We start from the raw sequence: 115,343 nt of genomic DNA on the forward strand, positions 1-115,343 counted from the left end.
TGTAAAGTAACAAAAGAATAAATCCAACAAATATACAGGATAGTAATATAACTCCTTTACTAGATGCCACAGACTGCAATTGTGGATTTCCAAGGAAGCAAACTGCTGAAATTGCGCTTCCTGATTTGCCTTTCCATTTAAGAACAATGAGTCGAAAGCATCCAAAACCGTAAAATCTTTCAGATTTCCACCCACATACTCCTTAAACTCTTCCTCCAATAATCCGAAAGTTTCTATACAAACAAATAGAGTTTTATCATAAAAATCCCAAATACCATTGTCAACGGATTTTTCGTATATTTATATTTTTACCGTCTCATAACCAACTCTCTCACTTCGAACATGTAGCAAAAAATCTATCATACCAGATAAGGAATGTCAAAACTGTCCAGATTTTACGGCTGTTATCTGCCTTTTTCTCTTTGTGCTCTTTCAGAAGTAAAAGAAGCTTATCTGTATGAAAAAACTCTTCTGCTTCTTTCGAGGTAAATAACTCCTTTACCCTCTGATACCAGTCATCCTGCCGCAGCCACACACGGATTGGAATTGGAAAACCAAGTTTCCTACGTTCATCGGTTTCCTGTGGAAGAAATTCTGAAACAGCTTTACGGAAAATATATTTGGTTGTACCCGCTGCAATCTTGGCTTCTTTCGGAAGCTTTGCTGCAAAGTCAAAAACTTCTTTATCCAGAAATGGTACCCTGACTTCCAATGAATGTGCCATGCTCATTTTATCTGCTTTCTGCAAAATATCGCCAGGAAGCCAGTAGCTCAGATCTACAGACTGCATTTTTTCCATGTCTTGAAGTAATCCTCTGTTTTCTGACTCAAGTTCTTCAAAAAATGGTCTTAAATATTCCTGTGTGGAAGGTCCTGTTACTTTATTTTTCAAAATCTGCGCTTTCTCTTTTTCACGGTAAATATATGCATTTCCGATGAAACGTTCTTCCACTTTCATTCCTGCACGGATAAGGAAATCTCGTCCCTTCACATCCGGCAGCTTTGCAGCCAGTTTTCCAATTACACGTCTGACACCAAATGGTATCCAGGCAATTTTTTTCAAGGCTTCCGGTTCTCTGTAAATATTATATCCACCGAAAAGCTCGTCTGCTCCTTCTCCGGAAAGAACAACCTTGACATGACCTGCAGCCTCTTTTGAGAGAAAATAGAGTGCAACGGCGGAAGCATCCCCAAGGGGCTCATCCATATGATACATAACATCTGGAAGGGCATCCCAGAATTCCTGCTTGGATATGATTTTCACATGGTGTTTCAAACCTGCTTTTTCTGCCACTTTGGCAGCTTTGTTTACTTCACTATATCGGTCTCCCTCATCGAATCCCACTGTAAATGCCTGATCTGCACCAGAGGAAGAAGCCAGATAACCGGAATCCACTCCCCCGGATAAAAACGCGCCGACTTCCACATCACTTAACATATGGTGCTCCACTGAATCCTTTAAATTCTCTGCAAGCTCATTCCGCAGCTGCTCCATATTCGTCTTACGGTCCCATTGGCCTGGTGCAAGCTTTGTTTTGAAATAAGTCTTTATCTCATAGTTTCCGTTTTTATATAAAAGCATATGACCTGGCATAAGCTTATAAATCCCCCTGAAAAAAGTTTCTTCCAGAGGGGAATATTGAAATGACAAATACTGCTCCAGTGCCTTCTGATTTACTTTCCTTTCATAGCCTGGAAATGCAAGGATACTCTTAATTTCAGAAGCAAATACAAAGTGTCCATCTATTTCGGCATAGTACACAGGCTTAATTCCGAAGAAATCCCTTGCAAGCATCAAACTCTGCTCCTGTTCATTCCATACAGCAAACCCAAACATTCCCCTGAGCTTATTCAGTGCCTTCTCCCCATACAGCTGAATAGTATTTATCAGAACCTCCGTGTCAGAATGGGTACAGAAAGAAATGCCGAAAGCCTCAAGTTCTGCCCGCAGTTCCTTATAATCATAGATTTCTCCATTAAAAACAATATGAAGGTTTCCGTCCGCACTTTCCATAGGCTGCTGCCCATCTTCTAAATCAATAATACTAAGTCTTCGAAAGCCCAGCGTAATCTTCTCCCTGCAAAAAGAGCCCTCACTATCCGGGCCCCTATGCTCAATGGCTTTCATCATCCTTTCAATTACTGTCTTCTGATCCTGTCTGTAACCTGTAAATCCACAGATTCCGCACATTTTATCCTCCGTATCTATTTGATGTAGTTTATACGCTGCAGCAACTTTTTTATCACAAGTGAATCCCACATGGTCACATCGTAATCATAATGGTCTGTGAGTCTGCGCCTCAGCTTGTGTTCTCCCTTCTTTTTCTACTTTTGTAGAAATCATCTCTAATTCTACATCTGTAGACTTAGAAAGTCAATCCCATTTTCTACAATTGCAGAATCTATGTCATATATTTGATTACCCGTCATGACATACCCCAATGACTCAGATCTTACAGATTTACAAACGGTATGAATGCCTCACTGCTGACAAAATGAAAAGCCGGAAAAACGGCCTTTTGTTACAGAGCCATTTTTCCGACTGTACGGTTGCCTATATTTAGTCAACTACCCATCACCTAAAGGTAATGGGCTTGGCAGACTTAGCCAAAAAGAACCGATATCAGTCTTGCAAAGACCTTGTATCGGTTCTTTTTGTATTTTCTCATTCTCTAATTATGGGAGGATTTTTCTGTATCACCGAAAAAACTTTTATTCCCGCACTTCAAGCCACTGGTCAATGTTCCCAAAATGTACCGCCTGCAGGTTATCTACATCAACCAGTTGCGGGAAGCTGTTTCTGATGATCATGACACCATTTTCCTTATCCTGTTTTTCTCCACCGCCAGCGATGCCTCCCATGGTCCTATCAAGTGTTAAAAACGTTCCATCTTTATAACGCACCTGGTCAATACTAGTTCTGGCATAAAGATCCATGCCATAATCCGTACCTGCGTACTCAAATTTGTTTTTTTCATCTTCATACACCTTCATAGCTTCATCATAATCAAGATATAATGACCATAAAAGGGGCGTTACTTCCATTTTTTTCACTGTGATTTCATAACCTCCAAAATCACATTTCCGGTTCACTTCCAGAGTTGTCGGAGGCTTTACTGCACCCAGAGTCCATTTAAAATCCCATGTTCCATCTGTAATAACAGTCGTATCATAATCTCCTTCCTCCGTAAGATTCTTTAATGTGATTTCTACTGTTTTATTACTCAGATCATAATCACCGTCATAAGATATACAGGCGTTAAAATATTTAAGATGTGCAGAATTTTGATCTGTTTTCAGTAACACATCCTGTCCTACCCCAGTATTGAAACTTCCAAATCTGTTATCGTCCACTGCATATACTTCTTTTCCATCGATCTTAAAATGTGTCATCTCCTCAAAAGAAGTATGATCAGTCATAGAAATACTGTCATCTGTTTTCACTTCAAAAAAAGTATACAGGAATCCCTGATCCTGAATAGAATCTGTCAGGGTAACCGTCACACCATTTTGTGTTACAGACTGGTCTATATTCTGAATATAAGTTGATTCCTGCAGTGTCTCCTGCTGTTCCTCCGATGGATTCAGTCTTTTCACCAGGTAATCACTCCATTTAAAGAACTCTTTTGCAGCCACAGTGACAGCCATACCAGTACAGATTACTGCTGCTGCAATCAATAATCGTCCACTGATTTTTTTTCTTTTGTATTTTTTATCAACTGAATCCGCCTGTTCAATCTGTTTTAGTGTATCTTCAAATTTATTATGAAAATCCTGTGGTACTTCCGGTGCGATATTATTCCATTTCTTCTCTAACATGACATTTTCCCCTTTCCTGTTATTCTCTTTAATTGCTTGCTGTTTTTCCCAGTTGCCGGTCTTTTCTCTTCTTCGGATAACTGCACCTTCAAAAACTCTCTTGCACGTGAAAGTCTGCTTTTGATCGTTCCTTCCGGAATATCCAGAGCCTCACTGATCTCTTTCAAGGAAAATCCTTCTAAATAATACAATGTTACCAAAACCCTCAGATCCTCCGGAAGTTCCATAATCGCCATATACAAATGACTGTATCTGTCCTCCTCAGTCATTTTCATATTGTCCATATATTCTTCATATGGAATAACATTTTTTCTTTTCCGAAGAATCCCTTTGCATTCATTGATCAATATCCTTGTGATCCATGTTCGGAAATATTTTTCTTTCTTTAAAGTGGAAAGTTTTTCATATGCCTTAAGAATTGTTTCCTGCACAGCATCCCCACAATCAGAGTCATTCTTCAGAATGGACTTCGATATATGATACAGCATGGCTTCTGCATCCCGAACCTCCTTAATAAATACATCTTTTGTCATAACTTTGTCTTCTCCTTTTGTCCAGCTGGATTACCACTCATGTTTACTTTTACACTAATTAGATGCATCGGAAAGGAAATCGGTTCTCATAAAAGTATTTTTTCCGTTGCCTCTTCCATTGCCAACGAAATATCCACTTTTTTTAATCTCTGTTCTGTTTGTGTTTTTTATGTAATTCCGTAATATATTCCTCAAGCTTCTCTTTATCTTGCTCTTCACAGGCGACCAAAACCAAACACTGCTTAGATCAATCCGATATGCTTTTACTGTTTTCTCACCCAGTTTCTCTGTATATGTGCAATGAAAGATGAGATACTTTATCCCCATTCCAGACAGGTACGCATAACATGACTCTCACAAAGCAGTGTCCATTCAGATAGTTGGAACCGTTGTGTGCGGCTCAGTATAGATAATATCAGCAGAAATAAGGTATCTGCTGTCGGAACAGAAAAAGTTTCAAAATAGATCAAAAAATATTGCTGAAGTCTACCTATCAGTGTTTTTTCGCTGTATAATGTTTTTGCCGTACAGGGTCACTTTCCTTTGTAATGTTTTATGCCAAATTCATTATACATCAGGAAATCCTGTACGATATTTTTTTATAAAAAAGTTGTAAAGTGGTGTATCAATATCATAATTTTCTAAAATTGAAACTTTTTGCTCTTTGACAGGATATATAAGAATGTAAAGGTTAAAAGCTTTTAATTTTTGAAAATATTAAAAAGAAAGTAGGATTGATATGACAGATGAAGCAGAACTTTTGCAGCGTCTCAGGAACAGAGAAAAAAATTCAATAGATGAAGCAATCCGAATTTATACGCCGTATTTGAGTACTGTTTTGTATCATATGGCCGGCAATTCACTGCCGAAAGAGGATATTGAAGAAATTGTGGCAGATGTGTTTGTTGTACTTTGGACGAATACCGGGAGGATAGATTTGCAGAAAGGTACATTACGGTCATATCTTGCTGCTGTTGCCCGGAATTTTGCTCTGAAACGGCTAAACAGAAAGATGGAACATACATCTCTTGACGATATTGAACTGTCAGATGGCAAAAATTTCATGGAAGAGAATTTTCACAATAATTATGTATGGGAAACAGTTATGAGCCTTGGCGAACCTGACAGCGAGATTTTTGTAAGGCGGTATAAATTTGATGAAAAAATCAAGGATATTTCAAAAGCAATGGGACTTAATATTTCTACAGTTAAGACCAGACTTTCAAGAGGAAAAAGAAAACTCAGAAAAATGTTATCGGATGCGGAGGAAAAATTATGAGAAGAAAAAATTTGCTTAAAGAATTGGGAATACAAAAACAGGCAGATACTTCCTGTAATGCTCTTGATATTGATACAGAGAATGTCAGACAGAGAGTTTATGCAAAACTTGACTTCGCAGATACAGAAAGGAAGCAAACGACTATGAGATCAAAAAAGAAAATATTACCTTTGTTGATAGCTGCAACACTTACAATCGGAGTTACTGCTGTGGCAGCAACCGGAAAGATTTCAATGTGGACAAGTTCATCTACATCACGTACTGATTATACATCTCTTCCAACGTCAGAACAGATTACAAAGGATATTGGGTATAGACCGGTATTGATTGATACCTTTGAGAACGGGTACTGCTTCAAAGAGGGCAATATTATAAAAAACAGTTTTAAGGATGGCAATGCAAATGTAATTGAGAATTTTAAATCTGTGTCCTTTGATTATCAGAAGAATGGAGATGTTGTATCGTTTAAGCAGCAGAAATTTAACTCAAAACTTACTCCGTCAGGTGATATTATTGCCACTGTAAATGGAACAAATTTGTATTATGTACATTATATAAATAAAGTGGTATCAGATGATTACGAATTGACAGAACAAGATAAAAAAGACCAGTCCAGTGGAAAAGTTGTATTCAGTTACGATGACAGTGCTTCTCAGATTGAAGTCAGTCAGGTTCAAAGCGTTAACTGGAATAAGGATGGTATCCAGTATGATTTGCTGCAAAGAGATGGAAAATTATCTGCCGGAGAACTTGCAGATATGGCGAGAGAGGTTATTAATAACAGAAGATAATCGAGTAGGAGGGAGTGATTAGCTCCCGCCCTTTTATCGAAACCGCCGTGCGTACCGTTTGGTACACGGCGGTTTCAATGAGTTGACGTGCACAGACTGATAGGCTTCCAATACATGCTACAGTGCAGTGCCCTTCCCGGGAATAAATAAACGGCTCATATCTGCATGCTCCAGTTCAAGAAGCGCTATTTTTTTGTCAAGGCCTCCGGCATATCCTGTCAGGCTGCCATTTGCGCCTACTACACGATGACAGGGAATGATAATAGAAACTTTGTTGTGTCCAACTGCACCGCCTACAGCTTGTGCAGACATATGAGAAAGCTGCTGCATTTCAGCTACTCTTCGTGCAATCTCTCCATATGTGATCGTCTGCCCATAAGGAATCTGTAATAAAATCTGCCATACTGCCTGTCTGAATGCGGATCCGGAAGGATGAAGAGGGGGAGTAAATGTGGGGTCCTCACCGGAGAAATATATATCCAGCCATTTTTTTGCCTCTGTAAGGATTTTCGTCTCCTGCACTATTCTCGTATCAGGAAGTGTGTTGGCAAAATATTTCTGGCCTTCAAACCACAGACCGGTAAGCCCAATATCATCGGCAGCCAGTAAACTATTTCCCAGAGGTGATAAATATGTAGAGATATAGATCATTTTCAACCTGCCTTTCAAAAATCATATTCTCCCATATATGATGAACAGAATACCGGTCAATGTCAAGATGGCATACAGTAAGAATTATGTTAATGTGATCGTAGCTTCCAAGGTTCAGAAAAGAAGCTGTTCTTTCAATTTCCATTTTCTGTTCCTGGAAGTAAAGGCTGCCTCCACAGAATTCAGAAGTAGCAGCCTTTTCTGCTCCTGGGTAAGATTTAACAGAGATTCCATATATCGGAATTCCCGGGAAAGGGTTGTTCTTTCAATCGCCGGATCATCGGTATTTAAGGTTACCTTAAGTCCCATTTCGAGAAATGCTTTCAGCGGATAATCAGACATTTCTTCCACAGCTTTTGTCTGGCGATTGCTTGTAGGACACATTTCCAGAAAAATCCCCTTATCCTTTACAAGCTGTATCACTTCCTTATTTCCCGCAATCCTCACACCATGGCCGATCCTGACCGCACCCATATGGACAGCTGTTTTTACATCCTCTGCATTTCCGGCCTCACCTGCATGGATGGTAAATGGAACCTGATATTCTCTTGCTTTTGCAAAAAGTGCTTCGTAATTTTTTGTTGGAAAGAGTGCCTCGGCTCCTGCAAGATCGATAGCAACCACGCCGCCATCTTCAACAAGATATTTTTTGGCCAGCTCCAGAGTTTCCAGATTTTCTTTTTGGTTAAGATCACCGCGCATACAGCATAAGATCAGATTACCGGGGATGGGAGCTCTTTTCAGACCACATAATGCAGCATGGATCGCTGTTTCCTGAGTCATTTCCTTCTGTGTATGGAACTGTGGGGCAAAACGAAGTTCTGCGTAGATCACACCGTCTTCTTTCATTTCAGAAAGGATAAGATAAACAGCTTCTTCCAATGCCTCTTCTGTCTGAAGAAGGGAAAGAGGCAGGGCAAAGCATTTCAGAAAATCATTGAGATTTTCGCAGGTATCTGGTACAGAAAGGAGAGAAAGAAGCTCTTCATCTGTGGCAGCCGGAAGTGTGATCTGCTGCAATGCGGCAAGTCTTCTGGCTATCTCAGTGGTAATGCAGCCGTCCAGATGTGCGTGGAGATCGATGTAGTGATTGATTATATTTTCTGTTTTCATAGGCGTTAAGTACCTCCCTGTCAGGACTTATTCTTATCCCGGAAATGATTTTATATTTCTTAAGGTATCTGCCGGAATGAAATATTAAAGTGAATTCCGGGTTATATTTCCTGTGTGGCTTTTTTTAACCAGGATTTCTCTTCTTCATTCAGATATGGGGAAATTTTTTCGTACACAAGGGCATGATACTGATTGAGCAATTTGCGCTCTCCTGCTTCCATCTGTCCCGGATCTATACCTTCCAGATCAAATGGGACCAGAGTCAGTGGCTCAAATTTCATAAACTGGCCGTAGGATGTTTTTTCAGCTTTTTTGCAGACTACAAGATTTTCGTGACGGATGCCGAATTCATTTTCCGCATAATATCCCGGTTCATCGGAGGTGATCATTCCTTCTTCCAGAACAGGAGCTGGACGATCTGCGAGATTTTTCCAGCGGAAACTCTGGGGGCCTTCGTGTACATTGAGAAGATAACCTACTCCATGACCAGTTCCGTGGTTGTAATCTTCTCCCATAGCCCAGAGTGGTCCTCTTGCCAGAGCATCCAGATTCAGTCCGGTGCAGCCATAGCGGAATTTTGCGGCTGCCAGATTCAGATGCCCACGAAGTACTGCTGTGAAATATTTTTTTTCTTTTTCAGTAACCGGGCCAAGTACAACGGTACGAGTGATATCTGTAGTTCCTTCAAGATAATGTCCGCCGGTATCCATCAGAACCAGTCCTTTTGGCTCCAGTGGGATACTGGTTTCTTCTGTTGCACTGTAATGGACAATGGCTCCATGTGCACCGTAGGCAATGATGGGATCAAAGCTGTTTCCCTGAAAATTCTCCTGTACGGAACGGAATTCATAGAGCTTATCAGCAGCGGAAAGCTCGGTGATCTTCTGTTTTCCCACATTTTTCTTCAGCCAGTGGATAAACTTCACCATTGCAACGCCATCTTTGAGGTGGGCAGTCTTTTCATTCTGGACTTCGTTTTCATTTTTGATGGCTTTTGGGAGAAGGGTCAGATTTTCACCGTCCAGGATCGTTACCTGCTTCGGAATACTGCTGACCAGCCGGCTGTTTACATTGCTTCTCGAAAGATATACCTTTTTCTCTTCGGGGATCGTCTGTACATAGGTGTAAATATCATCATATGGATAAATGGCAATACCGTCTTTGGAAAGTGCTTCCTTAACAGAATCCGAAAAGGCTTTTTCATTGGCAAAAAGACGGAGCTCACTGTCATCCAGCACAAGATAGGAAAGAACTACCGGGCAGCAGTGGATATCATTTCCGCGGATATTTAAAAGCCATGCAATGTCATCAAGGGAAGTGAGGATAAAGAGGTCTGCCCCCTTCTCTTTCAGTTTGCTGCGGATTTCCCGGATCTTGTCTATTCTGGACCTTCCGGCCCATTTTTCGGATAATTCCATTACCGGTTTACAGGAAAGTGCCGGACGGTCATCCCAGATATTTCCGATGAGATCCTCATTTACAGAAAAACGTATCTGTTTTTTCTGAAAGGTTTTTTCCAGCGTCTCTGCTTCTTCTGCGCTTACGGTACGGCCATCGAAGCCGAGACACATTCCCTCTTTCAGATTTTCTTCCAGGAATTTGTGAATCGTTGGTACGTCCGGTTCTCCTATCTTAAACAGAGTAACCGGCGTTCCCTCTAACTGCTGTGCAGCCTGGATAAAATATCTTCCGTCTGTCCAGAGTCCGGCCATGTCCTGCATGATCACGGCAGTTCCGGCAGAACCGGTAAATCCGGTGATGTATTTTCTGCATTTAAAATAATCTCCAACATACTCAGAACCATGAAAATCATCGGTCGGAACCAGATAAGCATCGATTCCCTTTTCCCTCATCTGTTTTCGAAGAGCTGTGATCCGTTCTGTAACTGTCATAATTTTATGCCTCCTCTGTATAACTGTTCTTTATCGCAAAGCCATGATCCATAGGGCCGCTTCCTTTTCCCAGATCTAACATGGCAGCAAGGGCTCCGGAAATATAGTCCTTGGCACGGTTTACAGATTCCACCATGGAAAATCCCTTTGCAAGGTTGGAAGTGATGGCCGAGGAAAGAGTACATCCTGTTCCGTGGGTATTGGGATTGTCGATCCTTTTTCCCTCAAACCACTGATATGTTCTATTCACATAGAGAAGATCATTGGCATCATTGAGCTTATGTCCGCCCTTACAGAGAACTGCACAGTGATACTGCTCGGAAACCTGTTTTGCAGCTTCGATCATATCATCGGCGCTTTTGATCTTCCGTCCGGTAAGCACCTCGGTTTCCGGGATATTGGGGGTGAGAAGATCTGCAAGAGGAAACAGTTCTTCCTTCAGAACATCCACCGCCTCCTCACTGATCAGTCTTGCACCGCTTGTGGCAACCATAACCGGGTCCACCACGATATTTTTTGCCCGATACTGTCGGAGCTTTCCTGCGATCATATGGATCAGATCACTTTCGGAAACCATTCCGATCTTTACTGCATCCGGAAAGATATCCGTAAAAATACAATCCAGCTCCTGACCCAGGAACTCTGCAGTTGCATTCTGGATGGCTGTGACACCGGTGGTGTTCTGGGCAGTCAGCGCGGTGATGGCACTCATGGCGTATACTCCGTTTGCCATCATGGTTTTAATATCGGCCTGGATCCCGGCTCCTCCGCTGGAATCGCTGCCTGCGATGGTTAATGCTGTTTTCATCTTTGGTTTCCTCCGTTTTCTGTGAATATATAGTTCTGTAACTCTGTCAGATCCCGACAGTAGATATAGGCATCCTTTTTCAGCTGTTCTTGATCCGGTTCTCCCAATGCGTCATAAATACCGGCAGTCAGAAATCCTGCATTTCCGGCAGTCTGCAACGCGTAGAGTGAATCCTCCACAACCAGCGTCTGAGATGGCTCCGTTCCCAGTGCTTCTGCAGCTGTAAGATAGACCCTCGGAGAATGTTTGCTTTCTCCGATCTCACTGGTGGTATAGATTTTACCAAAAAAGGAAAGAAGTCCGTTTCTTTCCAGCGCCCGGCAGATATGTTCCCTGGGGCTTGAGGTTGCCACCGCAGCCGGAATTTTCTGTTCTGCAAGGCATTGAAGAAGTTCTCTGGCACCTGATTTTGCCGGGACCTCTTCAAAATAGTATTTACGGATCCGGGATTTCAGATCCATCACGATCTTTTCTTCGGAATACGCAAGAGTAAACCTGTTTTTCAGCCAGGCCGCTCCCTGCTCCATACTCATGGGAAAAAGGATTTCATCCATTCCCGCAACCGGCTGATATCCCAGATCTGTAATATATCGTTTTCCAAGCTCCTTCCAGACAGAAAGCGAGTCCAGAAGGACACCATCTGCATCAAATATCATGGCTTTTATAGGAAAAATCATGTTTATACTCCTGAAAAATTTTTTGTGATACTCTGTCATTGGAACATTACGAAATAATTTTCCATGATATAAAAAAATGACATAAAAAACGCGGATATATCACAAAAGATATATCCGCATTTATTATAAGCCGCAGATTCCCAAAATGCAACCGGGAGTTAATGAGGCTCATCTGAAACAGTAGCTCTCTGTTTTCAAAATATTTTTTATTCTTTACCGTTAAAACAATATGTGCATACATTACAAGGATCGATTCCAATGGATTCCAGAAGATCATCCAGTCTGTGATAACGGAGAGTGGTAAAATTCTGCATCTTGCAGATATCCTGTACCATCTGCTCATATTTCGCTGTATGTGGATCTGCGTATTCGTCCAGTACTTCCTGTGGACAGTTGGGGCCTTCCCTCTTCTCGATCACCTGACGGGCGATCAGCTCCATCTCGGATTTGGAGCGGGAGAAGTTTAAGTATTTGCAGCCGTACATGATCGGCGGGCAGGCAGGACGGACATGAACTTCTTTTGCACCGCTACGGTACAGAAATTCAGTTGTCTCGCGAAGCTGGGTACCACGTACAATGGAATCGTCGATAAGAAGAAGTTTTTTGTCCTTGATCAGTGCACGTACCGGAATCAGTTTCATTTTGGCGATGAGGTTACGCTGGTTCTGATTGGTTGGCATAAAAGATCTGGGCCAGGTTGGTGTATATTTAATGAATGGTCTTGCATAAGGAATGCCGGATTCATTGGCGTATCCGATGGCATGGGCGATACCGGAATCCGGAACACCGGCTACAATATCCGGGTGAACAGAATCTCCATCTCTCTTTGCAAGCATACTTCCGCAGCGGTAGCGCATCTCCTCTACATTTACGCCTTCATAAGATGCTGTCGGATATCCGTAGTAAACCCAGAGGAAAGAACAGATCTTCATTTTCTTTCCAGGTTCTACCAGAGTTTTCACTCCATCTGCCGTAACAAAAACAATCTCTCCCGGTCCAAGTTCCTTATAGTCTTCGTAACCCAGATTAATATAGGCATGGCTCTCAAAGGAAAGACAGTAGGAACCTTCCTTGTGACCAATCTCCACCGGAGTTCTTCCCATCTTGTCACGGGCTGCATAAATTCCGTCTTTTGTCATAAGAAGCAGTGTCATGGAGCCGTCGATCAGTCCCTGTACGTACTGGATACCTTCCACAAAATTATCCTTTTCACAGATCAGGGCTGCGATCAGTTCTGTCACATTGACAGTTCCGTTGGTCATCTCCTGAAAATGTACCTTGGTCGTATCGTACATCCGCTGCAGAAGTTCATCATAATTGTTGATCTTTCCCACAAAAGTAAGGGCAAAGCTTCCAATTCTGGAACTGAACAGAAGGGGCTGAGGTTCATAATCAGAAATACATCCGATTCCCATATTTCCCTTCATGGAACCCACATCCCCGTCAAATTTTGTACGGAAAGGTGTGTTTTCAATGTTGTGGATGGCACGGTCAAATCCATGTTCTCCGTAAACAGCCATACCGCCGCGGCGTGTTCCCAGATGAGAATGATAATCCACTCCGTAAAAAAGTTCCAGTACGCAGTCGCTTTTCGATGCTACTCCAAAAAATCCGCTCATAATGTGCTCCTCTCTGCTTCCATAGTATTAACGATTCCTGTTATCGTTCGTACATCCATAATCGTTATCAGTATAGCATAAGAGAATTAAAAATAACAATCAATTCAGCGGATATTCCTGCTTTTTCAGAATAAATTATAATGATATTAGCCGGATTTATAAAAGAAAAAACGTTTTCTGCATAAACCAGAGCTTCTGTCAGTTCCAGAGCGCGATAAACAGGTTCAGATAACCGGCAAATGTCAGCCATGCCAGATACGGGACCATCAGGTAACCGGCGTTCCGGGAAAACTCCCGGAATGTGCGGATACAATAGTATACAAGTCCCCACAGAAAAATAAGCCAGAGAAACGCAAAGCCATACCATCCTGCCCCAAAAAAGAAAAACGGCCACAGGAAATTCACGGCAAGCTGGATCCCATATAAAGCAAGGGCCCTATCCCTGTCTCTGCTTTTAGGCCTGGATGCGATCAGGAACGAAGCGATCCCCATCATGATAAAAAGGATCGTCCATACAACCGGAAACAGCCATCCCGGTGGCGATAAAGGCGGCTTATTTAACTTTGCAAATACTTTCATTCCGTTTCTGGTAAAAAATCCGGAGACAGCTCCTGTTGCCAGGGGCACTGCAATGCAGGTGATCAGTTTTCTGGTATCTTTTTTCAAAAATATCCCCCTTTCTGGTCTGGGAAGATTTTCGGACAACACAGGTTTTCTCTGTTTATTATATTTCGGGATACCGTTTTCTATACGATCATATATAAAAAAGAAACAGCTCTGTTTTTATGCAGAACTGTTTCTTTTTGTAAACCGTTTAAATTTTTAGATCATTTAACTGGTATATGTTTTTTCTGTTTATTACTCCTGAGTGATTCCCTTGAACTTGTAACCGGCTTCTTTGATCACTTCTTCCACTTTTGCCTCGTCAACCTTCTCAGGTACAGAGAATACAGTTGTTCCATTCTCGTGGGAAGATACCACATCCTCTGCTCCGAAAGCCGCCTGAATTGCTTTGTTTACGTGTGCCTCACAGTGTCCGCACATCATTCCTTCTACATTGACTGTTATTTTTACCATTGTTTTGTTCTCCTTTTCTTCTTTTTTATTTTCATCATGACTGATGTTTAATGTTACCGGATTTTTGATCGCCTTGTCTCTGGCTGTGTTGTGGATCTTAAACAGATTCAGGCGCAACGCATTTGTTACAACACAGAAGCTGGAAAGACTCATGGCCGCAGCTCCGAACATCGGATTCAAGGTCCATCCGAAAAGCGGGATCCAGACACCTGCTGCAAGGGGAATGCCGATTATATTGTAGAAAAATGCCCAGAAAAGATTCTCATGGATATTCCGAAGTGTGGCGCGGCTTAAACGTACTGCCGCTGGAACATCGCTTAACTGACTCTTCATCAGAACGATATCTGCCGCATCAATGGCAATATCTGTTCCTGCACCGATGGCAATTCCGATATCGGCTCTTGTAAGTGCCGGCGCGTCGTTGATACCGTCACCGACCATGGCAACCTTTCCCTGCTCTTTCAGAGCGCGGATCACACTTTCTTTTCCATCCGGAAGAACTCCTGCAATCACATCGTCAACTCCTGCCTGAGCTCCGATAGCTTTTGCGGTACGCTCATTGTCACCGGTAAGCATAACTACACGGATTCCCATGTTCTGAAGCTCTTTTACTGCACGGGGACTGTCTTCCTTGATCACATCCGCAACTGCGATGATTCCCAGAAGTTTACCGTTTCGTGTGAAAAGAAGGGGCGTTTTTCCCTGCTCTGCAAGTTGCTCGGCTCTCCTGTTAAGGTCTGTGGAAATCTTTGTCTGGCTGCTGATAAATTTCATGCTTCCGCCTGTCAGTTTGTCACTTCCAAGTATAGCGGAAAGTCCGTTTCCCGGAAGTGCCTGGAATCCGGTTACTTCACCTGTGGCAAGGTTCTCTTCCACGGCTTTTTTGAGAATTGCCTTTGCCAGTGGATGCTCGCTTTTTTTCTCCAGTGCACAGGCTAGAGTGAGAAGCTCTGTTTCTGTGATTCCCTCTGCCGGGAGAATATCTGTTACCTCCGGCTGACCACTGGTAATGGTTCCGGTTTTATCCAGTGCGATGATCTGGACTTTTCCTGCTTCCTCCAGGGAAACAGCTGTTTTGAAAAGGATTCCGTTTTTGGCACCCATACCGTTGCCGACCATAATGGCAACCGGTGTTGCAAGGCCAAGTGCACAGGGACAGCTGATGACCAGAACGGAAATTCCCCTTGCCAAAGCATAACCGAAGGTCTGTCCTGCAAGAAGCCAGATGATTGTTGTGATCACTGCGATAGTGATCACTGCCGGTACAAACACGCCGGAAACACGGTCTGCGATCTTTGCGATCGGTGCCTTGGTGGCTGCCGCGTCACTGACCATTTTTATGATCTGGGAAAGGGTGGTATCCTCTCCCACTCTGGTCGCTTCGCATTTGATAAATCCGGACTGATTCACAGTTGCCGCAGAAACCATATCTCCGGCTTCTTTATCGACCGGGATACTCTCTCCGGTCAGTGCGGATTCATTGACTGCGGTGGTTCCTTCCAGGATCACTCCGTCCACCGGAATATTCTCTCCCGGGCGGACGACAAAGGTTTCTCCTTTTTGAACCTGCTCAATAGGAACGGTAAGTTCCTGTCCCTTTCGTACCACGACCGCAGTTTTGGGTGCCAGCTTCATAAGGCTTTTAAGCGCATCCGTTGTCTTTCCTTTAGAACGGGCCTCCAGCATTTTTCCTACGGTGATCAGTGTCAGGATCATGGCTGCAGATTCAAAATAAAAATCCATCATGTAATTCATAACTGCAGCAGAATCTCCGTCTGCCTGTGCTCTTGTCATGGCAAACAGTGCATAGACGCTCCACAGGAAGGATGCCATGGATCCAAGAGCTACCAGAGTATCCATATTTGGGGAACGGCGCCACAGACTCTTAAATCCATTGATGAAAAATTTCTGGTTGATCACCATGATGATACCAGCCAGGAGCAGCTGTACCAGTCCCATGGCTACGTGATTGCCGTCAAACCATTTCGGCAGTGGCCATCCCCACATCATGTGCCCCATGGAGAAATACATCAGCACCAGCAAAAATCCCACGGATGTGATAAGACGTCTCTTTAGGATCGGAGTTTCATGATCTTCCAGCGCTTCTTCTGCCGCAGACATGGAAATCTTTGCTCCGGCAGCTCCGCCCTTTAAGGATGCACCATATCCGGCGGCTTCCACTGCGGCAATGATCTCGCCGGATGAAGCGGTTCCCTCAACTCCCATGGAATTGGTCAGAAGGCTGACGGAACAGCTATTCACCCCCGGAACTTTTGATACGGCTTTTTCCACACGGGCAGAGCAGGCGGCGCAGCTCATACCAGTTACATTATATTGTTCCATTTTCTTTCAGTACCTCCTAAAATCCAGTTTGTCCCTTTATTTCATCAGCTTCTGGAGGGTTGCTACCAGCTCATCAATGGTCTCATCCTTACCTTCCCGGATATCCCGGGCAACGCAGGTGCGGATGTGGCTGGCAAGCAGCTCTTTGTTGAACGCATTCACTGCAGCATTGACTGCGGCGGACTGGATCAGGATATCATTACAGTAGGCATCATTCTCCATCATTCCTATAATGCCTCTGATCTGGCCTTCAATACGTTTCAGACGGTTGATCAGCTTTTTTTTCTCCTCCTCTGAACGTGCAGTGTATTTTTCACAACAGCAGGGACAGGCTTTCTTTTCAGACATAGGCTGTCTCTCCTTTCCTATAAATACCCTCATAGGGTATCCTCTATATATGGAATAATATATACCCTCATGGGGTATTTGTCAATAGAAACAGTATTTTTATAATAAAAAAGCCCGCTCATCCGATAATGGCAATGAGCGGGCAATATAAACTTATAATTAGCCGAATCAGGTAAGTCCCCAACGGGGTTGCGAAAAGCAAAAAGCAGTGGGTGGGGACTTGGCTATAATTCTACTCTTCCACGATATGTCCGAAATAATAGAATCCCTTGCAGGTATCCAGGCTTACTTTTACATATTTGCCGATGAGATCTTTTTCTCCCGGGAAATGAACCAAGAGATTATGCTGGGTACGACCTGTAAGAGTACCCTTCTCCCGGTTTTCGTCTTCTACCAGGATTTCCTGAATGGTTCCCTGGAAACGGGAGGAATTTTCCCGGCCCTTTTCCTGTACCAGGGTAAGAAGACGGCTGAAACGGTCTTTTACCACATCCTCCGGCACCTGATTTTCCATGCCGGCTGCAGGGGTTCCGCTTCGTTTGGAATAAATAAATGTGAAGGCAGTATCGTAATTTGCTTTTCTTACAACATCCAGTGTTTCCTGGAAATCTTCTTCTGTTTCTCCCGGAAATCCGACCATGATATCTGTTGTCAGCGAAATATCCGGGATCGCCTTACGGATCTTATCTACCAGCTCCAGATATTTCTCCTTGTCGTAACGGCGGTTCATTTCCTTTAAGACTCTGCTGCTTCCGGACTGCAGCGGAAGATGCAGATGGTGACAGATCTTCTGGCTCTCTGCCATGGTCTGGATCAGCTCATCGGACAGGTCCTTCGGATGGGAAGTCATAAAACGGATACGCTTCAGCCCTTCGATCTTTTCCACTTCTTTCAGAAGTTCTGCAAAGGTTACCGGTGTTTCCAGAGTTTTTCCGTAGGAGTTTACATTCTGACCAAGAAGCATGATCTCAGTAACGCCATCTGCGACCAGTTCCTCGATCTCGCGGATGATGGCCTGTGGCTCGCGGCTCTTTTCGCGGCCGCGGACATAAGGAACGATGCAGTAGCTGCAGAAGTTATTGCAGCCAAACATTACGCTGACTCCTGTTTTGAAGGAGTATTTGCGGGAAGTTGGCATGCCCTCTACGATCTCATCGGATTCCTTCCAGATATCAATGATCTGGTCGTCGGTCTGCAGCGTCCGGTAAAAAAGCTCCGGGAATTTGTGGATATTATGGGTTCCGAATACAAGATTTACATATTTATAATCCTTGCGGATCTTTTCCACTACGTGATGCTCCTGCATCATACATCCGAACAGTACGATCTTCATATCCGGGTGCTCCCGTTTGATGCTCTTTAAATGTCCAAGATGTCCATAGATCTTCTGATTGGCATTTTCCCGGACTGTGCAGGTGTTAAATACAACTGCATCGGCATCCTCGGTATCTACCATTTCATATCCCATTTTTTCCATGATGGCCGCAATAGACTCTGTCTGGATGGAGTTCATCTGGCATCCTTCATTCTGGATGTGGAAGGTGGGACGTTTCGTACTGCTTTTGGCAAGAAGCTCTTTACATTTTTCAATGTACTGAAGCTGGATCTCTGTTTCTTTGTTCTGGCTCAAATCAATTCCTCCAATAACTAAAAATTTCATATGTATCTATAAATTATTTTTCTTTAGACAATATCAGACGGGAGCATTGAACTCCCGTCTGATATATCATACAGAATTTACAGTTGTCTGTCAAAGAGTTTTTATAATAGCGGTGCAAAAACTCTCAGTACGTTCTGAATGGCACGTACCACAATATTTCTCTTCTGGCAGAATGCCAGATCAATGGGATCACAGTACTCCAGGGTTTCTGTAAAATCATCCCGGATATCCAGGATCACATCATTCTTATACATCCAGACACCATCTTCAAAATGCAGATAAAGGCTTCGGTAATCCAGATTTATGGTTCCTACGACGCCTACTTTGTCATCACAGACAAAAGATTTTGCATGTAAAAATCCCGGCTGGTATTCGTAGATTTTTACACCTGCTTCCAGAAGCTGCTTATAATAAGACTGTGTCAGCAGGAAGACCATTTTTTTGTCCGGGATACCTGGTGTCATGATCCGGACATCCACACCGCTTTTTGCAGCGAGGCACAGGGCGGTCATCATCTCATTATCTATGATCAGATATGGTGTGCAGATATAAACATAGTTTTTGGCGCGATTGATAATATTAAGATAAACGTTCTCTCCTACGATCTCATCGTCCAGGGGGGAATCACAGAATGGCTGGACATAACCGCTTCCCGGAAATTCGTTGGGGTGCCACCTGTGCGGAACATAATTTCCGAAATCAAGAGAAGTATCTGTTCTGGTAACGATTCCCCACATATACAGGAACATAGCTGTCATATTCCAGACGCCTTCTCCTTTCAGCATAACGGCTGTATCCTTCCAGTGACCAAACCGTTTTCGCTGATTGATATATTCGTCAGCCAGGTTGATGCCGCCGGTAAAACCGGTCCAGCCATCGATCACACAGATCTTACGGTGGTCACGGTTATTCTGGATAATATTAAGGATCGGACGGAACCGGTTGAATACTTCGCATTTGATCCCCCGCTGGCGCATCTCCTGATCATACTTGTATGGCAATGTGGTAAGGCAGCCGAAGCCGTCATAGATCAGTCGGACATCCACTCCTTCTTTAGCCTTTTTCTCAAGGATATTAAGGATCGTCTGCCACATTACCCCGTCATTTATGATGAAATATTCGATAAAAATAAAATGCTTTGCCTGCTCCAGTTCATGCACCAGAACCGGAAACATATCATCTCCTACCTGGAAATACTCTGCTGTGGTATTCTCGTGAACAGGATATCTGGAATATTGCCAGATATAATCCGACTGGATCCTCATGGAACGGTCGTCTTCGTTTAAACGTTTTCTTGTGAGCTCTGAGCCTTCCAGGTATTCTGCAGTTTCATCAATAAGATTCTGATAATGCTGTTCCATCACAGTACCGATCCTTGATTTACCGAAAAGAAGGTACAGGGAAACACCAAATACCGGAAAAATAAGGATCAGCATCGTCCAGGCGAGCTTATAGGATGGATTGATCTTTTTATTTACGATCCACAGAACAACCAGAAAACCTATGGCCTGCATTCCGATCGTCACCCATCTGGAGTATTCCATAATCCGGAAAAGGGCGATCAGCAGCCATGCCAGCTGCACAACAAGAGCCAGAGCTACATAAAAAATTCGATTAAATAATAATTTAAGGAGCGATCGCAATGGTTTGATAATCAGTTTAATAAACAAATTCATATTTCTTTCCTTCGTCAAACGTTCCTGTTTCTATTTAATTAAAAATCCCTGACCATACAGCCAGGGATTTTTGCGCACAATTAATTATATTTACGTTTTCTTGCGGCTTCAGATTTTTTCTTACGACGAACGCTTGGCTTCTCGTAATGCTCTCTCTTACGGATTTCCTGCTGGATTCCCGCCTTAGCACAGCTTCTCTTGAATCTGCGAAGAGCGCTATCTAAAGTCTCGTTCTCTTTTACGATAACGTTTGACATAGACTCACACCTAACCTCCCTCCAGTTGTAGATTGTGCTAAAATACAACTGTCTGGGTATTTTTCTTGCACGAGTGTTATTATATAGCATAACATGTGCTTTCGTCAACATCTTTTTCGATTTTTATGAAAAAAATGTCAAAACTGTAAATCACGTACAACTTTGTTATTTTGTGAGCTGTTTTTCAAGGATTCCTGCTGCTGCGTCCATAGCTTCCTGGGCCTTTTCCGGATTCTTTCCGCCGGCCTGTGCCATGTTCGGACGTCCGCCGCCGCCACCGCCAACGATCGCTGCCACTGCTTTGATCAGGTTTCCTGCATGAGCGCCTGCTTTCTGAGCTGCATCCGTTGCCATTGCAAGAAGATTAACCTTGCCGTCGTTTACTGCTGCAAGAAGGACAACACCTTCGCCAAGCTGCTCTTTCAGTTTATCACCCAGGTCTCTGAGACCGTTCATGTCAACACCCTCAACTTTGGCTGCAAGGAGTTTTACGCCGTTTACTTCAACGACTTTATCCATGACATCGCCAAGTGCACTCTGGGCAGCTTTGCTCTTGAGGGATTCATTTTCGCTCTGAAGAGCCTTTACCTCAGCCTGCAGGTGGCTGATCTTTTCTACAACCTCGGCTGTATTGGCCTTTAATGCTTTTGCAGCCTCATGGAGAAGCTCTTCCTGCTTTCTGTAGTATTCGATAACTGCTTTGCCGGTAAGTGCCTCAATACGGCGTACACCAGCTGCGATACCGGATTCGGAAACGATCTTAAAGAGCATGATGGAGCTTGTATTCTTTACATGAGTACCACCACAGAGCTCTTTGGAAAAGTCTCCCATGGATACTACACGTACCTTCTGGTCATATTTCTCACCAAAGAGAGCCATTGCTCCGGATTTCTTGGCTTCTTCCACATCCATGACATCTGTATGAACATCAAGACCTGCCTGGATCTCTTTGTTTACAAGCTCTTCTGTTGCCTGGAGTTCTTCTGCTGTCATAGCCTGAAAATGAGCAAAGTCAAAACGAAGTCTGTCCGGAGTTACCAGAGAACCCTTCTGCTCTACGTGGGAACCAAGAACGGTTTTCAGTGCTTTCTGAAGAAGATGTGTTGCACTGTGGTTTTTCTCGGTATCTTTTCTTGCTTCTTCGTTTACCTTCAGGGATACTGTCTCACCTGAGGAAATCATACCGGATTCCATATGTCCTACGTGACCGAATTTACCGCCGCGGAGTTTGATGGTGTCCTCAACAACAAATTTACCGTTTGCAGTCTCGATCACACCGGTATCACCTTCCTGTCCACCCATTGTTGCATAGAAAGGAGTCTGCTCTACAAATACGGTACCCTTCTGTCCCTCTGTGAGAGAATCTACGATCTCTGTTTCTGTGGTAAGGACAGTAACCTTGGAATCAAAGGTAAGATGATCGTAGCCGACGAATTCTGTTGTTACGTTTACATCAATATCATCGTATACGGTTGCGTCTGCACCCATATAGTTGGTTACTTCACGGGCAGTACGTGCCTTGACTCTCTGTTCCTCCATTGCTTTCTGGAAGCCTTCTTCGTCAATGCCGTAGCCTTTTTCCTCAAGGATCTCTTTTGTAAGGTCAAGAGGGAATCCGTACGTATCATAAAGCTTGAATGCGTTGTCACCGGAAAGAGTCTTTTCACCTGCTTTTTTCATATCCTCTTCCATGTCGGAAAGGATGCGAAGTCCCTGATCGATAGTTTTGTTAAACTGATTCTCCTCATTTGTCAGTACACGGAAGATGAACTCTTTCTTCTCCTCAAGCTCCGGATATCCGGCTTTGGAGCTCTCGATCACCTGTGCACTCAATTTTGCAAGGAAAGTTCCCTCGATGCCAAGAAGACGTCCGTGACGTGCTGCACGGCGGATCAGACGGCGGAGAACATATCCACGTCCCTCATTGGTTGGCATGATTCCATCGGAGATCATAAATGTTGCGGAACGGATATGGTCCGTGATCAAACGGATGGAAACGTCATCTGCATAGTTTTTATCATATTCTTTATGTGCGATCTCGCATACAAGATTACGAAGTGCACAAATTGTATCTACATCAAAAATAGAATCAACATCCTGAACAACTACAGCAAGACGCTCAAGTCCCATACCGGTATCGATGTTTTTCTGTTTCAGGGTTGTGTAGTTTCCGTTTCCATCGTTCTCGAACTGTGTGAAAACGTTGTTCCATACTTCCATGTAACGGTCGCAGTCGCAGCCTACCGTACATCCGGGTTTACCACAGCCGTATTTTTCGCCACGGTCATAGTAGATCTCAGAGCATGGACCGCATGGACCTGCGCCATGCTCCCAGAAGTTATCCTCTTTTCCGAAACGGAAAATACGTTCAGACGGAATCCCTACTTCTTTGTTCCAGATATTGAAGGCTTCATCATCATCCAGGTAAATGGATGGGTAGAGACGGTCTGCATCAAGCCCTACAACCTCAGTAAGAAACTCCCATGACCAGTGGATGGCTTCTTTCTTGAAGTAATCACCAAAAGAGAAGTTACCAAGCATTTCAAAGAAAGTACCGTGACGTGCGGTTTTACCTACATTTTCGATATCTCCGGTACGGATACATTTCTGGCAGGTTGTCACTCTTGTTCTTGGCGGCTTCTCAGCACCTGTAAAATATGGTTTCAGCGGAGCCATACCTGCATTGATCAGCAGAAGACTCTTATCTCCCTGAGGAACCAGGGAAAAGCTTTTCATTACAAGATGGCCCTTGCTCTCCATAAAGTCAAGGAACATCTTACGAAGTTCGTTCACTCCGTACTTTTTCATGTTGTTATCCTCCTTGTGTCAACCCTACCTGTCAGCATTTCCGGAATGCCATAGCTTTATCCCGGAAATGTCACAGATATGGGAAATTATTTTACACAGATCTTTTTGAATTTTTTCTTGCCTCGTTTCAGAACGATCCCGTCCCCTGCAAAAGCATCCTTCTCAACCGTATGGTAAATATCGGTGAGCTTCTCACCATCGATGGATACACCACCCTGCTGGATCGCACGGCGACCCTCGGAACGGCTTGGTACCAGCTCTGCTTTTACAAGAAGTGTGATCAGGTCGATTTTTCCTTCCTCGTCAAAATCTTCCTCTGAAAGCTCTGTTGTAGGCATATGAGAAGTATCTGCACCTGAGAACAGTGCGCGGGCACCCTCCTGTGCTTTCTTGGCTTCCTCCTCACCGTGTACAAGCTCTGTCAGCTGGTATGCAAGGATCTCCTTGGCTTTGTTCAGCTCGCTGCCTTCCCATTTGGCCATCTCGTCGATCTCCTCAAGAGGAAGGAAAGTAAGAAGACGCATACATTTGATAACGTCAGCATCGTCTACATTTCTCCAGTACTGGTAGAAATCGAACGGGGATGTCTTATTCGGATCAAGCCATACAGCTCCGGACTGTGTTTTTCCCATCTTTTTGCCCTCAGAATTGAGAAGCAGTGTGATGGTCATGGCATAGGCATCTTTGCCAAGCTTACGGCGGATCAGCTCGGTACCGCCAAGCATGTTGCTCCACTGGTCATCGCCACCGAACTGCATGTTGCAGCCGTATTTCTGGTACAGCATGTAGAAGTCGTAGCTCTGCATGATCATGTAGTTAAATTCCAGGAAGCTTAAGCCTCGCTCCATACGCTGTTTGTAGCACTCTGCTGTCAGCATACGGTTTACGGAAAAGTGAGCACCTACCTCACGGAGAAGCTCTACATAGTTAAGGTTCATAAGCCAGTCAGCATTGTTTACCATAAGAGCTTTTCCATCAGAGAAATCGATGAAACGGCTCATCTGCTGCTTGAAGCAGTCAATATTGTGCTGGATGGTTTCTTTTGTCAGCATCTGACGCATATCGGTCCTTCCGGACGGGTCACCGATCATTCCTGTTCCGCCGCCGAGAAGGGCGATCGGACGGTTTCCTGCCATCTGCAGTCTCTTCATCAGGCAAAGAGCCATGAAGTGACCTACATGAAGGCTGTCTGCTGTAGGGTCAAAGCCAATATAGAATGTGGCTTTCCCGTTATTTACCATCTCTTTGATCTCGTCTTCGTCTGTAACCTGTGCGATCAGGCCACGTGCTTTCAGTTCTTCCCAAACTGTCATTGTTCTTTCCTCCTGTATAGCTTTTATGTTTACGCTTTTATTAAAATTTATAATTTATAGTATCAGCGTAAAAAATAAAAATGCCCGGTTCCTGTCCGTTTAGGACGAGAACCGGGTCCCGCGTTACCACCTAAATTTACAGAAAACTCGCATTTCCTGCCTCATAAAGTGAATTTACATCCCATTATATCCATATATATCAAGATATAAAACCACTTCAGCACAATAACGGGTGCCATTCCGTCGCAGCCTATCTATAATACGTTATTACTATAAAATTCACAATTTACAGTATCAAATCCCGATTCGGTGCGCAGCTCCGGGATGTATTCACAGAAGTTCTACCCTGCGCCTCTCACCTGCCGGCTGCTCTCTGTGGGGCTTTCCTCAAGCTACTTCTTCCCTTCCAAGCCTTTTACTATACTATATGAAGTATACAAACTGCTTTTTTGTTTGTCAAGAAATTTTAATATTGTTTTGACAACTTAAAGTGGCAGAATATTACTATTCACTCCGTTCTCAATTTCTGTTAGCCATTTATTCCCTCATCTACGTAAAGGTCATTGCCGTCTGCCGCTGATGTGGCAAGCTGATCACACCGTTCATTTAACGGATTATCTGCATGGCCCTTAACCCAGTGGAAGCTTACCTGATGCTGCTCCTTGGCCTTTAAAAGGCGTTTCCAGAGATCTACGTTCTTCACATCTTCGTTTTTTCCACGTTTCCAGTTTTTCTTCAGCCAGGCATCGATCCAGTGCTGATTAAAAGCATCTACCAGATATTTGGAATCGGAATACAGATCCACCTGGCAGGGGCGGTTCAGTGCTTCCAGTGCTACGATGGCTGCCATCAGCTCCATCCGGTTGTTTGTGGTTTTTTTGTAGCCTCTGGACAGTTCACGTTCATGTAACTGGCCTTTAGTATCGATGTACTGAAGAACTGCTCCGTAGCCTCCCGGTCCGTCCGGATTTCCCCGGGCTGCACCATCCGTATAGATTTTTACCTGCATATTTGCTTCTCCTTAAATTTTCAATTTTATGTCCATACGCCTGTTTGTTCAAAGTTTACTGCCGGAGACTATGTTGCTTATACCCAGTCTACAAAAAATGTATGGCCTTTGTAAGTTTCATATTTCACTTTATTGAAATTCAGATTCTGGTTCCAGAAATAGCTGGTCATCATGAAATACATATAATTAAAATCTTTCTGTTTAAATCCGCTGAGTGTCCTGGCTTTGCCGGAAGTGACATGTTTATTGAAAATAGTCATTGCTTCTCTTGCAGCCTGATAAGCAAGAGTACGGTTTTCAAACTGACCATTGAGACGTTTGAGAAGGGCCCCGTTCCGCACTACAGAATACTGTGGGGTTGTGCTGCTTCCGATATTCTCATAGATCACGCCTCGTATCGTAGATGGAAATTCCTTGTCCGATTTGATCGTACGGTTCAATACACAGAGTGCTACTGCTTCCATTCCGATCTTGCCCTGATCGCCTGCTTCTGATTCGCAAAGTGCGGCCAGAAGTGCTTCATCTGAGGTCTTTCCGTTTGCAATTCCGGGATGACTCTTATATTCCTTGACCATGGTGTAATATCTGCTGTTTCTGGTATCATAAATTTTAACATTTCCGTTTCCGACATTTACATTAGGTTTGGTAGTCTTCGCAGTGGCCACTCCGTTTGCTGCGATGGAGTATGTAATTCCATTCACTGTCACGGAGGTACTTACTGCCATGACACCGTTGGATTTAAAATAATAGTTCTTCTGATCGATCGTCTTCAGACCAGTATACATATAACCGGTACTGGTGGCAAAATAGTAGCTGATATTTTTGGATTTGTTTTTTACCCATTTGGTTGCCATATAACCGGAAGTTTTGTAAAAATAACGTTTCTGCCCTTTGCTGTTGGTGAGCCAGCCGGTTGCCATAATGCCTCCGCCTTTTGTGAAATAACGTTTCCTTCCCTTGCTGCAGTTTACCCAGCCTGTGGTAAGCTTACCTGTTTTGGGATTGAAATAGCGCTTATGGCCTTTGGAATCTGTCATCCAGCCGGTTGCCATAACACCCTTGCCTTTTGTAAAATAGTAGGTATATTTGCCATTGACCTTCATCCAGCCCTTTACCTGTACTCCAGTCTTTGGGTTAAAGTAGTACTTATATCCGCCCAGGGTCAGCCAGCCTTTCTGCTTGCTCCCATCACTTTTTATGTAGTATGTTTTTCCATCGATAGTTTTAAAGCCTGCAGTGGCAGCCTGTACCTCTTTTGCAGAAGCTGAAAAGACTGTGCTTCCCACGATCAACAGCATGGCAAGCATCAGACCCTTCAGCCATTTTTTTGTTCTGAAACTCTTCATAATTTTCCCCATTTCCTGTTTTAGATATAAAAGCTAGTTTGCCTTAAAAATTACAAAAATGTTACATTTCGTTTATTATATCGTAATGAATAAACACTGTCAACTTTTTTGTAACTGTGGACGGACTCCTGCCATATGATGAAGTGTAAATAAAATTTGCTGGAGGACTTATCGATGAGTGACTTAGCGGCTACCAATTGTGGATGTGATTGCGGATGTGGTTGTGATTCCGGATGCAGCACAGGATGTGGATGTAACAATAACTGTGGCTGTAATAATGGCTGCGGAACTTCCTTGTTTGGAAACGGTGGAAACAGCTGCTCCTGTATCCTTTGGATCATCTGTCTGATGTGTTGCTGTGGAAACAACAGTGGCTGTGGCTGTAATAACAACGGCTGCAACGACAGCTGTTGGATCATCATCCTTCTTCTGCTTTTGTGCGGAAATGGATGCGGCTGCAACAATTGCTGCTGATCTTTTGAAAAGGCAGAGGTTATTTCCTCTGCCTTTTCTGCTGCCGTTTTTCTGCTTCCTCCTGTTTCTGTTTTTTCTCTTCCAGACATTTCAGATCTATTTCATAAAAAGAATTTCCATCAATGACAAGTTCCTGTTTTTTTTCAGATTCCATAATCACATTCCTTTGAAAAATTTCTTCTATATATAATATGACCAGAGAAGGTTTCTGTCATATTTCTTTCTGCAAATTCATAGATTTCAGGAAAAAGGATTTTTTTATGGAACAGGAGCCTATCGCACGTACTGCTCTGGATGAAATGGTGGAAAGTGACCAGGATCAGATGCTGAAAGCCATGATCCCGTACCTTCCTTCTTCCGGGCAGCGGTTTTTATCTGTGTATACGAAAGTCCGGGAACTTCGGAATACCATGTCGCTTTTTCAAAGCAGCCGTAGAACAGCCGATCTGCAGGCTACCGGTTTTTCCGGCACCGATCCTCTGGAAATGCTGCAGGATATCCGTAAGTGCTGTGGCGGAGAAAATCGCCGTCAGATCGATCATATCACCAGTCTTATGGCTACGATCCAGATGCTTCAGATCATGAATGAAGATTCGTCAGGAGGTGAGAATCCATGAGTGATGACTGGAAAAATAATCCCCGGCTTTCCGGAATGGACCCTCAGAAGCTTTCCATGCTTCAGGGACTGGCAGATCAGGGATTGGGGAAAAATCCGTCCGAACTTCTGCCTTTTATCATGGGCGCAGCTTCTAAAGGAAAAAATGCGGGCTTAAATTTCAGCTCTGATGAGATCTCCACTATCATAGAAGTTCTGAAAATGGGGAAAAGTCCGGCAGAGTCAGCTAAGCTTGACAGAATTGTGAATCTGATGAAAATGATACGTCATTAACAGCTTTGTGATCCCGGAACAGCAGTTATTCTGTTCCGGGATTTTCTACTTTGTAATTCTTTTTATATTTGTCGGAATATAATCTGCAAAAATCTGACATATCCATAGATTCTATCGCATAATTCATAGAACATATTCCCTATTTTTGTGATATTTTTTTATCATTTTCCCTTTCTTCTTATATCAGTATATGGTATACTTGTCCGTGAAATGAATGATATGCAAAATAGGATTTTATGCGTCAAGTGTTTGGCGAATGGGGAGTTGTCGCCAGAACGAAAAGTACGTCTTACGGTATGAAATCCGCACCCGTTGCAGCAATATAAGAGAATATCTCATATTGTGTAGGGCTTTTTCGACATACGTTCTATTACAATTGGAGATATCTTTTTTTATGCGCAAAAATAAAAGAGACAGTCTCCGAAAAACGTGATTTTTTTAACAAATGGAGGTTGTTATTTATGGTAGACAAAGCAAAAGTTGAAGAGGCGATCAAGCTTCTTCTCGAGGGAATCGGCGAGGATGTAAACAGAGAGGGACTGCAGGGAACTCCGGAACGTATCGCCCGCATGTGCGAGGAAATTTATGGCGGACTTGATAATGAAGCGGATGAACATCTTCAGAAACAGTTTCATGTAGAGAACAATGAAATGGTTCTGGAAAAGGATATTACCTTTTATTCCATGTGCGAACATCATCTTATGCCTTTTTACGGTAAAGCTCATATCGCATATATCCCAAATGGCAAGGTTACCGGCTTAAGCAAGTTGGCCCGTACCGTTGATGTGTATGCAAGAAGACCGCAGATCCAGGAACGTCTGACTGTGCAGATCGCAGATGCGCTGGAACGTGTTCTCGCTCCTAAGGGAATCATGGTTATGCTGGAAGCGGAGCATACCTGCATGACCATGCGTGGAATCAAAAAGCCGGGAAGCAAAACGGTTACGACTGTTACCAGAGGTGAATTTAAAGAAAATATGGAGCTTCAGAAACAGTTCCTTGCTATGGTCAAGGACTGATGGACAGAGTGAATCAGATCTGGAATCATCCGCTCTATCAGAATGAGCTTAATAAGCTTCAGCTTCTGGAGACTGACCGTGAATTCTGCAGACATACACCGGAGCATTTTTTGGATGTGGCACGCCTTGCCTATATCCGGGCACTTGAGGAAAATGCTCCTATTTCAAAGGAACTGATCTACTGTGCTGCCCTTCTTCACGATATCGGACGGGCCAGACAGTATGAAGATGGCACTCCTCATGATGAGGCCGGTGCTGCTATCGCAGGACAGATCTTAAACGAGCTTGGATTTTCTATGGAAGAAATGGAAGCGATCATTGCGGCAATACGTGGTCACAGAGCTCAGACGGATCCGACAGTTCTTGGAAAACTGCTCTATACTGCGGACAAAAGCTCCAGAAACTGTTTTTCCTGTAAAGCAGAGCCGGAATGTTACTGGTCTCCTGCTAAAAAAAATATGACGATCCAATATTAGGAGGTTTTTCCATGAAAATCGGAAATCGTGAGTTTGATGTAAAAAACAAAACATATATTATGGGTATCCTAAATGTCACACCGGATTCTTTCTCAGATGGCGGAAAATGGAACGATATGGATCATGCCCTGAAACATACAGAAGCTATGATCGCCGAAGGTGCTGATATTCTTGATATCGGTGGGGAATCCACACGTCCGGGACATACACCGGTTGGCGCACAGGAGGAGATCGAGCGTATTCTTCCTGTTATCGAAGCAGTAAAAGGGCGTTTTGATATCCCCATCTCTGTAGATACCTATAAGGGATGTGTTGCGGAAGAAGCCCTGAAACACGGAGCAGATCTTATCAATGACATCTGGGGACTGAAATATGATCCTGAAATGGCTCCTGTCATTGCCAGATATCAGGCTCCCTGCTGTCTGATGCATAACAAAGATAATACTGAATACAATAATTTTATTGTGGATATGCTGGCAGAAACCCAGGAATGTGTCAATATTGCCAAACGTGCCGGTATTGCCGATGATAAGATCATCCTTGATCCTGGTGTCGGATTTGGTAAAACCTATGAGATGAACCTGATGACCATGGATAATCTAGAGCTTTTCCGGAAGCTGGGATATCCGGTACTTCTTGGTACCTCCAGAAAATCCATGATCGGACTTGCCCTTGATCTTCCTGTAGATCAGCGTGTAGAGGGGACTCTTGCCACATCGGTGATCGGTGTTATGAAGGGGTGTGCATTTGTCCGTGTTCATGACATCAAAGAAAATAAACGCGTCATCCAGATGACAGAAGCTATTCTGGGACGTTAGGAGGAACTGATGGATAAAATCGAAATCAGAGATCTTGAGATTTTTGCAAACCATGGTGTCTTTCCGGAAGAAACAGCTCTCGGACAGAAATTTGTTGTTTCTGCTGTTATGTATACAGAAACACGTCCGGCAGGGCTGACAGATGATCTTTCTGCTTCCATCAATTATGGAGAAGTCAGTCATATGATCACCGATTTTCTTCAGAAAAATACTTATAAACTTCTGGAGGCTGCTGTGGAGAATCTGGCAGAGATGCTGCTGCTTTCACTCCCTCTTCTTAAAAAGATCACCCTCCGTATTGAAAAGCCCTGGGCTCCGGTAGGCCTTCCTCTGAAAACCGTTGCTGTGGAAATTACCCGAGGCTGGCATACGGCTTATATTGCTTTTGGTTCCAATATGGGGGATAAGAAGAAATACCTGGACAATGCGATCCAGGGTCTTCGGGATATGAAAGAGATTGTTGTTGAAAAGGTTTCCGAGTATCTTGTAACGGAGCCTTACGGGGATGTAGAGCAGGATGAGTTTCTCAACGGAGCCTTAAGAGTCCGGACGCTGCTTTCTCCGGAGGAGCTTCTTGACAGGCTGCATGTGCTGGAACAGGCTGCGGACCGGAAAAGGATCATTCACTGGGGACCAAGGACACTGGATCTGGATATTCTGTTTTACGATAATGAGATCATTGATACAGTGGAACTACATGTGCCTCATATTGATATGGAAAACAGGGATTTTGTTTTGAAGCCTATGGTGGAGATCGCACCGTATCTTCGGCATCCGGTGTTGAATTTAACAATGGAGCAGTTGTTAAAAAAGCTTGAGGGAAAAACTTTGGCGGTGTAACTTTATTTATTAAATAATAAAAAGATAACAAGCCCGATACAGATTGTAGTAAAGATATCTGTATCGGGCTTGTTTTGTATCCGTGTGAATTATTGACTATTATCGAAAAATATTTTATTTCTGGTTTACCAGGTCGAATTCGTCGGTGATCTCTTTGGATGGTGCCTTGGTAATGAGGCTGACGATGATGTTTGCTGCAATGGCCACCAGGAATGCGGGAAGAAGTTCATAGATTCCCCAGGCGCCGCCGAGCGTGCTGATTCCGTATTTCCAGATAAATACCATGGAACCGCCGCAGATCATTCCTGCCAGAGCTCCCTGCCAGTTGGAACGTCTCCAGAATAATGCCAGAAGTACCACCGGGCCGAATACGGCTCCGAAGCCTGCCCAGGCAAAGGATACGATAGTAAACACAGAACTGTTCGGGTCGCGGGCAATAAACATAGCTACTACTGCGATGAGAAGAAGCGTGATCTTATCGGCTACCATGCTTTCTTTTTTTGTTTCTTTATCCTTCAGGATACTTCCGAGAAGGTCGGAAGAAACTGCTGAGGATGCTGCCAGGAGCTGAGAATCTGCAGTTGACATGGTGGATGCCAGGATTCCTGCAAGGATGAGTCCTGCAAGGATTGCTGCAATTACACCATGTTTACTGAGAAGATCTGCGATCTGAACGATAATTGTTTCAGATGCGGAGCCTTCCAGAAGGTCAAACTCTCCTGCTGCTGTCATTCCAAGTCCTACCACACCGATCAGTACTGCTACTGCCAGTGAGATCACTACCCATGTAGTTGCTACTCTTCTGGAAAGTGTAAGCTTCTCTTCGTCTTCGATCGCCATGAAACGAAGAAGAATATGCGGCATTCCGAAATATCCAAGTCCCCATGCAAGCATGGAAATGATATTAAGCAGTGGATATGCCTGTTCTGTTCCGGTTGTTGGATCATATGTAGTAAACATAGTCAGATATCCGGGTAGTGATCTTGCATGGTCTGCAACTGCTTCAATACCACCTGCTGTGCTGATCCCGAATACAAATACGATCACAAGAGCGATGGACATGATGATACTCTGGATAAAGTCCGTGGTAGATGCTGCCAGGAATCCTCCCAGTGTGGTGTATCCAACGATGACCAGTGCACTGATGATCATAGCTGGCAGATATTTTACACCGAAGAGACTTGCAAAAAGTTTACCACAGGCTGCAAATCCGGAAGCTGTATACGGAATAAAAAAGATCACGATAAAAATCGCTCCGATAGACTGCAGGATCTTTTTCTCATCTCTGTAACGATTACTGAAAAAGGATGGCAATGTAATGGAATTTCCTGCCACATGTGTGTAGCGGCGGATTCTTTTTGCCACGATCCTCCAGTTTACGTAAGTTCCGATCGCAAGGCCAATGGCTGTCCAGCCTGCATCTGCAATACCGGTAAGATAAGCAAGTCCCGGCAGGCCCATCAGAAGCCAGCTGCTCATGTCAGAAGCCTCTGCACTCATAGCTGTGACAAGTGGTCCAAGCTTTCGTCCTCCAAGATAGAAATCAGAACTGTCATTATTGTTCTTGGAGCAAAGATAACCTACAAAGAGCATTGCACCCAGATAGACGATAATGGCTGCCATTATACAAATATGTGCTGTTGTCATTGTTTCTCTCCCTTCCATGTTTCTGCTTTAAAATCACAAAACATGAGGGATTTTGCTTATGCATCCCCATGCTTTCTGCTTTTAAACCAGTTTTACACATATTTATAGATTTTATTATATTAACTTTAGAAAGTAAAGAGGATTTTTCGTTTTTTTACATAAAAAAGTATTTTATATGAAGAAAAAGGGCTGAACCATATAAGGCGGCCCAGCTCTTTTTCAAAATCTCTGTTTATTTTTCTTCCATACGCTTCTGCACATCTTCCACTGTATATGCTTCTGTCAGTGCTTTCATATCATCCGGTGTAGTGTCTGGATTATATGACTTGATCACTTTCATCAGATCTGCACAGCTGTATGCATTTTCATAAATGTCCTGTGTATATCCGTAAAGCTTATTGAAAGAAGCTTTATCGGATGCACTCCAGAAGCCCTGATACAGACGCACTGTATTAGAATCAGCGTCGTCGGTATTTGCCTCCGGATAACCGGCCATTGCATTGTACAGAATCGCAAAAGCAGGACCGCCCATGGATGCATATTTACCGGCAATGTAATCAATTTTAGGATTTCCAAAGGAATCCTCAGTATTGATCTCATCATGGTTTTCCTGGGAGAAGCAGTCAACTGCTCCGATCTTGATATTGGAGCCCTGCTCATCTTCTTTTGCTGTAACGATCTTCATGATCTCATCTACATTGAAGGTACAGAGAACTGCATCATAATTTCCGTCTACAAAAGCATGTTTCAGATTATTGATTCCTTTTGGGGCTGTCATATAGCCAGGACAGATGGTAATGCTGATATCATCTTTTCCTGTATCTACAACGGTTGTTTCCTCAGATGCCGCAAGCTTCTCAACATCCTCGGAATAAGTCAGCCCCTCCTTCTCAGCCAGAGCTTCCAGAACACCGATCGCTCTCTGAAGATGCATGTAGTTTCCAGCGGAGGAACCACCTGTCAGCACAATATATTTGCTGGTGTCTGCATCTGCAAAATACTCTGCCATATTATAGCCGGCTTCATAATCTGCTTTTGCATCCGGCCCTACGTTTCCAAGAAAATACTGGCTGTTTTTTATCTTGTCATAATCTTCATCACTGATGTTTCCAGAACCAAGAACATAATACATTTCCTCCTCATCGCAGGTTTCTACGATCTTCCGGATATCCTGTCCGTAAAAAGAAATGATCCCGCTCACGCCCTGCTGCTTCATTGCGCGGATGAAATCGCACTCATCCTCCGCAGAATTGATATTTCCTGAAAAATAAAACTTAACCGGAAACCCCTGCTGGATGTACTCTCTGTAATAGTTCATGAACATATTCATTTCCGGGCTGTCCTGATTATATACTACAACACCTATTGTATATTGGATATCTCCGTCTTCGACAGCAGCAGAAACTTTTTTTCCGCCAACTGTAAAAACGGCAAGCAGCAACAGCAGAATGCCCAGTACTTTAAAGTTTTTAAAAATCATACTGTTTTGTGCCTTTCTTTATTTTTCCGTTACATAATGGCAGGCTACTTCATGTCCGGGCTCTACTTCTGTAAGCACAGGACGGATCGTCCTGCATTTCTCCATACAGTGTTCACAACGATTCTGGAATGGGCAGCCATGAGGAACATCCAGAGGGCTGGGGGCCTCACTTTCGATGCTCTCGATCATTTTGTTCTGATCCATATGAATGGAAAACTGTGCTTCCAAAAGAGCCTGCGTATACGGATGAAGAGATTTTTTTGCCACGTCCTCTCCAGGAATTACCTCCACGATATTCCCGAGGTACATGACAGCAATCTGATGAGCAAAGGAACGGATCAGAGCCAGGTCATGGCAGATAAAAAGCATGCTGATGTTTTTCTCCTTCTGGAGACGTACCAGAAGCCGGATCACGGACTCCTGTACGGAAACGTCGAGTGCAGAGGTAGCCTCGTCACATACCAGGATCTCTGGTTCCAGGGAAAGTGCCCTGGCAATACTGATACGCTGACGCTGTCCGCCACTCATGTTATGGGGATAACGGTCTGCAAAATCTCCGGGAAGCTCTACCATTTCCAGAAGCTCTCTGGCTTTCGCTTCCTTTTCGCTTCTTTTCAGCTTTCCGTAATTAATCAGAGGTTCTGTAAGAATATCCACGATCTTCATTTTCGGGTCAAAGGACGCCAACGGATCCTGGAAGACCATCTGCATGTTCTGACGGTTCAGCCAGGTTTCTTTTTTGGAAAGATCAGAGAGGTTTTTTCCATGGTAAAGGATCTCTCCGCTGGTCGGTTTGTCAAGAGAAATGACCATGCGGACAAAGGTTGATTTACCGCAGCCACTCTCTCCTACGATTCCCAGAGTTTTTCCTTTATAAACGTTCAGGTTCACATCGTTGCAGGCTGTTAAAGTTCTGCCGCCGGAAGCCGGAAACTGTTTTACGATATGTTTTGCACTGAGTACGATATCGGATTCCTTAAACATAACGCTGTCCCTCCATTTCCGGCACTGCAGCCAGCAGTTTCTTTGTATAGTCACTGGTCGGATGCTCCATGACCTCATCTCGTGTTCCCTGATCCACAACTTTTCCGTTCTGCATAACAACAAGCTGATCAGCCATATAGGCTGCTACACCAATGTTATGAGTAACAATGATGATACCGGTTCCGAAATCATCACGGAGCTCCATCATCTGGCGTACGATCTGTGCCTGTGTAGTAACGTCCAGCGCACTGGTCGGCTCATCTGCAAGAAGCAGCTCTGGGTTAAAAGTCATGGCCATGGCAATACCAACTCGCTGGCGCATGCCACCGGAAAGCTGGTGTGGATAACTTTTCATGATATTTTCCGCGTCCGGAAGACGCATTTTCTGAAGCATGGAACAGCCTTTCTTCCATGCTTCTGCTTTGGATACATCCGTATGTGTACAGATATATTCCACATACTGACTTCCAATCTTACGGATAGGGTTCAGGGTTCCGCCGCAGTCCTGGAAGATCATGGAAATGCGGGTACCCCTTAAATTTCTCCATTCATCCTTTGTATTGGAAAGCAGAGAATGTCCGTGAAACTGAATATCTCCGGTGCTGACCCGGCCACCTCCGGCAAGTGCGCCGAGGACAGCACGGATCACGGTTGTTTTTCCACTTCCACTCTCGCCTACCACACTGATGATCTCACCCTTCTTCATGGAAAGGTTGAAATGTTCAATGGTAGGTACCTGTTTTCCGTACTGAACGGAAAGATCCTTGATCTCAAGCATAAATAAACGCTCCTTTACTCGGCAAGAGTGATATCCTTTGTCAGCCAGTAGTAATCCATCGGATACATTTTAACACCTGTTACCTTTTTGTTAGAGAAGAGGTAGGTTGTCTCATAACCAAAGAATACAGTTGCAGCATCATCCATGATATCCTGCTGAATATCGATGATAAGATCTTTTCTCTTGTCCTCATCAAATGTCTGCGCAAGCTCGTCAAGAAGCTTGTCAACCTCCGGGTTATTGTATCCTGCAGTATTGTTTGCAGAGGAGCTGTACCAGTTCTCTCTTAAGTAGTTCTCAGGGTCTCCAGTGTTTGCTACCAGCACGTTCCAGATCAGAAGGTCATACTGACCGGAATCTCTCATGTCAAGAAGTGTCTCATAACTTACTGTATTCAGGTTTACGTTGATACCGATCTCCTTCAGACTGGCCTGTGCTGCCTGTGCGTATACACCAAGCTCGGCACGGCTTGTGTAGATAACAAAATCAAGAACAAGAGGATCTCCGTCAGGAGTTTCTACAAATCCGTCACCGTCAACATCTTTGTATCCGGCCTCATCAAGGATCTTCTTTGCGCTGTCCGGATCATAGGAATTCTCATCCTTCAGATCATCGAATCCAAAGTCAAGTGTTGGAGGAACCGGTGCTTTACCAGCTGTTGCACCCCCCTCAAGAAGAGTGTTGCAGTATGTTTCCTTGTCAAGGCCACGAAGAAGTGCCTGGCGAAGAGCCTTATCGCTGAGTGCATGATCCTCATTCTGGTTCATGAATGCATAGGTGGAACGAAGAGACTGAAGCTCCTGGATGTCGTAATTGTCATTTCCCTCAAACTCAACCAGGTTCTCTGTTTTCAGGTTGTAAGCGATATCGATCTCACCTGTCTGAAGAGCCATGGAACGTGTTGTCTGGTCATCCACACATTTCAGTGTAACTTTATCAAGGGGAACTTCTCCATCCCAGTAGTTCTCATTTTTTACTACGATACAGGAATCCGTCGGGCTGAAGGACTCTACTGCGTAAGGTCCTGTACAGATTGGTCCTTCCATGGCAAATGTAGAATCATCTACATTTGTATCTACGATCAGAAACAGCGGGTCTGCAAGGCATCCGGCCATGTTTGCATTTGCTCTGTTCAGGTGGAAGATCAGGTTCTGTCCGTCAACCTCGATGCTGTCAAGATCAAAGAATTCCGGAACACGGTCACTTTTTTCAGCGGTACGCTCGATGGAGGCTTTTACCATCTCCGGTGTCATATCGTCACCGTTGGAGAATTTTACACCCTCACGGATCTTGAAGGTCCATGTCTTTCCGTCTTCGCTGTTCTCCCACTCTTCTGCAAGGCATGGAACGATCTCACCGTTCTCATCGAATTTTGTGAGGCACTCGCCGATCGCATAACGGGATACAACCCAGCTGAAATACTGCTCTGTCGGCTCCAGTGTATCTGCAAAGCTTGTTACTCCGATGGTGATTTCCTTATCACTTTTTTTGTCACCTTTTGCCTGAGCCACTGTTGCCATTGAAAGGGTCATCATACATGCAAGTGTAGCAGCCAGCACTTTTTTAACTACATTATTTCTCATTTCATCCTCCTAAAGATAATATACTGATTATATGGTGTTGGTTTGTTACAGAGTTGTTTTATTGATCCTGGCGCGGATCCAGTACATCACGGATGCTGTCTCCAAGCATGTTGAAAACAACAACACAGATCACGATAGCGATACCAGGGTAGATCATAAGCCATGGCGCCTTTGCCATGTAGGTTCTTCCTTCATTCAGCATTAGTCCCCACTCCGGTGTCGGCGCAGTTGCACCAAATCCCAGGAATGAAAGGGAAGCCAGCTCCAGCATCATAGTTCCGATATCTGCTGCCGCAGTTACCACCATCTGGGTTACCATGTTGGGAAGAATGTGTACAAGAAGAATTTTCCAGGTCTTTGTTCCGTTTACTATAGCTGCCTCTATGTAAAGACTCTTCTTGACTTTCAAGACCATACTTCGTGCAAGACGGGCATATTTTGTCCAACTTACAGCCGCAATGGAGATAACGGCATTGACCAGGTTTGGTCCAAGCATACCGGCAATGGCAATGGCCAGTACAAGCCCAGGGAAGGAAATCATCATATCTGCGATACGCATGATCACTGCATCCACAACGCCGCCGAAATATCCGGCAATAACTCCTAAAAATGTACCGATGACAAAGATCACCGCAACCAGACATAAGGTCATGATCAGAGAGGTTCTTGTTCCGAAGATAACACGGGAAAGAAGATCTCGTCCAAGCTTATCCGTTCCGAACGGATGAGCGGAGCTTGGCTCCTGCAGTGATTCGGTCATAACTGCATCCAGTGGATCATATGGTGAGAGCTGCGGCGCAAAGATCGCAATTCCGATCACTACGAGACCCAGAATGAAGAAAAGAGTGAACTGTTTATTTTCTTTGAATGTTCGTAATACCTTTTTCAATTATCTATCCTCCTTAAGTCTTGGATCGAGATAAGTATAGGACAGATCCACAAGCAGGTTGATGCACATGTACAGGATCGCGATCCAGAGTACATAGCCCTGTACAAGAGGATAGTCACGACAGGAAATCGCCTTTACTGCCATATTTCCCATTCCAGGCCAGTTGTAAATGATCTCTACAACTGCAGTACCTCCCAGAAGACTTCCAAGGGAAAGCCCCAGCAGCGTTACCAGCGGAAGCATAACATTAGGAAGAACGTGTTTCCAGAGAATGACGCTTTCCTTAATTCCACGCATTCTTGCACCTGTGACATAATCCTGGTGAAGTTCCTCCAGTACTGCACTTCTTACCTGTCTGGTATATTTTGCAGACATAGCAAGTGCAAGAGTCAGCGCCGGGAGGATCATGGATTTAAAATCCGTACTGCCCCCGGCAACATTGATCCAGCGAAGCTGAACACCAAAGATGCTGAGAAGGATCAGGCCCAGCCAGAAGCTTGGAACAGATACTCCCACAAAGGTAATTCCTCTCACAAAATAATCCGGGAATTTGTTCTGATATACAGCGGCCAAGATTCCAAGCGGTATGGAAATAATGACCATCATCAGAAGTGCCAGCAACGACATCCTCAGCGTCGGCCAGAAACAGGATACCAGTTTATCTGTTACCGGCATTTTGAAAGAATAGGACTGTCCCATATCTCCTGTAACAACACCCTTCAGCCAGGAACCATACTGCACGAGAAATGGCTGATCAAGGCCAAGCTCATGTCTTGTCTGTTCCAGAAGCTCTGGTGTAGGAAGATTACCACACTCTGTCAGCATGATCTCCGCAGGATCACCAGGTGACAGGTAGGTCAGTCCAAATGTGAAAAAGCTGATTCCAAATAATACAATGATGATTTGGAGAAATCTTTTTCCTACTTGTTTCTTTGTCACGTTTTACTCCTTTCCTCATTTGATGCGATTTTAACATTGCCGTTTTAATTGAGTTAGATAAAAGAAACTATTGGATTCTTAATATGCAGAACATGCATGGAATTTTAGAAATTTGCACGAAAAAAGCCCGTGACGAAATACGGGCACACAAAATAAATATGCTTCCTATCTTCCGTAAGAATCATTTTAAAACAATTGCAAGCAGGTCTCCTGACTTAGGATCCTTACCCTCAAACACCTTCCCGGTCTATTTCTCACGCACTCGACCAGTGGTACTTTGTCTGAGGATTCCCCCTTACAGTGACGGGATCGTACCGGATTTACACCGGTTTCCCTATTAATCCTCTCAGAACTTACAACGGCTGATGTGAAAATCAGCAAATGCTGTTAAATTACTGCAACATTATATGATAAAACTATAGTTTATGTCTATGGAAAAATGTTATATTTTTAGAAAACTCATAAATTTTGTTAAAGATGCTTGAATTGTATATATCCCCCATGGGGGATATGACAATTGGATTTATCTGATCTGCTAAAAAAAACACGGATTTTACCTCGCTGTTTTTACAAATAGAATAGCAAATGGTAAAACCCGGTTTTCTTACTGTTTCAATATGATTTCAGACAGAAGCGTTCTGAAAAGGTTGTTTACTATCAGGTCAGAGTCTCCGTGATCGCTGCATATGCGATCATTGGTCCGTCTTCAATAATGTTCAGACTGGCTGTTTGATAAAGTACGACTCCGTTTTCAGTTGCAATAGATGTGTAAAGTAAATTTCCATAGTAATCTCTCAGTTCACCTAATTCTTCTCCCTTAAAGAAGTACTCTCCAGGCTTCTTGGATGGATACCAGCATCCTGTATACGGCGCATATTCATAGACTACATTTTCAAGAAGCATCTGACGGTAATGCTTCAGACCATGACACGCCTTTCCCTGGAGATGAAAAACAAGGTGACGGACGTCTCTTTTATCCTGTTCTACTTCCTCCCAGGTCCAGTAGCTGTGTCCGCCTCTTTCGATAAGAATACTTGGAATTCCAAGAGAAGAAGCATAATTGTAGGCGCCACCTGTGGCAGTTGTGGAACGGACTACATATTTTACGCCGATATGCCGTGCCATATGTAATGACTTCTCTGCTGTCTTTTCATCTACAACCCCTACATAATAAACATAGGGATGAAGCTGTTCGAACCCATCTCCACTATGTAGGTCGATATAATAATCTGCTATAGAAAAAAGTTTCGTCACTATAGTATAGGCAATACGATCTGCAGCTGTTCCCTCAGGATCTCCGGGAAAAACGCGGTTCAGGTTCTTGCCATCCTCATAGACCAGACTCATGGTGCGATGCTCAAAGCCGCTGACATTGACCAGTGGAACGATGATCACATTTCCCTTCAGTTCTTCCGGTTGAAATTCTTTTGCAAGTTCCATTGCCGCCTGGATTCCTACATACTCCGCACTGTGTATTCCTGCTGTGATCAGTATCGTCGGTCCGTCTTTCACTCCGCATATCACAGTTGCCGGCATTGCTATGCCGTATCCTGTGATCTTAATTTTTCCCTGTGCTTTCTCTCCTTTTTCAATCACCCAGTCATCAATTTTGATCATTGGTTGTTTCCCTTTTCCTTTTTTATATTTCCGCACTTTTGACGATAAGTATATCATGCCTAACCGAAATTGTACATATTCTTTTAAGATTCCGGGAAAACAGAAAAAAGCTTTCGTAACCGTTCATTCTGATCCGACGTACAAAAACTTTTTTCCTGAATGATATATAATTTATCTTTTTACCAATTCTTTGGTGATTTCTTCCCAGCTGACTCCTTTTTCCACCATGAGTACCATCATATGATAAAGAAAATCTGAAATTTCGTATTTAATCTCTTCTTTATCCGGATTTTTGGCTGCAATGACGATCTCTGTGCATTCTTCACCGACTTTTTTCAAAATCTTGTCGATTCCTTTATCAAAAAGATAATTGGTATAGGAACCTTCCTTTGGATGTTCTTTTCGGTCAGTGATCACATCATACACATTCTGGAACACGTGAAGTGGGTTGGTATCATCGTACTCTTTTTTCATCAGCGGTTTGAAGAAACAGGTACGGTTTCCTGTATGGCAGGCTGCGCCAACCTGCTCCACTTTGGCAAGGATCGTATCATTATCACAGTCAATAGTAAGAGACTTTACATACTGTACGTGTCCGGATGTCAGACCTTTGGTCCAGAGCTCATTCCGGCTGCGACTCCAGTATGTCATTTTTCCAAGCTTCAATGTTGTGTTAAAAGCAAGCTCATTCATATAGGCCAGCATCAGTACTTCATCCGTCCGGTAATCCTGGACAATAACCGGAACCATTCCATCACTGTTTAATTTAAAGTCCGACCATGCAATATTACTTTTATATGTGTTTACCGGAATTCCGGCTTCTTCGCAGGTTTCCTTAAATGTATGCAGATCATTTTCAAGACTGCTTACATAAGCACCGCAAAGTCCGGACACAGCTGGTTCTCCTAAAAGCTCCAAAACGTTCTCAGATCTGTTTTCATCGGTATGAAGAACAATGGAAATCTGAGAAATCTCTGCAATTTCATTTTCGACAGTGTCCAAAGCCAGAACAGTGTCTGCATATGTTTCGATCAGATCCTGATTTTCTGTGAATTCTCTCAGATCAGAGATGCTGATCATCATACGCTCTTTTCCAAAGCGCCGGGATACTTCTTCCAGAAGCTTGATATTATTCTCTTTCGAAAAATTCAGTACAACTTTGGCACATCCCGCATAGATCAGCTTTTTTACATCTTCCATACGTTTGATATTTCCCGCTGCGATCACCGGGATCTCAGATACCTGACAGATATCACGGATTTTTCCGATCGCACGGTCATGCTCTGCATCTGCAGAAGAAAAGTCAAATACCAGAAGCTCATCTGCCCCATTGTCACCGTAAAATTTTGCAAGTGTTTCTACATTTCCGTCTCCGAAAAGATTTCTCTGTCCAAATCCTGTTACCGCCTTTTCTGAATGAAGATAAAGGCATGGGATCAACTGTTTGTTCATAAGTGGTCTCCTTCTGTATCAGAGGCTTCCCTTGGTAGAAAGCACGTCTGTGATCCGGGAATCGTACTGTGTTGCTGCATCAAGGGCTTTCGCAAAGCTTTTAAACATGGCCTCTGCCACATGATGGCTGTTTCCTCCGGAAAGAACCTTGATGTGAAGATTCATTGCTGCGGAATAGGATACTGCATAAAAGAATTCCTTTACCATCTCTGTAGCCATATCTCCTATTTTTTCCGTAGAAAACTCTGCATCCCATCCAAGATAAGGTCTTCCGGAAAGATCTACTGCGCAGAGCACAAGCACTTCATCCATAGGAAGGATACAGCTGCCGTAACGTTTGATCCCTTTTTTGTCGCCAACTGCCTCACGGATAGCATTTCCAAGGACGATCCCTGTATCTTCAATGGTGTGATGATCATCTACATTCAGATCACCGTGGACTCTCAGCGTAAGATCATACAGTCCATGGCGCGTAAAACCGTCCAGCATATGGTCAAAAAAGCCAATACCTGTATCAATATCGGAACTTCCTGTTCCATCAATATTCAGCTGCAGACGTATCTGCGTTTCTTTTGTGTTTCTTTCGATCAGTGCTTCTCTTGCCATTATTCGTTCTCCTTGTCCTCTTCCTCAAAACGGACTGCAATGGAATTTGCGTGTGCAGTCAGCTGTTCCGATGTGGCAAACTGGATGATGTCCTTGTGGATCTTTCGGAGTGCTTCCCTGGAATAATATACAATACTGGATTTTTTGATAAAATCATCTACAGAAAGTGCGGAGAAAAATTTGGCAGTTCCATTGGTAGGAAGTACATGGTTTGGTCCTGCAAAATAATCTCCAAGGGGTTCAGAGCTGTGCTCTCCGATAAAGATCGCACCTGCATTTCGTACCTTCATCATATCTTCAAAAGGATTCTTTGTGACGATCTCCATATGTTCAGAAGCAATTTCATTGGCAGCCTCAATGGCCTCGTCCATATCTTCTGCGATCAGGATATAACCAAAGTTCTCCAGGGATTTCTCAATAATGGATTTTCTGGAAAGTACCTCAACAAAACCTCTGACTTCTTTATCTACCTGATCTGCAAATTCCTCATTTGTTGTGATCAGGATCGCAGATGCCATCTCATCATGTTCTGCCTGAGAAAGAAGATCTGCTGCAATATAACGAGGATTTGCAGTCTCATCTGCAAGAACGAGGATCTCGCTTGGACCGGCAATAGAATCAATGCTTACGTATCCATAAACTGCCTTTTTTGCAAGCGCAACAAAAATATTTCCGGGTCCTACGATCTTGTCAACCTTTGGAATACTCTCGGTTCCATATGCAAGTGCTCCGATGGCCTGTGCACCACCCACTTTATAGATTTCATCTGCTCCGGCTTCGTTGGCAGCAACAAGTGTGCTTGGATTTACTTTTCCGTCTTTTCCAGGAGGTGTTGTCATTACAATACGGTCAACACCGGCAACTTTTGCAGGAACGATATTCATAAGCACGGAAGACGGATATACAGCCTTTCCACCGGGAACGTAAACACCTACACAGTTCAGAGCAGTTACCTTCTGACCAAGCATGGTTCCGTCTGTTGTGCTTGTGAACCAGCTGTTCTGAAGCTGCTTTTCGTGATAGCTGCGGATATTCACCAATGCTTTTTTGATCACATCGATCAGGGAAGGATCTACCAGCTTGTATGCTTCCTCGATCTCCTCAGGGGTTACACGGATCGTATCCTTTGTCACTTCGACTTTATCAAATTCTCTGGTAAATGCAAATAACGCGGTATCTCCCTCTGCTTTTACTTTGGCAAGGATATTTGCTACTGCATCCTCGTATTTTCCATAATTATTAGGGCTTCTTTTTAAGAGAGTTTCCAGAATATCTTTTGTAGATTCTTTGGTGAGTTTTACCTTACGCATAATAAATTCTGCCTTCTTTCTGTATTTTGGAGGTTCATCTGTTATTCAGTTTATTTGATCACACCTCGAAGTTCTGTGATCAGTTTGCGGATCCGTTCATCTTCCATTTTCATGCTGACCTGATTGACTACCATACGTGCAGAGAGCGGGCAGACTTCTTCCAGCACCTTCAGGCCATTCTCGCGAAGGGTGCTTCCGGTTTCCACGATATCCACGATAACCTCGGAAAGTCCTACGATCGGTGCAAGCTCGATGGAACCGTTCAGCTTAATGATCTCCACAGTCTGATGCTTTTTGTTATAGAAGTAATCCTTTGCAATATTTGGATATTTTGTAGCTACACGGATCAGCTGATTGTTATTCAGGACTTCTCTGGCGCTTTCAGGACCGCATACGCACATGCGGCATGCTCCAAATCCAAGATCCATAACCTCATATAGCTTTCTTCCTTCTTCCAGAATGGTATCCTTACCTACGATACCGATATCTGCTGCACCATACTCTACATAAGTCGGCACATCCGGACCTTTTGCAAGGAAAAACTTCAGCTTCAGTTCCTCATTGGTAAAGATCAGCTTTCGGGAATCTTTGTCACGCATCTCCTCACATGTAATACCGATCTTCTCAAACATATCCAGTGTTTTGTTGGCCAGACGCCCTTTTGTGAGGGCAAATGTAAGATATCTCATCAGTCCTGCTCCTCCTTTGCCGGGCACAATGCCACTTTTTTACCTTTATTCCGAAGCTCCATTGCTTCCTGGATCGCTTTTTTCAGATTTCCCGGATCATAAGTGATCACAATGGTCTTATCACCGGACGGAACAGCCAGCTTCTGTCTGGAAAGCGCGAGCATCAGGTTATCGACCACAATGGCAAATCCAATGGAAGAAGCCGGTTTTCCGAAATGCTTCATCAATTCGTTGTAGCGTCCGCCCTTGATCAGAGGTTCACCGGTTCCATATGTATAAGCCTGGAAAATGATCCCTGTATAATAACGGAACTTACTGAGCATTCCAAAATCAAAAGCAATGTATTTCTCACAGCCGTATACTTTCAGGATCTCATAAATTTCTTCCAGTCGTTTTACTGCAGAAAGTGCTTCCGGATTGGAGGTGAGTTTTTTTGCTTTTTCCAGCACTTCTGCTGAACCGAACATTTGAGGCAGTTCAGCAAAAGCCTTGGAAAGGTTATTGCCTAAATTCTGTCCCTTAAGAAGCTCTTCCACACCAAAATAATTCTTCTGAGAGATCAGCTCACGAAGATGCTCTTCTATCTCCGGCTCCAGATCTGCCTCTGCAAGCAGGGATTTATAATAATCTACCTGGCCTACGCTAACCTGGAATTCGGTAAGTCCTGCTGCCTTCAGACACTCCACGGTCATAGCAAGGATCTCAGCATCTGCTGCTGCAGAATCATCTCCCATATGCTCAACACCCATCTGAGTATTTTCCTTCATCTGACCTCTGTAACTGGAATTGTTGATAAATGTATTTCCAGTATAACAAAGTCTTACAGGTCCTTTTTCCGGATCAAAATAAGTTGCACATGCTCTGGAAACAGACGGTGTAAAGTCAGGTCTGAGGACAAGTGTGTTTCCCTCTCTGTCAAAAAATTTATATAAATCCTTGGATGGGATCGTTCCTACTTCATTGCTGAACACTTCAAAATACTCAAATCCCGGTGTTTCTATATCTTCATATCCATATCTTGAAAACACCTGGTGGAGCTCCCTCTGGAGCCGTTTTTTGCGGCTGCATTCCTCTCCATAAATGTCCCGCACACCTTCAGGTGTATGAAAAATACGCTGCATGTTCATTTCCTCCGTAACACGTTTTGAGATTTTCTGTGTTTCACTTTAATTCACTACCATGCTACCACAGAAAAACTTAAATTTGATTATATAGGAAACCTTTCCAAAAGTCAATCCCGTAATTGCAGATCTTTCTGGATCCCTTCCAGATAAGGAACCAGAAATCCATTTTTTCCGGAAAGATAAAATTCCTCATCCAGCTCTTCCCGACGAAAACTTTTTCGCCCGCCGTCTTCCATCCTTTTCCAGAATTCCTTCAGCTTACGAAGGGTAAGATAATAAAAAACATTATCTGCGCTGAAATAGATCAGAAAAAAAGCAATCCCCTTCTGCTTTTCAAACTCATCCATAAATGCTACCTGATGAGGATGAATGTTCGCAAGGGGAAAAGTTTTTACACAGCATTCTTTTGCATCGAAGCAGACAGGGATTCCCTGTACTGCTCCGATATAATCTACGGTACTTTTTTGTTCAAAATATGCCAGCGTGATATGCCGGGAGGTTTTATCCATTTTAACCGGAGTGATAGGTGTCGGAATTTTCTGGATGAGGGCCAGTCCCTTTTCCCTGTACTGCTCATTGGTACGATTGATAAGTTCCTCCAGAGTAGAACCACGAAGTCCTCTGCTGTTCCATGTTGCCATAAAGTCTGCCCTTTAATTCAGAAGTTTGATGGATGGGAAATAACGGATCTCCGCTTTTCCGACGATCTGATCAAACTGTACATATGTATTCTGCCAGTATCGGGAATCCTTGGAATTGTTACGGTTGTCTCCCATCATAAAGTAACAGTTTTCCGGTACTTCGTATGGTCCGAAGCTTCCAAGAGGAGTTTCCGGCACAAAGGAATCATCCAGAGGTGTCTCTGAATCATTGATATAAACTTTACCATCTTTGATCTCTACTTTATCTCCTGGAAGACCGATGATACGTTTGATGAACAGCTGGGACTCATCATCCGGATATTTGAAGATCACAATGTCAAAGCGTTCCGGATCTTTCCATTTTTTTGAGATCTCGTGACCAAATACATCCATATTCAGACCATAGGCCAGACGATAGCCAAAGATACGATCCCCGGTCATAATGGTATTTTCCATAGATTCTGACGGGATCTTTGCATTGATCAGTACTACATTGTTGATAACTAGGACTACAACTACCACGATGATGATCATCTTGACGTAATCCCATATTTCATTCCAGATTTTCATAATAACTCTCCTCCAACTTTTCCTCTTTTAGTGTTCTGAGAAAGATTTCCGGAAGCGGTGCCATAAAGACCTTCCCGGATAAATATGACAGGCTTCCTTTCATAGATGGAAACTCCATTCGAAAAGAATGAAGCAGCTGTCCTTTCAGTTTTTTATCGGCTTTTCCATATTTGGGATCACCAACAATCGAATGTCCCTCCGAAGCAAGGTGAGCTCGGATCTGATGTGCACGTCCTGTGATCAGTTCAACCTTAAGAAGGGTACGGGTTCCATTGGTCCCCAACGGATAATACTTTGTTTCCACTGGCAGGGCATTTTCTTTCTCTTGTTTATAGATGGTTACTTTGTTGCTTTTTTTATCTTTTGCCAGATAACCTTTGATATATCTTTCTTCTTTTAAAACTCCCTCCACAAGACAGAGGTAATATTTATGAAGTTCCCTGGACTTGAACATCCCTGAAAGTTCCTGCAGACCGGAAAGGCTTTTGCCTGCCGCTATAAGTCCGCTGGTATTGCGGTCAAGGCGGTTGCATACGGAAGGACGAAAGGTTCTCAGATCATTCTCTGTAAGAGAGCCATTTTTCAGAAGATAGCCAGTCAGATATTCTACCAGTGAAGGGGTTCCGTCATCAGCAGGCTGAGAAAGCATTCCTGCCGGTTTGTTGATCAACAGGATATTTTCATCCTCGTAAATGATATCCAGAGCATAATGTGCCCGTGGAGCAGAATCATTTCCGCTGAATTTTTCAAATGTTTCATCACTTAAAAACAGTTTTACATGATCTCCTGAAAACAGCTTTTCATTCCCGGTGGCTTTTTTTCCATTGAGCGTGATATTTTTTTTCCTCATCATTTTGTAGAAAAAGCTCTTTGGAGCTTCACGGAGAAGCTTGGCCAAATATTTGTCAAAACGCTGTCCGGCCTCGTTTTCGTTAATGATAAATTCTTTCATTATATAATGCTCCTACAGACAGATTGCCAGGATCGTATGTTTGATCAGTTCTTCCCTGGAAAGATCCGGGTATCGCTCATCCGGCGTGAATTTAATCCCGTTTCTCAAAGATTCTTTGTGCTCATTCATAGAATCCAGACGTTCCAGATAGGGTTTCAGGTCCCTCAGGATCTTTACATCTACTTTATATCCGTTTTTACGGATGATTTTCTGTGACTGCTCTGCAAGGTAGGCGATATCTGCTTTTGGATCACTGGTATAACCCACTACTGTATTTCCGCACACGGCAACAGCGTCCAGATAACCGCTTTTCTCATAAAAAGTCATGTACATTTCATAGGACATGACCAGGTCACCGGCATGCTTGCGGATCTCTTTATAGAGCTTTTCATCCATAGGATGACGTAACAGGATCATGATCAGGCTTACCATGGATTTACATCCTGGCAGACAACCTACTACGGTCAGAACCGTCCAGACTGTCATTCTTGTTCCGTTGACGGCCCACGCCACAAAGAAAATGAGCAGTGGAAGCGAAAATAATCCTGCGGTGATCAGGAGTCTTCGTTTTTTTTCGCTGTTAAAATAACCGAAATCACCTTTTTTTGTTTTTCTTTTTCTGGTATCTTTCATGTGCCGAACTCCTTGTCTGTGTTTTTTTGGCTTTTTTATGAAGCTCTCTGGGACGGATCAGACATTTCGGTCCAAAGCCGACCAGATCCATACGTCCGGTCATCTTAAGTCCTTCCAGGACCAGTTCGCGATTTTCCGGATTTTTATACTGCATCAGTGCTCGCTGTATTGCTTTTTCGTGTGGATTTTTCGGCACATATACCTTTTCACCTGTCAGCGGATGGATTCCTGTGTAATACATGCAGGTAGAAAGTGTTGATGGCGTTGGATAAAAATCCTGAACCTGCTCCGGCGTAAATCCAAGATCACGGACGTATTCCGCAAGCTTCACGGCTTCCTTCATTGTACACCCGGGATGGGACGACATGAAATACGGAACGGCATATTGCTGCTTACCAGTCCGCGCATTTGCTTTTTCATATTCCTTCAGAAAGCCCTCATAAACCTCGTGCCTGGGCTTGCCCATAAACTTCAGGACTTCATCAGAAACATGCTCCGGTGCTACTCGCAGCTGACCGCTGATGTGATATTTCACAAGCTCATTAAGAAAAGTTTTATCCGGGTCTGCCATCAGATAATCAAACCGAATGCCGGAACGGACAAAAACTTTTTTGACTTTGGGGATATTCCTGACCTTTCTGAGAAGCTGAAGATAATCCTTGTGGTCTACCGTCAGATTCTTACACGGAGAAGGAAACAGGCACTGCCGCTCCTTGCAGACTCCTTTTGTCAGCTGCTTTTTGCAGGAAGGATAACGAAAATCAGCCGTAGGGCCTCCTACATCATGGATATAGCCTTTAAAATCCGGATCCTTCGTCATCTTTTCAGCTTCTTTCAGAATGGAATCGTGACTTCTTGTCTGAAGGATACGGCCCTGATGAAAGGTCAGCGCACAGAAATTACAGCTTCCAAAGCATCCTCTGTTGCTGGTCAGACTGAATTTGATCTCTTTCAGTGCCGGAATCCCGCCTTCTTTCTGGTACATGGGATGATATCGTCCTGTATAAGGCAGATCGTAAACATCGTCCATTTCCATCTGCGTCAGAGGCTGAGATGGTGGATTCTGTATCACATATCCACGGTTCCCATAAGATTCTGCCAGAGGCTTTGCTGTAAATGGATCCGTGTTTCGGTACTGAATGGCAAAGCTGTCCGCGTAAGCTTTTTTATCGGTCTGTACCTGTTCAAATGACGGAAGGACCACCGGATCGTAAACCCTGCTGATATCGTGGCTTTTAAAAACCGTCCCTGCCACATATGTGATCTCCTGGACCGGAATCCCGCTTTGCAGGGCTTCTGCGATCTCCAGGATGGAATGTTCCCCCATTCCATAAGAGATCAGATCCGCACCGGAATCGATCAGAATACTGTGCTTGACCTTATTTTCCCAATAATCGTAATGTGCCATTCTTCGAAGGCTGGCTTCGATCCCGCCAAGAATGATAGGCGTATGTTTATAGGTCTGCCGGATCAGATTGCTGTATACAACAGAAGCCCTGTCCGGTCTTAATCCCATTTTTCCTCCCGGAGAATAGGCATCTGTGCTTCGGTGCTTTTTGGAAACCGTATAATGATTCACCATGGAATCCATGTTTCCTGCTGTAACGAGAAAACCCAGGCGCGGTTCCCCGAACACCTGGATGCTCTCCTTCTTTCGCCAGTCAGGCTGAGGGATCATGCCTACACGATATCCTCTGCTTTCCAGAAGACGTCCAATGATCGCAGATCCAAAAGACGGATGATCCACATAGGCATCTCCTGTCACGTAGACAAAATCCAACTCATCCCAGCCTCTTGACTTCATATCTTCTCTTGTAACTGGTAAAAAATCCTGCATTTATAATTCCTCGTATGTATGTGTATTAGTACTGTCTGCCCTGTGTTCATATGCTGTGATGGACTGCCTGGGCACGATAACCCTCTGCAATGATATCCAGCTGCCTGTGGAAGCGTTCCAGCTGACGCAAATCCTTGGTTTTGAATACCCGCAGGAACTCATCCTGTATTTTGCTGACTTCCCGTTCACTGGAAACACGGTAGAGATTTTCAATATTATTCAAAATATCCTTTACAAGATTGGACTGCATCTGAGATGAATTCTGGGCATCCATGATCTCATTGCGCACAGAAGACATTTCATGATCCAGCGAAATGATCGCATCGGATGCTTTACTAAGACGTTCTGCTACATGAGGAGGCATATCACCTTTGTATTTATACTGAAGGGAATGTTCGATCGTTGCCCAGAAATTCATTGCCATGGTACGGATCTGTATTTCTACCTGAAGCCGTTTCGGCCCATGAATAGTCTCCACTGTATAATAAAGGATCATGTGATAACTCCGGTAACCGCTCTGCTTGATATGCGTCAGATAGTTCTTTTCACTTTTGACTTCCATATCTGTTCTTTTTCGGATGATCGCAGCAACGGTATCGATATCTTCTTCAAACTGACATATGATCCGTACTCCTGCCAGATCTTCCATTTCTGTTTCCAGCTGTTCAATCGGGATATCTTTACGCTGCATTTTCTCCAGGATACTGGAAACGCTTTTTACTCTTCCACTGACTTGTTCAATGGGAGAATAACGATCATTTTCGTGATACTCTTCTATCATATGTTTAAACTTGACTGTCAGTTCTTTGACAGCCAGCTCGTAAGGGCACAAAATACTTCGCCATAACTGTATTTCCATGTTGCTCGCTCCTTATCATCTGCCGCCAGTCTCTTTTTGGTTTTGGTGACAGCGGCATACATTTTTTATTATAACATATGTTTTGAAAAAAAAGGGATTGTTTATCAATTTTTTATTAAAAAAATATAGAATTATTTTCCTTTTTGTGTGATGCATCCACAAATCTATATATATGTATAATTCTGTATTTTATGAATATTTTTTTATCATGGCATAAAAATACCCTGGAGAAACCTTACGTCTCTCCAGGGTAAAAGTTCGAACATACTCCGAACGGGATCAGTCTTTCAGATTTTTGAGAACCTGTACAAGATAGTTCCATACTCTTTCTGTGGAAGCAATGCTGAGAACCTCCTCGGATGTATGGATATTCTTCATATCCGGTCCAAGGGATACACAGTCCAGTCCTTCCATTTTTTTATAGAAAAGCCCGCATTCAAGGCCTGCGTGGATCGCTACGACTTCAGGCTTATGTCCGTACATTTCCTCAAAAACTGCAACCATTTTATCTCGTAATGGAGATTCCTTTCTGTACTCCCATGCCGGGTATGCACCCTGTACTTCATAGTCACCACCAAGAAATTCTGTGAGATATTCAATCTTATCAGATAATGCACTGCATGCAGCGTCTACAGAGCTTCTTACACTGGAACTTGCAAAAAGCTCGTCCCTATCCAGACGGAGGATACCGATATTGCTGGAGGTTTCCACCAGGCCTTTGATGGTTCCGCTCATTTTCTGGATTCCGAATGGTACATTCTGCAGATAAAATACGATCTTTTCCTGACTTGTAGGATGAAGAACCTCTGCTGTTGCAGTACCCTTTTCTGTTATTTCAAAAGTAATGTTTTCGTCAGAACCAGTATATTCTTCACGGAGCTGCTCCTGGAGCTCTTTTGCGTAAGCTTTTACCTCAGCAACGGAATCCGTAAGAAATTCTGCGGTGCACTCTCTTGTAATGGCATTGTCTTTCTGTCCGCCTGTAAGAGAAATAAGAGCATATTCCGCTTTTTTCTTAAGTCCGTAAAGAAACCGTCCCATAAGTTTATTGGCATTCGCTCTGTTCTTGTCAATCTCGGCACCGGAATGTCCGCCCATAAGTCCACAGACTTTGACCTGTACCTTTTCTCCTTCTCCTTCTACGCGCTGGACAGGGATATGGCTGATACCGGAAAGACCGCCGGCACAGCTGATCCAGAGACTTCCCTCCGCTTCAGAATCCAGATTGATAAATCTTCTTCCCTTCAGCACGCTGCAGTCCAGACCGACTGCACCAAGAAGACCAATCTCCTCATCAACCGTGAGCAGTACTTCAAGAGGAGGGTGTGGAATATCTGTACTGTCAAGAAGGGCAAGGCCATAAGCAACTGCAATACCATCATCACCGCCAAGAGTTGTTCCGTTGGCTGTGATATAACCATCTTTTACAGAGATGTTCAAACCATCTTTTGTAAAATCATGATCTACATCCGGTCGTTTTTCACATACCATGTCCATGTGGCCCTGGATGATCACTGTGGGAGAATTCTCATATCCTGGTGTGCCTGGCTTGTAGATCACTACATTATTCAGCTCATCCTGTACATATCTGAATCCATGATCCTTCGCGAATTCCACAAGGAAATCACTGATCTGTTTTGTATTTCTGGAACCATGAGGAATCTTGCAGATTTCTTCAAAATAATGAAAAACTCTCTTTGGTTCACAATTTTCTAATACTGGCATAAATTCTGCCTCCTTCTGCTTCATAAATTCATTTGTCTTTTATAATAATCATATACTGTAAAAAAAGCAAGGACCTGTTTTTATGAAACGAAAAATAATCATATTTTTCTATATCTGCCTGTTGTTTTTTCTGCTTTTTCACCCAAAAGAAGCTCTTACCGGAGTAAAAAATGGACTTGGATTGTGGTTGAATATCATGATTCCCACTCTGCTGCCATTTCTGATCCTGACAGGAGCATTATTAAAAACTGGAAATATCCGGAAGCTTCTGAAACCATCTGCTTTCTTCTGGAAAACGTTTTTCGGGCTTTCACCTGCTGGAGCCTATGTTCTGATCCTGGGTCTGTTATGCGGATATCCTATGGGAGCCAAACTGGCACATGATCTGTACATAGACCAGCAGATTTCCCGCAGAGAAGGAGAATATCTTCTTACGTTTAGCTGCAATGCAAGTCCCGCATTTATCATTTCCTATCTTTCCGGGATACTCTTGAAAAATAAGATATCAGCAGTACAGATGATCCTCACTTTTCTGGCGGCAGATCTCTTTTGTATGCTGTTTTTTCGTTTCGTTGTATATCGCGGGCATACCGTGGACTCTGTCTGCGTAAACAAGATAAAAAAAGAGACATACCAACAGGACTCCATAGGAGTCATCCTGGATGTCTCGATCATGGACGGATTTGAAACCATCACACGTCTCGGGGGCTATATTCTCCTCTTCTCACTGATACTCGCCAGTATCAGCTTTTACTGGCCATTTCATGCACAAAGCTGTATGCTGTTCACAGCACCACTGGAACTAACTACCGGGCTGAAACAGATTGCCAGCGCACCACTACCATGGAAAAGCAGATACCTTGCTTCTATGCTCCTGACTTCTTTTGGTGGCTTTTGCGTCATGGCTCAGACAAAAAGCGTATTGGAAAACAGTTTGTCACTGATCCCCTACGCTATTTCAAAATGTCTGAACGCCAGTGCGATATTCCTGATCCTAGTTTTCTCCGATATCGTCTAACAGATCTTCGTCTTCTTTTGTTATAGAAGAACTGTCATCATCCTGGAAGGTATTGGAGATTGCCGCTGCCTGAGCAGTCTGTGGTGCAAGCTCCTGACGATTATGATTAACAACCTCAAGGCAGCTCTGCAGAGCATCAATAAATGCTTTGTATTTACCACCGGCATCTTCAAGTGTCTGATTCAGGACAGAACCGATATTAGCCATCATATCATCTGTGTATGTGATCGCACTGAGACGAATGCTGTTTGCATCTTGTGTTGCAGAATCAAGAATCTCCTGAGCCTGCTTGTTTGCAGCATTTATGGTCTCATTTGCCTGCGCATATGCTTTCTGCATGATCTCATGCTGTGTAACAAGTTCCTGAGCTTTGGCCTGAGCATCTGCGATCAGACTGTCAGCTTTAGCCTGAGCATCCTCAAGGATCGCATCCTTATTGCTGATGATCTTCTGATAACGTTTGATCTCATCCGGAGTTTTCAGACGAAGTTCACGTAAATACTCCTCAATCTCTTCTTTGTTCACTACGATCTTGGTAGTGGAAAGAGGCTGGAATTTACAGCTGTCCACATACTCTTCAATCTCCTGAATAATCTGTTCAATTCTGCTGCTCATAATACACTCTCCTTATTTCTCTGTTTCTCTTTTTTTCAATTTCTCTTCGACTGCATCCGTAATCTCACGTGGAGCGAATTTGCTCAGATCTCCTCCGAAATTAGCAACTTCTTTCATGATCGTGGAGCTTAAGTATGCATATTCCAGACTGGTTGTAAGAAAAACGGTGTCCACATCCGGTGCCAGAACACGATTAGTCTGGGCCATCTGCAGTTCATATTCAAAATCCGTGACAGCACGAAGCCCTCGAACGATCACCTGGGCATGGTTTTCCCTGGCAAAGTTCACTGACAGGCCCTCGAATGCTTTCACCTCCACATTCGGGATATCTTTTGTCGCCTTTGTTAGTATCTTAACACGTTCTTCTACAGAAAACAACGGACTTTTTGCAGAATTATGCAAAACTCCCACTATAACCCGGTCAAATGAAATGCTTGCCCGCTTAATGATGTCAAGATGGCCATAGGTTGCCGGGTCAAAGCTTCCCGGGTATACTGCTGTTATCATATGTCTGTCTCTCTTTCATTTTTTTAGGAAAACATGCTTGTTGGTTTTATATTCCTTGGAACGTACCAGATGATATCCAAGGTCCTCTACATAAGAAAAATCCGTATGTAGATCTTCCTCCACAACGATCAGCGTGTTTTCATCTGCAAGAGTGCTGTCAGCCAGATACTCAAGGACTGGTTGTTCCAGATGCTGTTCGTATGGTGCATCCATAAAAATACAGTCAAATGGTTCTCCGCCTTCCAGTGAACGCAGTGCCTGAAGCACATCCATGTTCAGCAGTTTACCACCATCCGTGAGTTTTGTAAATGAAAGATTTTCGCGGATGCAAGTACATGCTTTGGGATTTTTTTCCACAAATACGGCATACTCGGCTCCACGGCTCAGAGCTTCAATACCGATCGCTCCGCTTCCGGAAAACAAATCCAGAAACCGACAACCCGGTATTTCAGGCTGGAGAATGTTAAAAAGAGTTTCCTTAATACGGTCTGTTGTTGGTCGTGTCTCATTTCCGGGAATGGTTTTTAAGTTTAATCTACGTGCTTTTCCTGCTATGACTCTCATTTCAGATTTAATCTCCAATCCAGATCACCGCGGGCCAGTCCAAGGATCAGAAGTTCCGCAGTGGCAATATTTGTAGCAACCGGAATGTTGTACTGGTCGCAGCGTTTGACAATGCTCATGATATCCGGCTCTACCGGGTCCATCATGACAGGGTTATAAAACAGGATCACCATATCCAGATCCTGACGCTCTACCATCTCCATAAACTGCTTGTCTCCGCCTATACTTCCGGCAAGAAACTTGTGAACGTGAAGACTGGTTGCTTCCTCAATTCTTCTTCCTGTTGTTCCGGTTGCATATACTTCATGTTTGGCAAGGATATTCTTGTATGCAATACAGAAGTCTTCAATCAGAACTTTCTTACTGTTATGCGCAATAATTCCTAAATTCATAATTCACCTCTCCATTCTGCCCTTGGGTTACATCCCTTTTCTCCCCTTTATATAGGTAAAATCATATAACTCTGTAACTGATTCTAGCATAACGCCCAAAAAAGTGCAATTTAATTCATGTAAATTCATGAAAAATTAATATTTTCCCAGGCGTTGCTCCATATACTCTATTCTTCCCAGCTGTTTCCTGTAGTATAATCAATTTCAATTCCCGGCTGTATGTTATAAACAAAAACATGGAAAGATATCTTCTGGTCTTTAACGGATTCAGCTTCCATTTCCACACCCCGAGCTACCAGTTCATCTCCCTTAAAAAACGGAGTTACACGATACATGCAGGGATTTCCTGTACTGTGCACGTAATCTGCAACCTCATTTTCAAAAGGAAGCATTCCCGTCACATTGAGATATCTGGTTCCTGTGATAAGGTTTTTCCTGTTTGCATTCTCTCCAGTCAGCTGATATCCGATAAGATGGCAGCGATTATACAGATACCTGCCATCTACATTTTCATATTTTACAGTATGCCATCCTGTAGGCTTCACCATTCCGATCGCTCCTCGCTCTTCATCAGGCATCAGCTCCGGTGTGATCTTGGATTCTGCATAACCACAGCGCCCCAGGGAATCTAGTTCACTATAAAATTCGTATGCAGGTCCTGCGCTTTTTTCATCAGAAAAAGATGGTACATTTCCATTGATCTCCACATATGGACTGCCGCTGTATTCTGGAATCTGATCCAGAGAAACAGATTCTGTCTGCCCTCCTGTCTTCGTCTGGGATTGTTTCAGCAATCCTGCCACTGCATCGGAAGCGGATTCCGAAACATCTTCCCAGAGGATCTGCGCATTTTCTTCTATATATGTAAGAAATACCTGTCCGAAGATCCGGCTTTGATCTTTTACCTCTTTCAGGCTCCGCGGCGGCATCCAGCCATTACATACTGCAAGGATGACACACAGGATAATGGCTGTGAGTATTTTGCGCCTGGGCTGTTTTTTTCGTTTATATTTTCGCTTGTATGTAGGATAACGCTTCTTTTTCACGGGCTCCCCTTACTTTTTTTTGTCTGACAGATATTATATGTGATGCAGAGATTATTATAACCGCAATTCTAGTCAAAAAGCAACCATACATTCGGTTTTTACTGCGGTATAATTTATGAACAGAAATATTTTTATATGTTAAATTTCCTTTAACTGCCAGTGTATTATTTTATGGTTTTCATATACTAGCAATGTAACAGTAAACCAAATAACAACCAAGGAGGAAATGAATTATGCCAAGTAACACTTCTTCTAACAAAGCAGTTGTTCCGGAAGCAAAGGGCGCACTTGACCGTTTCAAATATGAGGTAGCAAACGAGCTGGGTGTTCCGCTTACAGACGGATACAACGGAAACCTGACTTCCAAACAGAATGGATCCGTAGGCGGATATATGGTCAAAAAGATGATCGAGGCACAGGAGCGTCAGATGTCCGGCAACTCCCAGGGCGGCCAGCAGTACTAAATCTGTACGCGCAGGTAGTTTCATTGCTATGCTGAGTTGATCTAAGCTCATGCAAAAAAGATGCTGTCTGACAGAACTGAAAACCTGCCAGACAACATCTTTTTATTTTATATAAAAAGAAATCTTATTTCACAAACATATCCACACATTATACAAACATTGACACTCCCCACAGCTAAAGCAGGGGGATTCTTGCTTCTCCCACTACTGCATTGGCAAACACCTTACGGTACTGCAATGTCTTACACAGTGTCCACAAGCTATATTTATACTGTTCCCGTATGCCCTACGGTACAGTTTTTATCTTTATGCAGACTGCATCTGCAGTCCTTTTTTCAGAATATTAATACTTGCATTCGTATCCCGGTCATGAACCGCATGGCATTTGGGACACTCCCAGATGCGAATGCCCAGATTTTTTATCCGTGGATTTCTGTAGCCACAACAGCTGCAGGTCTGACTGCTCGGATACATCGTTGGTACTCTGTGAATTTCATTTCCATACCAGCCAGCTTTATATTCCAGCATTTCAAAAAATTTTGCCCAGGAAACACTCGCTATCGATTTTGACAGTTTATGATTCCGGATCATCCCCTTAACATTCAGATCTTCAATACAGATGGTTTGGTTTTCACGCACCAGCATCGTTGACTGTTTCTGCAGGAAATCATTCCGCTGATTGGTTACTTTCTCATACACTCTTGCCACCCTGATCCGCTGCTTCTCGCGGTTATGGGAATCTTTTTGTTTTCGGGAAAGCCTGCGCTGTTCTCTTATGAGTTTTCGCATTGAGCGTTCCAGATATCTGGGATTTGATACCGTATTTCCATTACTGTCGGAGTAGAACGCTTTGATTCCGACATCAATCCCTATCGTTCCGCCAGCATTTGAGCGTGGTTCCGGTTCAAAATCAACATTTAAAACCGCAAAATATTTTCCAGCCGGTGTGTGCTCAATGATCACGTGATTAATCTTTTCCACTTCCATCGACTGCCGTATTTTAACAAATCCAAGTTTCGGAAGTTTGATATATCTTCCCACAATACGAATATTATCTTTTTGATTTACCGTTCTGTATGACTGGAACCGGTTATGTTTACTTTTGAAGGTTGGATAGGAAGCCCGTTTCTCAAAGAAATTCACAAATCCCCGGTCGAGATCCCGCAAAGACTGCTGTAATGCAATGGAATCTGCTGCTTTCAGAAAGACAAACTCCTCTTGCTTTTTCAGTTCAGTCAGCATGCGGAAGTCTGGGAATAGCCGATCTTTTCCCCATTTTCATAGCCTTCCTTACGCATGGCAAGTCCCCGATTGTAAATGAACCGGCAACATCCCAGGGTCTGATGGATGAAGTTTTTCTGTTCTCTGTTCGGGTAGATTCTAAATTTAATTCCTTTTTGCATTATCCCATCTTATCCTTTTGTCTCTGCGATGTTTTCTGGTTTTCAATATACTGTTTTACTGTTTCCTGCGGAGCACCGCCCACCGTCGATACAAAATAGCTGTTTGTCCAGAGAGTCGGCATTTTCGTTTTAAGATAGGGAAATTCCTGTCTTAAAATTCTGGACGTATAGCCTTTAAATGACTTTACAGCTTTGTGGATGCCAAACTGAGGATCTACTTCCAAAAGCATATGAACATGGTCTGGCATGATCTCCATTTCCAGAATGTCTACAGAAAGATTTGCAGCATACTCTGTGAGCAGCTCCTTCAGCCGGACGTCCACACCATTAATTAATACTTTTCGTCTATACTTTGGACACCATACTACATGGTATTTACAGGAATAGACGACATTGTTGTTTGATTTATATGTTGTGTTCATATTTATATTATACTATGGTTTATTAGTTAATACAATTACTATTTTGTCCATCTTCAATTACTTGCATAAATTCGATGGACGCGTCTTATATCCCCATAGCTGAAGCAATGGGTTTTACGACGCATTGGATAAGATCCAAAAGTCTTAAAATCCTATATTTATTTACAGCAATTCCTGTACTTTCCGATATACAACCTCTGCAAATTCCTTATGTCCTGCTGCATTCAGATGTTCCTGATCTGCGTCACAGCAATGTACATAGGATGCTGCCGGAAGGAAACTGATATGACGTTCAGTTGCGATTTTTTCATAAACAGACTGCAGATTTCTGGAAACGATCACAGACTCTCTGGAAAACTCCTGGTCATATCCTTCCTGCCATACTTTTTCTCCCAGGTAGATCGGAGCCATGAGAAGGACTTTCGCTTTTGGCGCATATTCCTGGACCTGATCCAGCAATCTTATGATTCCCTTTCCGATTACATCTGCGGATGCTCCGAAAACAGTTTTACAGTCATTGGTTCCCAGCATCAGCGTGATCACATCCACCTGGGCATGTGTTTCCAGAAGTGTGGGAAGAAGTGCAGTTCCTTTTCTTCCATCGCGGAGCGGATCTTCGAAAACCGTTGTTCTTCCGCACAGTCCCTCCTCGATCACACGATATTCTTCTTTATTCAGTTTTTCCTGTAGCAGGCTTGTCCAGCGGACTCCCCACGGAAGTCTCTTCCTGCTCTCTCCGTCATAGCCCCATGTATTGGAATCTCCAAAGCATAATACCTGTTTCATTTCACCATATCCCTATCTAATTAGTATGTTTATTTGTTAGGTGAATCATATCATGCTATTCTCATTTGGTCAAATACACAAAAAAATAGCCTGCTATAGTTTGACTCTATAGCAGGCCATCTTACATACTCTTTTATATACTTTTTATCAGAGATTCTTTTTACAGTCCGATAAATCCTGTAACATCTCCGTTGATCACATAATGTGCACCATTATCTTCCGGTTTAATGTAGATTTTGAGGTCTTTCAGTTCAGAGGCTTTTTTGCCCATGTCTTCTGTCCAGATCTTTTTGATCCTGTCAGCAACCTCTGAAGTATGTATCTCTTTGCCCCAGTACTGAACATATACTTCTGTCACTGGTTCAGCTTTTTTAGCTGCTGTCTTTCTTGTTGTTTTAGCTGCTGTTGTCTTAGCTGTCGTCCTGGTTGTTGTTTTCTTAGCTGCAGCAGTTTTTCGTGTTGTTGTCTTCTTGGCGGCTGTTTTCTTAGCCGGCTCTTCTGATTTTACAGCTGTTGTTTTCTCTTCATCAGATTTTACTTCTGCTATTTTTTCTTCTATTGGTTTCGCAGCAGCAGGTTTTACCTCTGCTGTCTTCTCAGCTGCTTTTGTCTCTACAGAAGTTTTTGCATCGTCTGTCTTTGGTGTCTCAGCCTTAACGGCTTTCTCTTCGGATGCGGTTACTACAGATTTTGCAGGAGTCTCGCTTACTGAAGCCGTTTTTACAGTTGTCTTGGTTGCAGCTTTCTTTGTTCTAGCCATGTTTATAGCCTCCTTACAAGGGATTTGTTAATCTTTTCTCGAATTTTAGGATATCACTTTTTGTGAAAGAACGCAAGGTTAGATCCCCAGATTTTCCAGTTCTTCACTCATATACCCTTTGAGATGCTCCTTTAAAGCCTTATGCTGAGGCAGGATAAGATCAAAATCCAGTGCCAGAATCCCACCAGCTGCTTCACTTGCATTCTTCAGGATTCCCGCATCATTGTAGATATCACCGATCTTAAATTCCATCAGTCCGCTCTGGCGGATACCGAAAAGATCTCCTGGGCCCCGAAGCTTCAGATCTTCTCCGGCTATATAAAATCCATCATTGGATTCATTGAGGATCTTCAGACGTTTAGAAGTATTTTCTTCATTATTTCCCTGGATAAAAATGCAGTAAGACTGATGCTCTCCACGCCCTACACGGCCACGAAGCTGATGAAGCTGGGCAAGCCCGAAGCGTTCTGCATTTTCCACCATCATAACGGTAGCATTTGGCACATTCACTCCAACCTCCACAACTGTGGTAGATACCAGCACCTGGATCTCGCCAGAAGCAAACGCCTCCATGATCCTGTTTTTCTCTTTTGGCTTCATCTTTCCGTGAAGGATTTCTACTTTGATCTCCCCTGGAAGGATCTCCTGAAGCTTTCTGGCATAATCTGTAACATTCTCTGCCTCCAGGCCTTCGCTCTCTTCCACCATAGGACAGATCACATAAGCCTGCCTTCCCATCTGCACCTGCTTTTCAATAAAAGAATACGCCTTGGGACGGTAGGAAGTTCCTACTACGCAATTCTTGATCGGAAGTCTTTTTGCAGGAAGCTCGTCAATGATCGAAATATCCAGGTCTCCGTATAAAATGATCGCCAGTGTCCGGGGAATGGGGGTTGCGCTCATAACAAGTACATGAGGCGGATTTCCTCTGGTCGTCAGCGCTTCCCTCTGGCGAACGCCGAATCTGTGCTGCTCATCTGTGATCACAAGCCCCAGATTCTTATATTCCACCTTTTCCTGGATCAGGGCATGAGTTCCGATGATCACATTCACTTCACCGTCTGCAATCTTCTGATAGATCTCACGCTTCTGTCTGGCTGTGGTAGATCCTGTCAGAAGCACCGGATGGCAGGAAGCGATATTCTGTTCTTCCATCAGCCTCAGAAAGCCTTCGTAATGCTGATTTGCCAGAACCTCTGTCGGTACCATCAATGCACTCTGAAATCCATTCTCTGCTGAAAGTACCATAGCTAAAAATGCGATCACGGTCTTGCCGCTACCAACATCCCCCTGTACAAGCCTGGACATCAGCTTATGACCGCTCAGATCCCGTTCGATCTCATGCCAGACATTCTTCTGGGCTCCGGTCAGGTCATAGGGAAGCCCTTCTATGATCTCCTCGGTTGTCCATACTGGTTTCATTGGAAAAGTGTTTGGAGCCTCTTCTGTTTTCTCCTTCAAGAGCTGTATTGCCAGCACAAAAAGCAGAAATTCATCGAATACCAGACGTTTCCTGGCTGTGAGAAGCTCCTGCATATTTTTCGGAAAATGGATAGTCCGGATCGCATAATTGGCATCTGCAAGCTGATAGCGTTCCCGTATCTCCTCCGGCAGATATTCCCCATGGAGAGGCCTTGTATCCAAAATCTGATGGACCAACTTCGTGATCATCTTGTTGGAAAGTCCTTTCGTCAGACCATATACAGGCTGCATACTGTGAATGATCTCCTCATAAGCTGCCAGGGTAAAAATCTCCGGATGTTCCATCTGCGGACGGCCTTTTTTTCTGATGATCTTTCCTCTGAGGATAAACACACTGCCCTTTTTGAGTGTTCCCCTCAAATAAGGCGCATTGAACCAGGCAACCGGCAATCGGCCGCTTGCATCTGCCACAGTTGTTGTCAGAACCTGGAGATTGCGTATCTGGTTAATATAAATACCTGTTGCTATAGTGGCACGGATAGAGACTGTTTTGTCCTCCTCTGCTGATACAATCTCCACAGGCTCCTCATATATATCGTAAGTCCGCGGATAATAACGGAGAAGCTCTTCCGCAGTCGTGATCCCGATCTTCTGGAAAAGCTTCTCTGTTTTCTCACCCACGCCTTTTAATTCACGTAAAGGTGTCTTATCATTCATTTTTTGTGCTCTTTATTCTACAGAAATCAGATAGTAGTAAATTGGCTGTCCGCCCTGGTTCAGCTCAACCTCGCACTCCGGATATTTCTCAGTAAGAGAATCAGAAAGTGCCTCTGCATCTTCTTCAGATACATCCTCACCATAGTAAACACTGATGATCTCAGATTCCTCGTCAACCATCTCTGCTACCATCTCCTCTGCTACCTGAAGTCGATCCTTGCCTACTGCAAGGATACCTGCATCACCGATTCCCATGATATCTCCCTCATGGATTTCCTTGTCATCAATGCGTGTGTCACGAACTGCATAAGTAATCTGTCCGGTTTTTACTCTGGATATAGCATCTGTCATGGAAGCAAGATTCTCCTCGCCACCTTTTTCCGGAACAAAGCTGATCATTGCAGAAATTCCCTGTGGGATTGTCTTGGTTGGTACTACAATGATCTCCTTATCCTCAGTCAGATCCCTCGCCTGATTTGCTGCAAGGATAATATTCTTGTTATTCGGGAAAATATAAATTGTTTTTGCATTTACTTTCTCAATAGCATTGAGCATGTCTTCGGTACTCGGATTCATAGTCTGGCCGCCCTCGATCAGATAATCTACGCCAAGCTCACGGAAAATCTGAGAAAGTCCCTCACCTACGGATACGGAAATAAATCCATGATCCTTTGGAGGTTCTTTGTTTTCTGCCTGTTCTTTTGCAAGTTTTTCCGCATCTTTGATCAGTTTTTCCTGATGTTCTTCTCTCATATTGTCAATCTTCATGCGGGAAAGCTGACCATACGTGAGTGCGCGTTCAAAAGCCTGTCCCGGATGATTGGTGTGCACGTGTACCTTGACAATCTCATCATCAGCCACCAAAACAATGGAATCACCGATGGAATCCAGAAATTCACGGAAACGGTCGATCTCATCCTGTGGAAGCGGTTTTTCAAGAAGAATAATAAATTCTGTACAATATCCAAATTTGATATCTGCCTCTGCCTGAGGAGAAATCTTTGTGATCTTAGGAGCTGCTGATTCAAACTGGGAATAATCCACTTCTTTTCCATGATATCCGTCGATGGCACCACGGAAAACTTCCAGAAGTCCCTGTCCGCCAGAATCCACAACACCTGCTTCTTTCAGGACTGGAAGCATCTCCGGTGTTCTGGCAAGAGTTTCCTCTGCATGCTGAAAGATCCCGTCGAAAAAAGCATCCAGATCTTCTGCTGCATCAGCAAGCTCTGCGGCTCTGTCTGCTGCAGCTCTGGCTACAGTAAGAATGGTTCCCTCTTTTGGTTTCATAACTGCCTTGTATGCAGTTTCAACGCCTCGCTCCATAGCTGCGGCAATGGCAGGTGCATCCAGATCCGTAAGTTTACGCACACCTCTGGTAAATCCACGCAGAAGCTGTGACAGGATAACACCGGAATTACCTCTGGCTCCACGAAGGGAACCGGAAGAAATTGCCTTTGCCAGGGATTCCATATCCGGATCTGTAAGAGCACCTACTTCGGAAGCAGCAGACATGATGGTAAGCGTCATATTGGTTCCTGTATCTCCGTCAGGTACAGGAAACACATTCAGTTCATTGATCCATTCTTTCTTCGCTTCCAGATTCTTTGCTCCGGACAGAAACATTCTGGAAAGTATTTTAGCATCTATGGTTTTGTTATTCACCACAAGTTCCTCCTCTAAAACTAATCTATTGCACGTACGCCCTCAACCATAATGTTGATCTTTTCAATCTCCATTCCTGTAAAGGCTTCGACTTTATATTTTACATTGTTGACAAGATTGTCCGCAATAGTACTGATATTCACGCCATATGCTACGATGACATGAAAATTCAGCCGAATCTTGTTATCATCCGTGATCTTAACACTGATACCATGTTTCAGGCTGTCAATACGCAAAAGCTTGACCAGGCCATCCTTCATACTGATAGCTGCCATTCCGATGATACCAAAACACTCTACCGCCACACTGCCGGCATAAGTCGCAATGACATCCGTATCAATTACGATCTGACCCAATCCGGAATCTATACGTCCATTCATATGGTTACCTCCATTGTTTCATTCAGATTAAATTATATAAAACCATTATAACCTTTTTTTTATAATTACGCAATGATAGAGTTCAACTTGTTTTATCTTATAGAAAAAATCCTTTATTTTCAATGGTTTCCAGTGCTTTTGTATACGGCAACTCTTCGTCTGATTGCGTCTGTTTTCTTTTATTTGTCACAAAAATTGTCAAAATAAAAAGCCATAATACCGGGTGATTTTCTATATTTCAAATCGTTCTAACCTATGCTATACTAAAAGAGCTGTCGAACCTCCAGCAGAAAGGAGGTGGCCACGATGGAAGAAATTCTCACCTCATTCCTTGTCTCCGTTGTAGCAGGCGTAGTTAGCTACTACATATGCAAACGGCTGGACGGTAGACGATAGGCAGCAACAGCCTAAACGGAATAACTCACCGTAACGAGCAAGAAAGCCCCCAGAGCTGCAACTCTGGGGGCTTTCACTTTGCCACTTGGAATCTCACCACATTCCTTAGCTGTTATTATCATATGCTATTACCGGAAAAAAGTCAACTCAAAACGTCACGAAACCATATCTCTGAACATATCTCTGAATCAATCACATATCCAGAAATGGCTTAAAATCAACACTTTCCAGACTTCACGGTATGAATATATTGCTTTTTTTATGATTACGCAATGATAGAATCCAACTTGTTTTATCTTATAGAAAATTAAGCTCATCCACTCTATTGAAGGGAAACCCCGAATTACGATGGAGCATACTGGCCGATACTATGAAGCCGGTTTTTCCTTTTCGTTTATCTACTTATAATCCTTTTACAAACTCAACTGCATTTTTTATATCTTCTTCATCTGGATGCCCTTTTGCAATTCCACCAACCAGTTTAAATGGACCAAATGTGTCATAACCTTTGCACCCGAATTTTCCTATCACTTTAGAACGCTTCTTATCCAAAATCTGCTCTATGGATTTATAATTGGCACTTCCACCATAAGTACAGATCAGAAATACCTTTTTGTCATCCGGTAGATTCTTCTCTGCAAATCCCAATATCGACTGATAAAATTTTGAAAAATATATTCCTGATGCAAACCCAATCATATCATAACTGCTCAGATCTGCATCTGGTTGTTTTACAGCATCAATCAAATCGACCTGGCACGTTTCTGCTATGCCCTTTACTAATTTTTCTGTATTTCCATGATGTACCGATGCATATACGATTGCTTTTCTCATTTGTTTTCCTTTCTGCCTGCGCCATCAATCAGGTCATAACTCATGTCCAAAAAGTCCAGTATCTTTGCTTTACTGACCGAACCATCCAGTAAAATCGTGATCCAGTGCTGCTTGTTCATATGGTATCCAGGTAAAAATCCATGAGTCTGAATAATCAAATTCGTCATGTCCGGATCACACTTTACATCCATGATATCAACCGACTCTTTTCCTTCTAATCCCAGTTTTGATTTTTCGACAGTCATGATCACTGCATACCATTTTCCGTTTTTATGTCGGAGTACTGCACTGTCTGGCGATGTGCTCCATAAATATTCTGGGACTGTCCCGTACTGTTTCTGCACATATTTAAAGATTTCTTCCGTCTTCACAATCTATTCAACTCCTGACGTTTCTGATATCCTACCCATAATCATACCATATTTTCGGATTCCGAACTACCTGCTAAATTCTTTTGTATTTTTCCGGTTTTCCTGACTTTAATTAATGGAAGGGTAAAACAACTATGACAGGAGGTAAAGATACACTTCCGGAAAATCCCAAGCTCTAATAAAATCCAGAAGAAGCAGATTGAAAATGTTGAATCTAAACAGGCTGCTACCATCCGGGAAAAACAGGATTTGCAAAAAACAGAAGTTGCTAAATATCATTTAACAAAATTTTTTCTGTGTTACTGAATACTTCGCAAACACAACTTGCATCCCTAGGAAAAGAAGAAATTTTATAAAGGGCGAGGTGTCATCTTAACACATCTCTCGCTCTTTCATTACTCCTATATTTCACTCAATAATTCTGTTTCTTTCTGTTTCACTAGTTCAATCTCTTGCTGATATCGTTTTAGTGATGCTTTCATGAGATGATTTCTATTCTCTTGACTCCAAGTATCCATTGTTTTTTGTCCATAAAACAATGTAAAATCATGAATAGTAGCTGCTATTTGTTGAATCGATTCTGACCAGGAATTACATTTCAGCGGTGTACTTGGAAGGTCTGTAATTTTAAAATATAAAGATGTTATTTGTCTGTTAAACATTTGTACATTATCGACTAATTGGTTCTCTGAAATAGTATCATTAGAATATTCTCTATATTGGGCAATGAATTGATTGGCGCAATCTATTATTTCATTTAAATATTGTTTTGCTTGTTTAATGTATTCTTCTTGTGTTACAGTCTGCTGATTTAACATCCTCAATGCATTATAAGAAATCTGTCTTTCTACAAATATCCCATCTATTATTTCGGAATTTTTTCCGTTTCCATACCAATGCTTTTTATCCATTGTATCATCAACCCAAATAGTAATCCAAGCAAAATTACACTTTACCATATCCTGTTCATCATATCCCATATGACAACGTATCATATTAGCTGGCAAACCATTTAATCGCTGTTCTTGTGCCGCATTTTTATAAACATTCGAATATTTTATATCATCAACAATGCTTTTCACTATTCTTACAATATCAGATTCTGCAAAATGATATTTCAAAATAACCTTAGCGGTATATTGTTTTTGTAAAGATTGATGAAATGGCACAACCTCATATATAATATATTCATCAGTATCTTTATATATATTTTGCTTTTCATATGGCGTATACTTCTGAATCGGAAAATAAATAGTTCCTGTTATATTAGCTCTGAACACAGGATGCTGAATATTATCGCCTTTTTGATTCCATATATCTGTCATTCGAATAATAAGTTCGTTTATTTCTTCAAGGGATTTTTTTCCCTTTTTTATTATAAAATCCGCAGTTAATGCATTGCATAAAAAATGTGTATACAAGCTTATTTTATTTTCCGGTGGATAAAAAGCCGAGTTCTCGCTTGCTCCACAAGAAGCCATAACTGCATATCCTGCTCCTGCAAACTCTTCAACCAATTCACTAATTCCTAATGTTTCAACTTTAGGAATCATAAAATCACCTGAGCGGCAGCTATCCAAAATGATAATTTTGTTTTTTGCTTTTATCGCATTCACCAACTCAATCACTTCTTGTACACGTATATTAGTTTCACTGAGTGCAAGTGTTCCATTATTACCATGACCAGAAAAGTAAAAAATATACGTATCATCCGCTTCTACCAACATCGATGCTATTTTCAATTCATCAGCAAGCTCATTTATATTAACCGTACCAGAACTTCCCAAAGTTCTAATATCCCGTTGGGATACGCATAATCCATTTACCAATGCATCCTTCACTGCTATTATATCGTTTTTACAAGCTTCTAAATTTGGTGTTCTTGGGTTATCATAATTACTTACTCCTACCAGTGTAGCTTTTACTGTTCCCATTCTATCCTCGCCTGACTTTTTAAATAATCATACAGTTGTTCATTATTTTCTTTAATATTCTCAATGCCAGCCAGTAGCCTTGCCAATCTCATCCGCACAGATAAATCCAAGTATTGCTGCGAGATATTCCATCCTATGATTCACAATGCCGACCACACACAAAACCATAATTGCTCTATTTCCAACCCATATGCCATTCGGTCCGTAATTATGGTTTTTTCTGAATTTGAAAAGCATATATTGAATCAGCAAAGTACATAAGAAAAATCCAATTCCATAAATCGTTAATTCCAGCATATCTTTAACCTCTTCAAGATATTTCTATACAATATATTCCAAGTTCCTTGTTGGAGCATGTTCTTATTCCAACACTACTTCTTCCCTGCTCATATAATTTCTGTACAATGTGATCAGCTACTTTCTTCTCTATGGCAACTTTATTTAGTCTGCCTTCTGCACGAAATTCATATATCCGTTCATTCTTTTCAATTAACCTGTCTATATATGCCATAAGTCGGTGTCTCATCTGAAAAGAACAACCTTTCTGCACATAATAATTTGCTTTTTTGCTTCTGCATACTGGCAAGCTACTATCTGCTTTGTGATCCCGATTCATTAATTCATCTGTCAGATTAAAATAATCATATATGGACTGCTTATTCTGCCCTGTTGCACCTATATCCCAAGTAACATCTAACTGATACGGTTCTCCACCAATATCCACAATATTCCATGCATGTGGCACGCACTGTCCGCTTTTTATTGAATCACCGGTTACAACGATACACTTCACATCGACTGCATTTAAAAGAACTTTTACTGCTTTAGCAATCCGCTTTATGGTGTGCAAAAACACCGAGAATATTGTGTGAGGCAATCACTCTGGACACTTTATCCGTATCAGCTCCTTCATAATCATATTCAATGTTCTGGCAAATCCAGTCGTGCACCCGAAGTTCTTTTTCGTAATCATTACATTCCAGCAAATGCAGCTGCCCTGCCAGTTCATTCACTACTTTTTCAATTTTACGATTATATTCTTTTACCTTCTCTTTCGTAAAAAAATACTGCGGACATATCGCAAGACGTCCAAACATATCACTGGCAGTGCTACAAGCGGACTGATTCAAGAAATAAATCAATGGATTATCCCTCGTCATTGCCATGAATATACGCTCAAAACTCTCCTGGCTGAATTCTCCACGCACCGAAATTGGAATAATCTCCTGATGTGACATTACACCTTTGTAAAATGCCTTATAGATCGCCTGCTCTTGTTTATTCAGTTGATGATAATAATAGCGGTCTACAATCATTTCCTGTGACTCCCTTACTCTCCTGTAAAATACACCATCACTACCGTAATATCATCTCCACACCCAAGTTCACTGGTCTCTGTCAGCCAGTTCTTCAGATTTGCCTGTACTGTCTCATCTCCATGCTCTTGAATCATCTGCAGATAATCCTTACATGTCTTCTGGTACTCTTCATCAGAAGTATAACTGTTTGCAAATCCATCTGTAGAAAGGATATACATATATGGCTCTTCACTTTCCATTTCCCGTCTTCGCACCGATGCCACGGCTTTTCTCCATGCATCCGGTTTTGAAAGGGAATGTGTTTCTGTTCCAAGGAATTTCTCCGGTTCTACCAGTGGTTCGACTTCTTCTTTTGTCACAACACTGATATCTCCATCTCCGATCTGGAAGGAAAATACAAAGCTGTCTGTCACTAACATTCCCAGCAGCGTCGTTCCATACAATGAAAATACAGACGGCCACTTGATATTTCCATCTTCATCGGTCATTCCCTCTACTTTATTTTTATAAAAAGACTGTTTCACCCTTGCCTGCCACTCTTCACATACATCCTGAGCAAACCGCATATCACCTTCCCTGTTAAGGAACGTGATCAGATTAGAAATCCCTGTCTCATCTTCGCTATAAATTTTCAGATAGTTCTTCATCACTTCATAAAAAGAATTCACAGCAATCATAGAACCTCTGTCACTTCTGGGACATTTGGAACTTCCATGTCCGTCTGCAACTGCAATGATCGCAATCTTATCTGATATTTCTACGATTCGTTTATTATCCTGGCAAGGCATTTGGTTTCTTACGTGAGTCGCACCCTTGACGATTTCGTCACATATATATCGTTTCATCCGACTCCTCCTCTTCTTACCAGACAGCTCCTTCATCAAAATCATCTGGATTTGGAATATTACTCATATCAAGTACCAGTGGTGCCCCATTGTTTGCCGGTGCAAACGGATCATCTGCCGGTGCAGATGCTACGGAAGCTCCTGATGCAGCTGCAGGCGTGGATACGGATGCTGCAGGTGTAGATGCTGCAACCGAATTCATTGGCTTACTTGATGGTGCGGATACCATAGAAGCTGTGGTAGATGCCCATTTAATCATCTTTGCAAGTGCTGTTGCATTATTCGCCTGCAGAACAAGCTCTTTATTTCCAGTAAACTCAATCAGTACTTCATCATCTGCATCCTGTCCAATGGAGATTGCAATCTTCACTGCTTTTCGAAACCATGGCAGTTTTTTCAGTTTCTCCATGCTCTTTTTATAATCATCTGTCGGCTGTCCATCTGAAAGAAGTACAATCACCGGCGGTAATGCTCTCTCCGGCATTGGTGGAATACTTAACTGTGCAGCCAAAAGATCAAATGCTTTTCCAAGTTCTGTCAGTCCATTGGCATCCATATCTCCCCATCCATAATCCTCTACTGGCACCGGACTGGATGTAATCCAGCTTGCTCCAGATGAAAACTGTAACGCACGGATCAGAAGCTGTGCATTTGGATTATTGTCCGCTGCTGAGCGCATTTCCGGTATGCACTCCTGAATCGTGTTATTTACGATTCCAATCTTCTCTCCATACATAGATCCGGAACAATCTACTACCCAAAAGAAATGAATCGGTCTTGTTGCTAACTCTCCACCTGGTCTTTGTAATACTTCCATGGTAAATCCCTCCCACATGTGTTTTTATTATTTTCTCAATCCTTATTTGAACTCCCCTGTTGATTCAGGGAATAAAATCTTTACACCTTTTGCAATTCCAGCTGTCTTTCCTGGAGCAACTGGTATCTGTGTGCCATCTGCTTTCTGATACGTCCAGTTCACCTTGTCCTCATTCCGGATTCCCCAGAGTGCTGGGTTCTTTGGATTCTGAACGACAGAACCTACTACGGTATCCATATCAAAATCATCGTAAACATGATGATGTAACAGCTTTGTATTCTGATTTAACAGCACTCGGTTCTTTCCAATGATAATCTTATTTGGTACTTGTACTGTCTTTCCGCAGTTCCAACAGGTATGTGCCACACCCTTTGCTTCCAGATCCTCATCATAAAAAAGCTGTGCGCCGCAGGAACATTGTAACATTCCGCTCATCATGTTAGAGAATAACGTCATCCATTCCGGTTCCGTAATACGTTTGCTTGGTTCGTTCAGTCCAACTGTAAATGCTTTAGTAGACATCTGTCGCAGTTTTTCCGGATACAATGGCCAGTAAATCATTGCATTATCATGGATTCCTTTCACCGGTCTGTTCGTCTTATTATTCGGATCAAAGATAAATACCGGATCTGTGCCATACAACTTCACTCTGGCTGCCATATCCATGCAACGGATACTTGCTTCCAGCTTTCCTTCCAGTGGATGATTTACCATAAAAAGATAGAACAGTAGCACGGAAAGTGAATATCGGTCTGTATCTTTGGATGGTCGTTTTTCTCCTCTTACAATCTCCGGTGCCATAAATCCCGGTGTGCCAAGGACTCCACCTGGCTTACTGTTATCAAAGGATACGTTGTCATTATCACAAATCAGTACATCTCCATTATCCGGATTAAAGAATAAGTTTCCGAAAGAAATATCCTGGTACTTGGCTCCCATAGCGTGCAGTTTTTGATAGCCTCTGGTCAAATTAAAAGCAGTTCTGCACAGGGTATAAAAAGACGGATTCACACGTTTCTTCATCAGATCTACGATACTCTTATAATTTTTCGGTCGAAGAGGCATGATATAACCATACAGATCACTTTTCGCTGGTACAATCAGTTCCATAGGCCAGAGAAAGCTTTCATCTGGTGAACCTTTTGCAATGATTGTTTCCAGAATCTTTTTCTGACGCTCTGTGGCACTGCCCTTAAAGTACCATTTCAGTGCATAATGATTGCCGCTACATTTCACATCATAGACTTCTCCCTGCCCACCGGCTCCCAGGAGACTGACTACCTCATATTTGTTTCCACTCTCTGAAGTGAGAATTGTTCCATTTTTTAATTGTCCTTCCATTATGGTATCTGCCTCCTTTGTTTGATCAACTGCAATACCTGATTTACTACACTTCCATCCGCCACGATCATGCAATAGGATTTATTTCCAAACTGCATCTCGCAGGCATTGCTGTATGGAGTAATTGCGGTCAGATAACGATAGGTCTTGTCAAATCCCCATTCCGTTGCCTGAAACACAATCCTCTGATTCGTTATGTATAAGATTCCCCGGTGCTGTACAAGTTCTGTATGCTCTACCGTTCTTCCTCTTCCGGAACTCCATCTGGTTCCCTCAAATAATCCTGGGGTACTTCCACCCACATGACGGAACTCTTTCACTGTTTTCTGCTCCATATTGATTGCCTTATCAATAAAATGAATCTTTTCTCCACGTTTCAGGAACAGTTTGTCTGTGTTTAAAATTGGAAGTCTGCCAGCAATGATCTCCTGTCTCGCTGCATCCGGCAAAATCGTTGTCACCGTAGGAATCTGGTTCCGATTTCCAAATAGTGCATCAAAAAGTCCCATCCTCTCACCTCTTTACTCAGTCAATATACCGTAAATCTTCTCTTTCGTTGTCGCATAGCAGGCGACAATCTGAAACTTATGCTATACCAGCTGATATTTAAATTTGTTCTTTCTTGCATATTCTTCTGCATAAGACTCAAAAGAACATTGAATAATAAACTGCTTGTCTGTATTGGTAAATGCGTCCTGCCCGATCTGCTTTACACTGTCCGGAATCACAATAAAATCCAAAGAACTGCAGCCGAAAAATGCACGTTCACCGATGGCTTCCAGTTTTTCATGTAATTCCACTTTTTTAAGATTTATACAGCCTTCAAACATATGATTCGGGATTCTTCCTATATTCTCTGGAATCGTCACATGCTCCATTGACTGACAATCTGCCAGCAGTCTATCACCTAACCAGAACACACTCTTAGGAATCTCGATTGTTCGCAAGCCAGTCCCTTTCAATGCACCGGCTCCGATTGTCTTCAATGCCATCGGCAATGAGATTGATTTAAGACTACTGCAGTTTTCAAAAGCTGAATCCTCAATTTCTTCGATACTGATCGGCAATACCACCTGATGCAATTTGTTACATCCTGAGAAAGCATTTCGTCCAATATACGCTATTCCTTCTGTCAGAATGGCTTCTTCGGTCGGAGAATTGCTGAAGCTGTCATCTGCGATCTCCACTACCGGTGTGTTCCCGGATCTGTTCTGGAAAATAATCGTTTTGTTCTTATCTCCACGGAATCCAGTCACCGCAAGACCTTTTCCTCTGTGGCTTTTCTCATATGTAAAAAGATCTCCATAAGATCTGCCAGAAGATGACCGTTCTCCCTGAATCGCCGGGCCGCTTCCCTGCTTCTGAATGGAAATATCGCAGGCTTTTCCAAGAACTTTTCCTCCATAGCAAGAACACCATACCGATACAATCCAGTCTGCATTGACACGGCTCATACCAAAATCGTCCATAAGCTGCTTCACGTAACGGAAAGCAAAGGTATTATTGATATGGGATGCGTTCTGGATATCCTGAGCAATTCCCATGTTATATGCCATCAACAGTAAATTGACATTCTTCGCCTGATCTGGAAATAAGTCTTTTACCAATGCAGTAAATTTCTTTCTATCGTCCAGAGATGCCTGGTGTCTCGTAAGCATCTCTTCAAAATCCTGTTCAAAAATAACTCATCACCTTCTTGTCTGCTATTGTGCTGTGTCAAATCTTATTCCACACCAAGTGCTTTAAATACTGCTTCTTCTGCGGAAGAATAGAAGATCAGGCTAAATGCACCAACCAAATCTGATGGTACAGTTCCCAGATCTCCTGCAGAAGTAATTGGCAGTAACACCTTCTTCGCTCCACTGTCCAGACATACTTGCAGAGTACTTGCTAGCTCATCTACCTTGATCAGAGTACCTCCAATACTGATTTCACCAAGAATTGCAAGACTGTTAAGTGGTGTCTTTCCAAGTGCTGCGGAACAAATCGCAATCAATGTCGGCAATGCCAGATTTCCAGTCATTCCAATGCCCTGCATATCCTGATAGTTAATGATATAGTCCTTTGTAGTGGTACTAATCTGACCGGAAATACGGTTTCCATTTGCTTTCAGGTAATTAAACGCTGTATTTGTTGCTTCTTTCGGCTCTTTTCCTGATCCAATACCAGTACAGGTCAGCTTTCCATTACCAGGCATCATCTGTGTTTCCAGCATATAGCAACCAATCATACCCGTCTTTGATTTTGAAACAGTATAAACTGCTCCTGGTTTTCCTATGCCTTCCGGGATCAGCTTGCCGCCGCCCTGCTCTGGAACTGAAACATAATGCTCTTCAAAGCTGTCATTGTCTGTATAAGAGAAATTCACATCATAGAACTCCATGCCGCCGATCTTTTTTAACTGCTCTTTGACTCTGCGACGAAGTTCCAGTGAAATCTCCACAATCTCACGTAATTCTTCTTTTGTTACTTCTCCATCCGGATACAACAGTTTTGTAAATCCGGAAATCATCTTGCGGACTGCAATGGTATCACGCTGATTCAGGTTGTTTCCAAGACGGAAATACTTGTCCATCAGATCACTGTAGCTGTCCTTACGAAGTTCACGCATAAACTCTGACAGATAATCTGTGATAAATCCATAATCGTTGGTAAAAGAAGCCGGTCTATATTTCGGAATCTCCCAGCCAGGAATATAACAATGCATACGATCCAGGAATGCTGTATCTGTTCCCATTTCTGGTGGGAATGGATCAAATAAGCTGGAAGTCTTTAAAAGAGTATCTACGCTCTGATTGATATTTCCTACAAATACCATAGAAGCCTTTGCCTGAATCTCTGCTTTTCCTCGTGAAAATGCTCCGGATGCCATATATCCTTTCATGATCTGGATACCGTCTTTGTCTTTAAACTTGATACCAGCAACCTCATCAAAAGCCACACAGTCCCACATACCTACAAGACCTACTGTATGATTGGACATGTTATAAAAGAGGTTTGCTACGGTTGTCTGTCCTCCGGCAACTAGAATACTGTTCGGAGAAATCTGCTCATATATGTAAGATTTACCAGTAGAACGTGGTCCCAATTCACAAAGATTGAAGTTATTCTCTACAAGTGGAATCATACGTGCAATTAAAAGCCATTTTGCTCTCTCACTGAAACTTTCCGGCTCCAAACCTGTAGAGCGAAGCAGGATATCCATCCATTCCTCTTTTGTAAATGCTTTTCTTCCATTTCTCACTTCATCCATATCTACATGTGGCATCTGAATTGGTGTCAACTTACGGATACGGATTGGCTGCGTATTCTTCTTATCTTCCTCAATAAACTCATATTCCATCTGCAGGATACACCAGATACCACCACAGAGCAGACGGTCATAATCCTTTACATAATCCGGGTGAATCGGAATTCCTTTTACACCCAGATTGGAGAAAGTCGCTTCATAACGATCTTCTTTCGTATTCAACACAACCGTAATACGGTCAATCACGGTATAACTGCCTCTTTCACGCAAAAGAGAGAGAATCTTCTGTGCCTCATCCGGACGCACATAATTATCTCTCAAAATACGCTTTACATTCTCTACACCTTCTTCAATAATCTCCTCATCGTCGGAATTACAGTATTGTCCAAGGAGATATTCCAGTACATAAACCGGAACATTGGCTCCCTCACGGATGGACTTGGTTAAATCCTTCCGGACAATACGACCGTCATAGTATTGACGGAGTTTTTGCTTTATTTCTTCTCTTTTATCATCTATTTCTAAAAACGAATCTTCCATAACTTTGGTACCTCCACGTTGAAAATTACATAAGTTTTATTTTTCTTCTTCAAACAATTTCAAATACTCGCTTTTCTTCTTTTCTATAACACGAGTTTCTTGATGATTAGCAATTTTAACTAATACTCTATCTATAAATTGTTCTCTTGCCTTACATATATCATATAGAGATAGAACAGCAATTCCTATAACAATTACAAAAAATATATTCCACTTGAAATCACCCCAGGTTTTTATTGTTGCACATAGACATCCTACAAATATCAATGCAGCAATTATTTTACATCCATTTCTTAACCGTCTAAGCCATTTTTGTTTAGCATTTTTTCCTGCCTTAAGAGCGCTTAACTGGGCATTTTCATATAGTTTTTGCTTTTCTTCTGCCTTTTCAAGTTCTTTTTCTTGCTTATAATTTACTATAATGCTATCATCATATTTTTGTTTGATTTCCATTATAGTATTTTCATTGGTTAGGTTCTCATCTCCAAATGTTTCTTTCCACAATTCTCTATGTACGTAATGGCTTGTTCTAAGTGCAGTAACCTCTTCTGAAGTCACTTTCCCCTCCAACTTCATTTGTTCTAACACTTCTGATAGCTTATTAAGTAATTCCGGCATAGGTTGTAATGCCGCATATGCGTTATTTAACAACTGTTTTTCTGGCAAATCAGTACTTGTCCCATTTTTTACCCAAAGCATGGCCGATAATTCTGCTGAAGTAAGCACTAATGGAAAAGCTTTTTTATTAACATTTCTTTTATAATAATAATTAACTGAATTCGCTAAATCGAAATTATTTGTCACAAATATTGCTCTTGCATTTTCAATATTTTCACACACATAATTATTACGTAATCTATGTATTGCAAGTATTGAATCTACATCTCTTTCGATATTTTCTTGCTTGTAACTTTTAGCACGTTTACGTATACTTGCTATTAGTTCTTTTTCATCCAGTACTTCACTTTCATCCACTGTTCCATTTTCTTTAACTGTATACTCTGGGATATTTTTTTCAATAATCTGAAATGTATTTTTTAATTGACTTTTCCAATTATCTTTTAAACGTTCTACACCACTGACAGTATATTTTTTTCTGTCTAATCCCTCCAAAGTTCTTCCTGTATATTTGCCTGATCTCAGCGAGTGTTGATAAGCTGATAAAATATTTTTCATTTCAGTTTCAGCATGATAAAAAAAACAAAAATTAGCTTTTTGTTTTTTTAATTGTTCATGCAATAAATTAGCAGCCTTTTTCTCTTCTTCTGATTGATAGCCCAATAAGTTTAAAAGAATTGGGGTATCATAATAGAAATCTACATTTCGATAATTTGCAGATAGTAAATTTCCATTTTCAGGTTGCAAATATACTACTGTCTTTAAAAAATACCCTTTTACTAAATCCAGAATGTCTCTATATTCTATTGTATTATCTTTTTTATTATCAAATATGTATCTACCAATATAGTAATCTATTTCATGCTCTTTAGGTGATAATTCTATTTGCTGTTCTAATCTATCTATCCCTACAAACAATCCATATCTAGAGAAAAAATCCTGTAGACGTAGAATGCTCTCCTCTGATGTATAATTCTGTTTCCATCGTGTACAATGATTTCTTAAATAAAATGCTAATTTATCGCCAATTTTATTCACTCTATCATCGCATTCTTTACATCTTTTATCGAAATTATCAGCAAATTCACCGAGGTCTTTTATTAAAAAATATTTTTTTCGTTCTCTCTTTATACATTTTTTAGGATTTCTATTCAATATTTTTTTTATAACCGACTCTGGAATATCTTTATAACCATAAAAAGCCCCCATACTTTGCACAATATAATCGATTTTTATTTCTCCACCAATAGATGTTTTTTGTGCTATGGAATACAATATAAATGGGGTTATTAAATCAAGTAAATCATTCCTTTTTTCTTCCCACATGGTTTCCATCATAACAGCACTCGTTGTAAGAATAATGTTATTCATTTTCCATATTTCTCCTTAGTTAAAATCCAAAATCATCCACAAATGCAATATCAATCATAAACTCATACCGCTGCAGAATATTCTTCTCATCATTCGCATCTGCCAGTACCAAATAATACTTATCACCATACTTATATTCTCTGGACTTCAATGTAAACTTTTCATGGAACGTTCTCTTCTCTGGTGCATCTTCCCGGCTGTTCGCAACAATCGGCACATCAAAGGAAATCTTTTCTCCATCTTCTGTAGTAAAATAAGCCACCAAACTTCTTGCTTTCATAGTATCAGTTACTTTCTCTGTCTGGATAAAATCAAAGTAAGTAATCAGATTTGTCACTTTTCGGTTCACGGAAGTAAGAATCACATCTACATAATCGTAAGCAACCGCTCTGGTATTTGTTGTCAACTCAATTACCGGAATTATCATCTCCTGAAGAGAAGAACCACCATGCACATAGTTCTGTCCACCACCGGCCACTTTGAATATGTCTGCTCCAATCGGCGTTGTCACATATAAATTGTTCATATATGCCATCAATCTGGACTTCATTCCCGGTTCGTTTACCTTCTGTGTTGTAAGTAGGAACCGTTTATTGGAATATGTACAGATTTCCCGGTCATAGGATACCTTATCAAATTCATGCAACTTATCTCTTTTATACAGAAAACCATGATCTGCTGTGACAAAGAATTTCGGTGCTGATATATAGCTGGTCAGTTTCTTGATCAGCTTATGAATTTCTTCAATTGCTTCTGAACACGCTGTAAATACTTCACTTTCACTGGCAGGCTTATCCCCACGAGCATCCACCTGATTGTGATAAATGTATACGATATTCTTCTTCTGCAGCAATTCACGAATTTTCTCTTTATTAGCACTTGCCACTTCATCAAAAGCTAATGCTACATTATTTTCATTCTGTACCTTTAAAATCTTGTCTCTGGATGTCAGATCACCGCAACTCTGTCCGTCTACTGTGACATTCAACTTATCATCTACCTGCAATTCCTTATGCGGCAAAAGACTTGCCATGCCCACTGATGTTACAGACGGCAGTCCACTGATCATACACTCCAATTTCGGTGTACACTTTTCATCCAGTTCCAGTCGTTCCATCAATTCCTTTGCACATTCATATCGGAATGCATCAGAAATAATAACGATGACACGATTCTTTCCTTCATAAGCTTTCAGATAATTGCGATAAAAGTCTTCCTGACGTTTTAATCCAGTATCTGCCATTAAATTCTCCGTCAGCTCCTGATTCCACTTCGGTGTTACTTTCTGCAGATAGGTAAAAGAATACATATTCTCAATCCGTTCTCTTACCTGTGAAAATCTCTCTGTTTCTTCTATACAGTCATAGGCACTGTAAAACCATCTATAATAAGAATCAACCAAATATGTCTGTTTCTGATAATCAGCTACCATAGCCTTAATATCACTGGTCACTTCCAGAACGGAGATTGCTTTCATCATCTGGTAAGCGTATTTGATTGCCTGATATTCGTTTTTATATACATTTCCAAAATGGCAGGACTTTGCTGTTCGCTGCTCTGCGATCTGAGCAAGGTTCATGCCATCAATCTGAGCATCCAGAATCTCATCATTCAACTGATCCAGTGCCCAGTCAATTAAGATATTATCCAATCCTCTGAACGCATCACAATTTGCAATATCCAGAAGCTGTGCAGACTGATCTTTTGATTTGTCAGCATCTTTTTTCAGTTCATCCCGGATTCTGCTCACTACCCGTAACGTCTTGTCCACTTTTTCTGATAATGCATCATACGCATCTTGATAAAGCACATTGTCCATCAAATTCCGGACAAATACTACAACATCATTCTTCTTTTTTAACACATAAGATTTCAAAACAACTGGCCATGTATCTTTCAACGCTACTGATGCATAAGTCAATAACATACATGCTGCCAGATCATCTACGTTCGGATTTTCAGACTGATATCCGAAATACTTCTCACATAACTCCCAAAACTTATCTAAAAGTCCGTTATCCTCCAAGGCTTTCATGTATGCTTCGTTATCATTTAATAATAACTGTCTTGTAATCTCTTCAAAATTCGGGGTCTTTACATCTGTAAGCACAGCAATAAGACCAATATCAATGGTTTCCACATTGAAATGGTCTATGCCAAGTTCTTTAAACTTCTCAATACGATCTTTGTTCTTCCAGAAGTTACTATACTGCGCCAGATGTTCTTTAAATCGATTATCAATTCCTATTTCCTGTGACATCTGGGATATCCGGTCCGTGTAATAGGTCACCGAGTAATAATACATATCTGCTAATGGATTTTCTGCATCACTTGGTTTTGGAAACGGTGCATATACAAGATACTTGTTTTCTGTATCTGACTCATTCAATAACCATTTGGAATAGAACCAGCTCGTACCATCCAGAATATGTAATTTTGCATTATCCAACTGTAGCTCAGATACTTCGTCTTCATATTCTCCTTTATCATCAAACCAGAATATAATCCGGGTATCTTCTTTAGAAAATTCATTGTTTAGTTGTTCTTGTATATTTTGTAAATCCATCTTTGCCACCTTTAAGTTTGTTTGTGCCTGATTTCTGCACAGTTTATGATATCTTTAATTTGCTCTCAATCCAGAAAATGACGATCCACAATACGAAGTTGAATTTCTTTCCTGTACAAGACTTGCATACTCTATTTTCCCAATATTCTCTCCACATCCAGAGATGTTCTTGTAGCCGCAATATCTGGATCAGTTATCAAACACTTTTGTGTTCGATAATCGGTAATGTGATTCCTAAATCATATATTACATACCTCTGCAAATCAGTGAATTGTAATGTTTTCTGAAATAATAAAGCTGAACACCAACAAACTCTTCTCTTTCTTCTCTATTGTATAACTCATCCATTATCTTTTTAAGCGTTGCTGATGTACATTTTCCTTTTGTATTCAATCTTTTCATCATTCTTTTTGCTCTGCCATAGGCATCTTTTCTCCCCTTCAACAATTCTGTAGACGTATCTCTTACTGTTCCATCCTTTTTCTGAATGCCATTCAGTAGCAGAGTTTCATTTATATCTTTTTCCATCTCATCATCTCTAGGCTTCGTGTAAATTTTTCCTTCTGAATCATATGCAATCTTATCCATCTGAGACTTATTAAACGGATTAATCGTTATTTCTGTTTCTTTTTTATGTGCATCACAACAAAGAATATGTTCCTTCTTTCCTGTAACTTTCTCACCACCATCACATACTCCAAGCATATTATTATAATCAATTGCCATTTCTTTATTTTTGCTCAATGGTACAAGATGCTCCACTCTAGAATGATTGTCCATACGGATACGTTTCATACAATAAGCGCAAATTCCATGTTGTTCGTGAAGCAAAATTTCTTTCACCTCGTTCTTTGGAAAATCATTGTCGAAAACATTACGGATTGCTGCTGTATCATCCTCACTCACGTTTTTCCATTTTTCGCTTTTGCTCAATTCTATAATTTTTCGGTTTACATCATTGGGTAAGCCTTCTTTTTCTATATACAGCATATCAGCACTCCTCTATCAATTTTGCATCCGAAATCATTCCTGCCATCTTCTTGTACTCTGAATTATCATCCCCTAGCACCTCTTTCAATCTTTCCAATGAGTCTTCTGCTTTATCAAAGTTGGTATCATCGATTGCATTATCTATCTCATCAACTAACATCTTTACTTTCTTTGGTCTTGATACACTCTCCTGACGAAAACGCAACACATCCTCTACTTCATATCCATAGCAATCCGGTAAGTAGCTTACCGTCCCGTTACCATCCAAAAGAATTAGATTTGCATCTTTTGATGCAGAAATTACAATTGGTGAATGCGTTGCAATGATAAATTGAACACCTGCAAATGTTTTTTGCAATGCATCAATTACATTCCACTGCCACTTTGGATGAAGGTGCAAATCAATTTCATCTATAAGCACAATGCCCATAATCTGGTCCCTGCTTTCGAGTTCTGGATTAAGCATACATACCCGATACGCCAGATCCATAACCATCCACAATAGAGACTGATAACCAGCACTCAACTTTGAAATTGGCATCTCCGTCTTATTGTCCTTATAAACCAATTCTGTAAACTGCGGCGAGTAATAAATTGAAGGAACCTCGGTCAGTTCATTAATTTCCTTCATAAACGAAGCCACTATATTTTTAAACATTTCATATTCTCGCACTGTTCTTTTATTTGAACGCACTACTTCCTGTTTTAGACACCACTGTTGAATAGATTTTACATCCATTGAAGAATCCAAACATCCGATATACCCACATCGTCTATCATCCAATTTCTTCTTTAATTCTGTTCCAAAATCTCCTCTTCTTACTCTCCATGCCCTGGCAGCACTTTGAAAACTAATCAACGGCAATATAGTATCTGAATTATTTGTAAGTTTCTTCATCCATACACACACGTTTTTATCGTCAATCTTGGTATGGGTAGCAGATACTTCTTCCTTGATTCTGTTCCATGCAAAATCCTGTTTTTCAGTTACGTGAAGCGTACAGCCAGCTGACACTGGTTCATAATATTCAATCGTTGTTGAAGAATCTCCAATGGGTTTTATACTCATACGTACATCATCTTTTACAATATTCTTAGTACTAACACCTGCTACGTTAACAAAAAAGCCTCCAAGAGCTACCGCAATACCCTCTAGAACAGAAGTTTTTCCTGCTCCATTATCACCAATAATCAGATTCACTCCTGGTTTTAAATCAACATCCAATTTTTCAATTGCTTTATAATTCTCTATATGAATCTTTTCTAAATACATTTTTCTCACCATCCTTCATCTATATCTTTGCCAGCAAATCCACTTTTAATGCTTTCTTTCCTTCCTGCGCCACTTCTACTCCTTGGAATTTTGCATAGTTGACTTTTACCCCATCATCCAGATCAATTTCAATTCTTTTGTTGGCAATATGCGCAATGGCTTCATCATAAATCTTCATTTCTGCAAGCTGCTTTGTATATTTCGTCACTGCTTTGGTTGCCTTCGACTTTTCTGAAGCTGATGATGCATTGTCAATAGTATACTGAGCGCTCTGCATAGCTGTCTCTACATACTTCTGTGCTTGGTGTAAATAATCTGTTCTTACACGTCCCACGGTATCAGCATCATAACGGTGCATATAAATCAGTGCTTTAAATCCATTCTGCTTTCCACTGTCAAATAGCCAGTAAATCGGTCGCTTCTGATATACTTTCAGATGGTCTGCATAAAAATCTTTCAGAAAATAATTCCGGATAATTTCTCTCGAAGTATCACCTTTGTTGCCTAATGCATTTGCAACAAAATCAAGATTTTCTTCCAATGTATCTGCCCCGTAAACTATTTTAACAAATTCTACGAAACGACCGACAATATCATCGGAAAAATATTCTTCATCAGTAATTGGAATGCAATTATCATCATCTGGAAGGAATGTTTTATATTTACTACTGTTCCATTCACCACCTGCATAGATTAAACCATCTTCATCAAGAGAATAACGACCAAACATACAGCCAACAGCATAAGAAATAAATGAACGAATATCTCTATTAAGATCAGCCTTTCTAACAGTTATGTCCTTATCCTCAACCTCTGGTGTTAGTTCATCCTGTAAATCGTAGATATTGATAAAAATACGGTTTAATTCTTCCTCATTTTTCTTCAATTCTATAAAGTGAAGAAAGCATTCATTTTTCCACCTGTTGTACGCTTCTGACATTTGATTCATGTCATAGATGTTATGTTTTAAATCTTCCTGCACTTCTTTATCATCAAACATCTTATTACGAATGAGTGGATGTTCCTTAAAATCCCATGAAGTTTCAAATGAATCCCAATCGTGCTTGCTAATTCCAACACATTCATTACTTATTCTTTCAATTTTAGTTAAAATCTCTTTTTCTGGTTTTTCAAAAGATATCTTACTGAGTGCTGTTTGATTCATATGCAAAGTTGGGCTTAAAACATTCATAGCTAATTCAACTATTTTACTATTTAGTAATCCAAGCAAATAATCATCGCTAAACTCAGAGCCCTCATTAACTAACGATGGACCGGATACATCATAAACAAATCCTTTTCCATATTTTCTAAACGACGGTTTATATGTTGTCAAATCCGTGAAACCTATTATATTTTTAAAAAACGAAGTATTATTTGCGCCTACAGATTTTCCATTATTTTTTATTCTGTTTCCATTGTTTTTCCAGTCAATAACGTAGTCTGTATTTCCGAACCATTTTCTAAATGCTCCACCTTTATTTAATTTTGCCCATTTATATTCATCATTCCATTCAGAGCAATTCTGTAACATTATATCTGAGTAGTTTACCTCATACCATAATCTTAAATATAAATTATTATTTCCAGTATGTAGACCTTGCTTAGGATATGATATTTCTGCTAGTACATTATTTTTTTTAAAAATATTAACAAATCCATTGCCAAGCCAATATGCGAACACGTTACCTGGAATTATTTTGAAATACTCTTGTGTTTCATCATAATTATTTTGCTTCTGTAAAAAGAGTTTTTCTTTTCCCTGTTGTGTTGTTGGTTCTATCAGTCTACAATATGTTCCTTTATACTTTTTAATATGATTTTTTCTTATCACAAAACTTGTAGTCTGTACTACTTCCCCACCAATCTCCTCAAACGCTCTCGGTCCAAGATGTGCCATGTTCACAATATCCATCATTTGCAGTTTATTTCTCAGCTTTTCAAAACTAGAAAGAAACATCCATGTATGCTGTGTTATCATCGCCTGATATGCATTTTTCTTTATCATCTGACCACATTTTTCAATAAAAACAGCAAATAAGTCACTTTTACTATCCGGATAATTATCTTTCACATACTTTAATAGTTGGACTCCCATTCCAGAAGCTCCCATATACGGTGGATTTGTCACTACAGCATCGTATTTCTGTTCCAAATTTTTCGCTACTTTTATCAGTTTTCCTAAGTTTTCTTGTGTTTCTTCACTTCCCACACTTTCAAATGAAATCTGTCCAGTTATACCCAAATCATCCACAAATCTTTCCAATACCTCCCAATCACAAGCATCTACATTCAAGATAGACCCATATTCTCTGGCATCTTTAAATGTGTCCAGCAGTCCTTCTATCTGCATCACAGCCAGATTTCTTTCCATCGCACTCAAATGTGTTCCAAAGAACTGCAGATGATTCCGATTGATTTCATTACTCTCCACAATCGCATACACTTTTGGTTCTGGCTTTCCGTCTCTTCCACGCAGGAATCGTCTGTTATAACCACGACCTTTCATCATAACTGCAAAATATGCCAGCTGATAAGCTCTCTGGTCAATATCCAGTCCATGAATATTGTGTTCTACAATTTCAAATGCAGCTTCTCTCTTGTCATATCCTGCGCTTTCATAGATATCCATCAGCACATCAAACATAGCAATCAGGATGTGACCACTTCCCATACAAGGATCAATACAGGTAATGTCTGTTGGTTTCAGCTCTTTGTATGTAGTACGGATTTCTGCCAGTTTTACATTAACGGATTCTTCCTGTTCTGCTTCTGGGAGATAATATTTCCATCCGAATCTTTCTGCGGTTGCTTTTTCATCTGTACTTGGATCTACTGCCCGTAAATGCTCAATCCAGATTCTTCCCACAGAGTTTTCTACCATATACCGGACAATCCAGTCTGGTGTAAACAACTGAGTTGCTGCCGGTATTCGCTCTTTCGTAATCTTTACATTTTTTTTCAATTTTGCGAAGGTATCATCTTTCAATTCTGTATTGTAATACTGATACAGCCATCCGATAATCTCCACCTGTCCTGTTGGGTTCCCTTCTTCATCCAGTGTAGATACATTAAAATCCGCTTCTGGAATACCTATCTCCGGATTTACCAGCATATAGATGACATCATCTTTATTGGTGTAGGAAATACCAAACAGCAATTCCATATAATCAGAGTCTGCCTCAAACAGTCCCGGCAGGACATCATGCAACTGATGGCACTGTTTCAGGAACAATTTGCCAAACATTTTATCCGTATCTTCTGATGCACCACTCGTTTTCCAGTTGATAATCTCTTCTTTTTCCTGCACTGTCAGGTCTAAATCCACATCTGGTGCCTGTGTTACAAGATCCGGCTCCATCTTCCCTTCTTTTTCGGAAGAAAGTACACGAACTCTGTTTGGAAGATAGTCGTTCACTTCCATAAAACGGATCGCACAGATTCTGTTGAACCAGGTATAAGCTACTTCTTCTACAACTGCCTCAAATCCACGGGATTCAATCTGGGATACCAGTCGTCTTCTCTGTTCACACTGCCTTTTATTCAGTGTTACTTCTGTTCCTGCAACCGTCTGATATACTTCAAAATCTGCTCCCTTGGTAATCGGTTCACTGCAGGATTTCTCTGTGATACCGAGCATACCGGCTTTATCTGTAACAGAATCAATCAGTTTTTTTCTTGCTTCTATGGCAAATTTCTTTATCGCATTCTTGTTCATGTACTGTTTCCTCCCACTGGAATGATTAGCTTAATGTAATAATCGTATTTTCATCCAGCTCGTTTAATAATTTTTTCCTCATCTCTGCCAAGAACTCATCAATATCCTGTTCATTTTCAATCAAATAGGTTCTCGCACCTGCCACGTTACTGATAGATACATTCTTACGTTTCTTTGGCTTTAGCTGCACTGGCGGTGTTACTGGCTTCGGTGGTTCTGTATGACCGCCACCTGTAGGTGGTGTTACCGGAGGTACAGGATGTACCGGTTTTGGACGATGTGCTTCTTCATACTCTGTGATCTCATCCATGCAGCGAAGCTTCAATGTATCACTTTCTAGTCTAATATTCTTCACTGCCGCAATCTCATGAGATGTATCCAGTTTCTGTTTTAATTCTGCAAAGGCATTTACGAACTTATCTCTGAATACAGGTGCAAATTCTTTTTCATCCAGTGTATGTAACACTTTTTCCAGATCATCATCCACGATTGGGCGCATCTCTTCTGCTTCTTTTTCCAGTAAAGTTCCATACTGCTGTACGAATTTCATAGACATATCTGGCAGTTTTTGAATCTGTCCAAATGGTTTTTTTGCTGTCACAATGGCTTCCATCTGGGCAACATTATCCATGATTTCCTGTTCTCGGACATAGGTCTTACTGTTTTCAAACATCTGGATCTGTTCCAATGCTTTTTCGAAGATCTTTTTCTGACCGCCTTTAAAGAAATCGAATACCGGTGCAGTATCATCTGCATCGTCTAACAGATCATCTCGCTTTTTATCTACTGTTTTAAAGAACTCTACCGGCTCTTTGATTGCAAGAAGTTCTTCCAGATTTTTCTTCGCCTGTTCCATTAAGGATTTGCATGGCAGCTTCGGATTTACACGATATTCAATCATGATTTCACCGAATGTATCCAGTTTATCCTGTGCTTTATTCTTAAAACTTCTCATGATGGTATCGTCATCATCGCTGGATAAGGAATAGCCAAAATAATCCTTCAATATTTCTTTTACGGAACGAATCTGTCCGTCTGTCGCCCGTTCTCTAATATCAATGAGCAGTTTCTCGACAAATTCACGTTTTGTCAGGTAACGTACCAGTTCATCTTTTGTATTGGACAACATAGATAAACTCTGGCTGTTATAGGTAAGTGATACTCTTCCCATCTTAAAGAGCATAGCAACCAGCCACTGCACATCTTTCGGATCAAAGCCATACGGAGCTGCCCCGAATTTATCCTGCAGAGATTTCAGAGAAGTCTTCATATGTCTTGCGTTGTTAAGACCGATGACCTGAATCACTTCTTCCAATGCTAATTTATTCGGTGTTGTATCACTGGTTCCAAGGAAAGAAAGCTGTCCATCGTTGCCATTGAATACGGCAGCGATATCGGAAAGCTCCGGAGCTGTCTCCATATAGGTCAGCTTGTTATACTGCATAGCTACTAACTTGCCAAGTGCTTCATTGATACGGCTTGCCGGCTCTTTGGCTGAAATATTTGCTCTATCACCATTCACATAGATATCTGCATGTTTCAGGGCATCCTCAATAAAGATGCGAATACGGTCTTTCTTTTCAATACGTTCATCTTCTTTTGCACGGCGAATGCTGTCAAAGCTTCCTCTTGCGCCAGAAGCATTTTTATTCAGGAACTTATAAATTTTGATAGAGTCGGTAATCTCATCCAGGAAGGTACTATCGTTCGGTAATTTTACAATTACACTATGTTCCTGTGCGGAAAGCATACGCAGAGCAGAATCCGGATAATCTTCTCCATATGGTGTGATGATGGATACTCCAATATCATTGGACTGATTTCCCTTGAAGTACCGGTCATCTACTTTCTGATTGAATGGGAATAAATAACGGCTGCTGTAACGATATTTCTTATCTGTAAAGATTTCCTCGAAGATTACAGTAGATGCCTCTCCGATAATCTCACCCATTTCTACGGATTCGTTATTGATGGCATTATTGATTTCCTGCTCTTCATTGGTCAGGAAGATATAGATTTCTCCATTCTTCTGTACCAGTGTCTCCCGGATCAGTTTCTTTAAGGATTCTTCGATCTTTCCACGGATTTCAATACGGTCATCGTCAATATTGGAAATCATCAGCGTAGTAAGGTTATCTACATTTGCTTTGATCTCTTTGACGTATTTAATCATAAACAGCACTTTCAGCAGTTCCACATCGAACTCGTTCAGTCTGCTGTTATCCTCTGCATCCATAATGACCTGGCTGTGCTGATGGTCAATGAATTTATGCAGCGGATCATAGAAATAGCTGAACGGTACCAGTACACCTTCCTGGCTGTCCTTTAACCGGATTGCAGATTCCTGGAACAGTGCCAGCATAGAACGGGACTGGTCGGATAAATGCTTTCCGCTGGCTCCATGAGTACGTACCGCTGTCAGTACCTGTCCAAGTAAGTTGAACTGGTATGGAATAAACGGATAGCAGTCCGCAAAATCTGTTTTATCTGTATATAATTTCTTATCTGCTGTATCTGCTGTAAATGTGATCAGATTCTTGATAATGGATTCTTTCTGCTCATATAACAGCTTCAATGCAGACTCTGCAATCTCATTTTTCTCCAGGATACGTTTACGGATAACTTCATCTACATTGGATGCAGACAGGGATAATCTGGTATCAAAACGTCCTTGAATCTTGGAGAAGTCATTGCCTTTTGTCTTTGTGATAGAATCAATATCTTCCTGGCTGGTAACGATGACCCATGCTTTTCCTCTGCAGACAGTTCCCAGATCTTCTACGATGGTCTGCAGATTCAGCATTAACTGTGTATCATCCGCAATGTACTGTCCGATCTCATCTACAAGAAAAATAACGTGATGGTTCGGTCCTTTTTTCTCACAGTACTCTTTGACCAGAGATACAAACTTCTCAATACTGAGGTCATAGCTTCCCTTTGCATTCTTACACCAGTTGCGGGCAGCCTCTTCACTCATGAAATCCATAGCCACGATTGTTTTTACGATTTTATCCTGAATAACTGCAAAAGCCTGTCTCTTTTTCTCCCAAGGTGCCCCTGCAATCTCTTCAAATTTCTCTTTGAACTCTTCAAATCTGCCTTCGTTATCCAACTGACGTTCAAATTCTGCAAGATATGGAATAGATCCGCAGTATCCCTGCATTTCATTAAATACCTTCATGAAAACTTCCACGATGGCTTCTTTCCCTGATCCAACCTTTGCAGATCCTTTGGAATCAATATTAAAGAGCATGACATCAGAAGAAATCGTTCCAGAATTGGTCATCTTGGCAATCAGCATCGGATCGTCAATTTTCTTTCCGTCTGTAAAGTATTCAATAGCTCTCTTTCCTTCTACCACACTATTTTTTAACAGATAAGAAAGAATCTTTAAGAAGTGAGATTTACCACTTCCAAAGAAACCGGAGATCCAGACACCCATTTTGTCTGTATTGTTATTGATCCCCTTTTCATAGTTATCGAAAAAATCACGGAAATGTTTTAACAATTCTTTTGTTACTACATATTCGTCCAATTCCTGATATACGTTTTCTTCATCAGACTGACCAACTTTGATTACGCCCTTAATATCACGGTCAATCTGTTTCTCAAACATCTCTTTAATCTGCATTTTTCTTCTCCTTTGTTTTACACAAGCCGGAATGCCCGGTAATAATTTCTGGAATCCATCGTTCCAAATAATTTCAGATCCTGTCCGCTGTATTCTCCAGGATAAAACATCACAACCGGAACACTGTCCAGTACCTGATGTAAATTGTTCAAAATATTATGGCTTGCAATGATCGGATGGCATTTTCCAACTCCTGTCAGAAAAATCACGCTGTCTGTCAGATCTTCCTGTAAAATCTTTGAGATAATCAGGTTCAGTTCGTTCGTTTCATCCAGTCCCAATGTCTCTACCAGACTGTCTGCCATATCAAAAAAGCCATTGTCTTTTTCCAGATCAAAGAAGGCTCCCAGATATCCTTCTTCCTCCAACACCTGAATCATCGTATGAAACAGGTCGAATTCTATGATTTTAAAATCTTTATTGCCATTATTGATTCTGTCTTTTAAGTATGCGATATGATTGCGCACTTCCAGTTCAGCTCTCGGATCGTAATCAAACACATAATATCCGACTTCATTTCCAAGTCCTTTATTTTCACGGAAAGACTTTTCAGAAATCTTATCCTCAATCCGGTTCAGTCTTTCTTCCAAATTTAATCTTGCCATCCTTAGACTCCCTTCACTGCCTTCAAGTATTCGCCAAGCCCATTTGCAGTCAGTAATTCCTCTGTACGGTAATCAATATGAATTGGCTTGATTGTTCTTGGTTTTGCACTGCTTTCCAGTAATCCTGCCTCAAACATCATTCTGGTAAAGCACTGTTTTAACTTCCGTACTGCAGTATCCGTCCAGCTGGCAACCACATCGCTCTGCATTGCCTTATCTGCAAAAAAGACATTCAGATCCCGGTCTGTGATCTCTTTTTCTCCTAATCGAATCTTTTCGTCGTATACTTCATGTAAAAACTCAAAAAATAATCTGCTATCCATCAGAATTGCAATCAGATTCAGAATCTTTGCGGTTTCTACATCACAAGTGATAAATGCCTGTAATACTGCTTCTGGTAAGGCTGATACCCTTCGGTACGTTCCATTCAACACCTCATAAGCTCGATATTCTGCTTTCACCTGATAGATATTTTCCTCCCAGGCAATCTTGCGGATATCTGCCTTGCTAAGTCCTTCCAGAATATAAGCTGCTGTTTTTCTGGACTCTTGCAGCCAGAATAATTTTGATGTAAGTCCTGCACTGTATTCCATTACTGTCCACCATCCTTTGTTTCCTGGCACAGCGGACATTCGCAATCCGCTTTCGCTACTTGCTCATGAACGCAGCCACCTTGCGGCTTGCGTTCATAATGGACAATATCTCCGAAATCACAATCTAACTTCTCGCAGATCTTTTCCAGAACCTTCATGGAAACCAGCTCTCCATTGGTCATTTTTGCCACAGTACTGCTGCTGATTCCCACCTGGTTCATCATATCCACTTTTTTCATATTTTTATCAATTAATAACTTCCATAATCCATTGTATGATACTGCCATATGTATTCCCTCTTTGTTATACAAAACTTATGGTTTTCCTGTATTTTGAAAGTATATTATTTCTTTTCGTCCTTATACTCTCAATCTTTATTATTGTATCATACTGTATATTTTTCTTCAACGATAAGTGCAAATGATAGCTTCGACTTTGCGAAAGATTCATTTAAAAAATCTAATGACAGCACATAAGATTTGTTCCTATTCTTCCAAATACATTTTTAGTGCGTTATAGCAGTTCAGTGTCTCATTGTCTGCATCATTGAAATTCTGGGAATAGGTCTGCAGACTTCCTGTTGGATCCGTAACCAGATTTGTCAGTGATATATAGGCATCATATAACTTTAAAAGGGATTCATAAGCATCTTTATACTCTTCTGGTGGATTCTTTAATTTCTTCATCAGGGAGTTTACAGTATCTTTATTGCTATTGATATCCGCTATTTGTCCACTGAAACTGCTATCTGAAAAGAGATTTTGCAGGACATCATTAAAGTCAGATACAAAGTATCCATCCGGTTTTGTATATTTATTTGTCGTGCTATCACTTTCTTTATAAATTGCGTTGTACCATACCTGCTTGATCAGATTACCGCATGTTTCCGCATCACTGGCTCCTGAAAGCATGGAATATGCTGCCATATTCAAATTTGTCCCATATTTCTCGCTTTGTTTCTGGGCCTCTGTCACTGCCTTCGCTGCCACATTCTTCTTATGTGTCTGTACTCCAATGGCTGTGATGATTGCCGCAACAAGAACTGCTATCGTTGCAATCACAATTATTTTCTTTGATTTTTTGGTTATCTTCACACCGGTGACTTCTACCTGCTGTGGAGTTTTTTCTGTCTCAATAATGTTTTCTATTGGGCAACCGCATTTCGGACATATATCCATTCCTTCTTCCAGTTCCGCTCCGCAGTCCGGACAGTATTTCTTTTCTTCTGGAACCAACACGGTTCCACAATGCACACATTTCTTCGCCTTATCTGATATTTGCTCGCCGCAATTCGGGCATGTTGTCATAGCCATAATCTTTTTCCTCCAAATTTTTCATTTTCAATTCCGTCTCTACCATTTCCAGTAGTTTTTCCAGTCTATTTTTTTCCTTCTTTATATGCCTGAATCTCATCCGCCCAATGATCGTCCATAAAATCCATCATTGCATCATTATCAACAGCCTTTGAAATTGCTTTTCCTACAGCTTTAAAATTTAATTCAACGCCCTTGGAATCATTTTCATAAGTTACAGATCTGTTTCTGGCAATCCCTATCTTTTCAGCCTCTCTTCCTGCATCAATATTGGCACCCAGGAACAGAAATTCCCATCCACATTCTTTCTTAGCTTCTATCTTTCGCTTGATCTGCTCCTGTGTGAAATGCTCACTGGAATTTTCTAATCCATCTGTAGTAATAACAAATATGATTTTTCCTGCCCTGTGATCCTCTGGGAGATGTTTCTGTACATTTTCCATTTTTTCAATCGCTGTTCCAACTGCATCTAATAAAGCGGTACAGCCACGTACAAAGTACTCCTTCTCTGTGAGTGGTTCGATGATCTCCACCGGGAATCTGTCATGGATGATATCTACTTCATCATCAAATAAAATAGTAGTCACATTCACTTTCTTTCCCTGTGCCTTTTGTTTTGCGATCATGCCATTAAAGCCACTGATCGTATCACTTTCCAAGCCACCCATCGATCCACTTCTGTCCAAAATAAAAACCAACTCAGTTAATTCTGTATTCATGTGATTTCCTCCTTACTAGCTTGTTCTTCAAGCCATTGTGGTATCCCCTTTTGGGATTTCCTCCTCTGATATTTGTTGTTAATCACATTTTATCTACAGAACCAACTGGGTTGGTCGCCTGTCAGGTGACATTGCACCAAAATATTTTGTTAAAACACTGGTTGTCCATACGCATCCAGCACATCATTGATTTCAAACATATCATAAATCTTATTCTGCAAGAAATATGCCACGATAATATCTGTTTTTGAACTTCTGGATAATGCGAAACCGGCACTTGCCAGTAAATCCTTTGCTTCATCCAGGGATAATTCCAAGGCAATCGTAAAAGCCAGTACCGTTTTTTTATTTGGAACATAATTGACATCTTTCCGGATTTTTGAAAAATGTCGACGATCCACATATGCCTTTGTATATGCTTCTGAATCAGTCATACCACGCTCATCGATCATTCGGAGTAATCTCTGTGAAAATGTTTCCTCCAGCTGATTCATCAGATTATCAATGTTTCTGTTTACTGACATCGTAGAAGACATACCTTTTTGTATTTTCGTCTTCTGCATCGTTGAAACATCAAATTCTTCTGGTAATGCTTTTTCTGAAAAACTGCTTTCTTTTACCGGCTCTTCCTGTAAAGCCTTTTCTTCGGCTCTCTTTTTCCGGAATTTTGTAATTTTATCAAAAATGGATTTCATTTCTTTATCCATTTTGATATCATCTTTTACTGGCTCATAATACTTGTCTATGTATTTCCCTACCTCGTCAATCAGCTTCTGATCTGCCATAATCTGTACCGCCTTTTATAATTCTTAATCATCGTAATGATTGAATCCACCTAAAAATCCTGGATTGCTATGCCCCCGCTTATGCCCCTTATCATCATAATGGTTCAAACCGCCAAAGAATCCTGGACGACTCTCACCTATTTTGTGCCCGTTATTATCATAATGATTCATGCCACCAAAAAAGGAAGGCGAACTATGTCCGATTTTCTTTCCATTTGTATCATAATCGTTCATACCACCAAAGAATCCCGGTCGGCTCTCGCCTACTTTTTTTCCGTTTGCATCATAATGATTTATGGATCCAAATAACCCTGGTCTGCTATATCCTTTTTCACTCATAATGTCATCCTCCTGACTCTATTAGCCTCTTGTTTGATCTCAGAATAACACACTTTTTTCATTTGAAAGTCGCATAACAGGCGACATTCTTTTATTTCATTTACAAACATTATACCATTTATAATTCTTCCGACAATACGCAAAAAAGCCGGAAGTCACAATATTATCCGTGATCTCTGACTCATTGTGCTTATACTACACTGTCCTTACACCCCGATCAGCTCTTCTCTCCGGCTTATCTTTTTCTGTGCTACTGCTTTTCTTGCAAGAACACAACGCTTAATTTCACCATGATCCGCCCTGTTCCCGGAGGTATGGAATACTTTCCTTAAAACTCTTTGCAGAATTTTTGATAAATTTCCTTTTTTTGCTTGCAAAAGAGCAATTCATCTGTTAAAATGGTGACTGTTGATAAAAGGAGGTGCTATTCATGGCTAAATGTGCAATCTGCGATAAAGGAGCTCATTTCGGAAACAATGTGAGTCATTCCCATAGAAGATCCAACAAAATGTGGAAATCTAACGTTAAATCCGTCAGAGTAAAAACAACTGCCGGCGGAGCAAAGAAAATGTATGTATGTACTTCTTGTTTAAGATCCGGAAAAGTTGAAAGAGCGTAAGTAATATCGTATGCCCCCGTAGAATGCGGGGGCTGTTTTTTTATCTTTAAGACAGATAAATCACAAGCGGGAAGTATGCCAAGTGCACACTTCCCGCTTATCTGCAAAACATATGATATCCGCACAGCAGACATATGACTGCCATTGCGATCACAATAAAATTCTCTGTAATAAGAATACCAAGAACCATGCCCACACCAATAAAAAACAGCATAAAACCAGTTAGCTTTCCCACTCCTGTCTGCTCATTTCCTGTTTTTTATTACAGTATATGCATGAAATCTAAATGGAATACTACTCTTCTTTCCCGTCTGTATCCTCAGCATTGCCTGCACCTGGCGCAAAACGGTTCACAAAATCCGGCACCATATCCAGAACCTTGGTAAGGCCATCCTGATTTTTTACGTTTACAAGTTTGGTGCTTCCATTCTGGATCACAAGTACTGCACAGGGAGACATCTTTCCGGCAAGACCTCCGCCGCCGTTATTCTTCTTGTCCCCTTCAAAAGCTCCGGCTCCCACGCCGAAGGATACATCGACCAGAGGAAGGATAATGGTATCACCTACATGAATGGCATCGCCAACCACTGTTTTGGCCGATACAAAGCCATCCATTCCTTTAAATAATGAATTCACGGTATCTTTGAAATTATTCTCTTTCTCCATGTTTTACCTCCTTATGTCTCCATCGGTGGATGACGTATTTTATATTTTTATTGAAATAAAGCTCTGCTGCTGTTTTGAGAACTACAATTCCATAAATCCTTCCCTTTAACAGGATCTCTCCCTCAAGAACATTTTCATCATCAAAAAGGGGCGCTACTTCAATCTTGTTTTTATGAAAAGGAATCGTCATTCCTAATACAGCCAATACCATACCTGTAACTGCCGGATCTTCATTGCCAAATAAGATTTTTCCGGTGATTCTTGTCGGAAGCACATGATAAATCAGTTTTTTTGCATTTTTCCACAGAAAGGAAAGAGCCTCTCTGGTTCGGGGATGGTCTAAAAATTCCTTCCACCAGTTTATCTTATCACAGAAATTCCGGATTGTTAATGCAAGACTTTGAATTTTTTTCAGAATCCTTTTGGGGATTCCAAGAAAATTCTGTATGATTCGGATCAGCTTTCCAACTGCCGTTTTTATTTTTCCCACTATATTTGAAATTAAATCTGAAATCTTTGTCCGAAGCTTCTTTTCATCTTCCGATATTTCTTCGGAAATCGATATCGGCTCCATTATTACCTTTTCCGAAATTTCATTTATATCTTCAACAGTATCTTCCTGAGGCTCAGACATTTGTAACTCTGCTGCATCGTTCTGCTGTTCGCTTTTTGATATCTTTTCATGACTTCGGGAAGCCTCTGTCTGTTTTTTTGCATTTTGATTTCCGGAGTTGGAAAGAGATCTAGGTTTCTTTTTTTTACGAAACAGATTTTTAAATTTTTCCAAAGGAATCCCTAAAAAACATAATTTTGTTTTCAGAACGCCCTGCTCCCAGAATACCTGTGCAGAAATTATATGAAGCAGCCAGCTCACTTCACCGGTAGCATGTATTTCACGAAGACTATCCGTACGGTCTTTTTTTAATTTCCCTCTGTATCTGATCGGACAGAATAAAAGAAGCAGCAGGATCAGAAAGATCAGCCCGATCAGAATCCCCAGAAGGATCAATATCCATTTTATTATCAGCCATAATATATGCAGCATTGGTTCACCTGTTTTTCAGATATTCTTTTATTTTAAAATTTCCAGTTTCGGTATAAACCTGTTCGATCATATCCTGTACCATCTGTATAGCACCGGATTTTCCTCTGGCCATTCCAACGATCAAAGAACAGGTGGCTCTGGCGCTTCGCTGTACAAGCATGCCTGCAGGAAGAATTTCCAAAATATTTCCGGGATTATCAGACAAAGTAACAACGTAGATATCCGGCACGAATTTGCCAGCAGTGATCCTGGTTCTTATTCTAGTAGGATTTTTTACATCATTTCCTATGTAATAGTTTTTCATCCATTTCAGCAATCTGCCCTCACCTCCGTTATAATGCCAAACAGGGCTGCGTATGTACACAGCCCTGTCCTGTTGTTAAAAATACTTCTGCTGTTTCGCCCAGACGCCCTCACTTCGCATTTCCAGATACTCCTGATAGGCCTGTTCCACGATATGCTTCTCGTTGGAAAAACGGAGAAGATGATAGATCTCATGAAACTTATAGTATCCGGAATCTACAAAATATTCCTCTCGCTGGGGTTTGCTATGATAATTATCAGCTATCATGAGATACCAGTGTACCTCTTTCATTACCACGTCCTCCGGAACGGTGAAATTATACTGGCTCTTACCGATATATTTCACGATAGAGGCCCGAACACCTGCTTCTTCCATTACTTCACGTAAAGCAGTCTGTTCAAAAGTCTCTCCTTTTTCTACAGTTCCTTTGGGAAGCACCCATCCTTCATAACGGTTCCTGTAGGATTTATACAATGCCAGGATCTTACCCCGATGAATTACCACACCGCCACAGCTTGTTGCTTCTATCATATTGCAATCCTCCTGTAATGCGTGTGTCTTTTGCACTGGCTATAGTATACCTCTTTTTCACCTTATAGGCAAGGGGCAAGAAGCAGATACTGTTCTCAATTTAATCGAAATAATATGCATCAAAAACATCGGCCGCAATGGGAACTGCCGCTTCACTTCCGGTTCCGCCGTTTTCCACGATCACTGCAATGGCGATATCCGGATCATCTACATTAGAATAACCCACAAACCAGGAATGACTGGAGCCATTTTCATCAAACTCCGCAGAACCGGTCTTTCCGGCAACAGTATATCCTCGTCCGTTCAATGCGGAAGCCGTACCGTTTTCAACTACATTTTTCATTAGTTTTCCAAGGATATTGGCTTCATTTCTTGTCATCAGACGTTTGTATTCTGTTTTTTCTGTTTCCCTGACCGTATCACCGGAATTATTCACGATCTTATCGATCATGGTTGGCTTCATCAGTACACCATCATTGGCGATGGCACTTGTGATCAATGCCATATGCATCGGAGAAACAAGAGTATTACCCTGGCCGATCGAGGTCTGCATCACAAGTGCATTCGGAGAATCTTTATCAAGGGTAAAGCGACTGGTTTTATAGGAATTCAGCGGAAGCGCCCTATTAAAGAGCAGATCCTCTGCAGTACTTTTCAGAGTATCTCCTCCCAGACCAAGTCCCATATCTGCAAATGCACAGTTACAGGAATGTGCAAATGCGGAATAAAAATCCTCCTGTCCATGCACTGCCCCATTGTAACACTGGATCGTGTGGTCATCCACTGTGATACTTCCCTGACACAGATAGGAATATCCCTCCAGTGATCCCTTTTGTCTGAAATAATCCAGTGCCGTGACGATCTTAAATGTTGATCCCGGAGGATAAGCTCCATTGGTTGCACGGTTTAAAAGGCTACTGTTACTTTCATCATTAACAAGGGTATCCCAGTTCTGTGCGATCGTGTTCGGATCAAAATCCGGTTTGCTCACCATAGCCAGGATACGTCCGGTGGATGGCTCCAGTACAACTACCGCTCCTCTGCGGTCTCCCAGAGAATTGTATGCTGTTGTCTGAAGATCTGCATTCAAACTGGAGATCACGGTATCACCCTGATTCTTTTTTCCCAGGAATTCATTTTTCATCTGTTCCAGAAAAAATGAATGGGAGGTGAGAAGCTGGAAATTTGCTTCCGATTCCAAACCACTCTTACCATTGGTATCATATCCTACTGCATGTGCAAAAATATTGGAAAACGGATACGTTCTCTCTTCTGTTCCATCTTCATACACATTGGTCTGTGCCAGGACCTCACCATCCGAAGACTGGATACTTCCACGTACTACCCGGTCCGAAAATGTATCCTGACGGGTGTTGTACGGGCTGTTGATAAAATCTTCGCTTTTTATGGCGTCAAAATAGACCAGATATCCGATCAGACTGACAAAGATCAATATAAAGAAGGCCGATACAAAGGTTAAAGGCCGGTTCTTTTTTCTACGGAGTCTGGCGATTTCTCTTTCTCTCAGGCGTTGCTCTCTTTCCTCTTCTTTCAATCGTTTCTTTTCGCTGCGTTTCAATTTGTTCGTCCTCATCTTCCCTCAGAATATACAGTCCCTGAATGATCGCAAGCATCAGGATGGTACACATGACAGAACTGCCTCCGTAACTCACCAGTGGAAGTGTAACTCCTGTCATTGGAATAAACTTGGTTGCACCGCCAATGGTCAGAAATACCTGAAAAGCATATTCTGTTCCGAGCCCCAGTGCGATCAGTTTATAAAACGGATTCCTGATCTTTAGTGCAATAGTAACAATCATCAGAAAAAAGCTTGTGCATACAAGAATCAGGCAGATGGCAAAAATGCCACCCAGTTCCTCGCAAATAGCACTGAAGATAAAATCATTTTTTACGACCGGAATCTTCTCCGGAGAGCCCTGACAAAGTCCCATTCCAAACCAGCCTCCGGTTCCGATCGCAAACAGAGACTGCACGATCTGATAACCTTCATTTTGATAGACAGCCATCGGATCCTTCCAGGCACTGACTCGCTGACGGACATGTCCAAAAAGATGATATGCGATCACCGAACCAACGCATCCTCCGCCAAGTCCCAGAAATAAATAGCTCGGATTTCTGGTTGCCACATAGATCAGTACAAGGTAGGTGACAAAAAAGATTACTGCACTACCCAGATCCCTGGAAAGAACCAGGATCCCTACATGGATCACTGCAACGATCGTAGCCAGTACTACTTTGCGAAAATCCACCTTGGTACACAGAAGTGATGCCATAAAAAATACGAAGGTTATCTTGATCACCTCGGAAGGTTGGATTCCCATAAGAGAAAGCTTTGCACCGTAGCTTGTGCTTGCCAGAACAAGAACTGCCGCCAGAAGTACAATACCAATTCCGGCATAAGCCCATGTAAGATCCTTTAAAAATTTCATTTTTCGTATCATTACCGGTATCACCAGTGATACTGCACTACCTGCGGCCACGATCAGAAGCTGCTTAGTTGCAGACGGAAGTGAAAGCCGGCAGAGCATGATAAATCCTACGCTCAAGAGCATACACATATTATTTAAAAGAAGCAGCGATGCATTCTGATAAATAATTCGATAAAGGATCTGGATCGCTGCAAAAAAGATCATCATTTCGATATAGAACAGGATGACCCTGAAATCCATGCTTTTTAAATAGATCACAAGAAATGCTGTAAAATCAATAAAAAAGATCATGGTCAGCTGCTGATGGAGCAGTTCTCTCTTTTCTTCCTCATCCTGCCGCCACACCATATAAAAACAATGAAAGGTATAGACGATCATCAATGTGAGGATCACATACTTAGATAATTCTGTAATTACATTAATCATACACTTTTACTCGGCTCCTCTTTTAAAATGGCCTTTTGTATACCTGCGTCCGGAAGGTTTTCCGTTTTCCTGATAAACCGTCAGGAATTCTTTCAGGATCGCTTTTGCTTTCTCTGGCTCTTCGATCGTAAATGCCAGTCGCAAAGAGTGAAGGTTCAATTTTTTTACCTGATCTTTTTCACCCGGAAGTCCGTAAGGAATGCTGTTATAAATGATATTATAACAGTATTTTGCTTTTTCGGAGATGTTTTTTCCCCATGGATCACAACTGCATTTTACCGGAAATTCACTGTTATAGCGGTCTTTCAGATAAGCCGTCTCATATTTTCCTGTACATCCGAAAAGATTCTTCCTTACACACTGCGCGGAAAGCATCAGTGGGATATAACCATATAAAAGCAGCTCCGAAGAAGTATTATCTCTGTGTTTCAGTTCACCCTCATTCAACTCAAGGGGGACTGTATTTCGAAGAACTCCCTCTTCCCGCCAGAAATCAACACTCTGATCATTCCAGGTATACATGGATGCATCCAGGATACATTTTTCGCCATATCCCATTTTTTTCAGTACGGCGTAAGATTCCAGGTTTCTTACCAGAAAGCCCTTCATACCCTGCTCCAACCATTTTTGAGCTGATCGAAGCCACTTTTCGGGGATTTCTCCGCGATGGATATGTGGAGTAGAAAGATATAATTCACTACTTGCAGCAAGTTCCGGTGAAAAATATTTTTCCATAGTATCAAAAGGAAAATAAAAACCTGTAATCCCCGGTTCGTTCAAAAGTATTTCCGCAGTATCCGAACGTTCACAGGATACATATACAGGCAGGCTGTCTGTTACCCTTTTGTGACAGGCAGTCTGATTCTGAGATTTCGTCTGCTGCTTCGTAACCTGTGCTCTCTTCTGACATCCGATCAGTGCTTCCCGCAGCTGACTCAGAGCATCTCTTCGTACTTCATTGAGAACTTTAACCGGAACAAAAATCCTTCCATTTATTTCAATGTTCAGATCCTCCCACTGAAAATCTGTATTTCCCAGTTTCTCCATCTGCTGACGGATCCTCTGTTCTTCCATTGGCTGATTTTTAGCAAACTGTACCTCACCGCCCATAGCAGTTACTGTCTGGCCCTTGCAGGTTATTTCCAGTATAACAGGACTTTCAGGAGAAAGTATTAAATTCCCATGAATTTTTTCTTTTATTTTTCTGATCTCCGGCTGGATATTACCGGATTTTTTTTCATTGGCAAAAGCCATCATTTCCGGCCCGCGATACATATCATAGTATCCTTTGCAGGATCCTCCCCGACTGAAAAGCTCAAGAAGATACTTCCGGTCTTTTTCCTGAACGTGATATTCTTTTCCACTTAAATACATATCCAGATATTTTCGATATACTGCCGTGACACCCGCTGTGTACGCCGGCTGTTTCATACGCCCTTCGATCTTCAGAGACATAACACCCGCCTCCAGGATATCCGGAAGAATATCCAGAGTGCAGATATCTTTCAGGCTTAATGCACAAAAATCCTTGTCTCCTTTATATTTTCTGTGATCCATGGTTACACTGTAAGGAAGCCTGCATGGCTGTGCACAGCGGCCACGGTTTCCGCTTCTTCCACCGAAAATACTGCTCATCAGACACTGGCCGGAATAGCTGTAACAGAGAGCTCCATGGATAAAAGTCTCTATTTCCAGAGGACTTGCCTTATGCATGGCAGATATCTCTTCCAGGGAAAGCTCTCTGGCCGGAACCACACGAGTTGCTCCCTTTTCCTCCAGAAACCGCATTCCCTCCGGTCCGGTTACTGTCATCTGTGTGCTTGCGTGAATATCCAGATCCGGAAAATTCCGACGTATAAAAGAAAATACTCCCAGATCCTGTACGATCACCGCATCCAGCCCTGCCTCATAATACGGAAGCAGATATTCAAACAGCTGATCATCCAGTTCACGGTTCTTCAAAAGTGTATTCACAGTAAGATATAATTTACGGTTATGGATATGTGCGGTCTCAATGGCAGTGATCAGCTCTTCCTGGGTGAAGTTCTGCGCATAAGCTCTTGCTCCAAAAGCCGGTCCCCCTACATATACCGCATCAGCTCCGGCACCAATAGCTGCCTCAAAGCTTTCATAAGAACCTGCCGGCGAGAGCAGTTCTGTTATCATATTTTTCAAAGTATTCCCTCATCTCCCATCTGTTAATCAATCCGATGACCATAAAACAAAAGAGGATTACCGAAGCAATCCCCCATCCTTATTTAAGCAGTTCATCAAGTTCTTTCTCCAGTTCCTTCACCTTACCGTCCAGAAGATTCTTCTGTTCCTGAGCTTCCTGTTCTGCCTTCTTCGCCTCTTCAATCTGCATTTTCAAAGAGATCAGTTCATGTTTCAGATCATACATCTCCTGGTCTTTCTGCTGCAGATCCTGTTCAAAAATCTCCGCCTGCTTCTTTGCCTTAAAATAATCATCTGTAATATTCAGACTGAGCAGTGTATGCTTGGTCTCCATGGCCTGTCTGGAGTATCCCGGCATCTGACTCAGCTCACTGATCTTATTATTCATATAGGCTGCAACCTTCTGAAAATATTCCTCGGACTCATACCCGCCCAGAGTAATGATCTTTCCATCGATAACAACCTGTGCTGTATTCTTTACCGCCATTCGTAAAGCCTCCTGAATTTATCTGTTACTGGTAATTTCCTCAATAACATTCCTCTGCATTGCCGATCTTACAACCCGCAATTTCTTTTATTATAACTGATTCCCGCAAAAATGTATAGAAGTTTTTCTATTATTTTGTCGATTACAATATTTTCCTTAAAGATGCAAATGTTTTTCTCAATTATGAGTGTTGGCTTTCATGTGTTCGATCACCCTTTTCCAGGAATCAATACCGCAAGTTCCACTTACCTTTACGCCTGTGTTTTTCTGGAAAACTTTCAGAGATGCTTCTGTATCGTCTCCGAAATGGCCATCCACAGTAACACCAAGTACAGACTGCAGCACGGAAACTGCAACGCCGGAATTCCCTTTCCGGATGATCGGAAGCTGGGTCTCAAATTTTCCTGTCAGAACTACTGCCTTTTCTGAAGTCTGTACAGGATACACTGCTTTTCCGTTCCAATCATAGATGGTGTAGCCCTGTTTCCACTCTTTCTTTGCATTCTCAAGGCTCTTGTATGCTCCAATCTGGCGCTTGCTGTCAGCCCAGGACTTTCTTGTGCGATAATACTTATCTACCGTTGGCGTGGTGGTCTCAGCTCCGATCAGCTGCTTGAACCGATTCCAGTCACCTTTTGCACGGATTGCTGACGGGCAGTTCTTTGCACATACATCATAATGCTGCACAACTCTGTCTGCCGAGATTCCCAGCTGTTTCATAAGCTGTTTGCACACCTGGACTGTATTCTGGAAAGCTTTCTCATAGTTATAGCCTGCCTGGACGCACATCTCGATTCCTACTGAATTTCTATTGTTGACAGTACCGAACAGCCGACCGCCGTAGTTGACGCCCACGTGCCATGCTCCACGGTTGTACGAAAGCGCCTGATACGCCTCTGTGTCGTCCACATATACATGTGCGGAATATCCCTTAAAGTTGCCATTATGCTGTGCTTTTGCATGCGCTTTCGCATTTGCACCTTTCGCATAGTTATCTGTATTGTGAATTACGATATACGCCGGTGTCTGTCCTGCATAGCTGTTGTTGTTACTGATAAGGCTTGTGTTGATATTCATGGTATTACTCTCCTTTTCTGTTTTTGATACCTTAATAGATAATATGTCATTCAGGATGTTGATGATCTTCTGGCCGTAATTTCTGCAGGTTCATTGGTACTTTGCATCGAGATTTTTTAAACATTTTTCATGCTCCTTTACAGTTTTTTTTATGAACGATGATTCTCAATGGGAATAGAACATATCCGATCGGACAGACAGATACTTTGACAATATAATATACTTACCCAGGGAACTGGGGGACGTGCTCTTTACCAAATCCGGACACCTTACGGAGGAGGTGAAGTTTATGAGCGATTACGAGACATTTATGATTATTTTAACTGTTGCTAATCTAATCGTAGTTATACTTACATACGCACATAAAAAATAGCCGTCCTAATCTTTGGCGAGATCAACGGCTATTTTTTAGCTAACTATTGTCGCTGGATTGGGTGAAGTGCAGTCACCTTCCAGCTCCCTTGTTAAGTATATTATACGAAAGGTTAAAATATTTGTCAAATTACATTTTTATAGTATTAAACGATGATTCTCAATGGGAATAAAAAGGGGAAATGCAAATATTTACGCTAGTGAACGCACGGAAAATGTACAGATTATTGCAGTAAAGACATTTGATGATATGATAATGCTTCTCACTTTTTCAAATGGTGAACAGCGACTTTTTGATGCTTCCATATTAAATGACCCCGCTTTTGCTCCATTAACTGATGAAAAAATATTCAAAGACTGCAAAATCGTAGATAGAGTCGTCACCTGGATGAACGAAGATATTGACTGTGCTCCTGAGTATATGTACGAGCATAGTTATGCGTATCCGTCTTTAAAATCCGTAATTTGAATTAAAAGGACTGTGATTTATTTGACCTACGAACAACTTTTAACTACTACCGATCAGGCCGGTCTTACAGTAAAAGAACGTCCACTTCAAAAAATGATGGTCTGATCCGTGGTAATCGCATTGCTATTCGAAAAAGTATTGACATTTAGGCAGAAAAATCCTATGTGTTGAATGAAGAACTTGTTTATGATTTTGAAAATGAATCTGGTACGGGATTATACTCTTTTGATGATGAAATACCGGTATGTGTATATCCTGATTTATCAATCAAAAATTCTGAATTGTTGTAAATAAAAAAGCGCCCCAGTACGCCAATACCGGGACGGTGGAATTGTTATGCGGTTCATCCTCCGGCCAGAATTGACGCACTTGGTAATGTTCTCCGCCCTGCTACCATCTGTTATACAGATGACTGGATTAAGGGGGTTGCGGTCCTTACAGCCTACAAGGCGGGAACATATCAGCCTACTTTTGCAGAAGTGTTCGAAGATTTTTACAAATGGAAATTCGAAAACACAAGACATAAGAGGCTTTCCTGGCAAGCAAGGAACAATTACCGGGTGACCTTTACTTTGTCGACAAATCAGGACGAGGATATCCAAGATGGGTATATGCCAGCACGGAAGCCATTCTTCCACGTGGAGTTCTGTTAAGGAAACCTGTCTGCAAAAGATAGGGTTCATACACGTCTTCCAGTGTTCCGGAGTCTTCTCCGATCGATGCGGCAAGTGTTTCAAGCCCCACGGGTCCGCCCTGAAAATTCAGGATCAAGGTCTGGAGAATGCGGCGGTCTGTTTTATCAAGGCCATACTGATCTACTTCCAGAAGATCCAATGCGAAGCAGGCAACATCGTAGGTGATCACACCATTATACTTCACCTGGGCGAAATCACGTACTCTCTTCAGAAGACGGTTGGCCAGACGGGGGGTTCCTCTGGAACGCTTGGCGATCTCGGCAGCTCCATTGGGTTCGATTTCCACGCCAAGCACCTGAGCGGAACGTAGAATGATCGTCGTCAGTTCTTTTTTATCATAAAACTCCAGTCTCTGTGTTACGCCAAAACGATCACGAAGCGGTGCGGAAAGAAGACCTGCCCTCGTTGTTGCACCTACCAATGTAAACTTCGGAAGATCCAGACGAATGGAACGGGCGGATGCTCCCTTGCCGATCATGATATCGATAGCAAAATCTTCCATTGCCGGATAAAGAACCTCTTCTACCTGCCGGTTCAGTCTGTGTATCTCATCTACAAACAGCACATCTCCTTCCTGAAGGTTGTTCAGGATCGCAGCCATTTCGCCTGGCTTTTCAATCGCAGGACCTGATGTTACCTTCATATGTGTTCCCATCTCATTGGCAATGATCGCGGAAAGTGTAGTCTTTCCCAGCCCCGGAGGTCCATAAAACAGCACATGATCCAGTGAATCATGACGCTGCTTTGCTGCTTCGATATAAATTTTCAGGGTATCTTTTGTTTTCTGTTGACCAATATACTCATCCAGACTCTGAGGCCTTAAATTTCCCTCCAGGGAAAAATCCTCTTCTGTAACATCTGTTGTAATGATCCTGTTCTCCATTTGCTATGCTCCGTTCTATTTCATTTCAGTGCGAGCATGTTTGCTCTTACTCACGGCGGTGACATGCTCCCACCACTTAAATCTTACGATTTTGAAGTGGGGGCTTCCTGCTCGATTACCCTTTAGGGCAAAGCTAAAACAGGCTATCCCCGCGTGTCCCGCGGTTTTGTTTTTTATGTTTATCCGGTTACGGATTTTTTTCTTGTGCCGTCAGGCACATTCTTTATAGATTCTTTTTCCTTCTTCACGGATATTGACTGCTGCATTCACATCCCGGTCCATCCTATTTCCACATTCACAAACATACATTCTATCCGACAATGCCAGTTCCTTTTTCTTATGTCCGCATACACTGCAAATCTTGCTGGATGCAAAATAACGGTCTACTTTTATAAGATGTTTTCCGCATTCTTCCAGCTTGTATCCCAGCATGAACAGAAACTGCCCGTACCCGTTATCCTGCACACCTTTCCCAAGGTGCAGTCCTCCGGACATTCCCTTCAGATTCAGATCTTCCACACATACTGCATCATATCTTTCCGCAAGCTCCCTACTGAGCTTATGCTGGAAATCTTTTCTCTGGTTCTTTATCTTTTCATGACATAAAGCTACCCTTTTTTTCTGTTTCTGATAGTTCCGGCTTCCTTTTTCACAGTGGGAGAGCTTTCTCTGTTCTCTTGCAAGTTTTTTCTCTGCTTTTCTGTAAAACATAGGGTACCCGGCTCTTTCTCCTGTAGAAAATACACACATTCCCTGCATGGCAAAATCGATCCCAAGAAATCTCTCTGCCGGTCTTTTTTCCACTGTTTGGTTTTCACAGCAGAACAAAAGGCTGGCTAAATATTTCCCGGATGGCTCACGGCTCACAGTTACAGACTTCAGTTTCCAGTCTGATGGAATCTGACGGTGAAGTTTTATCCTTATGACGGACATCTTTGGAAGCTTCAGATAGGTATCCTGCAAAAGGATATTTCCGTTTAGTGCATTGGTCGTATATGAATTTCTTGCATGCTTCTTTGATTTATAACGTGGAAATCCGCAGGCTGGTTCCCGAAAAAACTTCCGGAACGCACTTTCCAGATGCAGCTGCGCATTCGCCAGGGCAAGAGAATCCACCTCTTTCAGCCATGGATATTCCTTTTTATATCCGGCCGGTGTGTTCCGGAGCATCTTTTTTTCTTTCTGGTAATAGCTGATCTTATCTGCAAGCATCTGGTTATAGATAAAGCGGCTGCAGCCGATTGTTTGCTCTATCTGAACTCTCTGCTCTTTATTTGGATAGATCCTTATTTTTACGGCGCGGTTCATTCTTCTCACCCTGGCTTTCTATATACTGCCGTATCGTTTCAATCGTTGCTCCGCCTGCACTGAGCAGACAGAAGATCTGACTCCAGAATGCATCTTTCATGGTCTAACTCCATTATATTTATCATCCTTTTTCTTATATCGACGGATATGTATTTATGAACTAATTGTTCTTTTTCAGTATACTACATCAGGGAAAGGAGAACAAGTGTTTCTTTTATACTATAGAGATTTTTTTGAGCAGATATGCTCAGATGTGCAATTCATCTCACCATCTGAAGAGGTGGGAAAATTCTTGCTACATTTGTTAAAAATTTTTCAGTGCAGCCCGAAGAATTGCTTCTACATCATCTGCCGGCACATCTTCCGGTACCTTTCGTACTGCACGAAGGGCATCTGCAGAACTGTATCCTAATGCGACAAGCGCCTCCACCGCTTCCTGACGACTATCCCTCAGATCAGATGCTCCCTCAGCTGCTTCTTCCTGCTGATGCGCCAGTTTCATCTCAAAAGCATCTTCCAGCTTCAGCTTGTCTTTCAGCTCCAGGATCATTTTCTGGGCTGTCTTTTTCCCGATTCCAGGGGCCTTGGAGATTGTTTTTACATCATCGGAAAGCACTGCAAAACGAAGCTCGTCTGCACTGATCCCGGAAAGGATACCCAGAGCGCCTTTAGGTCCGACTCCGTTGACACCGATCAGAAGCTTGAACATGCCAAGATCATCCTTCGAAAAAAAACCATATAGCTGCAGAATATCCTCCCGCACATAGAGAAAGGTATGGATCTTCTTTTCATCGCCTATCCGTGCTTTCCCAAGATCCTGTCCTGTCATATAAATCTCATAACCAATTCCGCCATTTTCCACAACCAGACAATTTTCACCGATATCTGCTACGGTACCTTTTACAAAAGAAATCAAATCTCAAGGCTCCTTCCCTGAAACAGCTGAACATCTGTTTCCCATATGAACGCAATAGTAACATAATTTTCAAAAAAAATCAACCCGGAATACAATCTCCGGGTTGATCCTGTATACAAGCCTGTGATTCCTCTCGCTGTTTTCTATCACTGATTAAGGAAATCCTGATCCTCAAAATAATTGATCCGCATAGAAGAACGGACATCATGAAGCGTTGCGGCAGCTTTTTCTCTGGCAACCTCTGTACCGGCTTTCAGGATATCGAACACATCTTCGGTTCGCTGCTCCCACATTTTCCTTCTTTCACGGATCGGTCCAAGCTCTGCCTGCATAACATTATTCAGGAACTTCTTGACTTTCACATCACCAAGGCCACCTCTCTGATAGTGAGCCTTAAGTTCATCCAGATTCTGATACTCTGGCAGAAATTCAGCAAAATGTTCCGGGCGGCTGAAGGCATCCAGATAGATAAATACCGGATTTCCCTCTACACGACCAGGATCCTGAACACGAAGATGGTTCGGATCTGTAAACATGGACATGATCTTTTTCTTTACAACATCTTCTTCATCAGACAGATAGATGCAGTTTCCGAGAGATTTACTCATCTTAGCCTTTCCGTCAATTCCCGGAAGACGTAAGCATGCTTTATTGGAAGAAAGAACAATTTCCGGATCTGTCAGTGTGTCACCGTAAACGGTATTGAATTTATGGACGATCTCCTTGCACTGCTCAAGCATCGGAAGCTGATCTTCACCTACCGGTACATGTGTTGCACGAAAGGCAGTAATATCAGCAGCCTGACTGATCGGATAGCAGAAAAAGCCTACCGGGATGCTAGCTTCAAAATTACGCATCTTAATCTCGGATTTAACGGTAGGATTACGCTGTACTCGTGCTACCGTAACCAGATTCATATAATAAAAGGTAAGTTCTGTCAGCTCCGGAACCATGGACTGGATAAAAATATTGGATTTCTCCGGATCAAGCCCGCATGCCAGATAGTCCAGAGCAACCTGAAGAATGTTATGACGTACTTTCTCCGGATGCTCTGCATTATCTGTAAGTGCCTGGGCATCTGCGATCATAATATAAATCTCATCATATAAGCCGGAATTCTGCAGCTTCACACGCTCTGCCAGAGATCCAACATAATGACCTACATGAAGGCGTCCCGTCGGGCGGTCGCCAGTTAAAATAATCTTACTCATGAATTTCGTTCTCCTTGAAGTATACTGAATATTTATATCCTATTATAGCCCCTTGAAATTCACCGGTCAAATATTTTTAACCGGAAACTGCAATTTTTCATTGAAATATAACCAAAAGCTTGTATGTATTTATTTATGCATTATCGGGCACAACATGCTTTATTCCAAAAAAAGAACTGCCATATCACGCGGAAAACTTCCGTGACAGGCAGTCCTTTTTGTTTTACAGAATCACATGTCTTGGGCAAACTTCCTTACATTTACCGCAGCCTGTACACTTATCGTAATCGATGTGTGCACAGAAATCGGTAACTGTGATCGCCTCGGACGGACAGTTCTTCTCACATTTTTTACAGCCGATACAGCCAAGCTCGCAGGCAGCTGTAACTGCCTTACCTTTTGCGTGGGAGCTGCAGGCTACACGTGTCTGTTTGTCATATGGTACCAGCTCGATCAGGTGACGCGGACATTTGGCAACACATTTGCCACAGGCTTTACATGCTTCCTGATCTACGACCGCAATACCATTCACTATATGGATCGCATCAAATGGACATGCCTTTACACAGCTTCCGAAGCCCATACATCCAAATGTACAGTTTTTTGCACCGCTGCCAGGGATGAAAGCCATCATCTCGCAGTCTTCCACACCTGTGTACTCATATTTCACAGTCGTCTTATCACAGGTTCCCGCACATTTTACAAAAGCAACCTGACGTGCGGTTTCTTTTACTTCCTGTCCCATGATCGCGCCAATCTTGGCTGCAACAGGAGCACCGCCAACCGGACACTGATCTACAGGAGCTTCTCCCTTTGCAATTGCGGCAGCGAGTCCGGAACATCCCGGATATCCACAACCACCACAGTTATTTCCTGGAAGAACGCCGAGAATGGCTTCTTCCTTTTCATCTACCTTAACGGTTAATTTCTTGTCTGCAAGTCCGAGGAAGATACCAATGAATAAACCAGTACCGCCGACAATGACTGCAGCCATAATAATTCCTGTTATACTCATGCTCTTCTTCCTCCTATACGATTCCGGAGAATCCAAAGAATGCAATAGCCATCAGTGCTGCCGTGAGCAGAACGATCGGCATACCCTGGAAGGATTCCGGAATATCGTTGTATTCCATTTTTTCACGGATTCCCGCAAGTAATACAATTGCGATCAGGTAACCTACACCTGTGGCAAATCCGTTGACAACACTTTCAAGAATGCTGTATTCATATTTAACGTTGTTCAGTGCTACACCAAGAACTGCACAGTTTGTTGTGATCAGAGGAAGGTATACACCAAGTGCTTTGTAAAGGGATGGTACAAATTTCTTGAGAAACATTTCTACGATCTGTACCAGTGCCGCGATAACCAGGATAAATACGATCGTTTTCAGATACTCAAAATGGGTCGGTACCAGGATAAATTTATAAAGCAGTCCTGCAACAAAGGATGCAATGGTAATAACGAATACAACCGCACCACCCATGCCGGCTGCAGTTTCTGTCTTCTTGGATACTCCAAGGAAAGAACAGATTCCCAGGAACTGACTTAATACAACGTTACTGCAAAGCGCAGAACCAATTGCGATCAACATCAAGCTTGCCATTTTCTATTCCCCCTTTTTATTCTTTGTCGGAAGGACATCCGCCGCAGGTCGCACAATTGGAGCCGCAGCCGGACTGGATCTTAGAAACATCTTTGCCCTTCTTTGCCATGTTGATCTTTACTTTGTTCTGGATCGCTGCAAGTCCGGCAAGAACCAGAAATGCTCCAGGTGCAAGGATAAAGATAGTGATCGGGGTATAGCCGGCAACACCGGTAGCTGCATCAGCAACCGGAATGATCTGTGCTCCGAAAGCCTTTCCAGAACCAAGGAGCTCTCTTACAAGACCAATGGCAACCAGGCCCACTGTAAAGCCAAGACCCATTCCAAGTCCGTCAAAGATAGACGGAAGGACAGGGTTCTTGGAAGCATAACTCTCTGCACGTCCCAGAATGATACAGTTAACAACGATCAGTGGAATGTAAATTCCAAGTGACTCATAAAGAGAAGGAGTAAAGCCTTCCATCAGAAACTGTACGATAGTTACAAAAGATGCTACAACTACGATAAAGGCCGGCATTCTGACGGAGTCTGGAATAACCTTACGCAGCATGGAGATGAGCATGTTTGACATAACCAGAACTACGGTTGTGGAAAGTCCCATACCAATACCATTGATCGCAGAAGTCGTTACCGCAAGGGTAGGACACATACCAAGCATCAGGACGAAAATCGGATTTTCGGTTATAATGCCGTTTTTTAATCTTTCACCACAATTATTCATATTCAACTACCCTCCTAAAATGCGTTTTTGCAATAGCCGATAGCTGTATTGACTGCACCGGTAAAAGCTCTGGATGTGATGGTCGCACCACTGATAGCATCAATAGGCTCACCTTCGCCGCCGTCCTTGGATACATAGAATTTATCGGTATTCTTTCCAACATACTGTTCCTGGAACTTCGATTCTGTAGCACGCATTCCAAGTCCGGCAGTCTCACTGATGGAAAGAATGGAAACGCCGCTGACGGTACCGTCTTTTGTTACACCAACTGTGATCTGGATATCACCGCCGTAACCCTCTTTATCGGTTACAGTTACCACATAGCCTTCATCTGCTGCTTCACAGACTTCATCTACGGTTGCTTTGATTCCAAGATCTGCAGCTGTTTTATCTGCTGCTTCCTTGTCTACATCTACAGCTTTAAAATCTTCCAGGCTTACATCACTGAATACAGTCTGCCATGCTTCTTTTTTTGCCTGTTCCTCGGTTCTTGCAATGGGTTCTTTGGTAACTTCGTAAACCAGTCCAAGGCCAAGGCCGGCAACTACTGTAATGATCGTAAGGATCAATGTATTTCTGATAATCTTACCCATTATTTCTTGCCTCCTTTTCCAAAAGCAACCGGTTTTGTTACTTTTTCAATAAGCGGAACCAGAAGATTGCAGAAAATGATCGCATAGGAAACGCCCTCTGCGGAACCACCAAAGAGACGGAATACCGCTGTCACGATACCGAGGCAGCAGCCATATACCAGCTGACCTTTCGGAGTGATCGGAGTCGTCACATAATCGGTTGCCATAAACCAGGCACCAAGCATCAGACCGCCTCCAAAGATATGACTGAAAAGATAGTTTACATCAAAGCCTTTGCCTGTTCCCAACATATAGAAAATGACAAATACTGCAAAACTTCCAATATATGTAAGAGGTACCTTCAGATCGATGATCTTAAATGCGAGAAGGATCACTGCACCGATGAGGATCGCCAGGGCAGAAGTCTCACCGATGGTACCCTGGATATTACCAAGGAACAGATTCTTTACAGGAATAGAAGTCCCCTCAATGAATCCCTGGCTTTTAAGCGCTGCCAGAGGTGTTGCCTGTGTAACCGCATCTACAACAGCATGGGAGCTTTTGGAAACTGCAAAGTTGGTCATTTTTCCGGCAAAAGAGATCATAAGGAAACATCTTCCTGCAAGAGCCGGG

Annotated in this window: 109 protein-coding genes, 2 pseudogenes and 2 riboswitches (1 of these 113 only partly in view); of the genes and pseudogenes, 13 read left to right on the top strand and 98 right to left on the bottom strand. The window is 42.1% G+C overall.

Features of this window, described 5'->3' with window-relative positions:
• Window positions 1–331: 331 nt before the first annotated feature.
• From asnB to CCC70_RS14020, 3 genes are all read right to left on the bottom strand, one after another.
• Window positions 332–2,191: an asparagine synthase (glutamine-hydrolyzing) gene (gene asnB, locus CCC70_RS14010; RefSeq protein WP_186582522.1), complete on the bottom strand. Its 1,860-nt coding sequence runs from the start codon at window positions 2,189–2,191 to the stop codon at window positions 332–334.
• Window positions 2,192–2,712: 521 nt separating this feature from the next.
• Entirely contained in the window at window positions 2,713–3,819 is a 1,107-nt protein-coding gene (locus CCC70_RS14015) for a DUF4179 domain-containing protein (RefSeq protein ID WP_278603912.1), read from the bottom strand.
• Complete coding sequence (locus CCC70_RS14020) at window positions 3,813–4,352, bottom strand: RNA polymerase sigma factor (RefSeq protein ID WP_092070500.1); 540 nt, start codon at window positions 4,350–4,352, stop codon at window positions 3,813–3,815. The genes CCC70_RS14015 and CCC70_RS14020 overlap by 7 nt, the downstream gene beginning before the upstream one ends.
• A gap of 739 nt (window positions 4,353–5,091) precedes the next feature.
• Here CCC70_RS14020 and CCC70_RS14025 point away from each other — a divergent pair.
• Together CCC70_RS14025 and CCC70_RS14030 are read left to right on the top strand one after the other, a co-directional pair.
• Window positions 5,092–5,631 (top strand): RNA polymerase sigma factor, encoded by a 540-nt coding sequence (locus tag CCC70_RS14025; RefSeq protein WP_118062840.1) that lies wholly within the window; start codon window positions 5,092–5,094, stop codon window positions 5,629–5,631.
• Window positions 5,628–6,422, top strand: coding sequence for a hypothetical protein (locus CCC70_RS14030; protein ID WP_287085108.1), 795 nt, complete (start codon window positions 5,628–5,630; stop codon window positions 6,420–6,422). Before CCC70_RS14025 ends, CCC70_RS14030 begins: the two co-directional genes overlap by 4 nt.
• Before the next feature lie 117 nt (window positions 6,423–6,539).
• On the opposite strand, the gene CCC70_RS14035 is transcribed toward CCC70_RS14030, so the two are convergent.
• The 16 genes from CCC70_RS14035 to CCC70_RS14110 form a co-directional block, all read right to left on the bottom strand.
• Window positions 6,540–7,073, bottom strand: a complete 534-nt coding sequence (locus CCC70_RS14035; RefSeq protein WP_118608720.1) for a methylated-DNA--[protein]-cysteine S-methyltransferase — start codon at window positions 7,071–7,073, stop codon at window positions 6,540–6,542.
• Window positions 7,074–7,187: 114 nt separating this feature from the next.
• On the bottom strand, window positions 7,188–8,186 hold the full coding sequence (add, locus tag CCC70_RS14040) for an adenosine deaminase (protein WP_287085109.1): 999 nt from the start codon (window positions 8,184–8,186) through the stop codon (window positions 7,188–7,190).
• A 101-nt stretch (window positions 8,187–8,287) separates the two neighbouring features.
• Entirely contained in the window at window positions 8,288–10,078 is a 1,791-nt protein-coding gene (locus CCC70_RS14045; protein ID WP_287085110.1) for an aminopeptidase P family protein, read from the bottom strand.
• Window positions 10,079–10,082: 4 nt separating this feature from the next.
• On the bottom strand, window positions 10,083–10,886 hold the full coding sequence (gene thiD / locus CCC70_RS14050) for a bifunctional hydroxymethylpyrimidine kinase/phosphomethylpyrimidine kinase (protein WP_287085111.1): 804 nt from the start codon (window positions 10,884–10,886) through the stop codon (window positions 10,083–10,085).
• Window positions 10,883–11,563, bottom strand: coding sequence for an HAD family hydrolase (locus CCC70_RS14055; RefSeq protein ID WP_287085112.1), 681 nt, complete (start codon window positions 11,561–11,563; stop codon window positions 10,883–10,885). The genes thiD and CCC70_RS14055 overlap by 4 nt, the downstream gene beginning before the upstream one ends.
• 206 nt (window positions 11,564–11,769) lie before the next feature.
• Entirely contained in the window at window positions 11,770–13,182 is a 1,413-nt protein-coding gene (locus tag CCC70_RS14060; RefSeq protein ID WP_287085113.1) for an amidophosphoribosyltransferase, read from the bottom strand.
• A gap of 198 nt (window positions 13,183–13,380) precedes the next feature.
• Window positions 13,381–13,848 (bottom strand): TspO/MBR family protein, encoded by a 468-nt coding sequence (locus tag CCC70_RS14065; RefSeq protein ID WP_270652420.1) that lies wholly within the window; start codon window positions 13,846–13,848, stop codon window positions 13,381–13,383.
• Window positions 13,849–14,040: 192 nt separating this feature from the next.
• Window positions 14,041–16,602: a heavy metal translocating P-type ATPase gene (locus tag CCC70_RS14070; RefSeq protein WP_287085114.1), complete on the bottom strand. Its 2,562-nt coding sequence runs from the start codon at window positions 16,600–16,602 to the stop codon at window positions 14,041–14,043.
• A 36-nt stretch (window positions 16,603–16,638) separates the two neighbouring features.
• Window positions 16,639–16,950: a metal-sensing transcriptional repressor gene (locus CCC70_RS14075; RefSeq protein ID WP_287085115.1), complete on the bottom strand. Its 312-nt coding sequence runs from the start codon at window positions 16,948–16,950 to the stop codon at window positions 16,639–16,641.
• A gap of 232 nt (window positions 16,951–17,182) precedes the next feature.
• Entirely contained in the window at window positions 17,183–18,610 is a 1,428-nt protein-coding gene (gene miaB, locus CCC70_RS14080; protein ID WP_092070526.1) for a tRNA (N6-isopentenyl adenosine(37)-C2)-methylthiotransferase MiaB, read from the bottom strand.
• 101 nt (window positions 18,611–18,711) lie between these two features.
• Complete coding sequence (gene cls, locus CCC70_RS14085; RefSeq protein WP_270610593.1) at window positions 18,712–20,286, bottom strand: cardiolipin synthase; 1,575 nt, start codon at window positions 20,284–20,286, stop codon at window positions 18,712–18,714.
• A gap of 80 nt (window positions 20,287–20,366) precedes the next feature.
• Window positions 20,367–20,543, bottom strand: coding sequence for a 30S ribosomal protein S21 (gene rpsU / locus CCC70_RS14090; RefSeq protein ID WP_004222305.1), 177 nt, complete (start codon window positions 20,541–20,543; stop codon window positions 20,367–20,369).
• 165 nt (window positions 20,544–20,708) lie between these two features.
• Entirely contained in the window at window positions 20,709–23,351 is a 2,643-nt protein-coding gene (alaS, locus tag CCC70_RS14095; protein ID WP_092070532.1) for an alanine--tRNA ligase, read from the bottom strand.
• An 86-nt stretch (window positions 23,352–23,437) separates the two neighbouring features.
• A complete protein-coding gene (gene tyrS / locus CCC70_RS14100) occupies window positions 23,438–24,664 on the bottom strand; it encodes a tyrosine--tRNA ligase (RefSeq protein WP_015524942.1) in 1,227 nt (408 codons plus the stop codon).
• Between the two features lie 529 nt (window positions 24,665–25,193).
• Window positions 25,194–25,673: a ribonuclease HI gene (gene rnhA, locus CCC70_RS14105; protein ID WP_287085116.1), complete on the bottom strand. Its 480-nt coding sequence runs from the start codon at window positions 25,671–25,673 to the stop codon at window positions 25,194–25,196.
• A gap of 77 nt (window positions 25,674–25,750) precedes the next feature.
• Entirely contained in the window at window positions 25,751–27,019 is a 1,269-nt protein-coding gene (locus tag CCC70_RS14110) for a cell wall hydrolase (protein WP_270652411.1), read from the bottom strand.
• 174 nt (window positions 27,020–27,193) lie between these two features.
• Here CCC70_RS14110 and CCC70_RS14115 point away from each other — a divergent pair, with 174 nt between their 5' ends.
• The gene (locus CCC70_RS14115; RefSeq protein WP_092070538.1) at window positions 27,194–27,493 is read left to right on the top strand and encodes a hypothetical protein; all 300 of its coding nucleotides are present in this window, start codon (window positions 27,194–27,196) and stop codon (window positions 27,491–27,493) included.
• Window positions 27,494–27,512: 19 nt separating this feature from the next.
• On the opposite strand, the gene CCC70_RS14120 is transcribed toward CCC70_RS14115, so the two are convergent.
• Complete coding sequence (locus tag CCC70_RS14120; protein WP_255363762.1) at window positions 27,513–27,647, bottom strand: hypothetical protein; 135 nt, start codon at window positions 27,645–27,647, stop codon at window positions 27,513–27,515.
• 106 nt (window positions 27,648–27,753) lie between these two features.
• Between CCC70_RS14120 and CCC70_RS14125 the strand changes: the two genes are divergently transcribed.
• The 6 genes from CCC70_RS14125 to folK all read left to right on the top strand — a co-directional run bounded on the left by CCC70_RS14125 (window position 27,754) and on the right by folK (window position 31,535).
• Window positions 27,754–28,110 carry a hypothetical protein gene (locus CCC70_RS14125; RefSeq protein WP_022426549.1) on the top strand — a complete coding sequence of 119 codons (357 nt, stop codon included), beginning with the start codon at window positions 27,754–27,756 and terminating at the stop codon, window positions 28,108–28,110.
• Window positions 28,107–28,382 (top strand): hypothetical protein, encoded by a 276-nt coding sequence (locus CCC70_RS14130; protein ID WP_186582510.1) that lies wholly within the window; start codon window positions 28,107–28,109, stop codon window positions 28,380–28,382. Before CCC70_RS14125 ends, CCC70_RS14130 begins: the two co-directional genes overlap by 4 nt.
• 220 nt (window positions 28,383–28,602) lie before the next feature.
• Window positions 28,603–28,699: riboswitch (THF riboswitch) on the top strand.
• Window positions 28,700–28,843: 144 nt separating this feature from the next.
• Window positions 28,844–29,401 (top strand): GTP cyclohydrolase I FolE, encoded by a 558-nt coding sequence (gene folE, locus CCC70_RS14135; protein WP_015524935.1) that lies wholly within the window; start codon window positions 28,844–28,846, stop codon window positions 29,399–29,401.
• On the top strand, window positions 29,401–29,877 hold the full coding sequence (locus CCC70_RS14140) for an HD domain-containing protein (protein ID WP_287085117.1): 477 nt from the start codon (window positions 29,401–29,403) through the stop codon (window positions 29,875–29,877). The genes folE and CCC70_RS14140 overlap by 1 nt, the downstream gene beginning before the upstream one ends.
• Before the next feature lie 11 nt (window positions 29,878–29,888).
• Entirely contained in the window at window positions 29,889–30,695 is an 807-nt protein-coding gene (gene folP / locus CCC70_RS14145) for a dihydropteroate synthase (protein WP_092070547.1), read from the top strand.
• Window positions 30,696–30,704: 9 nt separating this feature from the next.
• Window positions 30,705–31,535, top strand: coding sequence for a 2-amino-4-hydroxy-6-hydroxymethyldihydropteridine diphosphokinase (gene folK / locus CCC70_RS14150; protein WP_114002516.1), 831 nt, complete (start codon window positions 30,705–30,707; stop codon window positions 31,533–31,535).
• A 114-nt stretch (window positions 31,536–31,649) separates the two neighbouring features.
• Here folK and putP read toward each other — a convergent pair whose 3' ends face one another.
• From putP to CCC70_RS14250, 20 genes are all read right to left on the bottom strand, one after another.
• Entirely contained in the window at window positions 31,650–33,182 is a 1,533-nt protein-coding gene (gene putP / locus CCC70_RS14155) for a sodium/proline symporter PutP (RefSeq protein WP_270652409.1), read from the bottom strand.
• A 232-nt stretch (window positions 33,183–33,414) separates the two neighbouring features.
• Window positions 33,415–34,662, bottom strand: coding sequence for a hypothetical protein (locus tag CCC70_RS14160; protein ID WP_270652408.1), 1,248 nt, complete (start codon window positions 34,660–34,662; stop codon window positions 33,415–33,417).
• An 18-nt stretch (window positions 34,663–34,680) separates the two neighbouring features.
• The gene (locus CCC70_RS14165) at window positions 34,681–35,646 is read right to left on the bottom strand and encodes an ABC transporter ATP-binding protein (RefSeq protein WP_270652407.1); all 966 of its coding nucleotides are present in this window, start codon (window positions 35,644–35,646) and stop codon (window positions 34,681–34,683) included.
• Complete coding sequence (locus CCC70_RS14170) at window positions 35,639–36,424, bottom strand: ABC transporter ATP-binding protein (protein WP_287085118.1); 786 nt, start codon at window positions 36,422–36,424, stop codon at window positions 35,639–35,641. Before CCC70_RS14170 ends, CCC70_RS14165 begins: the two co-directional genes overlap by 8 nt.
• A 14-nt stretch (window positions 36,425–36,438) precedes the next feature.
• Window positions 36,439–38,007, bottom strand: coding sequence for an ABC transporter substrate-binding protein (locus tag CCC70_RS14175; protein ID WP_270652406.1), 1,569 nt, complete (start codon window positions 38,005–38,007; stop codon window positions 36,439–36,441).
• Between the two features lie 58 nt (window positions 38,008–38,065).
• A complete protein-coding gene (gene nikC, locus CCC70_RS14180) occupies window positions 38,066–38,896 on the bottom strand; it encodes a nickel transporter permease (protein ID WP_173722916.1) in 831 nt (276 codons plus the stop codon).
• The gene (nikB, locus tag CCC70_RS14185; RefSeq protein ID WP_021651480.1) at window positions 38,897–39,835 is read right to left on the bottom strand and encodes a nickel ABC transporter permease; all 939 of its coding nucleotides are present in this window, start codon (window positions 39,833–39,835) and stop codon (window positions 38,897–38,899) included.
• Between the two features lie 183 nt (window positions 39,836–40,018).
• Window positions 40,019–40,207, bottom strand: a riboswitch (cobalamin riboswitch).
• A 285-nt stretch (window positions 40,208–40,492) separates the two neighbouring features.
• Window positions 40,493–41,452, bottom strand: coding sequence for a M14 family metallopeptidase (locus CCC70_RS14190; RefSeq protein WP_059085712.1), 960 nt, complete (start codon window positions 41,450–41,452; stop codon window positions 40,493–40,495).
• Between the two features lie 171 nt (window positions 41,453–41,623).
• The gene (gene hisIE, locus CCC70_RS14195) at window positions 41,624–42,904 is read right to left on the bottom strand and encodes a bifunctional phosphoribosyl-AMP cyclohydrolase/phosphoribosyl-ATP diphosphatase HisIE (RefSeq protein ID WP_015524924.1); all 1,281 of its coding nucleotides are present in this window, start codon (window positions 42,902–42,904) and stop codon (window positions 41,624–41,626) included.
• An 18-nt stretch (window positions 42,905–42,922) separates the two neighbouring features.
• Window positions 42,923–43,510, bottom strand: coding sequence for an imidazoleglycerol-phosphate dehydratase HisB (gene hisB, locus CCC70_RS14200; protein ID WP_021976578.1), 588 nt, complete (start codon window positions 43,508–43,510; stop codon window positions 42,923–42,925).
• Entirely contained in the window at window positions 43,510–44,820 is a 1,311-nt protein-coding gene (gene hisD, locus CCC70_RS14205; RefSeq protein WP_195274604.1) for a histidinol dehydrogenase, read from the bottom strand. The genes hisB and hisD overlap by 1 nt, the downstream gene beginning before the upstream one ends.
• A 50-nt stretch (window positions 44,821–44,870) precedes the next feature.
• Window positions 44,871–45,509 carry an ATP phosphoribosyltransferase gene (gene hisG / locus CCC70_RS14210; protein WP_059085710.1) on the bottom strand — a complete coding sequence of 213 codons (639 nt, stop codon included), beginning with the start codon at window positions 45,507–45,509 and terminating at the stop codon, window positions 44,871–44,873.
• Window positions 45,509–46,630: an ATP phosphoribosyltransferase regulatory subunit gene (hisZ, locus tag CCC70_RS14215; RefSeq protein ID WP_215638665.1), complete on the bottom strand. Its 1,122-nt coding sequence runs from the start codon at window positions 46,628–46,630 to the stop codon at window positions 45,509–45,511. The genes hisG and hisZ overlap by 1 nt, the downstream gene beginning before the upstream one ends.
• Before the next feature lie 110 nt (window positions 46,631–46,740).
• Entirely contained in the window at window positions 46,741–47,274 is a 534-nt protein-coding gene (locus CCC70_RS14220) for a Holliday junction resolvase RecU (RefSeq protein WP_015524919.1), read from the bottom strand.
• 12 nt (window positions 47,275–47,286) lie between these two features.
• A complete protein-coding gene (gene lepB, locus CCC70_RS14225; protein WP_118623957.1) occupies window positions 47,287–47,844 on the bottom strand; it encodes a signal peptidase I in 558 nt (185 codons plus the stop codon).
• The gene (locus tag CCC70_RS14230; protein ID WP_114002512.1) at window positions 47,828–48,796 is read right to left on the bottom strand and encodes an RluA family pseudouridine synthase; all 969 of its coding nucleotides are present in this window, start codon (window positions 48,794–48,796) and stop codon (window positions 47,828–47,830) included. Before CCC70_RS14230 ends, lepB begins: the two co-directional genes overlap by 17 nt.
• Before the next feature lie 12 nt (window positions 48,797–48,808).
• Complete coding sequence (locus CCC70_RS14235) at window positions 48,809–49,429, bottom strand: hypothetical protein (RefSeq protein WP_021651487.1); 621 nt, start codon at window positions 49,427–49,429, stop codon at window positions 48,809–48,811.
• Window positions 49,392–51,266 (bottom strand): YgiQ family radical SAM protein, encoded by a 1,875-nt coding sequence (locus tag CCC70_RS14240; protein WP_173741530.1) that lies wholly within the window; start codon window positions 51,264–51,266, stop codon window positions 49,392–49,394. The genes CCC70_RS14235 and CCC70_RS14240 overlap by 38 nt, the downstream gene beginning before the upstream one ends.
• Window positions 51,267–51,312: 46 nt before the next feature.
• Window positions 51,313–52,125: a GTP pyrophosphokinase gene (locus CCC70_RS14245; protein WP_015524915.1), complete on the bottom strand. Its 813-nt coding sequence runs from the start codon at window positions 52,123–52,125 to the stop codon at window positions 51,313–51,315.
• Window positions 52,126–52,404: 279 nt separating this feature from the next.
• Complete coding sequence (locus tag CCC70_RS14250; RefSeq protein WP_287085119.1) at window positions 52,405–53,850, bottom strand: aminoacyl-histidine dipeptidase; 1,446 nt, start codon at window positions 53,848–53,850, stop codon at window positions 52,405–52,407.
• An 82-nt stretch (window positions 53,851–53,932) separates the two neighbouring features.
• Between CCC70_RS14250 and CCC70_RS14255 the strand changes: the two genes are divergently transcribed.
• Window positions 53,933–54,868: a hypothetical protein gene (locus tag CCC70_RS14255; RefSeq protein ID WP_186582498.1), complete on the top strand. Its 936-nt coding sequence runs from the start codon at window positions 53,933–53,935 to the stop codon at window positions 54,866–54,868.
• Here CCC70_RS14255 and CCC70_RS14260 read toward each other — a convergent pair.
• The 5 genes and pseudogenes from CCC70_RS14260 to CCC70_RS14280 all read right to left on the bottom strand — a co-directional run.
• Window positions 54,845–55,483 (bottom strand): hypothetical protein, encoded by a 639-nt coding sequence (locus CCC70_RS14260; RefSeq protein WP_015524911.1) that lies wholly within the window; start codon window positions 55,481–55,483, stop codon window positions 54,845–54,847. The two genes, CCC70_RS14255 and CCC70_RS14260, sit on opposite strands and share 24 nt — an antisense overlap.
• A 12-nt stretch (window positions 55,484–55,495) precedes the next feature.
• Window positions 55,496–55,990: a pantetheine-phosphate adenylyltransferase gene (coaD, locus tag CCC70_RS14265; RefSeq protein ID WP_015524910.1), complete on the bottom strand. Its 495-nt coding sequence runs from the start codon at window positions 55,988–55,990 to the stop codon at window positions 55,496–55,498.
• 15 nt (window positions 55,991–56,005) lie between these two features.
• Entirely contained in the window at window positions 56,006–56,554 is a 549-nt protein-coding gene (gene rsmD, locus CCC70_RS14270; RefSeq protein WP_015524909.1) for a 16S rRNA (guanine(966)-N(2))-methyltransferase RsmD, read from the bottom strand.
• The gene (locus CCC70_RS14275; RefSeq protein ID WP_015524908.1) at window positions 56,551–56,946 is read right to left on the bottom strand and encodes a methylglyoxal synthase; all 396 of its coding nucleotides are present in this window, start codon (window positions 56,944–56,946) and stop codon (window positions 56,551–56,553) included. The genes rsmD and CCC70_RS14275 overlap by 4 nt, the downstream gene beginning before the upstream one ends.
• A 173-nt stretch (window positions 56,947–57,119) precedes the next feature.
• Window positions 57,120–57,749 (bottom strand): annotated as a pseudogene (locus CCC70_RS14280) (DNA/RNA non-specific endonuclease); the annotation flags it as partial.
• Window positions 57,750–58,225: 476 nt separating this feature from the next.
• On the opposite strand from CCC70_RS14280, the gene CCC70_RS14285 reads away from it, so the two are divergent.
• Window positions 58,226–58,456, top strand: coding sequence for an alpha/beta-type small acid-soluble spore protein (locus CCC70_RS14285; protein WP_015524906.1), 231 nt, complete (start codon window positions 58,226–58,228; stop codon window positions 58,454–58,456).
• Window positions 58,457–58,762: 306 nt separating this feature from the next.
• On the opposite strand, the gene CCC70_RS14290 is transcribed toward CCC70_RS14285, so the two are convergent.
• From CCC70_RS14290 to CCC70_RS14445, 33 genes are all read right to left on the bottom strand, one after another.
• On the bottom strand, window positions 58,763–59,698 hold the full coding sequence (locus CCC70_RS14290; protein WP_330577228.1) for an RNA-guided endonuclease TnpB family protein: 936 nt from the start codon (window positions 59,696–59,698) through the stop codon (window positions 58,763–58,765).
• The gene (locus CCC70_RS16415) at window positions 59,692–59,859 is read right to left on the bottom strand and encodes a helix-turn-helix domain-containing protein (RefSeq protein WP_330577229.1); all 168 of its coding nucleotides are present in this window, start codon (window positions 59,857–59,859) and stop codon (window positions 59,692–59,694) included. Before CCC70_RS16415 ends, CCC70_RS14290 begins: the two co-directional genes overlap by 7 nt.
• Window positions 59,859–60,281: an IS200/IS605 family transposase gene (gene tnpA, locus CCC70_RS14295; protein ID WP_059086645.1), complete on the bottom strand. Its 423-nt coding sequence runs from the start codon at window positions 60,279–60,281 to the stop codon at window positions 59,859–59,861. The genes CCC70_RS16415 and tnpA overlap by 1 nt, the downstream gene beginning before the upstream one ends.
• Window positions 60,282–60,443: 162 nt before the next feature.
• A complete protein-coding gene (locus tag CCC70_RS14300) occupies window positions 60,444–61,067 on the bottom strand; it encodes a GDSL-type esterase/lipase family protein (protein ID WP_287085120.1) in 624 nt (207 codons plus the stop codon).
• Window positions 61,068–61,227: 160 nt separating this feature from the next.
• The gene (locus tag CCC70_RS14305; protein ID WP_287085121.1) at window positions 61,228–61,827 is read right to left on the bottom strand and encodes a DUF6465 family protein; all 600 of its coding nucleotides are present in this window, start codon (window positions 61,825–61,827) and stop codon (window positions 61,228–61,230) included.
• Between the two features lie 78 nt (window positions 61,828–61,905).
• Window positions 61,906–63,966, bottom strand: coding sequence for an ATP-dependent DNA helicase RecG (gene recG, locus CCC70_RS14310; RefSeq protein ID WP_287085122.1), 2,061 nt, complete (start codon window positions 63,964–63,966; stop codon window positions 61,906–61,908).
• A 12-nt stretch (window positions 63,967–63,978) separates the two neighbouring features.
• Complete coding sequence (locus tag CCC70_RS14315) at window positions 63,979–65,631, bottom strand: DAK2 domain-containing protein (protein ID WP_186582494.1); 1,653 nt, start codon at window positions 65,629–65,631, stop codon at window positions 63,979–63,981.
• Window positions 65,632–65,651: 20 nt separating this feature from the next.
• Complete coding sequence (locus tag CCC70_RS14320; RefSeq protein ID WP_015524900.1) at window positions 65,652–66,011, bottom strand: Asp23/Gls24 family envelope stress response protein; 360 nt, start codon at window positions 66,009–66,011, stop codon at window positions 65,652–65,654.
• A gap of 798 nt (window positions 66,012–66,809) precedes the next feature.
• On the bottom strand, window positions 66,810–67,241 hold the full coding sequence (locus CCC70_RS14325; protein ID WP_287085123.1) for a flavodoxin family protein: 432 nt from the start codon (window positions 67,239–67,241) through the stop codon (window positions 66,810–66,812).
• Window positions 67,238–67,612 carry an MmcQ/YjbR family DNA-binding protein gene (locus CCC70_RS14330; protein ID WP_114002952.1) on the bottom strand — a complete coding sequence of 125 codons (375 nt, stop codon included), beginning with the start codon at window positions 67,610–67,612 and terminating at the stop codon, window positions 67,238–67,240. The genes CCC70_RS14325 and CCC70_RS14330 overlap by 4 nt, the downstream gene beginning before the upstream one ends.
• A 401-nt stretch (window positions 67,613–68,013) precedes the next feature.
• Window positions 68,014–69,546, bottom strand: coding sequence for a caspase family protein (locus CCC70_RS14335; RefSeq protein ID WP_287085124.1), 1,533 nt, complete (start codon window positions 69,544–69,546; stop codon window positions 68,014–68,016).
• 60 nt (window positions 69,547–69,606) lie between these two features.
• Window positions 69,607–69,843 carry a hypothetical protein gene (locus tag CCC70_RS14340; protein WP_287085125.1) on the bottom strand — a complete coding sequence of 79 codons (237 nt, stop codon included), beginning with the start codon at window positions 69,841–69,843 and terminating at the stop codon, window positions 69,607–69,609.
• Window positions 69,844–69,856: 13 nt separating this feature from the next.
• Window positions 69,857–70,339, bottom strand: a complete 483-nt coding sequence (locus CCC70_RS14345; protein WP_287085126.1) for a hypothetical protein — start codon at window positions 70,337–70,339, stop codon at window positions 69,857–69,859.
• A 31-nt stretch (window positions 70,340–70,370) separates the two neighbouring features.
• Window positions 70,371–70,862 (bottom strand): hypothetical protein, encoded by a 492-nt coding sequence (locus CCC70_RS14350; RefSeq protein WP_287085127.1) that lies wholly within the window; start codon window positions 70,860–70,862, stop codon window positions 70,371–70,373.
• Window positions 70,863–70,876: 14 nt separating this feature from the next.
• Window positions 70,877–71,710, bottom strand: a complete 834-nt coding sequence (locus tag CCC70_RS14355) for a PP2C family serine/threonine-protein phosphatase (RefSeq protein ID WP_287085128.1) — start codon at window positions 71,708–71,710, stop codon at window positions 70,877–70,879.
• Window positions 71,711–71,726: 16 nt separating this feature from the next.
• The gene (locus tag CCC70_RS14360) at window positions 71,727–72,527 is read right to left on the bottom strand and encodes a vWA domain-containing protein (protein WP_287085129.1); all 801 of its coding nucleotides are present in this window, start codon (window positions 72,525–72,527) and stop codon (window positions 71,727–71,729) included.
• 42 nt (window positions 72,528–72,569) lie between these two features.
• Window positions 72,570–73,868: a serine/threonine-protein kinase gene (locus CCC70_RS14365; protein ID WP_287085130.1), complete on the bottom strand. Its 1,299-nt coding sequence runs from the start codon at window positions 73,866–73,868 to the stop codon at window positions 72,570–72,572.
• Entirely contained in the window at window positions 73,868–74,377 is a 510-nt protein-coding gene (locus CCC70_RS14370) for a hypothetical protein (RefSeq protein ID WP_270389674.1), read from the bottom strand. The genes CCC70_RS14365 and CCC70_RS14370 overlap by 1 nt, the downstream gene beginning before the upstream one ends.
• An 81-nt stretch (window positions 74,378–74,458) precedes the next feature.
• Window positions 74,459–75,526 (bottom strand): leucine-rich repeat domain-containing protein, encoded by a 1,068-nt coding sequence (locus tag CCC70_RS14375; protein WP_287085131.1) that lies wholly within the window; start codon window positions 75,524–75,526, stop codon window positions 74,459–74,461.
• 65 nt (window positions 75,527–75,591) lie between these two features.
• Window positions 75,592–77,658, bottom strand: a complete 2,067-nt coding sequence (brxL, locus tag CCC70_RS14380; protein WP_287085132.1) for a protease Lon-related BREX system protein BrxL — start codon at window positions 77,656–77,658, stop codon at window positions 75,592–75,594.
• A gap of 36 nt (window positions 77,659–77,694) precedes the next feature.
• Complete coding sequence (locus CCC70_RS14385) at window positions 77,695–79,647, bottom strand: hypothetical protein (RefSeq protein ID WP_287085133.1); 1,953 nt, start codon at window positions 79,645–79,647, stop codon at window positions 77,695–77,697.
• 19 nt (window positions 79,648–79,666) lie between these two features.
• Window positions 79,667–82,213: a BREX-1 system phosphatase PglZ type A gene (pglZ, locus tag CCC70_RS14390; protein ID WP_287085134.1), complete on the bottom strand. Its 2,547-nt coding sequence runs from the start codon at window positions 82,211–82,213 to the stop codon at window positions 79,667–79,669.
• Between the two features lie 246 nt (window positions 82,214–82,459).
• Window positions 82,460–83,203, bottom strand: a complete 744-nt coding sequence (locus tag CCC70_RS14395; RefSeq protein ID WP_287085135.1) for a retron system putative HNH endonuclease — start codon at window positions 83,201–83,203, stop codon at window positions 82,460–82,462.
• Window position 83,204: 1 nt separating this feature from the next.
• The gene (locus CCC70_RS14400; protein WP_287085136.1) at window positions 83,205–84,476 is read right to left on the bottom strand and encodes an AAA family ATPase; all 1,272 of its coding nucleotides are present in this window, start codon (window positions 84,474–84,476) and stop codon (window positions 83,205–83,207) included.
• 19 nt (window positions 84,477–84,495) lie between these two features.
• Window positions 84,496–88,194, bottom strand: coding sequence for a BREX-1 system adenine-specific DNA-methyltransferase PglX (pglX, locus tag CCC70_RS14405; RefSeq protein ID WP_287085137.1), 3,699 nt, complete (start codon window positions 88,192–88,194; stop codon window positions 84,496–84,498).
• Window positions 88,195–88,219: 25 nt separating this feature from the next.
• Entirely contained in the window at window positions 88,220–91,825 is a 3,606-nt protein-coding gene (gene brxC, locus CCC70_RS14410; RefSeq protein ID WP_287085138.1) for a BREX system P-loop protein BrxC, read from the bottom strand.
• A 17-nt stretch (window positions 91,826–91,842) separates the two neighbouring features.
• Complete coding sequence (locus tag CCC70_RS14415) at window positions 91,843–92,430, bottom strand: DUF1788 domain-containing protein (protein WP_287085139.1); 588 nt, start codon at window positions 92,428–92,430, stop codon at window positions 91,843–91,845.
• A gap of 2 nt (window positions 92,431–92,432) precedes the next feature.
• Complete coding sequence (locus tag CCC70_RS14420; RefSeq protein ID WP_270389653.1) at window positions 92,433–93,023, bottom strand: DUF1819 family protein; 591 nt, start codon at window positions 93,021–93,023, stop codon at window positions 92,433–92,435.
• Complete coding sequence (locus CCC70_RS16610) at window positions 93,023–93,310, bottom strand: helix-turn-helix domain-containing protein (RefSeq protein ID WP_287085140.1); 288 nt, start codon at window positions 93,308–93,310, stop codon at window positions 93,023–93,025. Before CCC70_RS16610 ends, CCC70_RS14420 begins: the two co-directional genes overlap by 1 nt.
• Before the next feature lie 198 nt (window positions 93,311–93,508).
• Window positions 93,509–94,336, bottom strand: a complete 828-nt coding sequence (locus tag CCC70_RS14430; RefSeq protein WP_287085141.1) for a zinc ribbon domain-containing protein — start codon at window positions 94,334–94,336, stop codon at window positions 93,509–93,511.
• 65 nt (window positions 94,337–94,401) lie between these two features.
• Window positions 94,402–95,055, bottom strand: a complete 654-nt coding sequence (locus CCC70_RS14435) for a vWA domain-containing protein (RefSeq protein WP_287085142.1) — start codon at window positions 95,053–95,055, stop codon at window positions 94,402–94,404.
• Window positions 95,056–95,204: 149 nt separating this feature from the next.
• Window positions 95,205–95,840, bottom strand: coding sequence for a hypothetical protein (locus tag CCC70_RS14440; protein ID WP_059085678.1), 636 nt, complete (start codon window positions 95,838–95,840; stop codon window positions 95,205–95,207).
• A gap of 24 nt (window positions 95,841–95,864) precedes the next feature.
• Complete coding sequence (locus CCC70_RS14445; RefSeq protein WP_287085143.1) at window positions 95,865–96,179, bottom strand: hypothetical protein; 315 nt, start codon at window positions 96,177–96,179, stop codon at window positions 95,865–95,867.
• Window positions 96,180–96,609: 430 nt separating this feature from the next.
• Between CCC70_RS14445 and rpmB the strand changes: the two genes are divergently transcribed.
• Entirely contained in the window at window positions 96,610–96,798 is a 189-nt protein-coding gene (gene rpmB / locus CCC70_RS14450; protein ID WP_015524898.1) for a 50S ribosomal protein L28, read from the top strand.
• Window positions 96,799–96,895: 97 nt separating this feature from the next.
• Here rpmB and CCC70_RS14455 read toward each other — a convergent pair whose 3' ends face one another.
• From CCC70_RS14455 to CCC70_RS14500, 10 genes are all read right to left on the bottom strand, one after another.
• Window positions 96,896–97,033, bottom strand: a complete 138-nt coding sequence (locus tag CCC70_RS14455) for a hypothetical protein (protein WP_173740860.1) — start codon at window positions 97,031–97,033, stop codon at window positions 96,896–96,898.
• A 59-nt stretch (window positions 97,034–97,092) separates the two neighbouring features.
• Window positions 97,093–97,464, bottom strand: a complete 372-nt coding sequence (locus CCC70_RS14460) for a GerW family sporulation protein (RefSeq protein ID WP_015524896.1) — start codon at window positions 97,462–97,464, stop codon at window positions 97,093–97,095.
• The gene (locus CCC70_RS14465; RefSeq protein WP_287085144.1) at window positions 97,448–98,509 is read right to left on the bottom strand and encodes a DUF2953 domain-containing protein; all 1,062 of its coding nucleotides are present in this window, start codon (window positions 98,507–98,509) and stop codon (window positions 97,448–97,450) included. The genes CCC70_RS14460 and CCC70_RS14465 overlap by 17 nt, the downstream gene beginning before the upstream one ends.
• Window positions 98,510–98,513: 4 nt before the next feature.
• Window positions 98,514–98,825, bottom strand: coding sequence for a hypothetical protein (locus tag CCC70_RS14470; RefSeq protein WP_287085145.1), 312 nt, complete (start codon window positions 98,823–98,825; stop codon window positions 98,514–98,516).
• Between the two features lie 63 nt (window positions 98,826–98,888).
• The gene (locus CCC70_RS14475; RefSeq protein WP_015524893.1) at window positions 98,889–99,344 is read right to left on the bottom strand and encodes an NUDIX hydrolase; all 456 of its coding nucleotides are present in this window, start codon (window positions 99,342–99,344) and stop codon (window positions 98,889–98,891) included.
• 100 nt (window positions 99,345–99,444) lie between these two features.
• Window positions 99,445–100,938, bottom strand: a complete 1,494-nt coding sequence (locus CCC70_RS14480; RefSeq protein ID WP_110103920.1) for a peptidoglycan D,D-transpeptidase FtsI family protein — start codon at window positions 100,936–100,938, stop codon at window positions 99,445–99,447.
• Window positions 100,841–102,220 carry an FtsW/RodA/SpoVE family cell cycle protein gene (locus tag CCC70_RS14485; protein WP_015524892.1) on the bottom strand — a complete coding sequence of 460 codons (1,380 nt, stop codon included), beginning with the start codon at window positions 102,218–102,220 and terminating at the stop codon, window positions 100,841–100,843. Before CCC70_RS14485 ends, CCC70_RS14480 begins: the two co-directional genes overlap by 98 nt.
• A 6-nt stretch (window positions 102,221–102,226) precedes the next feature.
• A complete protein-coding gene (locus CCC70_RS14490; protein ID WP_278604070.1) occupies window positions 102,227–104,386 on the bottom strand; it encodes a peptidase U32 family protein in 2,160 nt (719 codons plus the stop codon).
• Window positions 104,387–104,474: 88 nt separating this feature from the next.
• Complete coding sequence (locus CCC70_RS14495; protein ID WP_015524889.1) at window positions 104,475–104,882, bottom strand: cell division protein ZapA; 408 nt, start codon at window positions 104,880–104,882, stop codon at window positions 104,475–104,477.
• Window positions 104,883–105,059: 177 nt separating this feature from the next.
• Window positions 105,060–105,959, bottom strand: coding sequence for a peptidoglycan recognition protein family protein (locus CCC70_RS14500; RefSeq protein ID WP_287085146.1), 900 nt, complete (start codon window positions 105,957–105,959; stop codon window positions 105,060–105,062).
• A gap of 535 nt (window positions 105,960–106,494) precedes the next feature.
• On the opposite strand from CCC70_RS14500, the gene CCC70_RS14505 reads away from it, so the two are divergent.
• Window positions 106,495–106,800, top strand: a complete 306-nt coding sequence (locus CCC70_RS14505; protein WP_287085147.1) for a DUF2442 domain-containing protein — start codon at window positions 106,495–106,497, stop codon at window positions 106,798–106,800.
• Between the two features lie 567 nt (window positions 106,801–107,367).
• On the opposite strand, the gene ruvB is transcribed toward CCC70_RS14505, so the two are convergent.
• The 10 genes and pseudogenes from ruvB to CCC70_RS14555 all read right to left on the bottom strand — a co-directional run.
• On the bottom strand, window positions 107,368–108,378 hold the full coding sequence (ruvB, locus tag CCC70_RS14510) for a Holliday junction branch migration DNA helicase RuvB (protein ID WP_015524888.1): 1,011 nt from the start codon (window positions 108,376–108,378) through the stop codon (window positions 107,368–107,370).
• Window positions 108,379–108,588: 210 nt separating this feature from the next.
• Window positions 108,589–109,686 carry an RNA-guided endonuclease TnpB family protein gene (locus tag CCC70_RS14515; RefSeq protein ID WP_287085148.1) on the bottom strand — a complete coding sequence of 366 codons (1,098 nt, stop codon included), beginning with the start codon at window positions 109,684–109,686 and terminating at the stop codon, window positions 108,589–108,591.
• A pseudogene (locus CCC70_RS14520) lies at window positions 109,649–109,783 on the bottom strand (transposase); the annotation flags it as partial. The pseudogene CCC70_RS14520 and the gene CCC70_RS14515, both read right to left, overlap by 38 nt.
• Before the next feature lie 207 nt (window positions 109,784–109,990).
• A complete protein-coding gene (ruvA, locus tag CCC70_RS14525; protein ID WP_022426699.1) occupies window positions 109,991–110,602 on the bottom strand; it encodes a Holliday junction branch migration protein RuvA in 612 nt (203 codons plus the stop codon).
• Between the two features lie 146 nt (window positions 110,603–110,748).
• Window positions 110,749–111,813: a tryptophan--tRNA ligase gene (trpS, locus tag CCC70_RS14530; RefSeq protein WP_015524886.1), complete on the bottom strand. Its 1,065-nt coding sequence runs from the start codon at window positions 111,811–111,813 to the stop codon at window positions 110,749–110,751.
• 223 nt (window positions 111,814–112,036) lie between these two features.
• Window positions 112,037–112,828, bottom strand: a complete 792-nt coding sequence (locus CCC70_RS14535; protein ID WP_118608844.1) for an RnfABCDGE type electron transport complex subunit B — start codon at window positions 112,826–112,828, stop codon at window positions 112,037–112,039.
• Window positions 112,829–112,841: 13 nt separating this feature from the next.
• Window positions 112,842–113,417: an electron transport complex protein RnfA gene (locus CCC70_RS14540; protein ID WP_015524884.1), complete on the bottom strand. Its 576-nt coding sequence runs from the start codon at window positions 113,415–113,417 to the stop codon at window positions 112,842–112,844.
• 16 nt (window positions 113,418–113,433) lie between these two features.
• A complete protein-coding gene (gene rsxE, locus CCC70_RS14545; protein ID WP_287085149.1) occupies window positions 113,434–114,138 on the bottom strand; it encodes an electron transport complex subunit RsxE in 705 nt (234 codons plus the stop codon).
• A 14-nt stretch (window positions 114,139–114,152) separates the two neighbouring features.
• Window positions 114,153–114,731: an RnfABCDGE type electron transport complex subunit G gene (locus tag CCC70_RS14550; protein ID WP_287085150.1), complete on the bottom strand. Its 579-nt coding sequence runs from the start codon at window positions 114,729–114,731 to the stop codon at window positions 114,153–114,155.
• A protein-coding gene (locus tag CCC70_RS14555) for an RnfABCDGE type electron transport complex subunit D (protein WP_021650508.1) crosses the window boundary here: on the bottom strand, window positions 114,731–115,343 show its 3' portion. Its footprint extends 365 nt past the window's final position; only the last 613 of its 978 coding nucleotides appear in the window; its start codon lies off the right edge, out of view; the stop codon is at window positions 114,731–114,733. The genes CCC70_RS14550 and CCC70_RS14555 overlap by 1 nt, the downstream gene beginning before the upstream one ends.

The organism is Blautia sp. LMAG:89, assembly GCF_008679485.1.
GTDB classification, from domain to species: Bacteria; Bacillota; Clostridia; order Lachnospirales; family Lachnospiraceae; genus Blautia_A; species Blautia_A fusiformis.

What these genes read in the sequence shown, in the direction of transcription:
- hisB (WP_021976578.1), bottom strand. Translation starts at nt 43,510, where the DNA reads ATGGCAAGAGAAGCACTGATCGAAAGAAACACAAAAGAAACGCAGATA.
- CCC70_RS14370 (WP_270389674.1), bottom strand. Translation starts at nt 74,377, where the DNA reads ATGGGACTTTTTGATGCACTATTTGGAAATCGGAACCAGATTCCTACG.
- cls (WP_270610593.1), bottom strand. Translation starts at nt 20,286, where the DNA reads ATGAATTTGTTTATTAAACTGATTATCAAACCATTGCGATCGCTCCTT.
- CCC70_RS14340 (WP_287085125.1), bottom strand. Translation starts at nt 69,843, where the DNA reads ATGCTGGAATTAACGATTTATGGAATTGGATTTTTCTTATGTACTTTG.
- CCC70_RS14045 (WP_287085110.1), bottom strand. Translation starts at nt 10,078, where the DNA reads ATGACAGTTACAGAACGGATCACAGCTCTTCGAAAACAGATGAGGGAA.
- CCC70_RS14060 (WP_287085113.1), bottom strand. Translation starts at nt 13,182, where the DNA reads ATGAGCGGATTTTTTGGAGTAGCATCGAAAAGCGACTGCGTACTGGAA.
- CCC70_RS14250 (WP_287085119.1), bottom strand. Translation starts at nt 53,850, where the DNA reads ATGCCAGTATTAGAAAATTGTGAACCAAAGAGAGTTTTTCATTATTTT.
- CCC70_RS14420 (WP_270389653.1), bottom strand. Translation starts at nt 93,023, where the DNA reads ATGGAATACAGTGCAGGACTTACATCAAAATTATTCTGGCTGCAAGAG.
- CCC70_RS14490 (WP_278604070.1), bottom strand. Translation starts at nt 104,386, where the DNA reads ATGATAACAGAACTGCTCTCGCCGGCAGGTTCTTATGAAAGCTTTGAG.
- coaD (WP_015524910.1), bottom strand. Translation starts at nt 55,990, where the DNA reads ATGATAACAGCAGTATACCCGGGAAGCTTTGACCCGGCAACCTATGGC.
- pglZ (WP_287085134.1), bottom strand. Translation starts at nt 82,213, where the DNA reads ATGGATTTACAAAATATACAAGAACAACTAAACAATGAATTTTCTAAA.
- CCC70_RS14230 (WP_114002512.1), bottom strand. Translation starts at nt 48,796, where the DNA reads ATGAAAGAATTTATCATTAACGAAAACGAGGCCGGACAGCGTTTTGAC.
- CCC70_RS14445 (WP_287085143.1), bottom strand. Translation starts at nt 96,179, where the DNA reads ATGAGTGAAAAAGGATATAGCAGACCAGGGTTATTTGGATCCATAAAT.
- brxL (WP_287085132.1), bottom strand. Translation starts at nt 77,658, where the DNA reads ATGGAAGATTCGTTTTTAGAAATAGATGATAAAAGAGAAGAAATAAAG.
- CCC70_RS14160 (WP_270652408.1), bottom strand. Translation starts at nt 34,662, where the DNA reads ATGATTTTTAAAAACTTTAAAGTACTGGGCATTCTGCTGTTGCTGCTT.
- CCC70_RS14365 (WP_287085130.1), bottom strand. Translation starts at nt 73,868, where the DNA reads ATGGAAGGACAATTAAAAAATGGAACAATTCTCACTTCAGAGAGTGGA.
- hisIE (WP_015524924.1), bottom strand. Translation starts at nt 42,904, where the DNA reads ATGAACAAACAGTTGATCCCATGCCTTTATCTTCATTCAGAAAAGGCG.
- CCC70_RS14435 (WP_287085142.1), bottom strand. Translation starts at nt 95,055, where the DNA reads ATGAATACAGAATTAACTGAGTTGGTTTTTATTTTGGACAGAAGTGGA.
- CCC70_RS14540 (WP_015524884.1), bottom strand. Translation starts at nt 113,417, where the DNA reads ATGGCAAGCTTGATGTTGATCGCAATTGGTTCTGCGCTTTGCAGTAAC.
- CCC70_RS14360 (WP_287085129.1), bottom strand. Translation starts at nt 72,527, where the DNA reads ATGGAAGTATTACAAAGACCAGGTGGAGAGTTAGCAACAAGACCGATT.
- CCC70_RS14350 (WP_287085127.1), bottom strand. Translation starts at nt 70,862, where the DNA reads ATGATTGTAGACCGCTATTATTATCATCAACTGAATAAACAAGAGCAG.
- CCC70_RS14460 (WP_015524896.1), bottom strand. Translation starts at nt 97,464, where the DNA reads ATGGAGAAAGAGAATAATTTCAAAGATACCGTGAATTCATTATTTAAA.
- recG (WP_287085122.1), bottom strand. Translation starts at nt 63,966, where the DNA reads ATGAATGATAAGACACCTTTACGTGAATTAAAAGGCGTGGGTGAGAAA.
- folK (WP_114002516.1), top strand. Translation starts at nt 30,705, where the DNA reads ATGGATAAAATCGAAATCAGAGATCTTGAGATTTTTGCAAACCATGGT.
- CCC70_RS14235 (WP_021651487.1), bottom strand. Translation starts at nt 49,429, where the DNA reads ATGAAAGATACCAGAAAAAGAAAAACAAAAAAAGGTGATTTCGGTTAT.
- rnhA (WP_287085116.1), bottom strand. Translation starts at nt 25,673, where the DNA reads ATGCAGGTAAAAATCTATACGGATGGTGCAGCCCGGGGAAATCCGGAC.
- CCC70_RS14245 (WP_015524915.1), bottom strand. Translation starts at nt 52,125, where the DNA reads ATGGAAATACAGTTATGGCGAAGTATTTTGTGCCCTTACGAGCTGGCT.
- CCC70_RS14255 (WP_186582498.1), top strand. Translation starts at nt 53,933, where the DNA reads ATGAAACGAAAAATAATCATATTTTTCTATATCTGCCTGTTGTTTTTT.
- CCC70_RS14260 (WP_015524911.1), bottom strand. Translation starts at nt 55,483, where the DNA reads ATGAGCAGCAGAATTGAACAGATTATTCAGGAGATTGAAGAGTATGTG.
- tyrS (WP_015524942.1), bottom strand. Translation starts at nt 24,664, where the DNA reads ATGACAGTTTGGGAAGAACTGAAAGCACGTGGCCTGATCGCACAGGTT.
- folP (WP_092070547.1), top strand. Translation starts at nt 29,889, where the DNA reads ATGAAAATCGGAAATCGTGAGTTTGATGTAAAAAACAAAACATATATT.
- CCC70_RS14535 (WP_118608844.1), bottom strand. Translation starts at nt 112,828, where the DNA reads ATGAGTATAACAGGAATTATTATGGCTGCAGTCATTGTCGGCGGTACT.
- add (WP_287085109.1), bottom strand. Translation starts at nt 8,186, where the DNA reads ATGAAAACAGAAAATATAATCAATCACTACATCGATCTCCACGCACAT.
- CCC70_RS16415 (WP_330577229.1), bottom strand. Translation starts at nt 59,859, where the DNA reads ATGCAAAAAGGAATTAAATTTAGAATCTACCCGAACAGAGAACAGAAA.
- CCC70_RS14055 (WP_287085112.1), bottom strand. Translation starts at nt 11,563, where the DNA reads ATGATTTTTCCTATAAAAGCCATGATATTTGATGCAGATGGTGTCCTT.
- CCC70_RS14020 (WP_092070500.1), bottom strand. Translation starts at nt 4,352, where the DNA reads ATGACAAAAGATGTATTTATTAAGGAGGTTCGGGATGCAGAAGCCATG.
- rsxE (WP_287085149.1), bottom strand. Translation starts at nt 114,138, where the DNA reads ATGAATAATTGTGGTGAAAGATTAAAAAACGGCATTATAACCGAAAAT.
- CCC70_RS14070 (WP_287085114.1), bottom strand. Translation starts at nt 16,602, where the DNA reads ATGGAACAATATAATGTAACTGGTATGAGCTGCGCCGCCTGCTCTGCC.
- CCC70_RS14140 (WP_287085117.1), top strand. Translation starts at nt 29,401, where the DNA reads ATGGACAGAGTGAATCAGATCTGGAATCATCCGCTCTATCAGAATGAG.
- CCC70_RS14275 (WP_015524908.1), bottom strand. Translation starts at nt 56,946, where the DNA reads ATGAATTTAGGAATTATTGCGCATAACAGTAAGAAAGTTCTGATTGAA.
- CCC70_RS14290 (WP_330577228.1), bottom strand. Translation starts at nt 59,698, where the DNA reads ATGCTGACTGAACTGAAAAAGCAAGAGGAGTTTGTCTTTCTGAAAGCA.
- CCC70_RS14220 (WP_015524919.1), bottom strand. Translation starts at nt 47,274, where the DNA reads ATGGCAACATGGAACAGCAGAGGACTTCGTGGTTCTACTCTGGAGGAA.
- pglX (WP_287085137.1), bottom strand. Translation starts at nt 88,194, where the DNA reads ATGAACAAGAATGCGATAAAGAAATTTGCCATAGAAGCAAGAAAAAAA.
- lepB (WP_118623957.1), bottom strand. Translation starts at nt 47,844, where the DNA reads ATGAAAATCTGGAATGAAATATGGGATTACGTCAAGATGATCATCATC.
- CCC70_RS14375 (WP_287085131.1), bottom strand. Translation starts at nt 75,526, where the DNA reads ATGCTTACGAGACACCAGGCATCTCTGGACGATAGAAAGAAATTTACT.
- CCC70_RS14240 (WP_173741530.1), bottom strand. Translation starts at nt 51,266, where the DNA reads ATGCAGGATTTTTTACCAGTTACAAGAGAAGATATGAAGTCAAGAGGC.
- CCC70_RS14110 (WP_270652411.1), bottom strand. Translation starts at nt 27,019, where the DNA reads ATGAAGAGTTTCAGAACAAAAAAATGGCTGAAGGGTCTGATGCTTGCC.
- CCC70_RS14355 (WP_287085128.1), bottom strand. Translation starts at nt 71,710, where the DNA reads ATGAAACGATATATATGTGACGAAATCGTCAAGGGTGCGACTCACGTA.
- CCC70_RS14305 (WP_287085121.1), bottom strand. Translation starts at nt 61,827, where the DNA reads ATGGCTAGAACAAAGAAAGCTGCAACCAAGACAACTGTAAAAACGGCT.
- CCC70_RS14385 (WP_287085133.1), bottom strand. Translation starts at nt 79,647, where the DNA reads ATGAATAACATTATTCTTACAACGAGTGCTGTTATGATGGAAACCATG.
- thiD (WP_287085111.1), bottom strand. Translation starts at nt 10,886, where the DNA reads ATGAAAACAGCATTAACCATCGCAGGCAGCGATTCCAGCGGAGGAGCC.
- CCC70_RS14130 (WP_186582510.1), top strand. Translation starts at nt 28,107, where the DNA reads ATGAGTGATGACTGGAAAAATAATCCCCGGCTTTCCGGAATGGACCCT.
- CCC70_RS14165 (WP_270652407.1), bottom strand. Translation starts at nt 35,646, where the DNA reads ATGTTTAAGGAATCCGATATCGTACTCAGTGCAAAACATATCGTAAAA.
- CCC70_RS14335 (WP_287085124.1), bottom strand. Translation starts at nt 69,546, where the DNA reads ATGGGAACAGTAAAAGCTACACTGGTAGGAGTAAGTAATTATGATAAC.
- CCC70_RS14475 (WP_015524893.1), bottom strand. Translation starts at nt 99,344, where the DNA reads ATGATAGAAGCAACAAGCTGTGGCGGTGTGGTAATTCATCGGGGTAAG.
- CCC70_RS14325 (WP_287085123.1), bottom strand. Translation starts at nt 67,241, where the DNA reads ATGAGAAAAGCAATCGTATATGCATCGGTACATCATGGAAATACAGAA.
- CCC70_RS14190 (WP_059085712.1), bottom strand. Translation starts at nt 41,452, where the DNA reads ATGATCAAAATTGATGACTGGGTGATTGAAAAAGGAGAGAAAGCACAG.
- folE (WP_015524935.1), top strand. Translation starts at nt 28,844, where the DNA reads ATGGTAGACAAAGCAAAAGTTGAAGAGGCGATCAAGCTTCTTCTCGAG.
- CCC70_RS14440 (WP_059085678.1), bottom strand. Translation starts at nt 95,840, where the DNA reads ATGGCAGATCAGAAGCTGATTGACGAGGTAGGGAAATACATAGACAAG.
- miaB (WP_092070526.1), bottom strand. Translation starts at nt 18,610, where the DNA reads ATGAAATTTTTAGTTATTGGAGGAATTGATTTGAGCCAGAACAAAGAA.
- CCC70_RS14025 (WP_118062840.1), top strand. Translation starts at nt 5,092, where the DNA reads ATGACAGATGAAGCAGAACTTTTGCAGCGTCTCAGGAACAGAGAAAAA.
- CCC70_RS14495 (WP_015524889.1), bottom strand. Translation starts at nt 104,882, where the DNA reads ATGGCGGTAAAGAATACAGCACAGGTTGTTATCGATGGAAAGATCATT.
- CCC70_RS14480 (WP_110103920.1), bottom strand. Translation starts at nt 100,938, where the DNA reads ATGAGGACGAACAAATTGAAACGCAGCGAAAAGAAACGATTGAAAGAA.
- CCC70_RS14320 (WP_015524900.1), bottom strand. Translation starts at nt 66,011, where the DNA reads ATGAATGGACGTATAGATTCCGGATTGGGTCAGATCGTAATTGATACG.
- ruvB (WP_015524888.1), bottom strand. Translation starts at nt 108,378, where the DNA reads ATGGAGAACAGGATCATTACAACAGATGTTACAGAAGAGGATTTTTCC.
- CCC70_RS14075 (WP_287085115.1), bottom strand. Translation starts at nt 16,950, where the DNA reads ATGTCTGAAAAGAAAGCCTGTCCCTGCTGTTGTGAAAAATACACTGCA.
- CCC70_RS14170 (WP_287085118.1), bottom strand. Translation starts at nt 36,424, where the DNA reads ATGCTTGAGATCAAGGATCTTTCCGTTCAGTACGGAAAACAGGTACCT.
- CCC70_RS14500 (WP_287085146.1), bottom strand. Translation starts at nt 105,959, where the DNA reads ATGAATATCAACACAAGCCTTATCAGTAACAACAACAGCTATGCAGGA.
- CCC70_RS14400 (WP_287085136.1), bottom strand. Translation starts at nt 84,476, where the DNA reads ATGTATTTAGAAAAGATTCATATAGAGAATTATAAAGCAATTGAAAAA.
- CCC70_RS14395 (WP_287085135.1), bottom strand. Translation starts at nt 83,203, where the DNA reads ATGCTGTATATAGAAAAAGAAGGCTTACCCAATGATGTAAACCGAAAA.
- CCC70_RS14120 (WP_255363762.1), bottom strand. Translation starts at nt 27,647, where the DNA reads ATGGAATCTGAAAAAAAACAGGAACTTGTCATTGATGGAAATTCTTTT.
- CCC70_RS14115 (WP_092070538.1), top strand. Translation starts at nt 27,194, where the DNA reads ATGAGTGACTTAGCGGCTACCAATTGTGGATGTGATTGCGGATGTGGT.
- CCC70_RS14550 (WP_287085150.1), bottom strand. Translation starts at nt 114,731, where the DNA reads ATGGGTAAGATTATCAGAAATACATTGATCCTTACGATCATTACAGTA.
- CCC70_RS14125 (WP_022426549.1), top strand. Translation starts at nt 27,754, where the DNA reads ATGGAACAGGAGCCTATCGCACGTACTGCTCTGGATGAAATGGTGGAA.
- CCC70_RS14505 (WP_287085147.1), top strand. Translation starts at nt 106,495, where the DNA reads ATGGGAATAAAAAGGGGAAATGCAAATATTTACGCTAGTGAACGCACG.
- brxC (WP_287085138.1), bottom strand. Translation starts at nt 91,825, where the DNA reads ATGCAGATTAAAGAGATGTTTGAGAAACAGATTGACCGTGATATTAAG.
- tnpA (WP_059086645.1), bottom strand. Translation starts at nt 60,281, where the DNA reads ATGAACACAACATATAAATCAAACAACAATGTCGTCTATTCCTGTAAA.
- putP (WP_270652409.1), bottom strand. Translation starts at nt 33,182, where the DNA reads ATGACAACAGCACATATTTGTATAATGGCAGCCATTATCGTCTATCTG.
- CCC70_RS14300 (WP_287085120.1), bottom strand. Translation starts at nt 61,067, where the DNA reads ATGAAACAGGTATTATGCTTTGGAGATTCCAATACATGGGGCTATGAC.
- rpsU (WP_004222305.1), bottom strand. Translation starts at nt 20,543, where the DNA reads ATGTCAAACGTTATCGTAAAAGAGAACGAGACTTTAGATAGCGCTCTT.
- CCC70_RS14430 (WP_287085141.1), bottom strand. Translation starts at nt 94,336, where the DNA reads ATGGCTATGACAACATGCCCGAATTGCGGCGAGCAAATATCAGATAAG.
- rsmD (WP_015524909.1), bottom strand. Translation starts at nt 56,554, where the DNA reads ATGAGAGTCATAGCAGGAAAAGCACGTAGATTAAACTTAAAAACCATT.
- alaS (WP_092070532.1), bottom strand. Translation starts at nt 23,351, where the DNA reads ATGAAAAAGTACGGAGTGAACGAACTTCGTAAGATGTTCCTTGACTTT.
- CCC70_RS14015 (WP_278603912.1), bottom strand. Translation starts at nt 3,819, where the DNA reads ATGTTAGAGAAGAAATGGAATAATATCGCACCGGAAGTACCACAGGAT.
- hisG (WP_059085710.1), bottom strand. Translation starts at nt 45,509, where the DNA reads ATGAGATATCTTACATTTGCCCTCACAAAAGGGCGTCTGGCCAACAAA.
- CCC70_RS14515 (WP_287085148.1), bottom strand. Translation starts at nt 109,686, where the DNA reads ATGAACCGCGCCGTAAAAATAAGGATCTATCCAAATAAAGAGCAGAGA.
- hisD (WP_195274604.1), bottom strand. Translation starts at nt 44,820, where the DNA reads ATGCGTAAGGTAAAACTCACCAAAGAATCTACAAAAGATATTCTGGAA.
- trpS (WP_015524886.1), bottom strand. Translation starts at nt 111,813, where the DNA reads ATGAGTAAGATTATTTTAACTGGCGACCGCCCGACGGGACGCCTTCAT.
- hisZ (WP_215638665.1), bottom strand. Translation starts at nt 46,630, where the DNA reads ATGCAGCGTATTTTTCATACACCTGAAGGTGTGCGGGACATTTATGGA.
- asnB (WP_186582522.1), bottom strand. Translation starts at nt 2,191, where the DNA reads ATGTGCGGAATCTGTGGATTTACAGGTTACAGACAGGATCAGAAGACA.
- CCC70_RS14485 (WP_015524892.1), bottom strand. Translation starts at nt 102,220, where the DNA reads ATGATTAATGTAATTACAGAATTATCTAAGTATGTGATCCTCACATTG.
- CCC70_RS14465 (WP_287085144.1), bottom strand. Translation starts at nt 98,509, where the DNA reads ATGCTGCATATATTATGGCTGATAATAAAATGGATATTGATCCTTCTG.
- CCC70_RS14030 (WP_287085108.1), top strand. Translation starts at nt 5,628, where the DNA reads ATGAGAAGAAAAAATTTGCTTAAAGAATTGGGAATACAAAAACAGGCA.
- CCC70_RS14175 (WP_270652406.1), bottom strand. Translation starts at nt 38,007, where the DNA reads ATGAGAAATAATGTAGTTAAAAAAGTGCTGGCTGCTACACTTGCATGT.
- CCC70_RS14415 (WP_287085139.1), bottom strand. Translation starts at nt 92,430, where the DNA reads ATGGCAAGATTAAATTTGGAAGAAAGACTGAACCGGATTGAGGATAAG.
- rpmB (WP_015524898.1), top strand. Translation starts at nt 96,610, where the DNA reads ATGGCTAAATGTGCAATCTGCGATAAAGGAGCTCATTTCGGAAACAAT.
- CCC70_RS16610 (WP_287085140.1), bottom strand. Translation starts at nt 93,310, where the DNA reads ATGGCAGTATCATACAATGGATTATGGAAGTTATTAATTGATAAAAAT.
- CCC70_RS14035 (WP_118608720.1), bottom strand. Translation starts at nt 7,073, where the DNA reads ATGATCTATATCTCTACATATTTATCACCTCTGGGAAATAGTTTACTG.
- CCC70_RS14285 (WP_015524906.1), top strand. Translation starts at nt 58,226, where the DNA reads ATGCCAAGTAACACTTCTTCTAACAAAGCAGTTGTTCCGGAAGCAAAG.